Source organism: Mesorhizobium sp. LNHC229A00 (genome assembly GCF_000502415.1).
In the GTDB taxonomy this organism is placed as follows: Bacteria; Pseudomonadota; Alphaproteobacteria; order Rhizobiales; family Rhizobiaceae; genus Mesorhizobium.
On record NZ_AYWQ01000014.1, the window covers coordinates 1 to 86,959 of the forward strand.

At 64.2% G+C, this 86,959-nt stretch carries 93 protein-coding genes, 1 tRNA gene and 8 pseudogenes; 53 read left to right on the plus strand and 49 right to left on the minus strand.

The features are described 5' to 3' along the window. Nucleotides 1–657, plus strand: a pseudogene (locus tag X742_RS146720) (ATP-binding protein); the annotation flags it as partial. A gap of 65 nt (nucleotides 658–722) precedes the next feature. Next, a complete protein-coding gene (locus X742_RS1000000174160) occupies nucleotides 723–863 on the plus strand; it encodes a hypothetical protein (protein ID WP_023773994.1) in 141 nt (46 codons plus the stop codon). 90 nt (nucleotides 864–953) lie between these two features. Here the strand turns inward: X742_RS1000000174160 and X742_RS146715 are convergent, their stop codons facing one another. Continuing rightward, the gene (locus X742_RS146715) at nucleotides 954–1,232 is read right to left on the minus strand and encodes an usg protein (protein ID WP_023773995.1); all 279 of its coding nucleotides are present in this window, start codon (nucleotides 1,230–1,232) and stop codon (nucleotides 954–956) included. A gap of 392 nt (nucleotides 1,233–1,624) precedes the next feature. On the opposite strand from X742_RS146715, the gene X742_RS146705 reads away from it, so the two are divergent. The 5 genes from X742_RS146705 to X742_RS146685 all read left to right on the plus strand — a co-directional run bounded on the left by X742_RS146705 (nucleotide 1,625) and on the right by X742_RS146685 (nucleotide 5,019). Next, the gene (locus tag X742_RS146705; protein WP_023773997.1) at nucleotides 1,625–1,939 is read left to right on the plus strand and encodes a co-chaperone GroES; all 315 of its coding nucleotides are present in this window, start codon (nucleotides 1,625–1,627) and stop codon (nucleotides 1,937–1,939) included. Nucleotides 1,940–1,998: 59 nt separating this feature from the next. Next, nucleotides 1,999–3,630 (plus strand): chaperonin GroEL, encoded by a 1,632-nt coding sequence (gene groL / locus X742_RS146700; RefSeq protein WP_023773998.1) that lies wholly within the window; start codon nucleotides 1,999–2,001, stop codon nucleotides 3,628–3,630. Nucleotides 3,631–3,690: 60 nt separating this feature from the next. Continuing rightward, nucleotides 3,691–3,915 carry a hypothetical protein gene (locus X742_RS146695; RefSeq protein WP_023773999.1) on the plus strand — a complete coding sequence of 75 codons (225 nt, stop codon included), beginning with the start codon at nucleotides 3,691–3,693 and terminating at the stop codon, nucleotides 3,913–3,915. 87 nt (nucleotides 3,916–4,002) lie between these two features. Further along, nucleotides 4,003–4,311 carry a DUF982 domain-containing protein gene (locus X742_RS146690; protein WP_023774000.1) on the plus strand — a complete coding sequence of 103 codons (309 nt, stop codon included), beginning with the start codon at nucleotides 4,003–4,005 and terminating at the stop codon, nucleotides 4,309–4,311. A 105-nt stretch (nucleotides 4,312–4,416) separates the two neighbouring features. Then, nucleotides 4,417–5,019, plus strand: coding sequence for a cupin domain-containing protein (locus X742_RS146685; protein WP_023774001.1), 603 nt, complete (start codon nucleotides 4,417–4,419; stop codon nucleotides 5,017–5,019). A 332-nt stretch (nucleotides 5,020–5,351) separates the two neighbouring features. On the opposite strand, the gene X742_RS146680 is transcribed toward X742_RS146685, so the two are convergent. Then, nucleotides 5,352–5,582, minus strand: a complete 231-nt coding sequence (locus X742_RS146680; protein WP_023774002.1) for a hypothetical protein — start codon at nucleotides 5,580–5,582, stop codon at nucleotides 5,352–5,354. A 299-nt stretch (nucleotides 5,583–5,881) separates the two neighbouring features. Here X742_RS146680 and X742_RS0137845 point away from each other — a divergent pair, with 299 nt between their 5' ends. Beyond that, nucleotides 5,882–6,106, plus strand: a complete 225-nt coding sequence (locus X742_RS0137845; RefSeq protein WP_023782864.1) for a hypothetical protein — start codon at nucleotides 5,882–5,884, stop codon at nucleotides 6,104–6,106. 69 nt (nucleotides 6,107–6,175) lie between these two features. Further along, nucleotides 6,176–6,484: a DUF1236 domain-containing protein gene (locus X742_RS146675; protein ID WP_023774004.1), complete on the plus strand. Its 309-nt coding sequence runs from the start codon at nucleotides 6,176–6,178 to the stop codon at nucleotides 6,482–6,484. A 181-nt stretch (nucleotides 6,485–6,665) separates the two neighbouring features. Here the strand turns inward: X742_RS146675 and X742_RS146670 are convergent, their stop codons facing one another. From X742_RS146670 to X742_RS146630, 9 genes are all read right to left on the minus strand, one after another. Beyond that, nucleotides 6,666–7,640 (minus strand): nucleoside hydrolase, encoded by a 975-nt coding sequence (locus tag X742_RS146670; RefSeq protein WP_023774005.1) that lies wholly within the window; start codon nucleotides 7,638–7,640, stop codon nucleotides 6,666–6,668. Nucleotides 7,641–7,699: 59 nt separating this feature from the next. After that, a complete protein-coding gene (locus tag X742_RS146665) occupies nucleotides 7,700–8,698 on the minus strand; it encodes an ABC transporter permease (protein WP_023774006.1) in 999 nt (332 codons plus the stop codon). A 76-nt stretch (nucleotides 8,699–8,774) separates the two neighbouring features. Continuing rightward, nucleotides 8,775–9,749, minus strand: a complete 975-nt coding sequence (locus X742_RS146660; RefSeq protein WP_023774007.1) for an ABC transporter permease — start codon at nucleotides 9,747–9,749, stop codon at nucleotides 8,775–8,777. Then, nucleotides 9,746–11,293, minus strand: coding sequence for a sugar ABC transporter ATP-binding protein (locus tag X742_RS146655; RefSeq protein ID WP_023774008.1), 1,548 nt, complete (start codon nucleotides 11,291–11,293; stop codon nucleotides 9,746–9,748). The genes X742_RS146660 and X742_RS146655 overlap by 4 nt, the downstream gene beginning before the upstream one ends. A gap of 168 nt (nucleotides 11,294–11,461) precedes the next feature. Next, nucleotides 11,462–12,496 (minus strand): ABC transporter substrate-binding protein, encoded by a 1,035-nt coding sequence (locus X742_RS146650; RefSeq protein WP_023774009.1) that lies wholly within the window; start codon nucleotides 12,494–12,496, stop codon nucleotides 11,462–11,464. A gap of 89 nt (nucleotides 12,497–12,585) precedes the next feature. Next, nucleotides 12,586–13,500 carry a sugar phosphate isomerase/epimerase gene (locus X742_RS146645; RefSeq protein WP_023774010.1) on the minus strand — a complete coding sequence of 305 codons (915 nt, stop codon included), beginning with the start codon at nucleotides 13,498–13,500 and terminating at the stop codon, nucleotides 12,586–12,588. Nucleotides 13,501–13,534: 34 nt separating this feature from the next. Continuing rightward, nucleotides 13,535–15,067, minus strand: coding sequence for a mannitol dehydrogenase family protein (locus X742_RS146640; RefSeq protein ID WP_023774011.1), 1,533 nt, complete (start codon nucleotides 15,065–15,067; stop codon nucleotides 13,535–13,537). Then, entirely contained in the window at nucleotides 15,064–15,846 is a 783-nt protein-coding gene (locus tag X742_RS146635; RefSeq protein WP_023774012.1) for an SDR family oxidoreductase, read from the minus strand. The genes X742_RS146640 and X742_RS146635 overlap by 4 nt, the downstream gene beginning before the upstream one ends. Nucleotides 15,847–15,923: 77 nt before the next feature. Beyond that, nucleotides 15,924–16,817, minus strand: coding sequence for a MurR/RpiR family transcriptional regulator (locus tag X742_RS146630; protein ID WP_023774013.1), 894 nt, complete (start codon nucleotides 16,815–16,817; stop codon nucleotides 15,924–15,926). A 299-nt stretch (nucleotides 16,818–17,116) separates the two neighbouring features. Here X742_RS146630 and X742_RS146625 point away from each other — a divergent pair, with 299 nt between their 5' ends. After that, nucleotides 17,117–18,304 (plus strand): Gfo/Idh/MocA family oxidoreductase, encoded by a 1,188-nt coding sequence (locus X742_RS146625; protein ID WP_023774014.1) that lies wholly within the window; start codon nucleotides 17,117–17,119, stop codon nucleotides 18,302–18,304. Between the two features lie 50 nt (nucleotides 18,305–18,354). Here X742_RS146625 and X742_RS146620 read toward each other — a convergent pair whose 3' ends face one another. Beyond that, nucleotides 18,355–18,819 (minus strand): NUDIX domain-containing protein, encoded by a 465-nt coding sequence (locus X742_RS146620; RefSeq protein WP_023774015.1) that lies wholly within the window; start codon nucleotides 18,817–18,819, stop codon nucleotides 18,355–18,357. A gap of 259 nt (nucleotides 18,820–19,078) precedes the next feature. Between X742_RS146620 and X742_RS146615 the strand changes: the two genes are divergently transcribed. Then, complete coding sequence (locus X742_RS146615) at nucleotides 19,079–19,612, plus strand: sterol desaturase family protein (RefSeq protein ID WP_023774016.1); 534 nt, start codon at nucleotides 19,079–19,081, stop codon at nucleotides 19,610–19,612. Nucleotides 19,613–19,690: 78 nt separating this feature from the next. On the opposite strand, the gene X742_RS146610 is transcribed toward X742_RS146615, so the two are convergent. Continuing rightward, nucleotides 19,691–20,074, minus strand: a complete 384-nt coding sequence (locus tag X742_RS146610) for a YkvA family protein (RefSeq protein WP_023774017.1) — start codon at nucleotides 20,072–20,074, stop codon at nucleotides 19,691–19,693. Between the two features lie 741 nt (nucleotides 20,075–20,815). Between X742_RS146610 and X742_RS1000000172890 the strand changes: the two genes are divergently transcribed. Continuing rightward, a complete protein-coding gene (locus X742_RS1000000172890; RefSeq protein ID WP_084569607.1) occupies nucleotides 20,816–22,393 on the plus strand; it encodes an alpha/beta hydrolase in 1,578 nt (525 codons plus the stop codon). 76 nt (nucleotides 22,394–22,469) lie between these two features. On the opposite strand, the gene X742_RS1000000174165 is transcribed toward X742_RS1000000172890, so the two are convergent. Then, on the minus strand, nucleotides 22,470–22,613 hold the full coding sequence (locus tag X742_RS1000000174165) for a hypothetical protein (protein ID WP_156939421.1): 144 nt from the start codon (nucleotides 22,611–22,613) through the stop codon (nucleotides 22,470–22,472). 49 nt (nucleotides 22,614–22,662) lie between these two features. Between X742_RS1000000174165 and X742_RS0137855 the strand changes: the two genes are divergently transcribed. After that, nucleotides 22,663–23,052, plus strand: a complete 390-nt coding sequence (locus X742_RS0137855; protein ID WP_156939422.1) for a hypothetical protein — start codon at nucleotides 22,663–22,665, stop codon at nucleotides 23,050–23,052. A 61-nt stretch (nucleotides 23,053–23,113) separates the two neighbouring features. Here the strand turns inward: X742_RS0137855 and dinB are convergent, their stop codons facing one another. Together dinB and X742_RS06735 are read right to left on the minus strand one after the other, a co-directional pair. After that, nucleotides 23,114–24,361, minus strand: coding sequence for a DNA polymerase IV (gene dinB, locus X742_RS146600; RefSeq protein WP_023774021.1), 1,248 nt, complete (start codon nucleotides 24,359–24,361; stop codon nucleotides 23,114–23,116). A 157-nt stretch (nucleotides 24,362–24,518) separates the two neighbouring features. Next, the gene (locus tag X742_RS06735; protein WP_023774022.1) at nucleotides 24,519–24,935 is read right to left on the minus strand and encodes a helix-turn-helix domain-containing protein; all 417 of its coding nucleotides are present in this window, start codon (nucleotides 24,933–24,935) and stop codon (nucleotides 24,519–24,521) included. Nucleotides 24,936–25,045: 110 nt separating this feature from the next. Between X742_RS06735 and X742_RS146595 the strand changes: the two genes are divergently transcribed. From X742_RS146595 to X742_RS146570, 7 genes are all read left to right on the plus strand, one after another. Then, a complete protein-coding gene (locus tag X742_RS146595; protein WP_023774023.1) occupies nucleotides 25,046–25,924 on the plus strand; it encodes an NmrA family NAD(P)-binding protein in 879 nt (292 codons plus the stop codon). A 37-nt stretch (nucleotides 25,925–25,961) separates the two neighbouring features. After that, on the plus strand, nucleotides 25,962–26,549 hold the full coding sequence (locus X742_RS146590) for a dihydrofolate reductase family protein (protein WP_023774024.1): 588 nt from the start codon (nucleotides 25,962–25,964) through the stop codon (nucleotides 26,547–26,549). Between the two features lie 122 nt (nucleotides 26,550–26,671). Continuing rightward, a complete protein-coding gene (locus X742_RS1000000172895; protein ID WP_198019232.1) occupies nucleotides 26,672–26,920 on the plus strand; it encodes an NmrA family NAD(P)-binding protein in 249 nt (82 codons plus the stop codon). Beyond that, nucleotides 26,856–27,701, plus strand: a complete 846-nt coding sequence (locus X742_RS146585; protein ID WP_051407677.1) for an SDR family oxidoreductase — start codon at nucleotides 26,856–26,858, stop codon at nucleotides 27,699–27,701. The genes X742_RS1000000172895 and X742_RS146585 overlap by 65 nt, the downstream gene beginning before the upstream one ends. Before the next feature lie 104 nt (nucleotides 27,702–27,805). Beyond that, nucleotides 27,806–28,744 (plus strand): alpha/beta hydrolase, encoded by a 939-nt coding sequence (locus tag X742_RS146580; RefSeq protein ID WP_023774027.1) that lies wholly within the window; start codon nucleotides 27,806–27,808, stop codon nucleotides 28,742–28,744. Nucleotides 28,745–28,746: 2 nt separating this feature from the next. After that, complete coding sequence (locus X742_RS146575; protein ID WP_023774028.1) at nucleotides 28,747–29,277, plus strand: dihydrofolate reductase family protein; 531 nt, start codon at nucleotides 28,747–28,749, stop codon at nucleotides 29,275–29,277. Continuing rightward, complete coding sequence (locus tag X742_RS146570) at nucleotides 29,274–30,206, plus strand: sigma-70 family RNA polymerase sigma factor (protein ID WP_031248219.1); 933 nt, start codon at nucleotides 29,274–29,276, stop codon at nucleotides 30,204–30,206. The genes X742_RS146575 and X742_RS146570 overlap by 4 nt, the downstream gene beginning before the upstream one ends. A gap of 44 nt (nucleotides 30,207–30,250) precedes the next feature. On the opposite strand, the pseudogene X742_RS01000000170465 reads toward X742_RS146570, so the two are convergent. Next, a pseudogene (locus X742_RS01000000170465) lies at nucleotides 30,251–30,833 on the minus strand (alpha/beta fold hydrolase). A 113-nt stretch (nucleotides 30,834–30,946) separates the two neighbouring features. Next, complete coding sequence (locus X742_RS146565; RefSeq protein WP_023774030.1) at nucleotides 30,947–31,861, minus strand: alpha/beta hydrolase; 915 nt, start codon at nucleotides 31,859–31,861, stop codon at nucleotides 30,947–30,949. A 185-nt stretch (nucleotides 31,862–32,046) separates the two neighbouring features. Here X742_RS146565 and X742_RS146560 point away from each other — a divergent pair, with 185 nt between their 5' ends. Beyond that, nucleotides 32,047–32,973 (plus strand): LysR family transcriptional regulator, encoded by a 927-nt coding sequence (locus tag X742_RS146560; RefSeq protein WP_023774031.1) that lies wholly within the window; start codon nucleotides 32,047–32,049, stop codon nucleotides 32,971–32,973. 132 nt (nucleotides 32,974–33,105) lie between these two features. On the opposite strand, the gene X742_RS1000000174900 is transcribed toward X742_RS146560, so the two are convergent. From X742_RS1000000174900 to X742_RS146540, 5 genes and pseudogenes are all read right to left on the minus strand, one after another. Then, entirely contained in the window at nucleotides 33,106–33,849 is a 744-nt protein-coding gene (locus X742_RS1000000174900; RefSeq protein WP_023774032.1) for a 2OG-Fe(II) oxygenase, read from the minus strand. A 36-nt stretch (nucleotides 33,850–33,885) separates the two neighbouring features. Continuing rightward, a pseudogene (locus X742_RS1000000176760) lies at nucleotides 33,886–34,320 on the minus strand (methylated-DNA--[protein]-cysteine S-methyltransferase); the annotation flags it as partial. A 136-nt stretch (nucleotides 34,321–34,456) separates the two neighbouring features. Then, on the minus strand, nucleotides 34,457–34,684 hold the full coding sequence (locus X742_RS146550; RefSeq protein ID WP_023774033.1) for a hypothetical protein: 228 nt from the start codon (nucleotides 34,682–34,684) through the stop codon (nucleotides 34,457–34,459). A 5-nt stretch (nucleotides 34,685–34,689) separates the two neighbouring features. Next, nucleotides 34,690–35,808 carry a bifunctional DNA-binding transcriptional regulator/O6-methylguanine-DNA methyltransferase Ada gene (gene ada / locus X742_RS146545; RefSeq protein WP_023774034.1) on the minus strand — a complete coding sequence of 373 codons (1,119 nt, stop codon included), beginning with the start codon at nucleotides 35,806–35,808 and terminating at the stop codon, nucleotides 34,690–34,692. A 64-nt stretch (nucleotides 35,809–35,872) separates the two neighbouring features. After that, nucleotides 35,873–36,565 (minus strand): helix-turn-helix domain-containing protein, encoded by a 693-nt coding sequence (locus tag X742_RS146540; protein WP_023774035.1) that lies wholly within the window; start codon nucleotides 36,563–36,565, stop codon nucleotides 35,873–35,875. A 176-nt stretch (nucleotides 36,566–36,741) separates the two neighbouring features. Here X742_RS146540 and X742_RS146535 point away from each other — a divergent pair, with 176 nt between their 5' ends. After that, nucleotides 36,742–37,068: a DUF1330 domain-containing protein gene (locus tag X742_RS146535; RefSeq protein ID WP_023774036.1), complete on the plus strand. Its 327-nt coding sequence runs from the start codon at nucleotides 36,742–36,744 to the stop codon at nucleotides 37,066–37,068. A gap of 127 nt (nucleotides 37,069–37,195) precedes the next feature. Next, nucleotides 37,196–37,726, plus strand: a complete 531-nt coding sequence (locus X742_RS146530; RefSeq protein ID WP_051407678.1) for a hypothetical protein — start codon at nucleotides 37,196–37,198, stop codon at nucleotides 37,724–37,726. A gap of 61 nt (nucleotides 37,727–37,787) precedes the next feature. Here X742_RS146530 and X742_RS146525 read toward each other — a convergent pair whose 3' ends face one another. Further along, a complete protein-coding gene (locus X742_RS146525; RefSeq protein ID WP_023774038.1) occupies nucleotides 37,788–38,237 on the minus strand; it encodes an ester cyclase in 450 nt (149 codons plus the stop codon). 2,401 nt (nucleotides 38,238–40,638) lie between these two features. After that, the gene (locus tag X742_RS146515) at nucleotides 40,639–40,833 is read right to left on the minus strand and encodes a hypothetical protein (RefSeq protein WP_023774040.1); all 195 of its coding nucleotides are present in this window, start codon (nucleotides 40,831–40,833) and stop codon (nucleotides 40,639–40,641) included. A gap of 276 nt (nucleotides 40,834–41,109) precedes the next feature. Here X742_RS146515 and X742_RS146510 point away from each other — a divergent pair, with 276 nt between their 5' ends. Together X742_RS146510 and X742_RS01000000170470 are read left to right on the plus strand one after the other, a co-directional pair. Beyond that, the gene (locus X742_RS146510) at nucleotides 41,110–41,829 is read left to right on the plus strand and encodes a 3-keto-5-aminohexanoate cleavage protein (RefSeq protein ID WP_023774041.1); all 720 of its coding nucleotides are present in this window, start codon (nucleotides 41,110–41,112) and stop codon (nucleotides 41,827–41,829) included. Nucleotides 41,830–41,961: 132 nt separating this feature from the next. Then, nucleotides 41,962–42,525: pseudogene (locus X742_RS01000000170470) on the plus strand (cytochrome b). Between the two features lie 6 nt (nucleotides 42,526–42,531). Here X742_RS01000000170470 and X742_RS146505 read toward each other — a convergent pair. The 3 genes from X742_RS146505 to X742_RS146495 all read right to left on the minus strand — a co-directional run bounded on the left by X742_RS146505 (nucleotide 42,532) and on the right by X742_RS146495 (nucleotide 46,512). After that, the gene (locus X742_RS146505; protein WP_023774042.1) at nucleotides 42,532–43,632 is read right to left on the minus strand and encodes a serine hydrolase domain-containing protein; all 1,101 of its coding nucleotides are present in this window, start codon (nucleotides 43,630–43,632) and stop codon (nucleotides 42,532–42,534) included. 88 nt (nucleotides 43,633–43,720) lie between these two features. After that, nucleotides 43,721–45,334 carry an ABC transporter substrate-binding protein gene (locus X742_RS146500; RefSeq protein ID WP_023774043.1) on the minus strand — a complete coding sequence of 538 codons (1,614 nt, stop codon included), beginning with the start codon at nucleotides 45,332–45,334 and terminating at the stop codon, nucleotides 43,721–43,723. A 44-nt stretch (nucleotides 45,335–45,378) separates the two neighbouring features. Further along, on the minus strand, nucleotides 45,379–46,512 hold the full coding sequence (locus X742_RS146495) for an FAD-dependent oxidoreductase (protein ID WP_023774044.1): 1,134 nt from the start codon (nucleotides 46,510–46,512) through the stop codon (nucleotides 45,379–45,381). Nucleotides 46,513–46,644: 132 nt separating this feature from the next. Between X742_RS146495 and X742_RS146490 the strand changes: the two genes are divergently transcribed. Beyond that, a complete protein-coding gene (locus tag X742_RS146490) occupies nucleotides 46,645–47,262 on the plus strand; it encodes an XRE family transcriptional regulator (RefSeq protein ID WP_023774045.1) in 618 nt (205 codons plus the stop codon). Nucleotides 47,263–47,382: 120 nt separating this feature from the next. Continuing rightward, nucleotides 47,383–48,087, plus strand: coding sequence for an SDR family oxidoreductase (locus tag X742_RS146485; protein WP_023774046.1), 705 nt, complete (start codon nucleotides 47,383–47,385; stop codon nucleotides 48,085–48,087). A 14-nt stretch (nucleotides 48,088–48,101) separates the two neighbouring features. Here X742_RS146485 and X742_RS01000000170475 read toward each other — a convergent pair whose 3' ends face one another. Further along, entirely contained in the window at nucleotides 48,102–50,504 is a 2,403-nt protein-coding gene (locus X742_RS01000000170475; protein ID WP_023774047.1) for an EAL domain-containing protein, read from the minus strand. A gap of 207 nt (nucleotides 50,505–50,711) precedes the next feature. Then, nucleotides 50,712–51,925: pseudogene (locus X742_RS01000000170480) on the minus strand (cytochrome c peroxidase). A gap of 195 nt (nucleotides 51,926–52,120) precedes the next feature. Here X742_RS01000000170480 and X742_RS146480 point away from each other — a divergent pair. After that, complete coding sequence (locus X742_RS146480; protein ID WP_023774049.1) at nucleotides 52,121–53,656, plus strand: acid phosphatase; 1,536 nt, start codon at nucleotides 52,121–52,123, stop codon at nucleotides 53,654–53,656. Nucleotides 53,657–53,703: 47 nt separating this feature from the next. On the opposite strand, the pseudogene X742_RS146475 reads toward X742_RS146480, so the two are convergent. Beyond that, nucleotides 53,704–54,003, minus strand: a pseudogene (locus X742_RS146475) (DUF922 domain-containing protein); the annotation flags it as partial. A 128-nt stretch (nucleotides 54,004–54,131) separates the two neighbouring features. On the opposite strand from X742_RS146475, the gene X742_RS146470 reads away from it, so the two are divergent. The 3 genes from X742_RS146470 to X742_RS146460 all read left to right on the plus strand — a co-directional run bounded on the left by X742_RS146470 (nucleotide 54,132) and on the right by X742_RS146460 (nucleotide 56,509). After that, nucleotides 54,132–54,620, plus strand: coding sequence for a hypothetical protein (locus X742_RS146470; protein ID WP_031240776.1), 489 nt, complete (start codon nucleotides 54,132–54,134; stop codon nucleotides 54,618–54,620). A gap of 80 nt (nucleotides 54,621–54,700) precedes the next feature. Further along, complete coding sequence (locus tag X742_RS146465; protein ID WP_023774052.1) at nucleotides 54,701–55,159, plus strand: GNAT family N-acetyltransferase; 459 nt, start codon at nucleotides 54,701–54,703, stop codon at nucleotides 55,157–55,159. A 180-nt stretch (nucleotides 55,160–55,339) separates the two neighbouring features. Continuing rightward, the gene (locus X742_RS146460) at nucleotides 55,340–56,509 is read left to right on the plus strand and encodes a PLP-dependent aminotransferase family protein (RefSeq protein WP_198019233.1); all 1,170 of its coding nucleotides are present in this window, start codon (nucleotides 55,340–55,342) and stop codon (nucleotides 56,507–56,509) included. Between the two features lie 89 nt (nucleotides 56,510–56,598). Here X742_RS146460 and X742_RS146455 read toward each other — a convergent pair whose 3' ends face one another. Further along, a complete protein-coding gene (locus tag X742_RS146455) occupies nucleotides 56,599–56,853 on the minus strand; it encodes a hypothetical protein (protein ID WP_023774054.1) in 255 nt (84 codons plus the stop codon). A gap of 154 nt (nucleotides 56,854–57,007) precedes the next feature. On the opposite strand from X742_RS146455, the gene X742_RS146450 reads away from it, so the two are divergent. From X742_RS146450 to X742_RS146435, 4 genes are all read left to right on the plus strand, one after another. Beyond that, a complete protein-coding gene (locus tag X742_RS146450) occupies nucleotides 57,008–57,436 on the plus strand; it encodes a VOC family protein (protein WP_023774055.1) in 429 nt (142 codons plus the stop codon). Between the two features lie 360 nt (nucleotides 57,437–57,796). Next, a complete protein-coding gene (locus tag X742_RS146445; protein ID WP_031248222.1) occupies nucleotides 57,797–58,414 on the plus strand; it encodes a C39 family peptidase in 618 nt (205 codons plus the stop codon). 22 nt (nucleotides 58,415–58,436) lie between these two features. After that, nucleotides 58,437–59,516: a D-alanine--D-alanine ligase family protein gene (locus X742_RS146440; RefSeq protein WP_023774057.1), complete on the plus strand. Its 1,080-nt coding sequence runs from the start codon at nucleotides 58,437–58,439 to the stop codon at nucleotides 59,514–59,516. A gap of 122 nt (nucleotides 59,517–59,638) precedes the next feature. Next, nucleotides 59,639–61,624, plus strand: a complete 1,986-nt coding sequence (locus tag X742_RS146435; protein ID WP_023774058.1) for an AI-2E family transporter — start codon at nucleotides 59,639–59,641, stop codon at nucleotides 61,622–61,624. 304 nt (nucleotides 61,625–61,928) lie between these two features. Here the strand turns inward: X742_RS146435 and X742_RS146430 are convergent, their stop codons facing one another. Beyond that, the gene (locus X742_RS146430) at nucleotides 61,929–62,237 is read right to left on the minus strand and encodes a hypothetical protein (RefSeq protein ID WP_023774060.1); all 309 of its coding nucleotides are present in this window, start codon (nucleotides 62,235–62,237) and stop codon (nucleotides 61,929–61,931) included. Nucleotides 62,238–62,503: 266 nt separating this feature from the next. Between X742_RS146430 and X742_RS146425 the strand changes: the two genes are divergently transcribed. Together X742_RS146425 and X742_RS146420 are read left to right on the plus strand one after the other, a co-directional pair. Next, entirely contained in the window at nucleotides 62,504–62,746 is a 243-nt protein-coding gene (locus X742_RS146425; protein ID WP_023774061.1) for a hypothetical protein, read from the plus strand. A 94-nt stretch (nucleotides 62,747–62,840) separates the two neighbouring features. After that, entirely contained in the window at nucleotides 62,841–63,917 is a 1,077-nt protein-coding gene (locus tag X742_RS146420; RefSeq protein ID WP_023774062.1) for a PAS domain S-box protein, read from the plus strand. Here the strand turns inward: X742_RS146420 and X742_RS146415 are convergent. From X742_RS146415 to X742_RS146385, 7 genes are all read right to left on the minus strand, one after another. Beyond that, nucleotides 63,914–64,192 carry a DUF982 domain-containing protein gene (locus X742_RS146415; protein WP_023774063.1) on the minus strand — a complete coding sequence of 93 codons (279 nt, stop codon included), beginning with the start codon at nucleotides 64,190–64,192 and terminating at the stop codon, nucleotides 63,914–63,916. The genes X742_RS146420 and X742_RS146415 overlap by 4 nt on opposite strands. A gap of 111 nt (nucleotides 64,193–64,303) precedes the next feature. Continuing rightward, complete coding sequence (locus X742_RS146410) at nucleotides 64,304–64,510, minus strand: hypothetical protein (RefSeq protein ID WP_023774064.1); 207 nt, start codon at nucleotides 64,508–64,510, stop codon at nucleotides 64,304–64,306. A 141-nt stretch (nucleotides 64,511–64,651) separates the two neighbouring features. Next, the gene (locus tag X742_RS146405) at nucleotides 64,652–64,942 is read right to left on the minus strand and encodes a hypothetical protein (RefSeq protein ID WP_023774065.1); all 291 of its coding nucleotides are present in this window, start codon (nucleotides 64,940–64,942) and stop codon (nucleotides 64,652–64,654) included. Between the two features lie 210 nt (nucleotides 64,943–65,152). Next, the gene (locus X742_RS1000000174170) at nucleotides 65,153–65,398 is read right to left on the minus strand and encodes a hypothetical protein (protein WP_156939423.1); all 246 of its coding nucleotides are present in this window, start codon (nucleotides 65,396–65,398) and stop codon (nucleotides 65,153–65,155) included. A 216-nt stretch (nucleotides 65,399–65,614) separates the two neighbouring features. Beyond that, a tRNA-Gln gene (locus X742_RS146395) sits at nucleotides 65,615–65,688 on the minus strand. 35 nt (nucleotides 65,689–65,723) lie between these two features. After that, on the minus strand, nucleotides 65,724–66,020 hold the full coding sequence (locus X742_RS146390) for a hypothetical protein (protein ID WP_023774067.1): 297 nt from the start codon (nucleotides 66,018–66,020) through the stop codon (nucleotides 65,724–65,726). Nucleotides 66,021–66,402: 382 nt separating this feature from the next. Next, on the minus strand, nucleotides 66,403–67,311 hold the full coding sequence (locus tag X742_RS146385; RefSeq protein ID WP_023774068.1) for an alpha/beta hydrolase: 909 nt from the start codon (nucleotides 67,309–67,311) through the stop codon (nucleotides 66,403–66,405). A 146-nt stretch (nucleotides 67,312–67,457) separates the two neighbouring features. On the opposite strand from X742_RS146385, the gene X742_RS146380 reads away from it, so the two are divergent. The 3 genes from X742_RS146380 (at nucleotide 67,458) to X742_RS1000000176600 (ending at nucleotide 68,609) form a co-directional block, all read left to right on the plus strand. After that, nucleotides 67,458–67,985, plus strand: a complete 528-nt coding sequence (locus tag X742_RS146380) for an MgtC/SapB family protein (protein WP_023774069.1) — start codon at nucleotides 67,458–67,460, stop codon at nucleotides 67,983–67,985. A 100-nt stretch (nucleotides 67,986–68,085) separates the two neighbouring features. Further along, complete coding sequence (locus X742_RS146375; protein ID WP_023774070.1) at nucleotides 68,086–68,382, plus strand: hypothetical protein; 297 nt, start codon at nucleotides 68,086–68,088, stop codon at nucleotides 68,380–68,382. Between the two features lie 92 nt (nucleotides 68,383–68,474). Next, a complete protein-coding gene (locus X742_RS1000000176600) occupies nucleotides 68,475–68,609 on the plus strand; it encodes a hypothetical protein (protein WP_023774071.1) in 135 nt (44 codons plus the stop codon). Nucleotides 68,610–68,678: 69 nt separating this feature from the next. On the opposite strand, the gene X742_RS146370 is transcribed toward X742_RS1000000176600, so the two are convergent. The 4 genes from X742_RS146370 to X742_RS146355 form a co-directional block, all read right to left on the minus strand. Further along, nucleotides 68,679–68,924, minus strand: a complete 246-nt coding sequence (locus tag X742_RS146370) for a DUF982 domain-containing protein (RefSeq protein ID WP_023774072.1) — start codon at nucleotides 68,922–68,924, stop codon at nucleotides 68,679–68,681. A 23-nt stretch (nucleotides 68,925–68,947) separates the two neighbouring features. Beyond that, nucleotides 68,948–69,184 carry a DUF982 domain-containing protein gene (locus X742_RS146365; RefSeq protein WP_023774073.1) on the minus strand — a complete coding sequence of 79 codons (237 nt, stop codon included), beginning with the start codon at nucleotides 69,182–69,184 and terminating at the stop codon, nucleotides 68,948–68,950. 110 nt (nucleotides 69,185–69,294) lie between these two features. After that, nucleotides 69,295–69,738 (minus strand): GFA family protein, encoded by a 444-nt coding sequence (locus tag X742_RS146360; RefSeq protein ID WP_023774074.1) that lies wholly within the window; start codon nucleotides 69,736–69,738, stop codon nucleotides 69,295–69,297. 393 nt (nucleotides 69,739–70,131) lie between these two features. Beyond that, nucleotides 70,132–70,311, minus strand: a complete 180-nt coding sequence (locus X742_RS146355; protein WP_015317039.1) for a DUF3606 domain-containing protein — start codon at nucleotides 70,309–70,311, stop codon at nucleotides 70,132–70,134. Nucleotides 70,312–70,888: 577 nt separating this feature from the next. On the opposite strand from X742_RS146355, the gene X742_RS146350 reads away from it, so the two are divergent. Next, a complete protein-coding gene (locus X742_RS146350; RefSeq protein ID WP_023774076.1) occupies nucleotides 70,889–71,317 on the plus strand; it encodes a DoxX family protein in 429 nt (142 codons plus the stop codon). 124 nt (nucleotides 71,318–71,441) lie between these two features. On the opposite strand, the gene X742_RS146345 is transcribed toward X742_RS146350, so the two are convergent. Together X742_RS146345 and X742_RS146340 are read right to left on the minus strand one after the other, a co-directional pair. Beyond that, nucleotides 71,442–71,747, minus strand: a complete 306-nt coding sequence (locus tag X742_RS146345; protein WP_015317041.1) for a hypothetical protein — start codon at nucleotides 71,745–71,747, stop codon at nucleotides 71,442–71,444. 98 nt (nucleotides 71,748–71,845) lie between these two features. Further along, nucleotides 71,846–72,115: a hypothetical protein gene (locus X742_RS146340; RefSeq protein ID WP_023774077.1), complete on the minus strand. Its 270-nt coding sequence runs from the start codon at nucleotides 72,113–72,115 to the stop codon at nucleotides 71,846–71,848. 308 nt (nucleotides 72,116–72,423) lie between these two features. Between X742_RS146340 and X742_RS146335 the strand changes: the two genes are divergently transcribed. The 9 genes and pseudogenes from X742_RS146335 (at nucleotide 72,424) to X742_RS146320 (ending at nucleotide 79,976) form a co-directional block, all read left to right on the plus strand. Then, nucleotides 72,424–72,795 (plus strand): hypothetical protein, encoded by a 372-nt coding sequence (locus X742_RS146335; RefSeq protein WP_023774079.1) that lies wholly within the window; start codon nucleotides 72,424–72,426, stop codon nucleotides 72,793–72,795. After that, a complete protein-coding gene (locus X742_RS01000000170485) occupies nucleotides 72,788–73,183 on the plus strand; it encodes a hypothetical protein (protein ID WP_032924429.1) in 396 nt (131 codons plus the stop codon). The genes X742_RS146335 and X742_RS01000000170485 overlap by 8 nt, the downstream gene beginning before the upstream one ends. Nucleotides 73,184–73,217: 34 nt before the next feature. After that, nucleotides 73,218–73,799 (plus strand): annotated as a pseudogene (locus tag X742_RS146330) (terminase family protein); the annotation flags it as partial. A 113-nt stretch (nucleotides 73,800–73,912) separates the two neighbouring features. Continuing rightward, nucleotides 73,913–74,266 carry a hypothetical protein gene (locus X742_RS1000000171570; RefSeq protein WP_023774082.1) on the plus strand — a complete coding sequence of 118 codons (354 nt, stop codon included), beginning with the start codon at nucleotides 73,913–73,915 and terminating at the stop codon, nucleotides 74,264–74,266. Between the two features lie 126 nt (nucleotides 74,267–74,392). Next, entirely contained in the window at nucleotides 74,393–75,145 is a 753-nt protein-coding gene (locus tag X742_RS01000000170490; protein ID WP_051407682.1) for a terminase family protein, read from the plus strand. Between the two features lie 361 nt (nucleotides 75,146–75,506). Then, entirely contained in the window at nucleotides 75,507–77,762 is a 2,256-nt protein-coding gene (locus X742_RS1000000174910; RefSeq protein WP_023774083.1) for a hypothetical protein, read from the plus strand. Then, entirely contained in the window at nucleotides 77,759–78,187 is a 429-nt protein-coding gene (locus tag X742_RS146325; RefSeq protein WP_023774084.1) for a hypothetical protein, read from the plus strand. Before X742_RS1000000174910 ends, X742_RS146325 begins: the two co-directional genes overlap by 4 nt. Before the next feature lie 99 nt (nucleotides 78,188–78,286). After that, nucleotides 78,287–78,778, plus strand: coding sequence for a hypothetical protein (locus X742_RS0137900; RefSeq protein ID WP_023774085.1), 492 nt, complete (start codon nucleotides 78,287–78,289; stop codon nucleotides 78,776–78,778). 628 nt (nucleotides 78,779–79,406) lie between these two features. Beyond that, nucleotides 79,407–79,976, plus strand: a complete 570-nt coding sequence (locus tag X742_RS146320) for a hypothetical protein (protein ID WP_023774087.1) — start codon at nucleotides 79,407–79,409, stop codon at nucleotides 79,974–79,976. 211 nt (nucleotides 79,977–80,187) lie between these two features. Here the strand turns inward: X742_RS146320 and X742_RS146315 are convergent, their stop codons facing one another. Further along, on the minus strand, nucleotides 80,188–80,808 hold the full coding sequence (locus X742_RS146315; protein ID WP_023774089.1) for a methyltransferase domain-containing protein: 621 nt from the start codon (nucleotides 80,806–80,808) through the stop codon (nucleotides 80,188–80,190). A gap of 269 nt (nucleotides 80,809–81,077) precedes the next feature. Between X742_RS146315 and X742_RS146310 the strand changes: the two genes are divergently transcribed. Both X742_RS146310 and X742_RS146305 read left to right on the plus strand, forming a co-directional pair. Further along, nucleotides 81,078–82,853, plus strand: a complete 1,776-nt coding sequence (locus tag X742_RS146310; protein ID WP_051407684.1) for a portal protein — start codon at nucleotides 81,078–81,080, stop codon at nucleotides 82,851–82,853. Continuing rightward, on the plus strand, nucleotides 82,850–83,170 hold the full coding sequence (locus X742_RS146305) for a hypothetical protein (protein ID WP_023774091.1): 321 nt from the start codon (nucleotides 82,850–82,852) through the stop codon (nucleotides 83,168–83,170). Before X742_RS146310 ends, X742_RS146305 begins: the two co-directional genes overlap by 4 nt. A gap of 79 nt (nucleotides 83,171–83,249) precedes the next feature. Here X742_RS146305 and X742_RS146300 read toward each other — a convergent pair whose 3' ends face one another. Beyond that, nucleotides 83,250–83,675 carry a hypothetical protein gene (locus X742_RS146300; protein ID WP_023774092.1) on the minus strand — a complete coding sequence of 142 codons (426 nt, stop codon included), beginning with the start codon at nucleotides 83,673–83,675 and terminating at the stop codon, nucleotides 83,250–83,252. Nucleotides 83,676–86,123: 2,448 nt separating this feature from the next. Between X742_RS146300 and X742_RS146295 the strand changes: the two genes are divergently transcribed. Continuing rightward, nucleotides 86,124–86,597, plus strand: coding sequence for a hypothetical protein (locus X742_RS146295; protein ID WP_023774094.1), 474 nt, complete (start codon nucleotides 86,124–86,126; stop codon nucleotides 86,595–86,597). A gap of 167 nt (nucleotides 86,598–86,764) precedes the next feature. Here the strand turns inward: X742_RS146295 and X742_RS146290 are convergent. Continuing rightward, nucleotides 86,765–86,959 (minus strand): annotated as a pseudogene (locus tag X742_RS146290) (hypothetical protein); the annotation flags it as partial.

Consider the following 86,959-nt stretch of genomic DNA (forward strand, 5'->3'; position numbering starts at 1 on the left):
GCCCCGCCGCCCGAGACGATGCGAGCGCCGCGCCGGGTGGCGTCGCCGGACCTGCTCGACCAGCTGATGGCGGCGAAGTCGGCTGCGCTGGAAATCCGCCCCGAACCTGCCGAGCCGCAAGTCAGCGCCGAGGACCTGGCGGAGCGGCGCGAGCGGGTGGACCGCGTGCTGCGCGCCATTCTTGCACAACCTGACGCGGGCTTCCGCGTGATCGGGGTGCTCTACCAGGAGTTTGTCGTGCGCTGCCGCATCGAGGGCCTCGCCTCGGTCGTGCCTGATCTGCCCGCCTTCCGCCGCATGTTGACGCGCGCCCGTGCCGGGCTGGGGGCCGAAACCAGCGAGGACGATGTGTGGCGCGACGTCTCGGTGCGCGCTTCGCTGCTGCCGGAGGACATGCAAGGCGTGTTCATGATGATCGCGCGCGCGGCGAAGGAGGGCTGGCCATGCCCGAGCGATGGCGCGATCGCCCGTGCCTACGGCTCGCACTCCATGCGCCGCGCCCGGCGGCTGCTCACCTATATCGAGGAGCAGGGCCTCATCGTCTGCCAGCTCGACGGCACGGGAAAGCGCACCGTGACGCTGGTCGAACTCGCCTGGGCAACGGCGCCCGGCGATCCCAATGCCGAGGGGGCGGAGCAGGGAAGCCTGGCATTGTGAGGGCATCCAACGCGGCCGTGGCTGCAGTGCGACCTCATCGGCGAACGCTGATCCGCTGGTTCTCGATGGCGGACCTAGCGGCGGTCGGCATCGCCTCGCTGGCGCTTGCGCGGTCCCCGGCAAGCGGCGGCGGGTTGCCGGTGCAGGGAACCCGCGGCTCGATCCTTGCCGGGCTCGGCGTGGCGCTGGTCAATCATCGTATCTGAAGCTTGCTTGCAGGCGGCGGTGCGAAGGCGATGCCGATGAGGTCGCTGGTCGGCGTCTGATGAGGTCAGCACCGCACGACGCCGCCGCCCTTACTGGACCGTGATGACACCGTCGACCGCCCGCCATTCCGATGGGGTGATGAGCCGGTGATGCGCGATGTGAACGGAGTGAAGCGGCCCTTCCAATTCGCGCTCCCAATAGGAGAGAAATCCCTTGAGTTCGGGGAATTCCGGCGCCAGGTCGTAGTCCTGCCAGACATAAAGCTGCAGCAGGCTCCGATGGTCAGGCAGATGGTAATGGATTTGTGCGGTGGTCAGGCCATAGCCCTCCATCTGGAGGCGGAACTCCTTGCTGACGTTTGCGATCATTCATGTCTCCTTTCGGCGGCAGCGGTGGCCGTAATGGCGAAAAAATCTTTCGGCCCATCAATGTGCGCCGTCGGCAAACAACTCCTTCAGAGGGTGAGCGGTTCCGGCGCCCGCGATGGTACTGGCCGCGGATATTTTTGCCGGATCGAGGCGGGAATTCAAGCGTCAGCTCTTAACGCAGAGCGAATAAGACCGCAATAACAGCAGGTTGGAACTCCACCAGCGTGAGTGCTAAAATTTTCTGGCCGACCTCTTGAAACCGAAAAAAGGGAAAACTAGCTCGATATGCGCGCGCGATGCCTGCCAAAGGGTCGCCGCATTCCGCAGCGGCCCGAATTGCCGGTCCGGTGTGGAGGAAGCTGAAAACCTGTTTGTCCCAAGAGGAGAACGACATGGCGTTCCGTCCATTGCATGACCGTATCCTGGTCCGCCGCATCGAGGCCGAGGAAAAGACCTCCGGCGGCATCATCATTCCCGATACCGCCAAGGAAAAACCGCAGGAAGGCGAAGTCATCGCCGTCGGTCCAGGCGCGCGCGACGACAGCGGCAAACTGGCCGAACTGGATGTCAGGGTGGGTGACCGTATCCTTTTCGGCAAATGGTCCGGCACGGAGATCAAGCTCAAGGGCGAGGATCTGCTCATCATGAAGGAAAGCGACGTGATGGGCGTGATCGAGCAGACAGCGCAAGTGAAGAAGGCCGCCTGACGGCTTCTTCGAAAAACCACCAGTCAACGAATGCTGCCTAGAGATAGAGGAGTGATCCAATGGCTGCCAAAGAGGTAAAATTCCATACCGAAGCGCGCGAGAAGATGCTGCGCGGCGTCGATATCCTGGCAAATGCGGTGAAGGTGACGCTCGGCCCCAAGGGGCGCAATGTCGTCATCGAAAAGTCGTTCGGCGCGCCGCGCATCACCAAGGATGGCGTCACCGTGGCCAAGGAAATCGAGCTCGAGGACAAGTTCGAGAACATGGGCGCGCAGATGGTGCGCGAAGTCGCTTCCAAGACCAATGACCTTGCCGGCGACGGCACCACCACCGCGACCGTCCTGGCCCAGGCGATCGTCAAGGAGGGTGCCAAGGCCGTTGCCTCGGGCATGAACCCGATGGACCTGAAGCGCGGCATCGACAAGGCGGTGGACGCTGTCGTCGCCGAGCTGAAGGCCAACGCCCGCAAGGTGACCCGCAACGACGAGATCGCGCAGGTCGGCACCATCTCCGCCAATGGCGACGCCGAGATCGGCCGCTTCCTCGCCGAAGCGATGGAGAAGGTCGGCAATGAAGGCGTCATCACGGTGGAGGAAGCCAAGACCGCCGAGACCGAGTTGGAAGTCGTCGAAGGCATGCAGTTCGATCGCGGCTACCTCTCGCCCTATTTCGTCACCAACCAGGACAAGATGCGCGTCGAACTCGACGAGCCCTACGTGCTGATCCATGAAAAGAAACTAGCCAACCTGCAGGCACTGCTTCCGGTGCTGGAAGCGGTGGTCCAGTCGGGCAAGCCGCTGCTGATCATCGCCGAGGATGTCGAGGGCGAGGCGCTGGCGACGCTGGTGGTCAACAAGCTGCGCGGCGGCCTCAAGGTCGCGGCCGTCAAGGCGCCGGGCTTCGGCGACCGCCGCAAGGCCATGCTGGAAGACATCGCCATCCTCACCGGCGGCACCGCGATCTCCGAGGATCTCGGCATCAAGCTCGAGAACGTGACGCTGGAGATGCTGGGCCGCGCCAAGAAAGTGGTGATCGAAAAGGAAAACACCACCATTGTCGACGGCGTCGGGCGCAAGGAGGAAATCCAGGGCAGAGTCGCGCAGATCAAGGCCCAGATCGAGGAGACCACCTCCGACTATGACCGCGAGAAACTGCAGGAGCGGCTGGCCAAGCTCGCCGGCGGTGTCGCGGTGATCCGCGTCGGCGGCTCGACCGAGGTCGAGGTCAAGGAACGCAAGGACCGCGTCGACGATGCCTTGCACGCCACCCGCGCGGCCGTCGAGGAAGGCGTGCTGCCCGGCGGCGGCGTCGCGCTGCTTCGGGCCGCCAAGGCGCTCGATGCGGTCCAGACGGCCAATGCCGACCAGAAGACCGGTGTCGAGATCGTGCGCCGCGCCATCGAGACGCCGGTCCGCCAGATCGCGGAAAATGCCGGCGCGGAAGGCTCGATCATCGTCGGCAAGCTGCGCGAGACCAGCGAATTCGGCTGGGGCTGGAACGCTCAGACCAACGAGTTCGGCGATCTCTATGGCCAGGGCGTGATCGACCCGGCCAAGGTGGTGCGCACCGCGCTGCAGGATGCGGCATCGGTCGCCGGCCTGCTGGTGACCACCGAGGCAATGGTGGCCGAGAAGCCGAAGAAGGAAGCCGCCAGCCCGGCAATGCCCGCCGGCGCCGGCATGGACTTCTGAGGTCCGACCAGTCCGCCCGCTCCCGGACAGGGGGCGGGCATCGGTTGAAGGGAGAGAGATATGGATGCACTTGCTGACCTTGGGGCCGTGCCCGCGCCGACACTTCAGGCAAAGGAGTTCCTGGCCTATGAAAGCGAATGCCGCGCGGCGCTGAAGCCGCTGCTGGCGGAACTGCTCGACAGAGCCGAAGCCGCCGGCTGGAAGCGGCGGACCGTTGCCGCGACGCTGATGTTCCTGGCCGCGCAACAGGTGTCGGAGGCGTCCGAGGCATCGGCCGGCGGCTGAGCGCCGACATCCAGTCCCATTAACCCTTACGCGGCGGGCCTCGCCCTTCCGGTGTTTGGCTCGCACAATCGAGAGGAGGCACAAGCCATGAATCGCTGGCAGTTTGAAGAACCGGTGACCATTCTGGTCGGAATGGGCTTTCCGAGGAAGATCGAAAGCGTGATGGAAGCCTACGTGCTGTTGCAGGAATGGCCGGCCGCCAGCCGCAACAGCGCTCATGCCGTCGCCCTCAATGCCTGCAAGGCGGGCATCGCCGGTGAGATCGACCCGGAGACGGTGCGCGCGACGCTGGTCACCTTCGCACGCCGCAACGACATATTGCTGCCGGACATGGTTTCGCCGGCCTCTGCGATGGACAATGCGCTGCAGGCGGGGGGAGGCGGCAGGTCCGTCTGATCTTTGGTGATCCGCCTCGCGGCCGCGACGGGCGCCGAGCCCGCGGGAACCAAGCGATGGCCATCGGGTTGAATCAGCCCTGGGCTCCCCAAGCGAGGCGACGTCATGAGCATCCTGCAAAGCATCAAGAAAGTGGCGGAACAGGTGACCGGTGCCGCAAGACCGGACAGTCGACAGGCGGCCGACCTTGTCAGGCCGCGAAAAGCGAACGAGTTCAGGTTTGGCGACGATGGCCTGGTGCCCAATCACCCGTCGTGGCCGCTGGTCGTCTATCGCGGCGCGGTCAGATTGCCGGAAGACTTCGATCCCGCGGCCGTGATAGAGGAGCTTTTCTCGGCCAATGGCTGGGGGAACAGCTGGCGCAACGGCATCTACGACTATGTCCACTACCATTCGCGCATCCACGAAGTGCTCGGCGTGGCCCGTGGCACGGCGAAAGTCCGGTTTGGCGGCAAGAAGGGCCGAACGCTGGCGCTGAAGGCCGGCGATGTCGCGGTCCTTCCGGCCGGCACCGGGCACCAGCGCATCTCCGCCTCCGACGACTTTCTCGTCGTTGGCGCCTATCCGCCGTCCGGCACCTATGACGAATGCACGACCACCGCCGACCACGTCAAGGCGGTGGTGACGATCCCCAAGGTCGGCCGTCCGCGCAAGGACCCCGTCTATGGAAGCAAGGGCCCGCTGTTGGCGGCGTGGAAAAAGGATTGAGTACGCCGAAAGCCAAAGAGAGCAAAGCTTGCCGACGCAAGCCCTGCCTCGCAACGATCCACCGGCGGATCCCAGCATGGTCCATCATTCCGGTGGAACGCTCTCGGGCATTGGAGGTTGGTAGCCGTCGAGTGCTTTATCAACGGACTGGAAAACGGAGAGAGCCCGTCTTCGGTTGACGCCGGGGCGGGTTCTTTTTTGTCTGAGCTTCTCGGGATTGATGCGCGCGGGATCCGGCATGCCAGGCGCGATGTTGGGAGCAAAACCTGGAGAGAGCCGGTGGTGAAGAGATCGCGCCTGCCTCGGAGGCGGACAGACGACTGCCATACCGTCTACATTCCGTAGGTCAGGGCAACATAGATCGCCGGGATAAGCGTCAGGCAGATCGCCATTCCCACGACAACCGCGATGGCCAAGCGCTCGGTTCGCCTGACAAGATCGACAATGTTGGCGTCCTCACTCAAACAGACGGGCAGGGCCGAGGGGATTTCCGGTGCCTGAACATCATTGTCATTTGCAGGGCGATTGTCGTCGCGGATGCTCGGTCTGTGGGCTGATGTCACTGCTTGCCTCGCTCTCAGAATATCCGGCGGTCGAGCTGGATTCGGCGATGATGGATGATTGGCCGCGTGCTCCCGCGCGAGACCTAACGTATCGGCAAGATTTGGGTTGCCGCATAAGACCTCAGTCTTGCCGCCTATAAGACCTAAGCCTTGCCCGGGAACGCAATGCAGCGGGAGCCGTTGCTGACCGGTGACAACTCAAAGAATAGNCTATAAGACCTAAGCCTTGCCCGGGAACGCAATGCAGCGGGAGCCGTTGCTGACCGGTGACAACTCAAAGAATAGGAGAGGAGAAAGTCATGGCTGACGGTCCAACTGTTGTTAATTCTGGAGGTGGCGGCGGCACTGCGGTCGCTATTGTTCTTGCGATAATCGCCATCGTTGTCTTGCTGATATTTACCGGCGTCATCAACATCGGTGGCGGCGGCGGGAAGGACATCAACGTGAAGGTTGAGGCGCCAAAGGTGGAAGCTCCGGCCACTTCAGCGCCCGCGAAGCCCGCCGCACCTGCCAATGGCGGCTGATTGGCTGCGGCAGAGGCCAGAATTGTTCTGGCCTCTGAGAATGTTTCTTAGTTCACAAAAGGACTTGTCATGAAAAGATATCTTGTCGGCGCTGTCGCGGCCCTCGCGCTTGCGGCTGGAATTGGTGCTTCCTTCGCGGGAGACGTCGTGATTCTGAAGCCTGAGCAGCAGACGGTTGTCCGCGAATATATCCACAAGCAAAAACTCGCATCAGTCAGCCTGCTCGGCGTCGAACTCAACGTCGGCTCCGCTCTCCCTGACACTGTCGAGCTCCATACAATCGACGTTCCCGACGTCAGATACAAATACACCGTTGTCGGGGACCATGCGGTCCTGGTGGACCCCGATACACGCAGGGTCGTGCAGATCATCGAGTGATGCTGGTAGGTGGCCCCTGGTCAACGGGGGCGGCCCGCCGTGCCGCGAATGGGCGCGGCGGGCTTTCTAAACGGAGCCACTTTAATGCCTGTGAACACCGTCGAAACCGTTCACACGGCCGTGCGATCTTCAACAGGACCCTTGCCCAACACCCGCCGGTCGTGCGGACAAACGGGCGGCGTCATCCCTTGCCGCGGGTCAGTCGCTCAAGCGCATCGACGATCAGGTCGCAGAATTTTGGATGGTCTAGTCTCATCGCCACGGTATGGCGGAAGTCGACCTGCTCGCTCGCGGTGCCGCCAAAATGGTGCATCCCGCCCATCTGCTCGAAATTGCAGACCGTCATCCCCTTGGTCCACCGCCCGGCGATTTCGACGCGGATATCGGCCTTCTCGGTGGTGAAGACGGTCGGGTCGATCATGGCCGCGACGCAGCAGGCGTCGTGGACGGCGGGATACTCGATCTGCAGGAGGCCGCCATGTGTGGTCGCTATGAATTCCCAGATATCGAGGACGAACTTGGCTATCGGGCCGCCAACGGCGCGTACCCTGTTTTGCAGGTCCGGAGTGGCCAGCGCCTGGTGCGTGAGGTCGAGGCCGACCATGGTGACGTTCCAATCAGCGCGGAACACGACGTCCGCCGCCTCCGGGTCGCCATAGACGTTGAACTCCGCCGCTGGCGTGATGTTGCCGCGCGTGTACGCTCCACCCATCGCGACGACGCCCTTCACCCGCCCGATGATGCGTGGTTCCTTGCGAATGGCGAGCGCGATGTTGGTGTAGGGACCGACCGGCACCAGCGTGATGGTTTTCGGCTCGTGTGCCATGACAGTGTCGATGATGAAGTCGACGGCATGCCGCTTATCGAGTTCGAACGAGGCAGGCGGCAGGACGGGGCCGTCGAGCCCGGTATCGCCATGGATTTCGACGGCCAGCACCTGGTCGCCGATGAGCGGGCCGGCTGAGCCCTTCGCCACCGGCACCTTGATGCCATAGGCAGTGCAGACGGCCAGAGCATTGCGCGTGGTGTTCTCGACATTGTGGTTTCCCGAAACCGTCGTGATGCCGAGAAGGTCGATAATCGGGTTTCCCGCCGCAAGCAGGATGGCAATGGCGTCGTCGTGCCCAGGATCACAGTCCAGGATGATCTTTTCCATGATTTCATCTCCCTTGTCGGCGGAGCCTGTGGCTGCCCCGCGCCAATAGTCGGCCGCGCCTACTTGTCCTCGACAATGCGCAGATATGCCGCCGTCACGAACAGGACGATCAACCCGAACAGGATCCTTCTCGCTCCCTCCGGCATTTGCAAAATCGTCAGCAGCGTCGTCAGCACCGTCAAGATCAGCGCGCCGATGACGGTGCCGGTATAGCCGCCGCGGCCGCCGAAGATAGAGGTGCCGCCGATGACGGCGGCGGCGACCGAGGGCAGCACCAGCGGTTCGGCGAGCGACAGCGATGGCGCCTTGATCAGGCCGATATAGAGCAAGCCGGTGATGCCGGCGAGCACGCTGGAGGTGACGTAAAGCGCCGTCATGACCTGCCAGTATCGCACGCCCGACAGGCGCGTCGCGCGCTCATTGTCGCCGACGGCGTAGAGCAGGCGGCCGAAGCCGGTGCGGGCGAGCGTGAAGACGATGAGGGCCGCCAGCGGCAAGAAGAGCAGCAAGGCGTTGGGCAAGGCAAAGCCGAGCATGGGGGTCACACCGGTGCCGAGCCAGGCGAGGAAATCGGGAATTTTTGCGCCCGACGCGATCACCGTCCGCTGGTAGACCTGCAGGCAGCCGGTGCCGATCAGGCTGGTGCCCAGCGTCATGATCAGCGGATGGACACGGAAGACGCCGACGCCGATGCCGTTGACGAGGCCGATCAGCACCGCCGGCATCATCGCCAGGAGGAAGGCCACCGCCGGGTCCTGGCTGACGATCTGGGTTGCCATGATGAAGGCGCTCATCGTCGCCACCGTGCCGACCGAAAGGTCGATGCCGCCGGTCAACATGGTCATGGTCTGGCAGCCGGCGAGGATCGCCAGCGGAATGGCGAATTTGATGGTGTTGGCGATCCAGCGCTCGTTGACGATGCCGGGGCGCAGGATCTGCAGGATCATCACCAGGATGACCAGCAGGATGATCAGCGGGATGAGAGGCCGATCGGCCATGAAGCGTTTTACGCGGCGGCCGAAGGGGACCGGCGCGGGCGTGATCGCGGTGGTGCTCATGGGGTGGCTCCTGCTCGCGAGGAGGTGTTCTGGAAGGATGGTGCTCTACGGCGCCGTAGAGCGCTGCGGGGGAGTTTCATAATTGGCGACCTCGCATCGTGATGAAGGCGCCGAACATCACCACGGCGACCATGATCAGGCCTTCTATGATGGCGGTGACGTTGGGGTCGATGGCGAGCAAGGTGAGATCCGTGCGCACCAGCCGCAGCACGAAGACGGCGACGATGGGGCCGAGCAGGCCGCCCTTGCCGCCGCCGAGCGCCACGCCGCCCAGCACGACCGCGGCGACGCTGGCCAGCAGATAGGGGCCGGGGATAGGCGCGCCGATGCCTGTGCTCAAGGTCAGCGCCAACCCGCCCATGGCCGCGAACAGGCCTGACAGCGCGTAGGCGATGACCCTGGTGCGGGCGACAGGCACGCCGCTGCGGAACGCCGCCAGTTCGCTGGAGCCGATGGCGTAGATGGAAAGGCCGAGGCGCGACCGCCGAAGCGGTATCCACACGATGCAGAGGCAGACGATCAGCACCAGCAGCGCCTTGGGCAGCCACGCGTCGACGGCGTCGGGCAGGCCCGGTATCGGCGCGGTGCCCGAGATCAGCGCCTTCAGCCATTCGGCCGCCGCGCCGCCCGGGGCGCCGAGCACCAGAAGGGCCGCACCTTGCAGCACGAACAGCATGGCCAGCGTGACGACGATGTCCGGCACGCGGGTGACGACGATGAGCAGGCCGTTGAGCGCGCCGAGCACGAACCCCATGGCGAGCACGAAAGGCACCACGAACAGCGCGTATTCCTCGCTCGCGCCCGCCATCATCGAGGCGGCGGTGACGCTGGTCAACGCCATCATGGCGGCGACCGAGAGGTCGATGCCGCCGGCGATGACGACGACCGTCTGCGCGGCGACGGCAAAGGCGTAGGGCAGCACGGCCCGCGCCAGCGAGCCGAAATCGCCACTGCCATAGGCCGGCTGGATGATTTTGGTGGCGATGAACAGGATGACGAGAAGGGCGAACAGGCCTGTTACCCAGCCCTGCCGGCGCAGGAAATGGCTCATGGCGTTGCCTCCGGCGCCTCGGAAGCATTCGCCGTGGGTACGGCCAAAATACCGATATCCGCCTTGACGCCGCGCGGCAGGCCGTAGGCGGCGCGCATCAGCGTCGGCTCGTCGGCCTCCTCGACGGGGAAAATATCGACCAGGCGGCCGCCGAAGATGACGATGACGCGGTCGCAGACACGCTGCACTTCTTCCAGTTCGGAGGTGTAGAACAGAACCGACTTGCCGTTGCCGGCGAGCTCGCGCAGCAGACGATAGATCTCCTGCTTGGTGCCGACATCGATGCCGCGCGTCGGGTCGAAACACAAGATTGTGCGCGCGTCGGCCGCGATCCAGCGGGCGATGGTGACCTTTTGCTGGTTGCCGCCGGACAGCCGCTGCACCTCGCCTTGCGCGCGGGTGTCGATCTGCAGGCGCTGGATGGCGCTCGCCACGGTGGCGCGCTCCTTGCGCATACGAATAGGCCCCCAGTTGCGCAAGGCGGCGCTGAAGGGGAGCGCAATATTCTCGCGCACCGAGCGCTGCATGGCGAGCGCCTCCGAACGGTCGCCCGGCACATAGGCGATCCCCGATCGGATGGCGTCGATCGGGTGGGCGAATTTCACCGGGCTGCCGTCGACCTCGATCGTGCCGCCCGATGGTTTGATCGAGCCGGCAAGGGCGGCGAACAGTTCGTCCTGGCCCTGGCCTTCCAGCGCCACGACGCCGGCCACCTCGCCATCGCGGAGATCGAAGGAGACATCGCTGAGCTTGGTCCCGACGCGCAGGTTTCTCACGGCGATGCGCGGGCGGGCAGGGGCGCGGGCCTTTTCGCTGGCGCTCCGGGCGGCGACATGGGTCTTGACGATGCGAGTGCCGAGCATCAGCTCGACGATCTTTTCCTCAACGCCCGGCACGATGTCGACGACGCCGACGGTCGCGCCGTCGCGCAGCACCGTGGCGCGGTCGCAAAGGGCCGAGATTTCGACGAAGCGGTGGGAGATGAAGATCACGGCGCGGCCGGCGTCGCCCTGGCGGCGCACCACTTCCAGCACCTTTTCGGCGAGGTTGGCGGGCAGTGCCGCCGTCATCTCGTCGAGCAGCAGCACGTCGGGCTCGACGGCCAGCGCCCGCGCCAGGTCGAGCACGCGCAGGATGGCGAGCGGGATGTCGCGCGCGGTGTCGCGCAGGTCGAGGTCCGGTATGCCGAGCTCGCGCACCCAGGCGCGGAACGGCTCGACCGGCGTGCCGGTCAGCCGCAGATTGGACAGCACGTCGAGATCGGGGATCAGCGACGGCTCCTGATAGACGGGCAGCAGCCCGGCCCGGCGCGCGGCGGCCGGCGAGCGTATGTCGCGCGCATCGCCACGGATCAGGATGCGTCCGGCATTGGCTGATATCGCGCCGGTCAGGATCTTCACAAGCGTCGACTTGCCGGCCCCATTGGCACCCATCAGCGCATGCACCTCGCCCGGCAGCACGGAGAGCGATGCGTCGCGGAGAGCCGCGACCGCGCCGTAGTTCTTGGCGACGCCTGACGCGTCGAGGAGGGGGGCGGTGGTCAAATCGGATGGTTCTCGGTTTCTGTGGTGAAATCCTGGCGAACGTCGGCGCCGCCCCTCACTGTCCTGCTGGACATCTCTCCCCGTATGACGGGGAGAGAGAAGCTGTTGCGGCGCCGTGCAGGCAGGTGAGGGACGGCGCCAACGGAGGGTCCGCTGGCGAAGCCAGCCTTACTCGCCCGGGCCCTTGCAGGCGACGATCTGCTCCTTGGTGTAGGTCGTCCACTCCGGGATCATGATCGAGACCGGCCATTCGGGGCTCAGCGACGGGTCGGCGGCGGCTTTCAGCTTGGCCTTGCCTTCCTCGGTGGCATTCTCCCACAGCTGCGGGTCGACCAGCACGGTCTGCTGCGCCGGCTTCTTGCCGTCGAGGATCTGCAGCGCCAGCGTCACGCCGGCACCGCCGATCGAGCCGGGGTTGGTGACGGCGGCACCCAAGAGGCCCTTGACCGAGCTCAGCTGGCCGACGAAGCCGGCATTGTCGGCGCCGACCACGGGCACCAGCGGCGCCTGCGATTCGACCAGCGCGTCGACGATGACGTTATCGATGCCCGACGTCCACACGCCGTTGAACGGCGTGCCGGTGGCCAGGAACGACAGCATCTGCTGCTTGGCCTGATCCTGCTGCCAGCCGGTGAAGACCTCCTGCGCCACCTTCACGTCGGGGAATTCGGCCAGTGCCTTCTTGAAGCCTTTGTCGCGATCGCTATCGGCCGAAGCGCCCGCCGCGCCGCGCATATAAAACACCTCGCCCTTGCCGCCCATCTGCTGGAACAGCCATTTGGCACCGAGATACGCATACTGCTCCTGGTTGTTGGAAATGATGTAAGCCGACGGCTCGGTGACCGCCTGGTCGACGGCGACGACGACGATGCCGGCCTTGGTGGCTTCTTCCAGGCCGGCCTTGATGCCGGCCGGGTCGGCGGGGTTGACGACGATGGCGTCGACCTTGGCGCTGATCAGGTTGCGGATGTCTTCCAACTGGCCGGCGGCATCGGTGTTGCGGTGGGCGATGTTGAGCTTGGTCACTTCGCCGGAGGCGAGCGCCTGCGCCTTCATGGCGCAAACCATTTCCTCGCGCCAGCCATTGCCCTGCACGGTGTTGGAAATGCCGATCGTGTATTTGCCGGCAGCGGACGACGCGCCCACCGAGGCCAGCAGCGCCGCGCTAGCAAGCAGCGGGACCATGGTCAGATATTTCTTCATTTCAGTCTTCCTCCACATTGTTTTTCAGTTCAGTTTCAACCCGTTAAGCCGCGCCACTCACAATCAGAGTCAAGTGGCCCGCTTTGCCGTCACTTGACGAAGGGGCGCAGCACGTCGCGGGCGAGCAGAAAGCCCCGCTTCACTTGCTCGTCGCTGCCTTCAAAGCGCCTGTCCTCGTGTTCGATGATGACCGATCCGTCATAACCAGCGCGGTAAAGACCCGAGAAGAAGCCGCTCCAGTCGACATCCCCCAGCCCCGGCATGCGAGGCACCTGCCAGCCTATCCCCGCCGAAAGGGTTCCGCGCTCGTACAAACCATCATGATCAATCATCAGGTCCTTGGCGTGGACATGCAGCATATAGGGGCCGAATTCCCGGATGAAGCGGGCCTGGTCGATCATCTGCCAGACCAGATGCGAGGGGTCGAAATTCATGCCGACCTCGCCGCCCCAGGCTTCCAGGATGCGGCGCCAGATCTGCGGCGAATAGGCGATGTTGTGCCCGCCCGGCCATTCGTCATGGCTGAAGATCATCGGGCAGTTTTCGAAGGCGAGTTTTACCCCGTGGTCGCGTGCGTGGGCGACGATTTCCGGCCAGACTTTCAGCGCGTCCTGCCAGTTGACGTCGACTGTCTTGGAGGCATCGCCGCCGCAGAAGGTGTTGACCACGGGAACGCCCATGTTGGCGGCCAGGACGATCACCTTTTTCAGGTGGCCGATGACCGCCTCGCGATGGGCGGCATCAGGGTGCAGCGGGTTGGGGTAATAACCGAGGCCGGAAACCGTGAGGTTCTTTTCCGCCAGCGAGGCAACGATTTCTTTCGCCCGCGAGGCCGAAGTGCCATCAGCATCGATATGGCTGGTGCCGGCATAGCGGCGGGTCGCGCTGGAGGTTTTCGGCCAGCAGGCGATTTCCAGTGCCTCGAAGCCGACAGAGCTTGCCCAGCCGGCGACCTCGCCAAGCGGCGTGTCCGCGAACGGTGCGGTGAGCAGTCCAAGTTTCATCATGCCTCCCTGACCGCGAACCCGCGATCGATACCTATAATGCCGATTGTTTGGATCGCTTCAACCTCGCGACCTCGTCTTGTTCGAGACTATGACGGACTGCCGCCATCGGATCGCCCGAAAGCAGTTCGCCAAGCGCCAATGTGACGGCCTGCCGGAACGTCTCGTTCGCGGCAAGGCCCGGGTCGAATATCGTGTCGATGGCCAGGATGGCGGAAGCCAGCCCCCGCGCATCGTGGCCGGTTTCGTCCGCAATCGCGGCGACCATGCCGGCATAGGGATCCGACACTGGCCAGCGCTTGCCGAAGCCTGCCGAGGACAGGATCAGATAAGCCATCCAGCCGGCGACCGGCACCGACAGCAGGCCGATGCCGGCCCCCAGGTTCAGGCGGTCGCGGATCGGGTTGAGCAGGCGCTGCACGATTTTTTGCGAGCCGTCGGTGGCGATCTGGTGGTTGCGATGGCGGATCGCGGTGTTCTTCAACCGGTCAAGGCTCTGCTCGACATACGCCGATGGGTTCATTCCAGCCACCGGCATCAGTGTCGGCAGGGTTTGCTCGACCAGCATGCGCCTGACAAAGAGCGAAAGCAGCGGGTCGGCGATGGCATCCGACGTGTGTTCGAGGCCGGCCAGTACGCCGAGCGTGGCGAGTGTCGTCTGGGCGCCGTTCAGCACTCGCATCTTGAGGTGCTCGAACGGGGTGACGTCATCGACGAAGGTAGCGCCGGCCAGGTCCCAGCCTGGCATGCGGCCGGCGAATTTTTTCTCGATCACCCATTGCCGGAAGGGTTCGCCGACGGCGACCGCGCCATCACGATAGCCATAGCGCTGTTCGACGCTGTCGAGGTCTTGCCGGGTCACCGCCGGCGCGATGCGATCGACCATGGCCGAGGGGAAGGCGGCATTGGCCGCGATCCAGTCGGCCAGGCCATTGCCGCGCCGTTCGGCAAAGCTCCGCACGACATTTTCCAGGATGCTGCCGTTGGTCGGAATATTGTCACAGGAGAGCAGCGTCAGCTTCCGGGCATGCGTGGCCCTACGTTGCTCCAGCGCCCGCGTGAGGATGCCGGGCACGCTGCGCGGCGCTTCCGGGTTAGCCAGGTCATGGACGACGTCGGGATGATCGAGGTCGAGCGCGCCAGTCGAGGGGACGTGGCAATAGCCTTTTTCGGTCACCGTCATCGTCACCAGCTCGATGTCCGCGGAGACGAGCACCTCGAGCGCCGGTGCGGCGCTGTCCTGGCTGTCGACCACCTTCACAATGCTGCCGATGACGCGTGCCTCGACATGGCCGTTCTCGCGGATCAGCCTTGTGTAGAGGCCGTCTTGCCGGCCAAGCGTCTCGGCCAGGGCGGGCGGGCGAATGTTGATGCCGACGATACCCCAGCGGTCGAACCGGCGCGAAAGCAGGTCGTCGGTGTATTCGGCCTGGTGACAGCGATGGAATGCGCCGACGCCCAGATGCGCCATGCCTGGTGAGAGCGCCGCGCGGTCGTATGACGGCTTTTGCACGGCTGCGGGGAGCCGCTCCAGCAGTCCGGGCCCGAGCCTTTCGATAGCGTTCACCGGTTCGCCCCGACCACCGACTGTTCCTGGTCGATCACCGCGCCGGTCATCGGCCCGGCCGCGTCGGAAAGCAGGAACACGGCGAGATTGGCGATATCGTCCGGCTTGAGCAGTCGACCGAAGGGCTGCGCGGCATTGGCCGCGTCGAGCCATCCCGGGCCATTGCCCAGCGTCCGCGCCTGCATGATGCGTTCGGCCGGCGTGTCGGTCCAGCCGACATTGATGCCGTTGACGCGGATGCGGTCGAAGCGGTGGGCGTTCGCGGCGTTCTTGGTCAGCGTCGCCAGCGCGCCCTTGGTGGCCGAATAGACGGCGAGTTCCGGCGAGCCGCAATGGGCGTTGATCGACAGGATGTTGACGATCGCGCCGCCCTGGCCACGCTTCTTCATGTCGGCGATCGCGGCCTGCATCAGGAAGAACGGCGCACGGGCGTTGACGGCGAACAGCGCCGACCAGTCATCGAGGGTCGCGTCTCGGAAGGAGGCACGGTCGGTCAGGCCGGCGGCGTTGACCAGGCCGTCGATGCGGCCGAAGTGGTCGATGCAAGCCTGCGCCAAAAGGGCGGGCGTTTCCGGGTCTCCGAGGTCGGCGGCGACGAAGAGCGTCGGCGTACCGAGGGCCGACAGTTCCGCAGCCACGGCCTCGCCGCGCTTGCTGTCGCGCCCGCTGATCAGCAGGCCGGCAGCGCCGCAGCGCGCCAGCGTTTCGGCGATGGCACGGCCGATACCTTGCGTCGACCCGGTGACCAGCGCCACCTTGCCTTCGAGCCTGATCTCCATTCCTCCTCCCGGAACAAAGTTTCTATTTTTGAAATATGGAATGCTAATTCCCGATAGTCAATTGTACCAGCGGCACCTCATGTGCCGCGGCGCGCCGCGACGCCTTGGACCAGCGCCATGCCCACCGCCAGCGACGCCGCCAGCGAGCGGAAGCCCGCGAAGTCGGATTCCACCACTTCCAGCCAGCTGTCCGACAGCCGGATCAGCGGCGAGAAGGTGCTATCGGTGATGGTGACGATGCGCGCCTTGCGCTCATGCGCCACGGCCACCAAGTCCGGCGTGATCGAATTGTAGGGGCTGAAGGACACCGCCAGCACCGCATCCTGCCGGCCGATGCAGCCGATCTGGTCGAGCGCGGTCGAGCCGACATTGTCTACCAGCACATTGCGCACGCCTTGCTGCGAAAGCGTGAGCGACAGATAGGTGGTGACGGGGAAGGCGCGCTTGGAGCCGATGACGTAGATCAGGTCCGCCTTGGCCAGCGTCGCCACCATCTTCTCGAAGCTCTGGATATCGAAGCCGCTTTCGATGCGGCCGAGCGAGGCCTGCGAGGCGCCGACCATGCCGCGCAGGAAATGCGTGGCGGCATTGGGCTCTGCCTCGGCGCGCTGCTCGCCGCGGCCTTCCGGCCAAGATCCCTTGATGTGGTCCTTGAACAGGCCCTGGAAGTCGGAAAAGCCGGAATAGCCGAAGATCTGGGCGAAGCGAACCAGGGTCGAGGGCTGCACGCCGGCCTGTGCCGCCACCTGGGCGATCGTGCCGAGCGCCACCTCGCTCGGGTGCTGCCACAGGAAGATCGCCACCTGGCGCAGGCGCTTGGGAAAATGCACGGTGCCTGACGACAGCACCGCGCGCAGCTCCTCATAGGTTCGCGGCTGTATATAGCCGAGTGCCGCCAGCGAACGGCCGCGTTTGCGCGTCGCTGCCTCGTCGGCACTGGATCGTCCGGATGGTTTTCTCGCCCCGCTCATGAATTCAGGCTAGCGCGATACGATCGTTTTACAATATGGAAATTGGAAATGGTGTTCGATGGGGATAGTGGCGAGGGCTCGGCGATTTCGTCATCCCAGGGCGAAGCAGCCGCGCAGCGTCCGGAGACCCTGGGATCCATGCCGCGACTTTGGTTGTAGAGTGCAACGGAGCAGAATTCTTCACCGTGGCAACGCACCGGAGTCCCCGGCATGGATCCTGGGGTCTGCGCCGCGTCGCTTCGCCCCTTGCTACGCCCCAGGATGACGACCCCGCTAGTGATCAGATCCGAGGAGAAAACATGGTCTACGCAACATCGGATGGATCGGCGCGCCAGCGTCTGCGCGTCGGCATGGTCGGCGGCGGCCGTAATGCCTTCATAGGCGCCGTGCATCGGCTGGCCATGCGCCTCGACGACCAGATCGCGCTGGTCGCCGGCGCGCTCTCGTCCGACCCCGACAATGCCGCCGCCTCGGCCGCCGAGATCGGCATCGCGCCGGAGCGCAGCTATGCCGATTACCGCGCCATGGCCAAAGCGGAGGCCGCCCGGCCTGACGGTATCGAGGCGGTCGTCATCGTCACGCCCAATCATCTGCACGCGCCGATCGCCACCGCCTTCCTCGAGGCCGGCATCGACGTGATCTGCGACAAGCCGCTGTCGACGACGCTGGCCGACGCCGAGGCACTGGTTGCACTCGCGAAGGCGAAAAACCGCCGCTTCGTCGTCACGCTCAACAACACCGGCTACGCGATGGTGCGCCAGGCGCGCGAGATGGTGATGGCGGGCGAGCTTGGGCGGATCGTGTCGGTGCACGGCGCCTACATCCAGGACTGGCTGACCAAGCCGATCGACGCCGAGGGCCAGAAGCAGGCCGAATGGCGCACCGATCCGGCGAGGGCGGGGCAGTCGGCGGTGCTGGCCGATATCGGCGTGCATGCATTCAACCTGGCAGGCTTCATTTCCGGCCGCGAGGCGGAGGCGGTGTCGGCCGACCTGTTCACCGCCGTGCCGGGGCGCCGGCTCGACGACAACGCCCATGTACTGGTGCGCTGGACCGAGGGCGCACGAGGCACGATCCTGGCCAGCCAGACCTCTCCCGGCCACTACAACGATCTCTCCGTGCGCATTTATGGCGACAGGGCGGGGCTCGAATGGTCAGGCGGGCGGCCGGAAGAATTACGCTTTTCCGTCTATGGCGAGGAAACCCGCACGCTGGTGCGCGGCGGCCACGGCTCGACCGCTGAATCCCGCCGCGTGTCGCGCATGCCGGCGGCGCATCCCGAAGGCTATATCGAGGCCTTCGCCAATTTCTACCGCGACGCCGCCGACATCATCCGCGCCCACCGTTCGGGTCGCGCGGTCGATCCGGCCCGCGCTGCGCAGGTGCCCGACGTGACCGACGGCGCGCGCGGGGTGAAGTTTGTTGCCGCGGCGGTGGAGTCGAACGCGGCTGGCGGGGCGTGGACGGCGGCAAGGTTTGCGGGATGAGCTGCAGATCTCCCTGCGAGAGGGAGATCGGCAGCTTTTGCCGTTGGCGATCATGCGATACCCAACTGTTCCGCCAAATCCGACAGCATCGGGCGCTGACCCTGCAGAATCTTCACTCCGGCTTCGGCCAAGGTGAACCAGCCGGCTCTGTCGACCTCCGGGAATTCCTTCATCGATCCGGACCGCGGCGGCCATTCCATGGTGAAGGTGTTGCTCTTGATGGCGGCCACATCGATGTCGGCCTCGACGGACCAGGCCATGACGATCTTACCGCCCGGCTGCTTGTAGTCGCCGAGGCGGACGAAGGAGCCTTCGATGGCGGTGCCGAGCTCTTCCTCGGTCTCGCGTCGTGCCGCCGCCAATTCGTCCTCATCCTCCTCGACGAGGCCCTTCGGGATCGACCAGGCGCCATCGTCCTTCTTTGCCCAGAACGGGCCGCCGGGATGAACCAGAAGGACGCTGATATCGTCATTGCTCCGGCGATAGATCAGCAGACCCGCGCTGCGTTTTGCCATGTTTGCATGTCCGTTTNCGCTGATATCGTCATTGCTCCGGCGATAGATCAGCAGACCCGCGCTGCGTTTTGCCATGTTTGCATGTCCGTTTACGGCACCGGTGCGAAGCCGGCCGATTCCGAGCGATCATGGCTGCCGATCTTGCACCTGGAAATTGCGACGCTATGTCAGATGCATCCGCATTGCACCTCATGCGCGAGTCCGGCAAACTGATAGCATCGTTTTTGGGGCGGCGTCGAAAATCAGGTGAGGCGTCCGAATGCAGCTGGGTCTGATCGGCTACTACAGCGACTTCGTGGTCTATCCCCTGGTGATCGCCATATTGGGGGTGGCCGGACTGATCGAGGCCGGAGAAGAAGGCGCTCCGGACTGGGTCGGCACGATGATGATCTGCCTTGGCCTGTGGACGCTGATCGAATATGTGCTGCACCGCTTCGTGCTGCACCACGTCCCCTGGATCCGGGACTTGCACGACCGTCACCACGTCGAGGAGCGCAGTCCGGTGGGCACGCCCACCTGGCTCAGCCTGGGCGTGCATGCACTGGTGGCGTTCCTGCCCGTCTGGATGGTCTCCGACTTCGCGACCGCCAGCGCGGTGAGTTGCGGGTTGATGCTGGGCTATCTCTGGTACATCAGCGTCCACCACATGATCCACCACTGGCATCCGGCCCATCCGAGCTATCTCTACACGCTCAAGCGCCGCCACGCGGTGCACCACCATATCGACGACAACGCCAATTTCGGCGTGACCTCGATATTCTGGGACCGGATTTTCGGCACCGCTAGGCTTTGACAGGGGATGGGTCTGTCGGCGGGCCACCGATTGTGGTCTGACGGGCGGTCGAGTGACGAGAAACGCCGAGGCTGAAATCTAGGCGAAACGATCTGGCCAGAATAACCAGATGAGCGCGGCGGCCATCAGAACCCAAATTCCGACGATGAATGCGAGACCGCCGCGGCTGGTCGGCCTCGATCGGCGAATGGCTTCCGCGCGAAACTCCGCCATCAGATCGGCGGGGATCAACTTCACCGCAAGCAGGATGCCAAGCGGTACGATGATCAGATCGTCCAAATACCCGAGTACGGGAATGAAATCGGGTATCAGATCGATAGGACTGAGCGCGTAGGCGGCGACCATGCCGGCGGCAACTTTGGCGTACCAGGGAACGCGAGGATCGCGGGCGGCCAGCCACAGGGCCATGACATCGCGCTTGATGGCTCTCGCCCATTGCTTTGCCTTGTCGAGGACAGTCACCCGGCAACTCTCCTTAGAAGGCCCCGAACATCGGCGTCTCCGCTCCTTCGCCTGGATCATTGCAGCGATGTCGACGATCTGCAAACTGACCCGCCACCCGAGGGGCGTGCGTGAAGAAGACCTATTGAAAGCCGGGTGCCGGTGACGACCACCGCGCCACCTGGTTTGGGACGTCGATCCGGAAAGCGTGAGTGACGGGGGGACTACTCACTCAAAGCTCCTTTTCCGCCAGTTCCCCGAATGCGTCGGGCACCGAGCGGGCCGCTTCCAGGGCCACCGTACCGTAGCCGACCGCCTGTTTGCCGAAACGCTGNTGCGTCGGGCACCGAGCGGGCCGCTTCCAGGGCCACCGTACCGTAGCCGACCGCCTGTTTGCCGAAACGTTGACGGAGCTTGTCGATAAGGCGGCCGAGGAGGCCTGGCCGGCGATCCGCCTCCCGGTTGGCCGCCTGTTTTTCCAGGTACCCTGCCAGCGCCAGGTCGTAGCGCTGCGGCGTGACCCGGTCCCGAGACGGCGACGTCAGCCAGGGATCGCCGTAGAACAGCGGCGGCCAGTCTGTTGGGTGCGGGAGCAGCATCGTATTCTCCATGACAGTTGTCAGCAGCACCGTGCGTCACAGCCGTCGGACTCGCGTTGGTGTCAGCGTGACGAAATCGTGAAAAGCGTCGCGAGACGCAGAATGCCGGTTGAATTGGTATCGGCACCGGTAAAGGATTGCCGCTGAAGCTGTGGTGGATCCGATGGCGCGCCTCTCACTGTTGGGTGGGTTCGATTTCGCTGGCGGTGCCGTGGCCCCGTCCTTCACCCGCAAGGCGCGCGCCATGGTCGCCTATCTTGCGATCCATTCGGGGCATTCCCTCTCGCGCGAAAAGCTTGCCGCCCTGCTGTGGGGCGACACCGGCGAGCCGCAGGCACGTATGAACCTTCGGCAGGCCCTTTCTGTCGTGAGGAAGGCTATGCCCTCGGCCAATGGCGGGCGCTTCCTGATCGATGGCGACAGCATCATGCTGGAGCTGGATGATCTCGATTTCGACGTCGCCCGGTTCGAGGTGCTGGCCGCCGAGGCGGCACCCGAGCAGCTTGAGCAGGCCATCAGCCTCTATCGAGGCGATCTCCTCGATGGCTTCAGCCTGAAGGAAGAACCCTTCGAGGACTGGCTGCGGGTCGAACGCGCACGGCTGCGGGCCACGGCCGTCTTGGTGCTGGAAAAGCTCGTCGCGCATTACTTCGCACAGAACAATCTGGCGTCCTGCGTGCTGGCGGCGACACGCTTGCTAGCCTGGGAGCCGCTGCGTGAAGATATCCACCGTGCCTTGATGCGGGCCTGTGCAGCCCAAGGTCGCGTCAATTTGGCGCTGAAACAATATGAGCTCTGCCGCGATGCCTTGCAGCGCCAGCTACATGTTCAGCCGGAACCGGAAACGAGGCAGCTCTATGAACAGCTTCGCGCCCGCCGCACGGCGTCGGCTGCTCCAGCACCCGCCGGGCCGGTTGCGCCCGGCGCACGGCCTACGTCGCCGCCGACCCACTATGTCAAATCGGCCGGCAGCAACATCGCGTATCAGGTAACGGGCAACGGCCCAGTGGACCTCATCTATGTGCCAGGTTGGGTTTCCAATCTGGACCTTGCCTGGGCATCGCCCAGGCTGGCGCATGTCCTGCACCGTCTCGGCTCCTTTTGCCGGCTGATCCGGATGGACAAGCGCGGCACCGGACTGTCGGATCGCAATGTCGGCCTGCCGACGCTCGAAGAGCGTATGGAAGACGTGCGCGCGGTCCTGGACGCGGTCGGTTCGAACCGTACCGTCCTGTTCGGCAGCTCCGAGGGCGGCAGCATGTGCATGCTGTTTGCCGCGACCTATCCCGAACGCACGGCGGCCCTCGTCTTGAACGGGACCTATGCCCGAGGTGTATGGGCGCCGGACTACCCCTGGGCGAAAACCAAGGCGCAGGTGGAAAGAGAACTCATCTGCATCGAGCGCGAATGGGGAGAGCCGGCCGACCTCAGCAATGCCGCGCCCAGCCTGATGAACGATGCATTCGAGCGCGAATGGTTCGCGGCCTTCCTGCGCAATTCAGCTTCGCCCGCCGATGCGATCTCGCTGTGGTGCTGGAGCGTCGAGATCGACGTTCGGGAGATACTGGGAGCCATCCACGTTCCAACGCTGATCGTTCAGAGAACGGGCGATCGCTGGGTCAAGGCCGAGGAGGGACGCTACCTGGCGAAACACATCCCGGGCGCGAGCTACATCGANGGTGCTGGAGCGTCGAGATCGACGTTCGGGAGATACTGGGAGCCATCCACGTTCCAACGCTGATCGTTCAGAGAGCGGGCGATCGCTGGGTCAAGGCCGAGGAGGGACGCTACCTGGCGAAACACATCCCGGGCGCGAGCTACATCGAGCTCGCGGGCAACGACCATGTCATCTGGGGTGAGGGCTCGGATCGCCTGATCGATGAGATCCAGTCCTTCGTCAGCGGCACCTTGCCGGCGGCACCCGGCGAGCGTGTGCTGGTCACCATTCTCTGCGTGGACATCACCTCGCCATCTGCCTCCGCAGATGGCCTGGATTTGAGGCGGAGATATGTGGACGCGATCTGCGATCAAGTGCAGCTGGCGCAGGGCAGGGAGATCCGGCGCGACGCGAATGGCCTGCTCGCTGCCTTCCAGCGTCCGACGCGGGCGATCCAATGCGCCATGGCGATCCGCGACAGTTTGAAGCCTTCTGGCCTCGCCGTCCGTGCCGCGGTGCATATTGGCGAGTGCGAAAGGGAAGACGGTGATTTAACCGGCACCGCCATCGACCAAGCAGTGCTGATGCTCGGCCAAGCCTCGCCAGGCGAGATCATTACGTCGCGCACAATCCGCGACCTCGTGCCGGGCTCCGGCCTTGTGTTTACAGAGCGCGGCGGGACCGAAACAGGCGCCGTGCCGGGAGGCGGGCAACTCTATGGGGTCGGTGCAGCGTCGGCCTGACAGCGGCGAAGCGCGGCATGGTGTCGGTTGACGCGCCGCCGGGGACAGTCCCTTTCTCCGGTCAAAGCTCCTTTTCCGCCAGTTCCCTGAATGCGTCGGGCACCGAGCGGGCCGCTTCCAGGGCCACCGTACCGTAGCCGACCGCCTGTTTGCCGAAACGCTGGCGGATCTTATCGATGGCGCGGTCGGCGCCGAAGCGCGCGAGGCCTTTTTGGCTGCCCGGGCGGCGCCTCTCGTCGGCGAGGCCGAGTGGCAGGTCGAGCTGCAGTTCGGCGCTCTCCTCCAGGTGCGAGACCGAGATCGCCAGCAGAGAGATCGTTTTCTCCCGGGGATGCTCGGCGAGCACGCCGCGCACCAAATCCCCTGCGATCTCGGCCAGAGTGGCGGTCGCCGAGATCGGCTGTTCCAGCGTGATCGAGCGCGTGACGGCGCTGAGATCGGCAAAGCGCACGCGCACCGTTACCGTGCGGCCGGGGCGGTTCCTGGCGCGCAACCGGCTGGCGACGCGGTCGGCCAGATGCAGCAGTGTCGGCACGATCACCCGGGCCACGGCCGGCTTTTGCCCGAGGGCCGATTGCGCGCCGGCCGAGTGCGCCCGGCGCTTCGTCTCCAGTTTGCGCGGATCGCGGTTCCGTGACAGGGCCGCGAGCTTTTCGCCGGCGGCGGGGCCAAGCAGCCGGGCTAGGGCGCCGCTGTGGGTCCGGGCCAACTCGCCGATGGTCTCGACGCCGATCTCGGCCAAGCGCGCCCTGGTGGCCGGGCCGACGCCCCACATCAGCGAGACCGGCAAATCATGCAGGAAGGCAAGCTCGGTGCCGGGCTCGACCACCACCAGCCCGTCGGGCTTGGCGACTTGCGAGGCGATCTTGGCCAGATGCTTGGTGCGCGCCACGCCGATCGAGATCGGCAGGCCGAGTTCGGCCCGCACACGGCCGCGGATCGTGGTCGCGATTTCCCGCGGGGAGCCGAACAGATGCGTGCAGCCGGCGACATCGGCGAAGGCCTCGTCGATGGAGATGCGTTCGACCACCGGCGTGAAATCGTCGAGCACCTTGATCGCCGCGTCGCCCAGCCGCTGGTAGTGGCTGAAATTTCCGCCGACGAAGATCAATTGCGGGCAAAGCTCGCGCGCCTTGCGCCCCGGCATGCCGCCGCGGACGCCAAAGGCGCGCGCTTCGTAAGAGGCGGCGAGCACCACGCCGCCGCCGACCGCGATCGGCTTGCCGCGCAGCGTCGGATCGAGCAGTTGCTCGACCGAGGCATAGAAGGCGTCGAGATCGGCATGCAGGATGGTGGCCGTCGTTTCCATCCTGTTCCGCTCATCCGCGATTGCTGATAGATAGGAACATATAGTGAACAAATAGAGATCATTGTCAATTGATCTTTGGCGCATCGGTGCTCTTTAGGAATAACCGAGGCGCGCAAAGCTCCTGCTTCTCCACAGGAAGAGGGAGGCAGCGCACTTCCTAGACAACATGCTCCGCCCGCAGTGCCGCCTTCATCCGTTCCAGCGCCGGCCCGCCGCCGGCCGACAGTTCGTCTGCGATACGGGCGAGCTTGTCGTCGGACTTGCGGTGCTTGCTGCCCCAGGCGCCAAGCGTCGCCAGCACCGGCAGGAGATCGATGCCGGCTTCGGTCAGCCGATAGATCGCCTTCAGCCCGTGGCTGGGGTCGTCGCTGCGGGTGAGGATGCCTTCGTCTTGCAGCGTCTGCAGCCGCTCGGCCAATGTGCGCGAGGAGATGCCTTCATCGGATTGCAGGAACTCGCGAAAATGCTTTTTGCCGGCGAAGACCAGGTCGCGGATGATGAGCAACGTCCAGCGATCGCCGAGCAGTTCCAGCGACAGGTTGATGGGGCAGCCGGATCTTTCACGCGTTGACATCTCTATGGTTCCATTTTTAAATCACTTTACTGTTGACATCATTCTTTCCATCAGTCAAATGCTTCCAAAAGTAAATCGTTAGATCGCAACTTGGCCAGCAGGAGGACGTCATGAGCCAGGCCATCGGGAAAATCAGCACACCAAGAACCGTCGTGGTCGTCGGGGCTACCAACGAGGTTGGCAAGGCAGTCGCCCAGGTCCTGACCGGGCGGGGGCATATTGTGCGCGGCGTGGCGCGCAGCCTGGGTGTGGCGCTTGACGATAGCGACGCGCTCGCCACCGCCTTTTCCGGTGCCGACAGCGCCTATGTAATGATTCCGTTCGACATCACGGCGCCGGATCTTCATCGCTTCGAGGATGAAGTCGGTGCGCGGCTGGCGGCGGCGATCGCGAAGTCAGGCGTGCGCCGCGTCGTGCTGCTCAGCGGCCTCAACGCCCATCTCAGGATGGGAACTTCGCTCGGCGCCGCCTTGATGGAGGAACGGCTGGCGGCGCTCGGCCTCCACGAACTGGTGTTTTTGCGCGCCTCATTCTTCATGGAGAACTTCGCCAAGGGCATGGGCTTTGTCCAGCAGGCCGCTTCCGGCATCTTCATGACGCCGTTCCGGGGCGATCCGCCGATGCCTTTGATTGCTGCCAGCGATGTCGGCCAGCGCGCCGCCGCCCTGCTGGACGCCACGCGTTTTCCAAGCGAGCGGATCATCGAATTGCATGGCGGCGGCTACTATGCCTTCGAGCAGGCCACCGCGATCCTTGGCAGCGCGATGGGGAGGCAGGTCGCTTACAAGGCGGCCCCATTCACTGAGGCGCGCGCCGGGATGATCGCCAGCGGCCTGTCACCGAGCTTTGCCGATGCGCTCGGCGAAACGGCGGCGAGTTTCAACAAGGGTGAACGCTGGGCGCTTGAGGCACCGTCAATCCGCAACGCCACGCCGACCACTTTCGAAAGCTGGGCACAAGCCTTTGCCCGTTCGCAAAACGCGGCGTGATCCTTCCTGACTGGAATCCGGAAACGAGGAGAACCCCATGAAAAAGCTGATCCTTCAGATGCAGATGTCGGTCGACGGTTTCGTCGGCGGCGATGCCGACCATCCCTGGCAACTCTGGGGATGGGGCGACGACATCGGGTGGGACGAGGAGCTGAAGCGTGATTTCAACGCCGTGTTTGCCGGCATCGACACCGTGCTGCTCAGCCGCAAGATGGCTGAGGAAGGTTATCTCGCCCATTGGGGCCATGCGGCGAGCAAATATCCGGCCGATTCGTTTTATGCCTTCGCCCAGCGCATCGTCGACGCGCGCAAGGTGGTGCCGAGCGACAGGCTCGAGACCTCGCGATGGGAGCGCACGACGGTGGTGAGCGGCGACCTGCCGCGCGAGGTCAACGCATTGAAGGCGGGTGAGGGCGGCGACATGGCCGTCTTCGGCGGGGCTGGCTTTGCGTCGGCGCTGATCGCGGCCGGATTGATCGACGAGTTCCAGCTGTTCGTCAATCCGGCCGTGCTGGGCGCCGGCCGCCGCATTTTCGACCAAGGCGGGTTCCAAAACCTGCTTCTGCTTGGTTCGAAGGCTTATGCCTGCGGCATGGTGGTCAGCCGCTACGCGCCGGCAGGTTGATCGCGGGCGTGCGGGCCGCACGCCGGTAAAAGACATTTGGCCGGAATCCTTTGCCCGCTTCTCTTCGTCTTCTAGGTGGGTCGCCGGAAGGGCGGCCGCATCAATTCTGAATGGAGAGACAGATGATCCTGGTGACAGGCGCCACCGGCCTGAACGGCATGGCAATCGTGCGCGAGTTCGCGCGGCAGAGGCATCAAGTGAGGGCGCTGGTTCGCGATCTTGACCGGGCATCCGCGGCAGGGCTCGGCGGACTTGCCGGCGTCGAGCTGGCCGAGGGCGATATGCGGCGGGCGGAGACGCTNCGGCATGGCAATCGTGCGCGAGTTCGCGCGGCAGAGGCATCAAGTGAGGGCGCTGGTTCGCGATCTTGACCGGGCGTCCGCGGCAGGGCTCGGCGGACTTGCCGGCGTCGAGCTGGCCGAGGGCGATATGCGGCGGGCGGAGACGCTTGGCGCGGCCCTCGATGGTGTCGATCGCGTGCTGATGATTTCGACCGCCGCGCAAGACATGGTCGAGACGCAGTGCCGTTTTATCGACGCCTGCAAGCAGGCCGGCGTCGCGCATGTGGTGAAGTTTTCCGGTGCCGAATCCAACATCGGCTATGACGCGACGAAGTTCCGCTTCACACGCATGCATGAAGAGGTCGAGCGCTATCTCGAAGGAGCCGGCATGGCGTGGACGCATCTGCGCCCCAGCCAGTTCATGCAAGTCTATCTGCGCGACGCGCCGACCATCGCCGCCGAAGGCGCTTTCTATTTGGCGCTTGGCGGCACCGAACTGTCGCCGGTCGATGTCGAGGATACCGCCAAGGTCGCCGCCCGTCTGCTGCGCGATGGCGGCCATGAAGGCGAGAGCCTCGACATGACCGGACCCGAGGCGCTGACGATGAGCGATATCGCGGCGCGGATTTCGCAGGCGATAGGCAAGCCGGTCCGCTATGTCGACATCAGCCCGCAGGACCGCCGACGCAACCTGCTGGCCGCCGGCGTTCCCGCCGACTTCGCCGATGCACTGGACGAGCAGTTGGCCGAGCGGCTGCGGCGGCCGAAATCGCGGGTGCATCTTGCCACTCACGAGATGTTCGGCGTGCGCGCAACGCCGTTCGTCGAATTCGCCCAACGCCACGCGGCGATGTTGCGGGGCGGGGCGTAGGCCGCCGAAAAAAAGCAGGTCGGCACGTATCCTTTTTACCTGCCCGTCCGTCTCTTGCCTGAAGGTCGCGCCGGACCGCGATCGGCAGCAACGGAGAAACAGTCATGGCGAGCATGCAAAGTCAGGCAAACAGGAACCACTACGCCGCGCTCGCGGCGAATGCAGGCAAATTGACCAGCCCGCGGGCCATCATCGACCACAACGATATGCACTGGACGGCGCTGACCGGCGAGCCGGGCGGCGTCGATTACATCGAGGTCGATGCCGGCGGCGTGCCGGCGATGTGGGTCGTGCCGAAGGGCGCCGACGAGCAGCGGGTGCTGTTTTATGCGCATGGTGGCGGCTTCATCGGCGGCTCGATCTACACCCACCGCAAGCTGGTCGGCCATCTCGCCAAGGCTATCGGCTGCCGGGCGCTGCTCTACGATTATCCGCTGGCGCACCAAGCCAAGCATCCGGCCCAGCTCGAAGCCGCGACATCGGCCTGGGACTGGCTCGTCGACCAAGGCTTCGACCCCAAGCGGATCGTGATCGCCGGCGACTCCTGCGGCGCGGTGCTGACCTATGGCGTCCTGCAGCGGCTGCGCGCGCAAAGGCGGCCACTGCCCGTCGCCACGCTGATCATCTCCGGCTGGTTCGACATGGCGTTGACGGGCGCCAGCTACGAGACCAACCGCGACAGGGATCCGGCCTTCGCCAGGGAAGCCGTCGACTGGCTAGCGGCCAATTTCATCGGCGATGCCGATCGGCGCGATCCCGAAGTCAGCCCGCTCTACGCCGACCTCTCAGGCTTTCCGCCCGTCTTCCTGCAGGCCGGCGCCGACGAGGCGCTGGCCGACGAAAGCCGGATGTTCGCCGAGCGGGCGAGGCAGGCGGGGGTCGAGACGCGGCTCGACGTCTTTGACGGCATGCTCCACTCTTTCCAGATGATGGCAGGGCGGGCGCCGGAGGCCGACGACGCCATTGCCCGCTTCGCCGCGTGGGTACGGCCGAGACTGGGGCTGCCGGCCGCCGGTGAGAAGACCAGCGAAAAGGCTGCGTGAGCATGCGGCGGCTGATCGTATCGAGTTTCGTCTCCCTGGATGGCGTCATCGAGGCGCCGATGACGTGGGCCTCGCCATTCTTCGTCGGAGACAATGTGGAGCACGCCTTGCAGGCGCTTTCGAACGTCGAGTTCTTCCTGCTTGGCCGCGCCACCTACGAGATGTTCTTCGCGCGCTGGCCTGGGGCCAGGGGTCCGTACATGGACCGCATCAACGGCCTGAAGAAGCTGGTTGCCTCGACGACGCTGAAGACGGTGTCGTGGAATGCCGCGCTGATCACGGGCGACGTCGCCGAGGCGCTCGCGGCGCTGAAACGCCAGCCGGGCGGCGACATCCTGAAATATGGCGTGTCGCAACTCGACCGCACCTTGCTTTCCGCTGGGTTGGTGGATGAGTATCATCTGTCGATCGTGCCGACATGGGTCGGGCACGGCAAGCGCGCCTTCGACGACGTCGGGCCGATCGATCTCGAACTGGTCGACACGCACCGTTTTGCCAATGGCGTGGTGACGCTGACCTATGTGCCGCGATGAACCAGCAGATCCGCAAATCCCCCGACACGGCGCAAGGTATGCGGGCCTGGCCCGGGTCCGACCGCGTGTTCGACGTGCGCTACGCCGCGTTCCTGGAGACGGTTTCGCATCTGCGCGCCAGGCTGCATGGCTATTGCGCGCGCATGACCGGCTCGGCGCTGGATGGCGAGGACATCATGCAGGAGGCGCTGTTCGAGGCCTATCGCAAGATCGAGCTGCTCGACGATGCGCGGGCGCTCCGGCCGTGGCTTTTCCGCATCGCGCATAACAGGTGCATCGATTTCATCCGCAATCGCCGCACGCGGCACGCGGCCGAAGCCTTCTACGGCGGCGACGACATGGTGCAGCCGGTCGAGCCGGCCGGTCCGGGCGCCGGCCGCGCCATCGAGCGGTTGGTGGTGCATCTGCCACCGAAGGAGCGTGCCTGCGTGCTGCTCAAGGATGTCTTCGACCACTCGCTGGAGGAGATCGCGGAGCTGGTCGGCTCGACACCGGGCGGCGTCAAGTCGGCGCTCAGCCGCGGCCGCGCCAAGCTCGCCGATCTACCCGCGCAACCGGCAGCGGCACCGCCACACGATCCCGAACTGGAGCGGCTGCTTGATCGCTATGTCGCGCTCTTCAACGCCAGGGACTGGGACGGTGTGCGGGCACTGACCAGCGCCGATGCACGCCTGCAGGTGTCGGATTGCTACAGCGGGTTGCTCTCGGCTTCGCCCTACTTCGTCGAATATGAGCGCAGCGAACTGCCCTGGCGCATGCGGCCAGGCACGTTCGAAGGGGAGATGGTGCTGGTCGTCGACAGGCAATATGGCGAGGTCTGGCGGCAGGCGTATCTGGTCCGGATCGGCGCCACGGGCGGGGTGATCGACAGCATTGCCGATTACTACGCGTGTCCATGGATGCTGGAGATGGCAAACGCGGAGGGGTAATGGATTTATCCTGTCTCCTCGCCGGTATCGTTTCTCTGCCTACTTCACCCAGCGACTTCGCGGGGCTTAGCGAGCATGGCGACGTGGCTGGTCGCAAGCTCGGTCACCTCAGCGCCGATCGCCTTGGCCATCGCCGCTTCGGCAGCCGGCGGTATCATGCCATGATGACTGGTGACGATGTAGAAGCTCGGATTGGTCTCGTAGGCGGCGGCAGTGAGCTTCTCGTCAAAAATGCCGGCAAAGGGCGGACCTTGCGTGGCGGCGATCAGGTGCCGGCTGGCCCTCGCCAAGATCGTTCACCGACAGGCCCTTTGGCGGCGCGAAGGCGGCGACGTAGACCACCGCCTTGACCTTGTCGTCCACGCCCGCCTGACTGATGACGACACCGCCCCAGGAATGGCCGACCAGAATGACCGGCCCCTGCTGGGCATCGATGACGCGCTTGGTTGCGCCGACATCGGCGGCAAGCGAGCTCAGCGGATTTTGCACCGCCACCACATTGAGCCCCTTGGCCTCCAGCAAGGGAATGACCTTGCTCCAGCTCGAGCCGTCGGCGAAGGCGCCATGCACCAGGACGACCGTTTTCTTTGGAACATCGGCGGCTGACGCCGGTGCTGTCGCCGTCAGGAGAACGCGGTTCCCAGAGCGAGCCAGGAAAATGCGTTAGCGGAATAGAACGTCTCCCATCGTCGCGAAGGGCCGCACCCTTGCTGGGCGCAGTGGTCGCTGAAGCCGTGCTGTTACTTGGCGAGGAAATCTGTAATCAGCCTGACGGTGGCATCCGGGTTTTCCTCCATGATCCAATGGCCGGACGCTGGCACGATGGCGCCCGTCACGTCCGACGCAACGAACCGCAGGACGTCGGCCTGTGTCGTGCCTGCCGATTTCTCCGCGCCGGCCGCCAGCACCGGCATGGGCAGTTTGCCGCCGGTGGAAAGCATCGCCTGGTTGTCGATGGCGTCCTCGTCGAATGCCTTGAACTGCTCGAAGGCGTCATGCATGGCATGCGGCCGCGCATAGAGTTTTGCGTAGTGGACGCGCGTCGCCTCGTCGATCTTCTTCGGATCGGCCGACAGTTCATTGTAGAAGCGGTCGAGGTAGATGCGCTCGCGGCCTGCGACCAGCCGCTCCATATCGGGGCCGCGGAAGTTGAAGTGCCACAGAAGCGGGCTTTGCTTGATCTTGTCCCAATCGCCGATGCCCGGCAACGGCGCGTCAATGACAACCCATTTGGTGATGCGCTTCGCATACTGCGCGGCTAGCGCATAGCCGACCATGTTGCCGATGTCGTGTGTCACCAGATCGGCCTTGTCGACCCTCAGCGCGTCCATCACGCCGGCGATGTCGACCGCCTGGTTCTTCTTGGTGTAGCCGCTGTCCGGGTGCGCCGAAAGGCCCATGCCGCGCAGGTCCGGCACGATCACCGTGTGATCCTTCATCAGGGCTATCGCGGCCGGAGCCCACATGTCGCCGGTATCGCCGAAGCCATGCAGGAGTACAACCGCCGGACCTTTTCCGCCGACGCGGACGTGCAGGCTGGTGCCGTTGGTCTTGATCGTCTGCGTCTTGAAACTGGCAGGAAAAGCGACCACGCGGGCCGAAGCCGGGACACTCATTGCCAACAACCCGAGCACGATGACCAAAGGACGAAACATGAAATCACTCCTGGAGATTTTGTTTTGGAATCTTTGTTCTGCGCAACTTCCGGACGGAAAACCGCTACGCACTTTTCCTGGAATTGCTCTATCACCGCGGTATCGCGGTTTTGTGAACTATGACACCATGTCCTTGATTTCGTTAGGCGTCGGTCGCCTGATTGTGAATTCGGGAAAGCCGAACAATGCTGAAGCTCGAATCCGCCGCCGCCTTCGTCGCCGTCGCGGAATCCGGTTCGATCACCGAGGCGGCCAGGCGCATGAACCTGTCCAAATCCGTCATCAGCGAACGGCTGTCGGAGCTTGAACGCGGCCTCGGCACAAAGCTGCTGGACCGCACCACCCGCAAACTCTCGATCACCGAAGCGGGGCGAGGCTTTTACGAACGCGCCAAGCGCATCATGCAGGAGGTGGTCGAGGCCAAAGCCGAAATAGCCGAACAGCGCGGCGAACTCGCCGGACCGCTCAGGATATCGGCGCCGACAAGTTTCGGCATTCTCCATCTCGGCCCGGCGCTGTATGGCTTCCTCGCCAGGTACCCGGGGGTTGAGCTGACGCTCGATCTCGACGATCGTTTCGTCAGCATAGTGGCCGATGGCTACGATGCCATCGTGCGTCATGGGCCGATCGTCGATGACGGACCCGTCATCGTCAGGAAGCTGGCTTCCAGCCGTCGCTTCCTGGTCGCCTCACCGGACTATGTCGAGCGATTCGGACGGCCGGCGACCACCGACGAGCTGAAACGCCACAAGGGCATCATCTTTTCCATCCGGGGTGCAGCCGACTGGCGGTTCAAGATTTCGCGGCGGCTGGTGACGATCCGCCCGCAAACCGCGCTGCGCGTCAACAATGGGATTTTGATGCGCGACGCAGCCCTTGCCGGCCTCGGCCTGGCACTGCTCCCCGCCTATTTCATCCGGACCGAGATCGCCGACAGGCGATTGACGGTCATCGATGTCGGCGCCGAGCCTGAAGGAGCCGCCATCTATATAGCCTGTCCCGAGGACAGGCGCGGTTCCGCCAAACTGCGCGCGCTGACCGCATGGCTGCGCGATGCCTTTGGCGATCCGCCCTATTGGGAGGCTCGAGCCGGCGCTCATTTCGCATCGTGAAAAATGATGCCGATCGTGTGGCGCATGCCTGAGCGCAGGCGGCTGACNCGGTTCCGCCAAACTGCGCGCGCTGACCGCATGGCTGCGCGATGCCTTTGGCGATCCGCCCTATTGGGAGGCTTGAGCCGGCGCTCATTTCGCATCGTGAAAAATGATGCCGATCGTGTGGCGCATGCCTGAGCGCAGGCGGCTGACGCCGTGGCGCAGGTTGACGCGGTAATTGCCTTTCGTGCCCTGCACCGGCCGGTTGTGGACCGCGAAGGCCACCGCATCGCCCTGGCGCAAGGGCACCACTTCGACCCGGCTCTGCATGCGCGGCCGCTGTTCGGTCAAAGCGAATTCGCCGCCGGTGAAATCCTCGCCCGGCTCGGAAAGCAGGATCGCCACCTGCAGCGGGAAGGCGAGGTCGCCATAGAGGTCCTGGTGCAGGCAGTTGAAGTCGCCGGGCACATATTGGAGCAAAAGCGGCGTCGGCCTGACCTGGCCGGCGGCATGGCATTGGTCGAGAAACGCGGCATGCGTGGCGGGGTAGCGCGTGGCGACGCCCATGCGCTCGTTCCACCGGTTGGCGACCTCGGCCAGGCTGGGGTAGAGCGCGCCGCGCAGGCCGCCGACCAGATCGGGCAAGGGATAGCGGAAATAACGGTATTCGCCCTTGCCGAAACCATGCCTGGCCATATGGATGTGGCTCCGGAAATGCTGCTCCTGTGGATAGAGGCCGGCGAGTTGCCGGCACTCATCGGCGGAGAGCAGCTTTTCCATCACCGCGCAGCCGAAGCCGTCGAGCTCGGTGGCGAGCGCCGGCCAATCATAGGCGGCGATGCGTGTCTCGGCGGCTTCGATCAGCGATGGCGCGACCTTGGCGTCGGCGTTCATATCGCGGCCTCCCTTTCCAGCAANGAGCGCGATGGCATTGGCGGCACAGGCAGTCGCCACGGCGCGGGCGCCGTCCGGCATGCCGAGGCGCCGGGCAAGGGCGGTGTAGGTGACCGTGGCACCGCACCGGATGGCGCGCAGCGCCTCCCACACGCGCTGCTGGAAGGGCGTGCCGTGACGCATGTCGAGCGGCAGGTCGAGACCCGCGCCGGGCGTTTCGATGAAGCGCGCTATCGCCGCGAGATCATCGCGCAGGCAGGCCGCGTCTTCGAGCAGCACCCTGCCGGGGAAGCGGTTGGCGAGGTCCTGCCGCAACGTGCCGGCGTCGGAGCCGATGAGGATGGCGCAGACGCCGATGGGGCCGCGCGCCGCCAGGATGTTCCCAAGCGCCGACTGGCCGATGGCATAGGTGATGGTGTCGAGGACGACGCTGGCGGCTGTCGCCTTGAGATCGGGTTGCATGTGGTTCATTGCCTTCACTCCTTCTGTGTGCCTGAACCCTAGCCATGTGCCTGATGTTCCTCACTCCGGTGCTTGCTTTCAAATTCAAATCCCTGGGGGCTGAACGGCGAAAGCAGGTGCCGTCGAGTGCGGTTTTTGACCACCCTCATGCGACACGGGTGACGCCGATCTCGCCCAGCAAAAAAACTTCGCCTGATATCAGCCGCAGCTCGAACTCGCCGGTCGCCATGCGGCGCCACTCGGCCTTGCCATCCTCGACAAGCTCGCCAATGGCAGCCAACACCAGCGCCTTCGCGTCCTCCAGGCTGACGGCAGCGCCGTTGGCGACCTGACCGTTCGCACCGGCGGTGGAAGACCTGGCCATCGCGCGCATTGCGGTCAGGCCCGCGAGGACCGGTGGGCATTGTCAGCAGCCTCGCCGGCCTCGCGGTCGAGCAGCGCGCGTTTGCGCTCGGCGCCCCAGGCATAGCCCGACAGGGCGCCATCCTTCCGGATCACACGATGGCAAGGGATGACGACCGCGTGGGCATTGGCGGCACAGGCGGCGGCGACGGCGCGGGTCGCCTTGGGAGCACCGACACGGCCGGCGATCTCGGCATAGGAAACCGTGCGGCCAGCCGGGATGTCCCGCAAGGCCTGCCAGACGCGCTGCTGGAACGCGGTGCCGCGCACGTCGAGCGGCAGGTCGAGACCGAGCGCCGGCGCCTCGACTAAACCGACGACGCGGGAGACCAGCGCCTCGTAGTCGCGGTCGCCACCGATCAGCCGGGCCTTGGGGAAGCGGTCCTGTAGGTCGCGCACCAGCGCGTCGGGATCGTCGCCGAGCAGAATCGAAGCGACGCCTTTTCGGCTCGACGCGACCAGGATGGCACCGAGCGAGGATTCGCCGACGGCGAAGCGGATGTCCTCGTTGGTGCCGCCGGAACGGTAGCGCGTCGGCGTCATGCCGAGCATGCCGGTGGACTTTTCATAGAAACGCCCGCTCGAATTGAAGCCGGCGTCATAGATTGCCGCCGTCACGCTGGCGCCGTCCTCGAGACCCTGGCGGACGCGGGCGGCCCGCCGTGCCGCGGCATAGTCCTTCGGTGTCAGCCCGGTGATCGCCTTGAAGACGCGGTGGAAATAGCCGGGGCTGCGGCCGGCGGCGGCAGCCAGTTCGGCAAGTGGCGGTTCGTCCTCGCTCTCTTCGATCCTGCGGCAGGCATCGGCGACCATGGCGGCGTTGGCGGCCTCGAGCGAAGGGCCGTCCGGATTGCAGCGCCGGCATGGGCGAAAGCCTGTCGCCTTCGCCGCCTGCAAAGTGTCGTGCAACTGGACATTGGCGGGGTTGGCGCGCCGCGACGGACAGGAGGGCCGGCAATAGACGCCGGTTGTCGCCACCGAATACCAGAACGCGCCATCGGCCGACTTGTCGCGCGCGACGATGCGGGTCCAGCGCGGATCGTGGGCGACCGGCAGCGGCGCGGGTTGCAGATGTTTGGCCAGGGCGATGAACATGGCCGGCATTGAAGCCGCCAAAAGCCGGCCTCGCCACCCGTTTCCTGACAGGGCCCGCGCGTTCCTACGCCGCGCGTTTGGGTTCCACCGCGAACGGGCTCAGCCCCAGCCAGGCCTGCATTTTCCTGCCGATGGCCTGGTCGCCGGTCAGGGTGACCTTCGCACCGGCCTTCTCGACGGTGAGCACTCCCATCCAGATCGCCGTCATCGTGTGCAGGTCGGTCGAGACATAGAGGTCGACGTCGAAGCCCGGATCGTACCAGCACAGGTCGACTTCGCCGTGCTTTTCGACGATCAGCCACCAGGAGCGTTTGGAGGCGGGGAGTTCCTGATACAGAAATTGTATCACCGTGCGTCCCTCGGGCAGCGGCGAGGGGTTTAAATTGCGCCGCATGTCCCACATCAGCAGCGACGGATCGAGGTTTTTGAGCGACAGCCTGGATTCGACCCATTTCTGGCCCCAGAAGCCCATCGCCTCGACCACCGGGCGCAAATCGCGGCCGGCTTCCGTCAGCCGATAGTCGAAGATTCCTTTTTCTCCCAGGACCTCCTTGCGCTCGACGATTCCTGCCAGCTCAAGCTCCTTAAGCCGTTGCGACAGAAGGGTCGGCGACATTTTGGGCACGCCCCGGCGCAAGTCATTGAAACGGGTCGAACCGGCCACAAGCTCTCGCATCAGCACCATCGTCCAGCGGGTGCACAGCACCTCGGCGGCCATCGATAGCGGGCAGAACTGTTTGTATCCGTGCTGGGTCATGACCGTGCCTCTCCCTCGAACCTTGGGAGAACATTAGTCCTTCGTGATTGAAGCGGCGAGTACAGAAACTGTACCGGCCCAGTACAGATCGCGGACTGGTCGGCTCGGGCCCCGCCATGCGAACCCATTGGACGGTTGCACGGGATATCCCTGTGCGCCGCAACCAGGAGACGACAATGACTGCTTACGTTATCGCCGATATCAAGATGAAGGACCCGAAATGGGTGCCGGCCTATGCCGCCTCGGTGCACGACCTCGTCCACAAGCATGGCGGCAAATATCTGTCGCGCAGCGGCAATGTGAAGACGCTCGAAGGCAAGCCGCTCGACACCACGCTGATCGCCCTGATGGCGTTCCCGTCGGAAGCGGCGGCGCGCGCCTTCACCGACGATCCGGCCTACGCGCCTTTCGTTTCGGCCCGCCAGGGCGGCAGCGACAGCCGTTTCCAGCTGATCGACGACACCGATCTGGCAGGAACGATCCCGTATCTGCCGAAGGGATGATCTCTCCCGGCATTCCTTGCACCGTATCCGGGGTCACCAGGCAACAACAGTCACAGCGCTTGCCTGCCGGGCCTCCGTATTTTCGGCGGCCGGCCCGCTGTGCTTTTTCAAGAAGAATGGAACAAACATGATACGCGATTTTCGCAACGGGCTTTTCGTGGCAGGGGCCATTCTGGCCGTCTGCACCACCTTTGCCCAGGCGCATCAGGAGGCGGCCGAAACCGCGTCCGGTGCCAATCCGCTGGCCGAAAAGGTGCGGGCCGCCAACAGCCGGTTTCTCGACGTCAACGCCGCGACGGCGGAAGGCTATGCGCCCATTCCCTGCGCCAGCGGTATCACCGGCGGCGCCATGGGCATCCACTATGTCAATGGCGGGTACCTGAAGGACGACAAGATCGACATCGCCCGTCCCGAAGCGGTGATGTACGAGCCGATGGCCGACGGCACGCTGAAGCTGGTGGCGGTCGAATACATCACCTCGAAGGGGCCGGCGTCGCTCGAGGGACAGCTGTTCAACTTCAACAGCGCGCCCAATCGCTATGGCCTGGGTGAGTTCTACGAACTGCATGTCTGGGCCTGGAAAGGCAACCCGACCGGCACGTTCGCCGACATGAACCCGAAAGTGTCGTGCGAACACGCGATGGCGCCGAGCCAGTAAGCGGCATAGCCAGGCGGCGCCAATGCCGCCTGGCCGAAGTCTCGATTCTGGGTGAAGTTTCTCAGGCGGTCTTGATCAGCCCGAGCTGGGTGAGGGCGGCGACGCCGTCGTCGAGGCCGATTTCCTCGACGATCCTGCCGTCGATCACCTTGAGCACCGTGGTGCCGGTGAAGCGCATCGTGCGGCCCGTCGCGGCGGGCAGCGAACCGATGAGAAAATCGCCGAAGGCCGGGCCGGTATGCGTGCCGCCCCCTTCCCACTGGCCGACGACGTAGTCGCCCTCGGCGATGAGATCGGCGGTGGCCCAGAAGTTGAGATCCGGGAAGGCTGCACGAAAATCGGTCATGAATGCCTTGATGTCGGCGCGCCCGCGGCGCGGCTCGTGCAGCGAGTATTTGAGCAGCATATCGGGGGCGGCGACGGCATCGACGACGGAGAGGTCGCAGGTTTCACCCCAGAAGTCGGTGAACCATCTGATTACGACGGCCTTGTTGTCTTCCTGCTTGGTCATTGGGAGGTCCTTTTTGTCTTGCTTCGCGATCACCGGACTGGCTGGTGAACACGGCCATTCCTATGATCAATCGAGGCGCGCCAAACTCCGGTTCTTGCCCGCCAATCAAAAGGCTGATGCCAAGATCGTCGCCGGGAGGGTGGACATTCCGCCCTTCCGCGGCCCGGTAACGGTTTCTTCTCTGGTTTTGCCGCAGATTGCCCAGGGGCGGGGGTGGCGGAACGGACGATGGCGGGTCAGGGTAAGAAAAGTCGCAGCGGAGCGTTTTGGGCCAAGGCCCTGGAGCGGGCCCATCTTGGCGTCTGGGACTGGGATCTCAGCACCGGCGACTGCTTCTATTCGGCGACCTGGGCGCGAATGCTGGGTTACGAGGAGGGCGAACTCGCCAATACCAGTGACCTGTGGCTGCAGCTTACCCATCCCGACGATCGGGAACGGGCGCAGGCCAGTGGCGACCGCCACATTGCCGGGCTGACCGACGCCATCGAGACCGAACTCAGGCTCAAGCACAAGCAGGGCCATTGGGTTTGGGTGCTCGACCGAGGCAGATCGGAAGAGCGTCGTGTAGGGANGACCGACATCTCCAAGCAGAAGGCGGCCGAAGCCGCGCTCGAACAGGTCAATATCCGCTTTCGCCTGGCGCTCGCCGCCAGCGGCACCGGTATCTGGCACTACGACATTGCTACCAACAAGAGCTATTGGGACGCGCGCACAAGAGAGATATTCGGCCTCGTCGCAGTGACCGACGAGGTGACGGCCGATCTCTGGCACAGCTACCTGCATCCCGACGACAAGGACGCCGCCGAACGCGCCCACAGGGTGCCGTTGGAAAGCGACGGCGTCATCGCCGCGCAGTACCGCATTATCAAGCGCGACGGCCAGATCCGCCATGTCGATTCGCTGCTGCGCTTCATCGCCGCCGCCGGTGCCGCGGGCCAGGTCCTGGGCACCGTGCGCGACATCACCGAGGACAAGTTGCGCGAACAGGAGCTTGCCTTCGCCGCCCGACACGACGCACTGACCGGCCTTTGGAACCGCGCCGCCTTCGACCGGCTGCTCGCCCACCACATCACCACTGGCGTGCCGCTGGCGGTGTTCTATGTCGACCTCGACTACTTCAAGGCCCTCAACGATTTCGCCGGCCATGCCGCGGGCGATCTGGCGCTGAAGAGCGTCGCGGCGGGTATCGGCCGCTGCCTGCCGCCATCGGCGCATGCGGCGCGGCTCGGCGGCGACGAGTTTGCCCTGATGGTGCCCGATTGCGACGCCGTGCAAGCAGAAGGTCTGGCCGCCGCCATCCTGGCGGCCGTGCGCGACGCCGATCTTGGCCTTGCCGCGACGTCGCGCCGGCTGGCGGCCAGCATCGGCATCACCATCGTCCGCGACCGTGCCACCACGGTTGCCGACGCGCTGGCCTGCGCCGACGATGCCTGCTACGCGGCCAAGGCCGCCGGGCGCGATCGCTTCGCGCTGTTTTCGACCGATGCCGTCTCCGGTTCGGTCGGCCTCAACGCGGCTCGGCTCGCAGCCGACACGGTCGACGCCATGGATGACGGCAGGCTGAAATTGTTCGGCCAGCAGATCCACCTGCTGGGCAGGCCCTGGGAAGAGAGCCGCCATGTCGAGGTGCTGGCGCGGCTTGCCGGACAGGGTGGCCGGCTGATCCCGCCTGGCGAGTTCATTCCGGCGGCGGAGCGCTTCGGCGTTGCCGCGCGGCTCGACCGCTGGATCATCCGCACCGCGCTGTCTCGGCACGGCGCGGCGATGAAGTCCGGCGCGATCACGCTCGGCTTCAACCTGTCGGCGCAGACGCTGAGCGACCCGGGACTATGGGATTTTGTCGACCGGGTCATCGAGGAAACCGGGACGCCGCATTTCGGTATCGGCTTCGAGATCACCGAAACCGCCGCCGTCACCAATTTCGATGCGGCCGAGGCGTTCGTGCGCAAGGCGCGCGAGCGGCGCTGCCGGGTCAGCCTCGACGATTTCGGCGCCGGCATGAGTTCGTTCGAATATCTCAGGCGCTTTCCGGTCGACGCGATCAAGATCGATGGCTCCTTCATCGAACACGTCACCGAAAGCCGCTTCGATCGCGAGATCGTGCTGGCCATCACCAGCATTGCCCGCAGCCTCGGTTGCACCGTGGTGGGCGAAAAGATCGAGCGGCAGGACACGGTGGCCATGCTGGGCGATATGGGCGTCGAGTTCGGTCAGGGTTTTCTGCTGCACCGGCCCGAACCGCTGGAGCGGGTCGTGGCGCAGGCGGCTCGAATGGCCGGCGCCGCATCGAGACGCAGGGCGTCCTGACGGATCAGATGCACTTCGCTCCAAAACGGCCTGGAGCGCCAAGCGTGAAGACGAAGACTTGATGCGCAGGCTGAACCAATTCCACGCGTGCTGTTCAGCCGAGTCGGCGCGCCGACGCTCGCGGAAATTCCAGCACTCCGGGTTCCGGCTTCCTGTGTTGTGCTTCCGCCACCATCTCGATCAACAGGTCGAGGGCCTCGCATGTGGCGCGGCTCGTCTCGTCATTGCCGCGCAGATAGTGGTAGGCGCGTTCGAGATGGAGACGGGCGGCTGAAAAATCGCTGGTCAATGGTCCCTCCATGATCCCGCCCTGATGGATATTGGCCGGCCTGGCGCAAAGTGGCGTAAATATCCCCAGGCGCCTTTTATTCAAATGCCGGCGAATGCCGTGAGAGGCGCCCTGGCGGCGGCGCCGCCGTGTCAGGGCGCCATGGCTTTGCACGGTTTGGCGGCGCGGCTAGAGTCATAAGACAAGCAATCCCAGGAAAGTGTGTAACCGGTTCCCGTCCGGAATTGCGTAAAAGGCACAGAGCTGGAGTGCGCTCTTTAGTCCGAGGTGAAATCGATGATCGTTCAAGCCTGCATCAACGGCGCGCGTCCGCGCGATTTCCATCCCACGCTGCCGCTGACCGCACAGGCAATGGCCAGCGATGCCGCTTCCTGCGTCGCCGCGGGTGCCGCCGAACTGCACATCCATCCGCGCGGCGCCGACGGGCGCGAAAGCTTGGCGTCGGTGGATGCGACGGTCCTTGCCGTGCGCCAAGCCTGCCCGGGCACATTGATCGGCGTCTCGACCGGCGCCTGGATCGAGAACGATGTGGCGCGCACCCGCGCGGCGATCGCCGCCTGGCGGGAACTGCCCGATTATGCCTCGGTCAATCTTTCGGAAGCCGACGCGCCCGCCGTGATGGAGCTGTTGCGCAAGCAGGGCGTCGGCATCGAGGCGGGGCTGGCCACGACGGAAGATGCCGAGCGCTTCGTGGCGCTCGCCGATCACGGCCGCGTACTGCGCATCCTGATCGAGATCGACATACCGGACCTGCCTGGAGCCCTCGACGAGGCGCATGACATCGCCGCCGTGCTCGACCGCGCAGGCGTGCGGCGGCAGATCCTGCTGCACGGCGTCGACGGCACGGTCTGGCCGTTCGTGCACCTTGCGCGGCAAAAGCGCTGGTCGACACGAGTCGGGCTGGAGGACGGCAAGACGCTCGCCGATGGAACGGTGGCTAGGGACAATGCCGAGATGGTGGCTGGCGCCGCCACAATCTTCCGCTCCACGAGTTAAGCTGAACCTTGTCGGGCTGCGCCGCCAGCGAACTCGGCGATGCCATTCGCGCAGCAAGGCGATTGAGGAACAGCTGAAATAAGGCCACATTCACGAGCGAGGGGAGATGTCCAACCGTTTCGGAGCTCTCGCATGTCGCTGTCCGGCACGACAACCCGCTATGGGCGCCTCGCCCAGGCATTTCATTGGCTGACGGCACTGCTGGTGCTCATTGCCTTCCTGGTCTCGGCGGGCGGTCCGCCGGAGCGGGTCTATTCGGCGGCCAGGGCGTCGACGCTGCTGCTGCACGAGTCGCTCGGCTTCACCGTTTTCTGCTTGCTGGTCGTTCGCCTGATCTGGCGCCGGTTCGATCGCATTCCCGATGCCCCGGCCATGCCGTCCTGGATGGAGGTCGCCTCGAAGGCAACGCATTGGGCACTCTATGCGCTGCTGTTCGCGGTTCCGGCGACAGCCATGGTCGGCGCCTTGTTCGGCGGCCACCCGGTCACTGTCTATGGATTGTGAGCGATCGGTCCATTTTCGGGCAGCTGGGGCGCGCCGCTGGCGGAGATTCACGGCACGCTCGGCGACGTCATGATGTGGCTCGCCGGCCTGCACGCGGCCGCCGCCATCTTCCACCATTTCTTCCTTCGCGACCGGGTGCTGAGCCAGATGCTGCCGGGCCTGCCCGATCCGTCGTTACGGCAGGGCGGCTGAAAACGATCAGTCGAGAATGATACGGATCGCCTGATCGACGACCCCGTGCAGGCCACTGGCCTGGAAGGAGAGGCGATTGCCGGAGCCGACATTGCTGGTCATGGCGATGGTGAGGTCCGTCTCGGGGTCGTGCAGCATGACGGCGACGTAGCCCGGAATGCTGCCCTGGTGGCCGTAGAAGGCGCGGCCGGCATAGGCGCTCCGGAACATCCCCGCGCCCGTCTCGCGCATGCGGGTGCCGGGGAAACTCGCCGGTACGCGGTGTTCGAACATCTCGGCGAAGAAGGAGGGCGACAGCAGCTTGCCGGAGAACAGGCCACGCATGAAGCCGACCATGTCTGACGGGGTCGACACCATGTCGCCGCAGCCATAGGCGGCGGCGAACGGGAAGGAGTCGGACGAATCCTGCAGTTCATCGCGGTAGGGCAGCACGCCGTCCATGCGCCACATCTCGCCGCCCGAGGCTATATCGGTGGGCGCGTTCGGCGCCGGCGGTGGCCGATGGTAATAGCCGCGCACCATCGATTTTTCCGGAAAGGTTTCGGTCGCCGGCGACCAGGTATTTTTCAGGCCGAGCGGCTGCAGTATCGCGGTCCTGACATAACCGCCCAGAGAGTCTTTCGCGACCGCCTCGATCAGAAGGCCGGCCAGCACATAGCCGGTGTTGTTGTAAACGGCAGGTCCGCCCGGCGCCTTCTGCTTGTCGGAGGCGAACGCGATGTCGACCAGCTGTTGCGGCGTCCATTGCCGGCTCGGGTCCATCGGGATGTAATATTCGAATTCCGGCAGGCCGCTGCGATGGTTGATCAGCTGGCGTACCGAAATGGTTTTGGCGCCAGGCAGGTCCGGGAACCAGGAGGCGATCGGCGCGCCGAGGTCGAGCTCGCCGGTCTCGGCGAGCTTGACGAGGGCCGCTGCGACGAAGGTCTTGGTGCAGCTGCCGATCTTGAACAGATGGTCCGACGTGACGGGCGTGCCCTGCGCGCGATCGGCGAGTCCCGCGGTGAGGGCGGTCGGTGTGGTGTCACCCCTGGCATAGGCGAGCGACGCACCCACCGCGCCATCGCCGAGGTAGGCATCGAGGAGAGCGTTCAGGTCTTTTGGCACGGTGGTCTCGCTTTTTTTTGGATCGCGGGATCTTCGCAAATCGGCTGGCGTTTTGCCTTTGATGAGGGGGCACCCGGCGTGACAAGCCTCACTCCGCCATGTCGACGGCGGCGAAATTCTGCCGGCCGAAGGGGTCGAGCACGTAGTTTAGGACGCTCTTGCGGATCGGGATCGCCACCATCGAATGGGCGATCGGCGCCACCGGCACCTCGGCCTTCAGGATGGCCTGCGCCTTTCCATAGATCGCGGCGCGCTCTTTCGGGTCGGCGGCAACGCGGCCCTCATCGAGCAGCTTCTCGAAACCCTTGTCGCACCAGCGCGAGCGGTTGGAGCCGCCCTTCACGCCGTCGCAGGAGAGCAGATAGCTCAGCATGTTGTCGGGATCGCCATTGTCGCTGCTGCCGCCGAGCAGGAAGGCGTCCTGTTCGCCCGCAGCGGTGCGCTTGAGGTATTCGCCCCATTCGAAGCTGACGATCTCCGTGTGCACGCCGACCTTCGCCCAGTCGGCCTGGATCATCTCGGCCATGCGCTTGGCGTTGGGGTTGTAGGGGCGCGACACCGGCATCGCCCACAGGCTGATCTTGAAGCCGCTTTCGTGGCCCGATTCCTTGAGCAGTTTCTTGGCGCCATCGGGATCGTAGTCGATGCCGGCATCGGTGACGGCGCCAAGCTGCGCCGGCGGCACGACGCTGCCGGCCACCGTGCCGGCGCCGGCGTAGACCGCATCGACGATCGCCTTGCGGTCGATGGCCTTGGCCAGTGCCGTGCGCACGCGCACGTCGCCCAGTGGCGGATGCTCGACATTGAAGCCGAGGATGCCGATGTTCTGGCCCTTGAGGTCGAGGACCGTGATGTCGGGATCGCTGCGCAGGTCGGCGACAGCACTTGGCGGCGGCGGGGCGGCGACCTGGCATTCATTGGCCTTGATGCGCTCGACACGGGTCGTCGGCTCGGGCGTGACGGCGAAGACCAGCGTGTCGATCTTCGGCGCGCCGCGCCAGTAATCCTTGTTGGCGGCGTAGCGGACCTGGCTGTCGGGCACATAGGCCTCAAGCACGAACGGGCCGGTGCCGACCGGCATGCTATCGATCAATTCCGGCGTGCCGGCCGCGACCATCTTTTCGGTCTGTTCCAGCGACAGGATGGAGAGATAGTCGAGTGCCAGCCCGGCCAGGAAGGTGACGTTGGGAGCCGTCAGGGTGAAGCGCACGGTGTAATCGTCGACCTTGTCTATTTTCCCGATCAGCGTGCCCATGCCCAACGCGTTGAAGTACTCGTAAGAGCCGCCGCCAAGCTTGTGATAGGGATTGTTGGCGTCGCGCTGGCGGTTGAAGGTGTAGAGCACGTCGTCGGCATCGAAGTTGCGCGTGGGCGAAAAATGCTCGTTCGACTGAAACTTCACGTCGTGCCTGAGATGGAAAGTGTAGGTCTTGCCATCCGACGAGACGTCCCAGCTTTCGGCCAGCGCCGGTCCGACCTCGGTCGTGCCCGGCTTGAACTCGACCAGCCGGTTGAAGATCGTCTTTGCGGCGGCGTCCATGGTGGAATCGGCGATGCCGATCGCCGGGTTGAAGGTCTCGGGATTGGCTTCCGAGCAATAGACCAGCGTCTTGGCGTAGGCCTGCCCGCCGAGAAGGACGGATGAGGCCAGAAGGGACGTGGCAAGAAGGGACGTGACAAGCACCGCGCGCATAGATTTCATCGCAAACGCTCCTGATGACGCATTCGGGGTTGAGGGAAGGAACTTCATGGCGTCGCCGCCGAGGTAAGGAAGCGATCGGGCGCCAGCGCCCCAGCGGTGATGCCGAGCGCGATTACATCTTCGGGCAGCGGCTCGCCCCGCATCAGCGCCGCGCTCAGCCTGGCCAGCGTCAGCGACACCTGAAAACCGTAGCCACCCTGGCCGCCGAGCCAGAAGAAACCGGACAGGCGCGGGTCGAAGCCGGTGACCGGCGTGCGGTCGGGCGCGAAGGTGCGCAGGCCCGCCCATGGCGTCGACGGGCGGCCGATGCGCATCGACGTTGCCTGTTCGATGCGGTCAACGGCGATGGCGACGTCGATATCCTCGGGATACGCATCGCAGGGCTCGGAGTCTGTCTCGTCGGCGAGCGAACCGATCAATCTGCCGGCATCGGGCTTGAAGTAGAACTGCTCGTGCAGGTCGACCACCAGCGGCCAGCCCGCGATGTCCAACCCGACGGGCGGATCGAACAGGAAGGCGGTGCGCCGTTTCGGCTGGAAGCCGAGGCCCGCGAGCCCCGCCATGCCGGCGACAACATCCACCCAGGCGCCGGCGGCGTTGACGACGATGTCAGCCGAGTAGACGCCGGCGCTTGTTTCAACCCGAAAAGCGCTGCCGTCGCGTGATATGGCGCGGACCTCCTCGCCGGTGCGGATGGTACCGCCGCTGGCTTTGAGCTTGGACGCGCAGGTCGCCAGCATCTTGTCCGTGTCGACATCCACCGCGTCCGGCTCATAGACGCCGCCGCAGGTGGCTTGCCGGGCAACGACCGGAACCAGCGCGTGGAGCTCGGCCGCCGAGAGGCGGCGCACCGATGGCACCAGCGCCTGCAAATCACGAGCCAGCTTGTCGATGGCGGCATCGTCACCGGTCCATCCGACATGCAGCGCGCCACGCCGGTGGGCGACGAAACCGCCCTCGACGATCGCCTGCCGGCTCGCCAGCGTCAGCCCGCGCACGAGGCGGTTGCCGTAAGTCTCGGTGAACAGAGCGGCGGAGCGTCCGCTGGCGTGGTAGCCGAGATGCGGTTCGCGCTCGATGACGGTGACTTCGGCCCAGGCCGCCACCTCGGCGGCAAGCGAGAGGCCGGCAATGCCTCCGCCGATCACGATGATCTTTCTGAGGGAGCTCGACTGCATTCATCAGTCGTAAAAATAATTTCGTATCCAGTCAATATTTAGCGTATAAGAAAATTGTTGATGTTGTTGATGGCAGGGGGGAGTTCGACTACCTAGGGTGGAGCGGCGCGATCCCGCGCCTTGGAGCTGGCGATGTCGGAGCAACCGAACCTCGGTGACTGTCTGCGCTCTTTGAGAAAGACGCATGGCTGGACGTTGCAGGAGGTCAGCGCGCTCACTGGCGTGGCGGTGTCGACGCTGTCCAAGGTCGAGAACGACCAGATGTCGCTGAGCTACGACAAGCTCTTGCAGATCTGCGAGGGGCTCGGCATCCATGTGACGGAACTGCTCAGCGGCGACCGCAAGCAGCCGGCGACGCGCACCCGCCGCTCGGTGACCTCGCAGTCCAACACGCTGCGCCAGCTGACCCGAAACTACGACTACCGGTATCTCGCCACCGACTTGGTGCGCAAGCGCATGGTGCCGATCCACGCCTATGCGCGCGCCCGCACGCCGCAAGAGTTCGGCCCGCTGACCAGGCATGCCGGCGAGGAATTCCTGATCGTGCTCAAGGGCGAGATCGAGCTGCACACCGACCAGTACGCGCCGGTGCGGCTGAAAGCGGGCGAGAGCGTCTACATCGATTCCACCATGGGCCACGCCTATCTGTCGGTGGGCGAGGGCGACGCCGAGATGCTGTGCGTCTGTTCCGGCGACGAACCGGACATGGAAGGCACGCTGCTGAGTGAGTTGGAGACGGTGGAAGGATAGGGCGCAGCTCACCGCAAGTTTTCTGCAGCTCAATTCAGGCTTTCTCGTTCGAACTGCGCGGCGTAACCGGCTATAGGACCGCTGAAACCGTAGCTCCCGCCAATCTGAAAAGGAAATTCGATGAGTGTAGAAAAGACAGCTGTCATCGTGGCCGGCGGCAGCGGCATGGGGGCGGCGGCGGCCAAGCGGCTGGCGGCGGATGGCTTCAAGGTCGCGATCCTATCCTCGTCCGGCAAGGGCGAGGCGCTGGCCAAGGAGCTGGGCGGCATCGGCGTCACCGGCTCCAACCAATCTAACGAGGATCTGCGGCGGCTCGCGGACCTGACTCTGGAGCGCTATGGCCGCATCGACGTGCTGGTCAACAGCGGCGGCCACGGGCCGCGCGCGCCGATCCTGGAGATCACCGACGAGCAGTGGCACACCGGCATGGACGTCTACCTGATGAACGTCATCCGGCCGGTGCGCATCGTGGCCCCGCAGATGGTCAAGCAGAAGGCCGGCGCCATCATCAACATCTCGACGGCCTGGGTGGCAGAACCGAACGCGATGTTCCCGACATCGGCCGTGTTCCGCGCCGGCCTTGCCGCCTACACCAAGATTTTCGCCAACACCTACGCGGCCGACAATGTGCGCATGAATAATGTGCTGCCCGGCTGGATCGACAGCCTGCCGGCGACCGAAGAGCGCCGCGACTCCGTGCCGATGCAGCGATATGGGACGTCGGAAGAGATCGCCGCGACGATTGCGTTTTTGGCGTCGGAAGGGGCCGGCTACATCACCGGCCAGAATATACGCGTCGATGGCGGGATTATCCGGGCGATTTGAGGCGGGCCGCAGCGCTACGCGGTCAAGACTTCCGGCTGTTCGAAAAGCGCATGGAGTTCGGAAACCGGCATCGGGCGGCCAAAGAACCAGCCCTGGACGTCCGTGCAGCCATTCTCCCTGACCAGGCGATACTGGGCCTCGGTCTCGACGCCTTCGGCGGTCGTCGTCATGCCGAGCGTGGTGCCAAGGTCGGCGACGGCCTTGACGATCGCCCGGCTTTCGCTGCTCTCGCACATCAGGCTGACGAAGCTGCGGTCGATCTTGATGCGGTTGAACGGGAACGACCTGAGATAGCTCAGCGAGGAATAGCCGGTGCCGAAATCGTCCATGGCGATGCTGATGCCAAGGTCGCGCAGGCTGTGTAGCGTTCTGACCGTGTTTTCATTGTTCGCCAGCAGCACCGACTCGGTGATCTCCAGCTCGAGCCGTGACGGCAGCAGGCCCGAAGCCGCGAGCGCCGAGGCAATCTGGAGCGACAAACCCGGTTGCTTGAACTGGGCCGGCGAGAGATTAACCGCGATCTTGACGGGCAGCGGCCATTTCGCGGCATCGCTGCAGGCACGCTGCATGATCCACTCGCCAAGCGCGTCGATGGCGCCGGTCTCCTCGGCCATCTGGATGAACTCCGATGGCGGCAGCAGGCCGAGGCGTGGATGGTTCCATCGCACCAATGCTTCGAAGCCGGTGAGTGTCGAGGTCTTTGCGTCGTGCAGCGGTTGATAGTACAGGACGAATTCGTCGTTGGTCACGCCGAGGGCAAGTTCGGATTCCAGCTGGCGCCGCTCCTGCAGTTTTGCATCCATTCCCGGCTCGAACGACCGGGCGGTGCCACGACCCTCCATTTTGGCTTTGTACAAGGCAAGGTCGGCATTGCGGATCAGCGCTTCCGAGCTTTGCCCGTCGTCGGGGAAGACGGCGATGCCAATACTGCTGCCGATGTTGACCTTGTGGCCCTGGATCGAGAATTCGTCGGACAAGGCATGAATGACACGGCTTGCCAGCACGCCGGCCTCGTCGTTGCCGTCGAGCAGGAGCTGGAGGATGACGAACTCGTCGCCGCCCACTCTTGCTACCATGGCGGTTTCGCCGGCCTGCTGTTTCAGGCGCTTCGCCACTGCCCCGAGAAGCTCGTCGCCGACCGGATGTCCCAACGTGTCGTTGACCGGCTTGAACCGGTCGAGGTCGATGCAGTGGACGGCCAGCTTCTCATCCTCCCTGAGGCTTCTAAGCGCCTCGTCCATCGTGTCGGCCAGCAGGCCCCGGTTGGGCAGGCCGGTGAGAATGTCGTGCGTGGCGAGGTGCTGGATCTGAGCGGTGCGCTCCTCGACCCGTCGCTCCAAAGTCTCGGCGGCATTGACCTGCATCGTCATGGCCCGCCCGATCGCATACCAGCAGGCCAGCGCCAGCAGGGTGCCCACCGCGACCGCGGCATAACCGGCCAACTCGAATTGCCGCACGGACCGGGTGTCCGTATCGCTGTCGAACCTGCTGTTGGGAAAACCGGCCCAGAGGCGCCAGGCGCTTCTAGGATCGTTGAGTGAGAGCGGGAGGACCTCGGAGTAGATCAGATTGGGGTCCGCCGCCGTGAAGGCTCGGGAATCCGCCGCCAGGGCCGTCGCCATCTTGTGCTGGTCGGATTCGAAACCGTAGCCTGAATTGACGATGACATAGTCGCTGCTCGGCAACAGTTTGCGCAGCGCCGAGGTGAGCATGATCGCCGAGACGGAGCCGCGCAGGCTGCCGTCCCCGCCGTAGACCGGGACCGACAGGATAAAGCCGGAGCGATCGGCGTCATTGCCGGTGTGGATGAAATCGGTGTTATCGCAAGTGATGAGCTCCTTCGTGCCGATGATCGGCACATCCAGCCCGTCAATGGCGCTCGAATTCGGATAGTTCGCCTTCAGCCAGGCAAGCTGCTTTGCCAGTTCGTGGTATTCATAGGTCTCGACTTCTTCCGGCGGGCGGGTCAGCGCACTGGCGTCCAGTTTTACCCGCTTTGCGCCGCCAGCGGCATCGGACCTCGCCTTTGCATTCACGATCAGCTGGTCGAACTGGAGGATCGGTTCCTCGAGCTTTCCGGTCACGGCATCGAAGCCGTCGGGGTCGAAATCCAGCGGCAGAAAGTAGACCTCGGAAATGGAGACGTTGTTGGCGAGGTTGTTGTAGATCTGCTGGATTGTCGCGCGACCCTCGTCGCCAAGGTTCGTGCCATGCCGATCGAGGTTTCTCACGCTTGGCAGGTAGCTCAGAGTCCGGACATTTTCGTAGACGGCCCGCAGGGCGTCTTCGACGGTCTTGGCCGTTGCCCGGGCCGCGGCCTGGGAGTTTTCGACATACCGTTGTCTTGCCAGCGCGAAGTTCCGCTGGGCGTCGATGTGCAGCGCAGCCAGCATCGCCGCGCCGGTCACAAGGATCATGATAAATCCGACTGCTCGCCTGAATGCGTTCATCAGCGTTCCGCCATCGATTGGCAAAGGGATACGACAGAGCGGTTTAGGAAGCGCTAATGGGACATGTCATTCCTTACGGCTTCAGGGCGTTGCCACGCATTAAATCCTGCAGGGATGGAGCCCCCCGTTCTTCGCGGGTGGGAAGGCCCGGGACTGGGCAGGGCGCGTCAGGGTTCAGTTCGCCGGCACTGCCCGGTGGTCGGCGTCGTTGAGCGTGGCGAGAAACGCGACGATGTCGTCGATCTCGGCCTCGTTGAGCGCCGGTTTGTCGCCGGGCTTCTTGCCGTTGAAGGGCGGATCCTGATTCAAGTTCGGCCAGTAAGCCTTTGGCAGATCGTCATATTGCCTGATCGTGCCGTCGGCATTGCTGGGGTACCAGCGGCCAGGGTCGGTGTCGCGGCTGGCGTAGAAGGCGACCACGTCGCGGAGCGTGTGGAAGTGTCCGTTGTGGAAGAAACTCTTGCGCAGCGCGACGTTGCGCAGGGTCGGTGTCTTGAACAGGCCGCAATACTCCGTCCGGCCCTTGAAGTCGGTGCGCAGCGGGCCGCACAGGCCGAGATCGACATAGGCCGGATCGGCGTTGGCCGGGATGGTCGGGTTGCGCGGCACGGCGATGGCGATGAGGCCGAAATCGGTGAATTGCGGCGGCTCGCCGTCACTGGCCGGTTCGCTGAGGTGGCAGGAGGCGCAATTGCCTTTCGCCTCGTCCTCGAACAGTTCGCGGCCATGCAGTTCCTGCGCCGACAGCGTTGCCTTGCCGGCGAGGAAGGCNGACGTGTGCTCTTCCGATCTAAGGCATCGCCCGGGCGGTCGAAGACATCGTTGCCGAAGGTTGCCTTGAACTCGTCGGCATAGGCTGACTTGCGCAAGACAGCAGTGACCGCCAGGGCATCCTTGTTGCCCATCTCGAAGGGCGAGAGCAGGGGGATTTTCGCCTGGTCCTCGCCATGGTCGACGCGACCGTCCCAGGTCAGGCCGCCGGTCGGGCCATTGTCGACGCTCTCGTCGCCCTCGTCCTCGGAATCGTGGAAATGCTCGGTGAAGGCGGGCGCCGCCTCGAGGTAGCGCAGCGACGGCACCGCGCGCACGCCGGACTGGTCGAGGTTCGGGCCGCCCCTCTCGACGGGAGATGCGGAGGCCGGACCGAAGGCGTGGCGCGGATCGTGGCAGGAGGAACAGGCCTGTTTTCCCGAAGCCGAGAGCGCCGGGTCGAAGAACATTTTTCGCCCCAAGGCAGTCAGCGCCTCGGCGCGTGCGAAGGCTTGCCCACGCGACAGCGGACCGGGATGGACGCCGTCCGGCCCCGCCGTATTCGCGGGCGCGGCAAAGCCAAATGCCGAGATCGCGGCGCTCGCGATCATCAGGCTTTTCCATCGTCTCATCATCATGGGCCACGGTCCGCTTTGGCCCGGAAATAAGAACGCAGTGCAACGGATTGATGACCGGTCCCAGTGCTCACGAAACCGTGTTCGCCGAGGCGGCCGATGTCACAAAGGTGACAAGGCAGCCACGTTAGCTGCCTATGGTTGCCGCGCCATAGCCCCATAGCCCCATTAGCCACAGTCAAGCCACGAGGTCTTTCCATGACGAGGCTCAAGTTCCTCACTTCCTTCTGTCTGGCCGGTTCGGCCTGGTTTCCCTTTGCGGCCGCCGATGCCGCCCCTCCCGACTTCGACAAGATCGACACCGTCGTCGTCATCTATGCAGAGAACCGCAGCTTCGATAATCTTTATGGCGGCTTCCCCGGCGCCAATGGGCTGGCCAATGTCTCGGCCGACCAGGCGCGCCAGCTCGACCGCGATGGCAAGCCGCTCACCGAACTGCCGCCGGCCTGGGGTGGGCTGACCGGAAAAGGCGTCACGCCCGTGGTGACGGAGGCGCAGACCGCGCATCTCGCCAACGCCGCCTTCGCCATCGACGATCCCAAGGGCTTCAACGAAGGAACCAATGTCATCACCCACGATTTGTGGCACCGTTTCTATCAGGAGCAGATGCAGATCGACGGCGGCAAGAACGACAAATTCGTCGCCTGGGCCGATTCCGGCGGCCTGGTCATGGGCCATTATGACGGCTCGATCCTGCCGATGTGGCGGATAGCCAAGAAGTACGTGCTGGCGGACAATTTCTTCCAGGGCGCCTTCGGCGGTTCCTTCCTCAACCATTTCCAACTCGCCTGCGCCTGTACGCCGGTCTATCCGCATGCCGACACCAGTCCGATCAAGGGCCAGATCGCCGTGGTCGAGGCCGACGGCACGACCTTGAAGGTGGCCGACAATTCGCCGCCGTCGGCGCTGGGCGGCGTGCCGAAATTCGCCAATGACGGCGCCATCACGCCCGATTTTTACGCCGTCAACACCATGCAGCCGCCCTATCAGCCGAGCGCCAACAAGCCGGCGGAGGGCGGCGACAAGGCGCTGGCCGATCCGGCCGCGCCCACCACGCTGCCGCCGCAGCACGACATCACCATCGGCGATCTCCTGTCGCTGAAGGGGATCGATTGGGCCTGGTACGCCGGCGCCTGGCAGGCGACCCTCGACGGTAAGAACGCCACGCCGGTGCCGAACTTCCAGTTCCACCACCAGCCGTTCAACTATTTCGCCGCCTACGCGCCCAGCACCGCCGCGCGCACCGAGCATCTCAGGGATGGCGGCCTGAATGGCGCCGAATTCATCAAGGAGATCGACGACGGCAAGCTGCCGCAGGTCGCCTTCTACAAGCCGCAGGGCAACCTCAACGAGCACTCAGGCTATGCCGACGTGACATCGGGCGACCAGCATCTGGCCGACCTCGTCGCGCATCTGGAGAAGAGCCCGCAATGGAGCCACATGCTGGTCGTCATCACCTATGACGAGAATGGCGGCTTCTGGGATCACGTCGCACCGCCCAAGGCCGACCGCTGGGGCCCGGGCAACCGCATCCCGGCCTTCGTCATCTCGCCCTACGCCAGGATGGGCACGGTCGACCACACGCAATACGACACGACGTCGATCCTGCGCTTCATCACCGCGCGCTACGATCTGCCGGTGCTGACGGGCATCGTCGCCCGCGACAAGGCGCTGGCCGCCAATGGCGAGCCGCCGATGGGGGATCTGAGCGCGGCGCTGGATCTTAGCCGGTAGACCGGAGCGAACCGCGGATATGCCACCGCGCCGCGAGGCGCGGTGGCTCAGCCGCCATTGACCAGGGCAAGAATGAGTTTTTGCAGATTGCCGCCCTGGCCGAGTTCGACGCGGTCGAAATCGCGGCTTGCCTGCCGCTGCGCCTGCGAAAGGGCGGACAGGCGTTTGGTCATCTCGACCCGGATCTTGCTGCATTTGGGATCGTCGGGAACGGTGAGGCCGACTGTCGCCGCCTCGATCCTGCGCGCCATGTCGACAATGGTCGCGCCATGCACCTTTTCGTGGGCGCTGACGCCGGCGAGGAAAACCTCCCAGTTCTTCTGGATGGCGGACGGCAGCGGCGAGGAGGNAAAACACAGGCGACCAAAGGCCCTCAACACCGGTCTCTCCAAGGCGCGCGGCACGTGCAATGCCATTCAACGGCTTTTCCTATATGCTGCCGGCGGGTGCTGCAAATGGTCGGAGGGGGAAAGTCATGAGAAGATGTCTCGTTGCCGGTGCCTTTGCGGCATTGCTCGGTGCGCAACCGGCTTTTGCCGCGTCCTGCGGCTGGAGCGCCAAGATGGAAGAAGACGAGGGCGGCAGCGTGCTGACGGCTTCCGTCTGCGGCGGGCCGAAAGGCGATGCGCATCTGACGCTGACCTGTTTCGACAATCCGGTGCTGAGCTACGACCTCGGCAATGCGGGCCAGCAGCTGGAACCGGGCATCAGCGGCGCGTTCGACTTCAAGGCCGACGGCAAGACGGTGACCAAGACGCTGCAGCTGGAGGCCATGTACAATTATTTCGTGGTCGACCTGGCGAAAGCCGATCCGTTGCTGGACCTGCTGCGCGGCAAAGGCGACGTGTCGGTCAGCGGGGCTAAATATGGCGCGAACAGTTTTCCGCTGAAGGGCTCGAGCGCGGCCATCGGCAAAGTGCTGGCGCAGTGCGGCAAGGCCAAGCCGGCAGGGGACGGGGATTGAACCTCGAAAGGTTGCGCCGCCCACTGATCCGTTCCATTAGCGGCTTGCCGCCGGCGGCGGCCAGCCGTATTTCACGCCTCATGCCCGACATCCAATTCCGCAAGGCGCAAGCCTCTGATCTGCCAGCCATCGTCGCCATGCTCGCGGACGATCCGCTGGGTGCGGCCCGCGAAGATGCCTCGCTGCCGTTGGCGCGGGGCTATTTCGACGCCTTCGACGCCATCGATGCCGATCCCAATCAGCTGCTTGCCGTGGCCGTGGATGGCGCGGAGGTAATCGGCACCTTGCAGATCAGCTTCCTTGCCGGCATTTCGCGCAAGGGCGGCTGGCGTGGACAGATCGAGGCGGTTCGCGTCGTCAGCGGCAGGCGCTCCGACGGCGTCGGCAAGAAGATGTTCGAATGGGCGATCGGCGAGTGCCGGGCGCGGGGCTGCGGCCTTGTGCAGCTCACCACCGACAAGGGGCGAGCGGATGCGCACCGCTTCTATGAAGGGCTCGGCTTCAGTGCCAGCCATATTGGTTACAAGAAGGGCCTTTAGCGGAAACCGCGCCGTTGCCCGTCCGGCCTGTCGGTGACTGGAGTATAGCGGAAGCCCTTCAGGCCCTATTCAAATCGCCTGGCAAAGCGGATATAGGTCAGTTAGGTTGACCTATTGTAAAAACGTCCGGGGAGGCGTGCCGTGACCCTTTTGAACCTCCTGGCCTCGCGCTCATCGCGCATGAAGGCCTCCGAAATCCGCGAGCTGTTGAAGCTGCTCGACCAGCCCGACATCCTCTCCTTCGCCGGCGGCATTCCCGATCCGTCGCTGTTTCCGGCAGACGCCATCCGCGATGCCTATGCCGACGTGCTCGGCGGGCCGGAAGCCGCGGCAGCACTGCAATACCAGGTTTCGGAAGGCTATCTGCCGCTGCGGCGCTGGCTCGCCGGGCAAATGGGCAAGCTCGGCGTGGCCTGCGACGAGGCCAACATCTTCATCACCTCCGGCTCGCAGCAGGCGCTGGATTACCTCGGCAAGCTGTTCCTCTCGCCAAGCGATACCGCGCTGGTGACGTGGCCGACCTATCTCGGCGCGCTGCAGGCCTTCAACGCCTACGAGCCGCGCTATGACCGGCTGCGGCCCGAGGGCGGGAACATGACGCCCGATGCCTACCACACTGCTGCCGCCGCTAGTGGCGGCAAGGTGAAATTCGCCTATCTGGTGCCCGATTTCGCCAATCCGACCGGCAACACGCTAGGCCGAAAGCAGCGCGAGGCCGTGCTCGACCTTGCCGGCGAGCTCGACATCGCCGTCATCGAGGATGCCGCCTACCGGGCGCTGCGATATGACGGCGAGGGTGTGCCGCCGATCCTGGCGCTCGACTGCATCAGGTCCGGCGGCATCGACAAGGCGCGCACGCTCTATTGCGGCTCGTTCTCGAAAATCCTGTCGCCGGGCATGCGTGTCGGCTGGGTCTGCGCGCCGCGTCACGTTGTGGAAAAACTGGTGCTGATGAAGCAGGCGTCCGACCTGCACAGCCCGTCGGTCAACCAGATGGTGATGCACCGCGTCGCCGAAGCCGTGTTCGACGACCAGGTGGAAAAACTCATCGACGCCTATCGCGAGCGCCGCGACGGCCTGCTCGGCGCGCTTGAAGCCAACATGCCGGAGGGGGTGACCTGGAGCCGTCCGGAAGGCGGCATGTTCGTCTGGGTGACGCTGCCGGAAGGCACCGACGCCACGGAACTCCTGGCACGGTCGGTGAAGGAGGCGCGGGTAGCCTTCGTGCCCGGCAACGCCTTTTACGCCGACGGCACCGGGCGCAACACGCTGCGGCTGTCGTTCACGCTGGCCACCCGCCGCGCGGTGAGCGAGGGCATTCCGCGGCTGGCGGCGCTGCTCAAGGGTTAGGGCATTCCAGGGAAAGCGTGAAATGGTTTCCCGGGAAAGCGCGCAGCGCTTTCCCCAGATATTGAGTAAAAGCAAAGAGCGGGCATCGCCTAAGCCGGCACGTTCACCAGCTGCTTGAGCTTCGCAAGCCTAGCACGGGCGAGCTTGCGGACCGGCTTTTGGAAATTTTCTTCGCCGGCTTCGACGACGAAGACCAATGTCTTGAAGTCCAGCATGAACTCGTCGATGGCCCGCGTCGTCTGTTCGGGCCTGTCGCTGAACCGGCGCAGCAATGCGTTCGCTTCCTCGATGGCTTCGGCATTGGCGCCGTCGACCAGCGCTTCAAGCTTCTGAAAACAATCCAACCGAAATTCTCCCGCCGCGCCTGCAAACTAGCCATCGGCCCAAAAGTTCCATCGGGCCCGAAAAATTGTCGCTGGTTGTCAGCAGAGGCTCACGCCCCGCGTTGACGCCCTGCCGACCTCGCCTAAATTCCAGGTCTTGCGAGGAGGAGCTTTCATGGAAACCCGGGAATTGCATCGCGGCCGGCTCATCGACCACCTCCAACTCGTGGTGCGGGATCTCCCCGCCAGCCGGCGTTTCTACGAGGCGGTTTTCCAAGTCCTTGGTGTCCCGATCGGCGGCACCGGCGAGGATTATTTCTGGGCTGACGAATTGTTCATTTCCAGCGCCGACAGCCGAGCCGCGCTGGGAAAGCTGACCGGCCGCCATCATCTGGCCTTCCAGGCCAGGGATCACGCCATGGTCGATGCCTTCTACAAGGCCGGGCTCGAAGCCGGCGGCACGGACAATGGCGCGCCTGGCGAGCGGTCCTATCATCCCGGATACTATGCCGCCTTCCTGCTCGACCCGGATGGCAACAACATCGAGGCCGTCCATCACGGCCCGGCCAACCGCAGCGCCGCGTCGGTGAAGATCACGTTCTAGGAGCAATCGATCGACCGCGTCGAGGCGAGGTGATTCCGGTGCCGCATTCCGGGGTATTTTGGAGACTCGGACGCCAGACCGGCGAATCCGATCGGATTCTTGACCTGGGCGGCACTGCAATTGTCCTGCGAGGCATGGATGGCGCCGTCTCTGGACAACAGGCAAAATCGGTCCCATACGGTGCGGCTTCAGGGAAGACGCGTGCGCGGGAAAGGCCGGTTGCTCGTTGAAAAAGAACGTCGCATCTGGCTGGTTTTTGGCTGGACGAAGGTCGAGTAGACGCCGCGCGCCTCGACAGGTCCGAGCGGCTTTCCTTCAATCTCGTAACTTGTATACGAGATTGACTCCCGAGGAGTCCGCATGAGTCCATTGCCTGAAACCGTGCCGTTTTTCAGTCAATGGGAGACGCCTGACATGACGCTGGCGGTGCTCGCCGACGGCGTCGAAGCCGCGTTGCGGCGGGATCCGCTGTGGCAGGGATCAGGCGCTGCCACGCTCGACGAATACGCGATCTGGGCCGCCAATGTCTGCGGCATGGCGTGTCTCAAGATGATCCTGGCGGCGCGCGGCGAGATCGTGCCGACGATCGAACTGGCCAGGCGATGCACTCCATATGGCGGCTATGTCGTCGATGAAGGCTCGATCAAGGGGTTGATCTATGCGCCCTTCGTCACCTTCGTGAAGGCGGAATTTGGCCTCGATGCCGAGGTAATGACCAATGTCGCGACGGCTGACATTCCGTCGATCCTCGGCCGGTCGCGGTTCTTCATCGCTTCGGTCAGCAGTTCGATCCGCTGGCCCGAGCGCAAGCCGCCTTCGAAGGGCGGACATTTGGTTCTGGTCACCGCCGCCTCGGATGAAGGGTTCCGCTTTCACAACCCATCCGGCCATACCAGTGCCACACAGGCCAACGCAGTGTTGGCGCCAGCCGCTTTCGATCGCTTCTTTGCCAATCGCGGCATTGCCGTCGTCATTTGATTTCGACAGTCGAGGGATTTCGATGACCGGAAAGATCAGGGTTGCGATCCTCTATGGCGGGCGCTCGGCCGAGCATGACGTGTCGCGGCTTTCGGCCGCCAACGTGCTGAAGGCCATCGACCGGACGCGCTACGAGGTGGTGCCGATCGCCATTTCCAGGGAGGGCAGATGGCTGCTGCAGCCGACGTCCGAGGCCGTCGGCGAAGGGGCGGGAGCTCCAGTGTCGAAGGATGGTGTGGAGGTGGCCTTGGTGCCCGGCGGCAAGGGCCGGCTGGTCTCAGCATCGCATAAGGGAACGCGGGCTGACCTGGCGCCGGTCGATGTCGTCTTCCCCGTGCTGCACGGTCCTTTCGGGGAGGACGGCTCGGTGCAGGGCTATGCGGAGGTTGCCGACGTCGCCTATGTCGGCTGCGGCATCCTCGCCTCGGCCGCCGCCATGGACAAGGATGTCGCCAAGCGGCTCATGCACGGGGCCGGGCTTGCCGTCGCCCGCTCGGTCACCGTCCACCGTAACGACGTCGGTTCCTTTCAGGAGATCGCCGGGGCGCTTGGGCTGCCATTCTTCGCCAAGCCGGCGCGCCAGGGCTCGTCCTTCGGAGTGAGCAAGGTGAACGACAGGGATGGTTTCGATCAGGCCGTCGAAACAGCTTTCCGCTATGACGGCAAGGCGTTGATCGAGGAGTTCGTCGAAGCCCGCGAGATCGAGTGCTCGGTGCTGCAACGGGGCGACGGCTCGCTCATTGTGTCGCTGCCCGGCGAGATCATCCCGGCCGGCAAGCACGGCTTCTACACCTATGAGGCCAAATATCTCGACGCCGACGGCGCGGTGGTCAAAGTGCCCGCCGATGTGCCGGCAGTGGTGATCAACCGGGCGAGGGAAATGGCTGGGCAAGCCTTCAAGGCGCTCGGCTGCGAGGCGCTGGCGCGCGTAGACTTCTTCCTGCGCGCCGACGGCTCCCTCGTTGTCAACGAGGTCAACACGCTGCCCGGTTTCACCGACATCTCGATGTACGCCAAGGCGCTGGCCGCGATCGGCATCGGCTATAGCGAGGTCATCGATATCTTGATCGAGCATGCGCTGGCGCGGCACGGCGCGCGCTGATCCGAGTCAGCGGTCGCCGCACCGGATAACCCGTCCTTTGGACAGCGTATCCTTCACCTCTGGCTAATGTTGCTCCCCGGCTCTATATGCCCGATCATGGGACTGGCAGGGGGAGGCATGGAATGGCGGCCAATCGTCGAAATGGGATGGCGTCGCCCGCGCGTGGCTTGGAGGATATTCTTTCGCCCGCCGCCCCGCACCCACGAACATCGTTGCCCAATGTAGCCACCATCGTCACCACGGTGGCGGCGCTGTATTTCGGCCGTGAGGTCTTCCTGCCGATAGCGATCGCGCTGTTGCTGACTTTCGCGCTCGCCCCCCTTGTGTCCGCGCTCAAACGGGCCGGTATTCCCCGGATTGCCGCCGTCATCGTCAGCGTATTGGGGGCCTTCGCCGCCCTTGCCCTGTTCAGCTTCATTGTCGCCACGCAGGTCAGCGAACTGGCGCAAAACATCCCGGTCTACCAGACCAACATCCTGACCAAGGTCCGCTCGCTCAAGGAGACTGGCGTTGGGGGAGGGATCATTGCCAGGTTGAGCAAGGTGATCGAACGTGTCGGCCAGGAGATCGACAGGCAGGAGACGCCGCCGCCGGCCGCTACCCCGGAAAAGCCGCCGCGTGACCCGGTGCCGGTCGAGATCGTCTCGCGCGAAAGGCCCTTGGAGGTTCTGCAGAACATAGTCGGGCCGCTGATCAGCCCGCTCGGATCGGCCGGGCTGATCATCGTCGTCGTCATCTTCATGCTGCTGGAGCGGGAGGATTTGCGCGATCGCTTCATCCGCCTTGTCGGGTACGGCGACCTTCACCGTACCACCGAGGCGCTTCAGGATGCCGGCAAGCGTGTCGGCCGGTACCTGCTGATGCAATTGGTCGTCAACATCGTGTACGCCGTACCAATTGCGGTCGGCCTGTGGATCCTGGGCATCCCGAATGCCTTGCTGTGGGGGCTGCTGGCACTCGGCCTGCGCTTCGTCCCCTATATCGGCCCGGCGATCGGCATGCTGCTGCCGCTGTTCCTGGCGCTGGCCGTGGCGCCGGGCTGGTCGCTCGTGCTGTGGACAGCCGCCCTGTTCGTGGGGATGGAACTGATCACCGGCAATGTCGTGGAACCTTGGCTTTATGGCTCCCGAACCGGGCTGTCATCCCTGGCGATCATCGTTGCGGCCATCTTCTGGACGTGGCTCTGGGGCCCGCTCGGGCTGGTTTTGTCAACACCGCTCACCGTTTGCCTGGTGGTGCTGGGCAGGCATGTGCCACAATTTGAGTTCCTCGACGTCCTGTTTGGCAACGAGCCCGTGCTGGAACCCCATGCACGCCTCTACCAGCGTCTGCTGGCCGGTGACCCTGACGAAGCCACGGACCACGCCGAGGAGATGCTGGATGAGAAATATCTGGTCGAGTTCTACGACAAGGTCGCCATTCCCGCCCTCCTGCTGGGCGAGCAGGACCGTGCGCGCGGTGTCATGGGCGACCAGCAAAGGCGTCAGGTGGCCGAGAGCGCCCTGGTGATGGTGGCAAACCTCGACGACAGCGCGCATGAGGAAGCAGAGGAAGAGGATGGCCCGCCGGCGGCCGAAGAGGAGACGGATGACAAGGATCCTTCCGGCGAAGACGAGACCGAACTGCCCGACGGCACGGATTTGTCGGTGCTTTGCACAGGCGGGCGCGGTGAACTGGACGATGCCGCCGCCGCTATGCTGGCACAGGTGCTGGAAGTCCAAGGCACGACGGTCTCGAAGGCCGGCTTTGCCGATATGGAACCCGCGAACATCCGCCGTCTCGAACTCGAAACCATCGATACCGTGGTGGTCGGCTTCCTGAACCGGGATTCCATCAAGCACGCCCGGTTTCTGGTTCGCCGGCTGAAGCGGGCGAAAGCGGCTTTGCGGGTGGGAATCGTGTTCTGGTCGCCAGCCGCCAATGAGGACAAGGACGCGGCCGCGAAGCTCGCCCGTGACATCAACGCGGATTTCGTGGCGCATGGCATGGTGGACGCGGTGGTGGGCGCGCTGTCGAACGAGCCGCCAATCGCCCTCAAGCTCGTCGCCAAACGCCGGATGCGGCGACAGCGGGCCACCTCCCGAAAGGCCCCGGCGGCCGCGACCTAGGTCCCGGTTGATCCGGTCAATTTCGGTCGTTCACATATTGGAAGCGACATCGCGGGAGGAGGGCGGCCTTGGCTTGTGCTCCGGCCGGATCCTCGCGGCCTGGTGGGCAACGCGGGGCACGGGTTTGACTGGATTTCCAGCGAATGGCTTTTGCGCCTTGCGGCGCTGGAGCCAGCTGGACGACAGTTCGGCAAGCAGACTGCGCAGGGCCTTCACGACATCCTCCTCTGCTTGACGATGCGGTAATCTCCGTAGGCCGGACTGGTTCCATGGCGCATGGAGCCGTCGCACCCTGGCGCTTTGACTATTGCATCGAGCCTGATCGATGCAGACCGAGAGGGATCATCGAGCTCTCATCACGGTTCTCGACGAGTCCGGTTCCAGGCGGGGCCAATCCGTTGCCCAAGGCGTCGAATTCGATCGCAGCGCCAACCAGTTGGGCAGCCTGCAGGACCAGATGTTCAATGTCCTCGAGGGCGACGTTCTCGGCCAGGTTCCTGACCCTGATCCTTTCCGCCACCAACGACACGTTGATGATGCCCGCGGTCTTCAACGCTGCGCGGACGCTCGCATAGACGTCTTCACGCAGCCATGTGGAATAGTCGTATCGCATCGAAACCTCCCGAAGCGAGTTGGTTTCCTCAAGTTGGCACGATGCGCCCCATGTCGGCTCATGGCAAGTGAAAAACGAAAAAAATACGAATTAAATCAGTCAGTTAGCATAATGATACGAACGCGCAACCTTCGTTCGATGATCATCATTGGTACGGCGCTGCATTCACCCACTGACCGCGCTTGACGCAGGATGCGGAAATTCCTAACTGTAAGTAGAATGAGGCGGTTACTAACTCGCCTGATCTTTGGCGCTAGGAGGCGCGCATGGCTGACCTGGAACGCCCGGAACGACTCCAGATCATGTTGACCCAGGATGAGCTGGCCGCGCTGGAAAACTGGCGTTTCGACAAACGCATGCCCAGCCGCTCGGCGGCGGTACGCGAATTGCTGCGCCGTGGCCTTGCCTCCGATGGCTTCCTGACGGCCGAGGTCGGCGCCAAGTCGCAGGAGTTCGGCGTGATCCTGCCCCATGGCGACGGCAAGACCCCGCCGGAACAGGCGGAGTGAAAATTTCGCGGTAAGTCTTCCATTCTCGCGCCGGCGATTGCCTTGATCCGTTTGCGCCTTATCTGATCGGGAAAGATGCAAATTGCGGGTGGCGATGAACGATATCGACGGCAGCGACAGACAGGGGGCGACCGCCGACGCCCGGCTCGCGGCAATTGTCGATTCCTCCTTCGATGCCATCATCAGCAAGGACCTGAACAGCGTCATCCAAAGCTGGAACCATGCGGCGGAACGGATGTTCGGCTATACCGCCCAGGAGGCGGTCGGCCAATCCGTCCTCATGCTCATTCCCGATCACCTCAAGAACGAGGAGACCGAGATCATCAGCAAGATTCGCAGCGGCGACCGCGTCGCGAGCTATGAGACAACGCGCAAGCGCAAGGACGGAGCGCTGATTTCGGTCTCACTGACGATTTCGCCGATCAAGAACGGCAATGGCGACATCATCGGCGCCTCGAAAATCGCCCGCGATATTTCCGCCGCCAAGGAGAGCGAGCGCCGGATCAGGCTGCTGATGCGGGAGGTCAACCATCGGGTCAAGAACCAGTTCGCGGTCATCCTGTCGATGGTCAGGGAGACCAGCAAGCGCTCGAACGGTCCAGGCGAGTTCGAGGAATTGATCCGCGCCCGCATCATGGCACTGTCGCGGTCGCACGATCTGCTCGTCACATCGGAGTGGGCGGGGGCGAGCCTGTTCGACCTTATCCAGGAACATCTCAAGCCCTTCGGCCTCGAGGAGCAGATAATGCTCTCCGGCCCGGTCCTGACGCTGCAGTCGAACGCGGTGCAGAACCTCGGTATGGCCTTTCACGAACTGGGCACCAACTCCTCCAAGTATGGCGCGCTGGGCAGCGAAGGCGGCCGGGTCGAGATTACCTGGACCATCGGCTCCGGAGCGCATGCTCCCGGCTCCGCGGGCGAACGGGAATTCCAGCTGACCTGGGAGGAAAACTGCGAACCGCGTCCCGGCGACCGGCGCGATCAGACCACGCGCAAGGGGTTCGGCACTGTCGTGCTGCAGCGTGTGGCGCCGCAGTCGCTGGATGGCTCCGCCATTCTGGAACGGTCGCCCGGCCATCTCAAATGGCACTTGAGCGCGCCCCTGGCATCAATCATCGTGGCGCAGGCCGGCAGCGAGGCCGATAGCGTTTCGCCGGGTTTCGGCATCTAGGGCGATCGGCCGGTCCGGACGCTGTCCCCCATTCCCTGTCGGGCTGCGATATGCGCCTCGCGCGTGGCCTCCAAATAGGCCTCCCTGGCGGTTTCGGGGGGCAAGTCGCCGCTCGTTGCCCTGCAGGCGCGCAGTGCGGACCGCTGTTTCCGGCTCTCGGCATCGCGCCAATGTGTCGCCAGGAGTCCGATCGCCTGGTGTGTGTTGGAGAGGTTGCGGATGGCTCCGGCAACGCCTACCGAAACGACAGACCTGGAGAACCATGCAGTTTGCATTGGAACCTAGACGATGTTTTAGCCCGTGGAACGCGTTGAGCGGCATGAGGTTTCATCGCCGCCGATCACTGTAGCATGGGGCTTTCCGGGCATCTCCGCGCGAACCAATCCCTAGAGGATGTTGGTCGTGACTTCGACGATGATCGCGGCGCCTTCCAGTCCACCGTTGGGAACGTGCACGACGCGCGAGACCCGCAGATCCTGTGGGTTTCCGTCGACCGACAGGGACACGCTCTCGCCAATGCGCGGCACCGCCTGGAAAGTAACATTGGTGGCGTCAGGCCTGTTGTCGATGGATATGCGGCAATTGACGGTCATGGACTCTCTCCAGTGTCTGGCGGTGCCCCGGTCGTCAACGCGGGGTCCATGAAATGGTTTCAGGAGGTTCGGTTCAACACCTACCGATGTCCCGGGCGAAGTCTTCAAGCGCCCGGTAGCCCCGGTGTGCAGCCCTCTGATTCAGTCGTCGGCTCTCGGAACGAAATAGTTGGTGGTGACCGCATTGCCGCCGATTCCACGCGTGACTTGAACCGAGGCATAGCCTTCCGGGGCAATCGAGCCGGTCGCCATGCGGTCAATCTGCTTGCACCGGGCGACCATTTCGCCGCTCGGCCACGGTGCCAATCTGATTTCAAGCGCCGCTTGGCACTCCGCCATCGATGAATAGACGACCGGGCGCGACTCCATGGGCCGACAGAGCGATGCGTTGCACGACAGCATGATCATCACCGCGGCGGTTGCCGGATCCATGAAACTCTCCTGTTGGACGTCATTGAACGTCCGACAGGCCGCAAGGTTTCATGCTGACGCAGGAAGCGACCCCAATCAGATGGTCTGATTGTCGAGAAGCTCAGGACCTGCGGGAACAGGCCAGGGACGAGATCTGACAGCGCTCACGCCTTACCGAAGGCCCGGCGGCTTCGGTCTCAGCGCCTCTGGGCAGCCAAAATTCCGGGAACATCAAAGGCCAAACGAGGACATGGTCCAAGGGTTTTGGTACCCAAGGCGCGGCTTGGCATTCGCTGCGTCGGTCGGGGTCGATGTTGCTGTTCCGGTTGCTGTGCAGTCCAATTTTGCTGCCACCGCCGCCTTGATCGACAGACCAGCACACGCGTTCGCGGTGGTGACGGTCGCCTTCTTTTGGTGCGCCGCAGCGACATTTGAACCGGCGAGGACAAGCGCCAGGCAAATGAATGTCAACTTCATTAAATCCCCCTATTTTAGCTTAACCTGAATTAAAGTTAACGTAACGTTACCTGGCCGTCAATCGCGACCGAGGTTCAAGGCGGAAGCCACCTTTCCTCCTGCCCGGCAGGATCATCGGGCGGTTCTCTACCTGTCCCGGATCACGGCATGATTGATCGGAGAGGATCGGGCGCTACCCGAGCTGGTTCCGTTTACATCGTTGGCTTTGCAATTGCCTGGTTCCCGCTCATGGGCTCGAACCACGATTCACGCCTTCAAAGGGCGCTGTCCTACCATTAGACGAAGCGGGAAAGCCGGTACGTTATGGCGCCCAGGCAGCTTGCGGTCAATTCGGGAAATTGTTGACCGGCTCTTCGCAGCGATAGACCGGACAGTCCCCGTCGCGGGACGGGACATAGGCTGACATCGGCACTTCAGGCCAGTCGCACTCGTTGCCGAACTGCCTGACATAGCGATCGTAGGTGTTGGGGCCGGTGGTCAGCACCACGGCGCGGTGGTTCTGGATCATGGCCCGGATCTGAGCGCATACCATGGAGCGGCTGTCGGGCCGGGCGTCGGCCAGACCGGTCGCCGCGAGCACGACGCCCATGGCCGTCAACAGGGTCGGAACGCGAGCGGACATGATGGTTTCTCTTCGGTTTGACAGAATTGCGAACGCGGCTGTCCGGATTCGCCGGGAATGGGCCGCATGCATTGTCGCACATAACCGCCTATCGTGTCCGTTGGTTCCGCGACGGGCTTTGCCGGGCGCGCGGTGGCGCGCCGCGCAACTAAATCGTGCGTCGCGCATTGCTGGGCATGGACGGCAGGAAACCTTACGAAATACCGCAATGGCGGCCCGGAAACGAGGGCCGTGAGGCGATGTGCTGTTCCTTCTGCGGGGGCCGCGACCATCGGTTCGAGGAATGTCCGCGAATGCCCGATCCTTTCCGGCCCGGCGAGCCCGAGGGCGAGGATATAGCGGAGGAACCAGCCGGTTGATCCGAGGTGCCCGGTGGAGGTGGCTAACCGGTACCCGACTTGAGCCCGACGAAGAAATCGATCAGCGCACCTGCCGTTTGCGCGGGCGCCTCCTCCGGGAAGAAATGTCCGCCCGACATCGCTCGGCCTCGCACGTCGTCAGCCCAGTTCCGCCAGAGCGCCAACGGCCCACCTTCGCCGGCATACCATTCGGCGAGCGCGCCTTGCCCGCTCCACAAGGCAAGCACCGGGCAGGCGATGCGCCGGCCGGCGGCTTTGTCCGCCCGGTCGTGGTCTCGGTCGAGCGTTGCCGCGGCCCGGTATTCCTCGCAGATCGCGTGGATGTGGGCGGGGTCGCGCAAAGCTTCGACATAGGCCTGGCGGATGCCGGCTGGAAAGACATCGGGCGACGATCCCCAGCCACCCAACGCATTGTCGACGATGGCGTCGGCGGCGCCCGCCAGGATGTTTTCCGGCAAGGGTTCGGGCTGTGCCAGCAAGGACCACGGCCAGAAGCCGAGGGCCAGCCGGGCGTCGGCCCGGTCCCAGGCGTCGGCCGTGGGGACGATGTCGAGCACGGCGAGTTTTTCGATACGGTCGGGATGGTCGAGCGCCATGCGGTAGGCGACACGCCCGCCGCGATCATGGCCGGCGACCATGAAGCTGGCAAAGCCGAGCTTGGCCATCATCGCCACCATCTCCGATGCCATGGCCCGCTTGGCATAAGGAGCATGATCGGCGCTCGAGGCCGGGCAAGCGCTGCGCCCATAGCCACGCAGGTCGGCGCAGATGACGGTGAAACGGTCGGCAAGCAGGGGCGCAATATCGCGCCACATCAGATGGGTTTGCGGAAAGCCGTGCAGCAAAAGCACCGCCGGTCCGGCTCCGGCGCGGCGCACGAAGATGCCGGCGTCCTCGATATCGACGTCGATAGATTGGAAATGCTCCAACATGGCTGGCCTCCGGCACAGGCAACGGCTGGGGAACGGGATTGGTTGCGGGGCCTTCGCAAGCGCCGGCCTTTGCGCCGACCACGGCGATCCCGGGGGAACCACGGTCCGCCGCCCACGTTGGAAAGTCTCATCGCCACAGGGACATCATGGAACAGCTCGTCGAGGAATTCGGCCATCCCACTTACGCCTCGTTTCCGGTCATCGCGGCGCGGCTGTTGCTGGCGACGCTTTACGGGGCGATCATCGGCTTCGAGCGCGAATGGCGCAATCGCCCCGCCGGGCTTCGCACGCACATCCTCGTCTGTGTGGCCGCGGCCACTTTCGGCATTCTGACGATCGAGATCATCCACGCACCGATGTTCGCGCAAGGGTCGGTCAAGGTCGATCCGATCCGCGTCGTGGAAGCGGTTACGGCAGGCGTTGCCTTTCTCGCCGCCGGCTCGATCCTGTTTTCGCGCGGCGAGGTCCACGGGCTGACGACCGGCGCCGGGATGTGGCTGGCGGGCGCGATCGGCGTCGCCTGCGGTCTTGGCCTGTGGCAGGTGGCCGGGTTCGCCACGCTGATCGTGCTGATCGTGGCGGGGCTTCTTCACCGGCTCGAGCCCAAGGCCGGCCCTGCACGGGAGGGCTACAGGAAAGCCACTCCGGCCGCAACGGACCGGTCCAGCGAATAAGCCTTGTTCCCAATCGTTTGGGCCAACCTTTTGCGCCGGCGGGCGTTGTCCCCGGTGAAGGGAATGCCGCCGTGGGGCGGCTTCAACGAAGGAGGCCGAGATGAAATCCCTCGCCATTGCGTCATGCGCCGCGATGCTGGCCCTGGCACTGCCGGCAGCGGCACAGACGGCTCAGCAGTCGCCGAACCAGCAGGCCGACAAATGCCGGGCACAAACGGATCAGGGCGGCAAGCAACAGCCCGGCAACGGCGATCTGAGCGAGAAGCTCAGCGATTGCGGCGGCGTGCTGAAACCGCCGCCCACTGGCGACCAGGGCATGGCCGCGCCGGCGCCCGACGAAGGCAAGACGCCGATCATCAAGCCGGGCGAAGTGCCGCCCCAGCCGCCGAAACAGTAGAGATCATTCGGCAGCATTGTCATGACGGCAGAGGAACTTTGCAGACCAGGAAACGTTTCTGTGACAAAACCGGACCTGGAAAGGATGGATCCGTGAGAGATGTTGCCAGTACCGCCGCGTTGCTTGCCTCTATTGCCATTGTCATAGTCCTGATGCTGATGGCGCCGAAGAGCTTCGGCTTCGAGGCTTCCCACCCGATCGTGGACGGCGATCTGCCAGTAGAATGACCGAAAAGCGGTTCCGCAACAAAAAAGCAGGCGAGTTCGCCTGCTTTTTCGTTCCTACGGTGCCTTTACTTACCTGACCAGAAGGCCGGCATGATCGCAGAGCGCGGTGAAGGCTTCCTGCGCCTGTGCCGCGCCCTCATTGTTAGCCAGCGCCGACTCGATTTTTTCGCGCGCGGTCTGATAGAAGGGGCCGCGCCTGGCTTGTGGCCAGTCGATCAGGATTTCACTGGCGTCCTGAAGCGTGGCCACCTCGCGGATGGTGGCCGAGCCATGGGGCCTGACCCGCAGCGGTGTCGACAGCATCAAACGGGCCATTGGTTTCTCCCGCTACTGGGTCCTCATTGGAGGATGCGCGCCTCGCGCGCGGCGTCGATCATCGCCCGCATGGCCTTTTCCGCCGGCGTCCAACCGTCCAGCGCATCGCGGCAGGTGCGCAGCGCCGCGCGGTATCGGCGGCCTTGGCCGGCCGGCCAGTCACCAAGGCATTCCAGCCCCTCCCAGGCGCTGCGCACCACGCGCTCCCGCTCGGGGGCGAATTTCAGGCGGATCGGTCGGGGAAACATCTTGTCGTTCAACGGTCGTCTCCATGAATCACGCACATCGGCCGACATGCACCGAGGAAGCGCCGGATAACGTCGACGACAGGGGAGGGTTCCAGGCCCGGAGGATCAATTTCTAACCATGCTTAGTCGCGCGCGACGGCATCCGACAAGGGCCTGGGCGCCGGCAGGTCGACATCCTGTGCTTGCGGCCGGTCATGCTCGAACTGCTCGGCGTCGGGCAAGGCATGCAGCCAGGTTTCGCGCCGGCCGGTCCACAATTCATATTGCGGTGCCAAATCCGTCGGTGCGACGTCGAGGCTGCCGAGCATAACCTCGGCCTCGTTGTCGTCGACCCAGGCGACGCGGCTGCCGCAGGTCGGGCAAAAGCTGCGTGTGCCGTAGCTGGCGACCTCGCCCGATGTCTCGAACGCATCGCGCGGCCAGATGGCAAAGGCCGAATAGGCCGAACCACCCGCCTTGCGGCAATCCTTGCAATGGCAAAGGCCAACCCGCGACGGCTGGCCGGTCACGACGAAATGCACGCCGCCGCAAAGGCAACTGCCGGTCCTGCGTGTTGTATCGGACATGGTTGCGCCCTTCGTTTCGCCGGCCTGGCTTTGCCTGCCATACGGCTGCTCCAGCCCTGGCAGGCTCCGTCAGTTTGGCATGCCGCGGGCCGGGCGGGACAGATGCTCGTCCGCCATTTCGTTGGCCAGGATGAGAAACCGGGAAAAAGACATCCTGTTCACCGTACCGCCGAGCCCGGTTGACNACGGCTGCTCCAGCCCTGGCAGGCTCCGTCAGTTTGGCATGCCGCGGGCCGGGCGGGACAGATGCTCGTCTGCCATTTCGTTGGCCAGGATGAGAAACCGGGAAAAAGACATCCTGTTCACCGTACCGCCGAGCCCGGTTGACGCGGCCCGCAGCATTCTTCAACGCCATGCCGGCGAATTGGTTGCCGCCTTGCGGCCGCTACTTTTTTATCCGCGCGCGGCCATGTGGTTGTCGAGCTTCTTGCGGGAAGGTCCGTAGCGCTTGATGATGGTCTGGGCCTCGCTCTGCGGAATGCCGTATTTGCGCGCGAAGGCCGCGACCTCGTAAGTTTCCTCGCTCGAGACCAGCTTGCGGTCCTGTTTGGTCTTGGATTTGTCGTCGGGCATGTCGGGTCTCACTTTCTGTAAGCCGCATGGTCGCGCGGACGCCTATATGTCGCGGTCACACATAACACGGATCGGCGATGCTGGTTCCATCGCCGGGCAATGCCAGTGCAGCCTAGGCCAATGAAGACGTCGGGTCGGCGCTGTCGGTGTCGCTGCATTGGGCGCAGCGCGCGCTGGCGCCGGGACAGCCGCGGCGATGCGTGCCGGCGGGGCAGCAAAGGCCGTTGGAACTCGTCCAGCGCGGGCATTGGAAAACCTGGCCGGTGCCGCCGCAGCCCTCACACCCCAGAACCGGTGTCCGGACCAGATAGGACTTCGTCCCCAGCCTGATGCTTGCGCCCAAAACCTGCCCACCCCTATCTGCACCAGACACAGCCGTGCATTAGCCCCGGCTAATAATATCACGATCAAGGTTACAGACAAGTTTCAGGACGATTAAGGATTCTAAACCTCAGCCGGTCGGGCGAGCCGTGTGCTTCCCCATCAGCCGCAGAAGCGGCAGCGGCGAAAAATCTCTGACGTGTAGGAATGACGCGTGCCGGTGCGTCCTTGGGGCTGATGAAGCTGGAGAACAACCATGTCGACTCAAATCGCACAATCGCCGTGGCAGACCGCGGCCCTTCTCGTCGCCCGCCTGATCTTCGCCGCCGTCTTCCTGATGGCGGTCACCTTCAAGTTCATGGGCATGGAGGCCACGGCGGGCTATATCGCGGCCGCGGGCTTTCCGTTCCCGCTCTTCCTGGCATGGTGCGCGGCAATCCTGGAGGTGGCCCTGGTGCTGTGTTTCCTCAGCGGCGCCTTCTTTACCCAAGCCGCCCTGGTTGCCGCGGCCTATGTGCTGTTCCTGGCCTTTGCCTTCCACGGACCCAGCCACTGGGCCGGCAACCAGGCCGAGTTCGGCTTCTTCGTCGACCATTTTTCGTTCCTGGCCGGACTGCTGTTCGCGGCGGTCCATGGACCGGGAAGAATTCTGGCGCTGAGCCTGGGATGGCCGGGCAGGGCGTAAGAAGCCCGCCCGGGGCAGGGCGTAGGAAGGCCGCCCGGGGCTAGGCGAAGAGGTCCGCCCGGGGCAGGGCGTAAGAAGCCCGCCCGGGGCAGGGCATAGAGAGCTCGTCCTTGGGGCGGAAGCCTCACATCTGATCGTTGTAGGGCTCCTTCATCTGGCCGACCATGCGGGCCAGCTTCGAGAAAGACGGCATGTCGGCCTCCGGCTGGCACTGATTGGCGAGTTCCAGCAGCCGGATCGGAAAATTGACGGCGTCGCGGTTCGACGCCGACATGCCGTCGGATCGCTCCTCGCCGGTTTCCGACGCCTCGGCCTTGCGGAGCGCGATATCGATCTCCTCCGACGTCAGCACTCCCTTTTTGACCAGGACGTGGTTGATCGAGGCGACGGCCATCAGCAGGCCCTCGAGTTGCAGGTTGGCGACGTTCATGAATTTCTCCCTCCGTTGATCGCAGTGGAACGCATCAGTAGCGTTTCCGATCCGGCCGGCGTGCAGGAACCAGCGCGCCGATCGTCAGCGGTAAGGCGCTACTCCTGCGTCAAGCGCTCGCCATACTCGCGCCAAAGCGCCCTGACTTCCAGGCTGCCGAGGCGCGGGATCGAAGGGTCGCCGCAGTCTATGGCGACAGTGCCGATGTCGTAGTTGGGGTAAGCGTTGGCGACGAAGCGGATCGCTTCGCCAAGCGAGTGCACCCGGATGGCTGGATCCGCCTGGCCTTGGCCGGTGCTGCGCACACCGGAAACCGTGGCCGGGGCGTGCCGCATCCTGAAGACGGATGCCATGACCGGTCTGTCCATCGTCCTCTCCTACAAGGCCGTGCGACGGGAATCATTCCATGAGCTGGCACTGATGATTTCACAGGAGCCGGTTCATGGAAAGCCGGATAAATGTCAGCGGTCGGGATCATGCGTTCCCGGAAGATGTGAATTTTTTCCTATTTGGCATTGACCTGGTGAGGGCAGCGATGCTATAAATCCATCCATGGTGCTGATTTGCGCCACCGACCCGCCGCCGAGGCGGGTTTTGTGTTTCTGACCCCTGGTCGGGTTGCCTACCGGTGCGGTGGCGCCGTAGAGCGCTGCTTCCGCGAGATGCGAGAAATCCCATGCCCCGCTATGCCAGCATCATCACCGGCGATGACGGCCGCGAGATCGTCAGCGCCATCGGTGAATTCGAGGGCGGCCCGGTGGCGCGCCTCGGCCAGGTCGAGGAGGTTCCCGCCGGCGTGCTGATCGGCATGGTACGGGAGGCGGGCGGTGGCTTCTGCTTTCCGCAGGCCGGTATCGACAGCCGCGCTGTCGGCCTCGCCATGGCGAAGCTCAAGGCGCGGGCCGGTGCGGCAAAACCCGTCGGAAGGCCGAAGCGTGCCAAACGGGCCGGGAAGAAGCCCGTTCGGTCGAAAAAGGCGGTCCGGCGAACCAGAGCGGCGGCGCCGAAGGCGGCGGCGGGGGATGCCTTGGGGGAGGCCGATGGCTGAGGAAACCGATCCCGGGCCGGCGCGCCGCAAGGCCAGGGCGGCAAGGCGCAAGCCTGCTGCCAGTCCGGTAGCCGCGAAGACGCCCCGGCCGAAGCGGACCAAGAAAACACTGGGCGATGATTTCCTCGCCGCCGTACGGGCCGATTTTCGGGCGCATGGCGCCGGCGTCCTCGCCGAGGTGCGCGCCGACAAGCCGGATCAGTATCTGAAGATCGTGCTGTCGGTGCTGCCCAAGGATTTCGATGTCGCCGTCAACCAACTGGACGCCCTGAGCGATGACGAGATCCGCAGCCGCATCCGCGCCCTTGAAAACGTCGTCAAACCGTTCCTCGAGGAGCCGTCTGATCTCGGCCCGAACCGACTATCTGACGCTGCTGGCGGAGCTTGACCGCCGGCGTCGCTCAAATCTGCTGGCGGCTTACATGCCGTATCAGCGCCAGGCCGAATTTCACACGGCTGGAGCCGCCCATCGGGAGCGGCTGTTCATGGCCGGCAACCAGCTCGGCAAGACAAAAGCCGGCGGCGCCGAGTGGGCGATGCACCTCACCGGCCGCTACCCCGCGTGGTGGCAAGGCAAGGTGTTCGACACGCCGGTACGGCTGTGGGCCGCCGGCGTCACCGGCGAGGGCACGCGCGACAACCCGCAGCGCGTGCTGATCGGCCCGCCGCAGCAGCAGGCGGCATGGGGCACCGGCATGATACCGGCAGACGCCATTTTGGACACCATCATGGGGCGCGGCGCGCCCGGTGCGCTCGACAGCGTCGTGGTGCGCCATGGCGGCGGCGGCGATGTGCAGGCCGGCGAGAGCGTGCTGTCGTTCAAGAGCTACGAAAAGGGTCGAGAGAAATGGCAGGGCGAGACGCTGCATGGCGTCTGGTTCGACGAGGAGCCGCCGCTCGACATCTATTCCGAAGGCCTGACGCGCACCAACGCCACCGGCGGCATCACCATCGTCACCTTCACGCCGCTGCTGGGAATGAGCGACGTGGTAATGTTGTTCCTGTCGGCGGGGGAAGTGGAGCGGATGGGTGAAACCGCTCCGAAACCATGATTTGCAACACCGCTTGGCGGCAACTGAAGGTCGAGTAGCTTGTGGCGCGACGTTCGGGAGCCGACATGCGCCACCTCATAAAATTGTTCTTCCTGCCTGCACTGCTTTCAGCCTGCAGCGGCAGCGGCGATTGGCGCGCCGACGCGATCGCCGGCGCCGAAGGCAAGATGCGTGGCCTGATAAGCGATGCTTCGGCCACCTTCTCGCATGTCCAGCTTACCGGGGACAGTTCGACCGGCCAGACCTGCGGCGTCATCACCGCCAAGGTTGGCGCCTTCACCAAGGAGGCGCGCTTCATCGTCTATATCGACAACACCGCCGGTCCGTTTGTCGAGCCGGGCATGGGCCAGTCCATGTCGCGGGCCGACTTCGACTGGGCCTGGCGGAACGACTGCCTGAACGAAGGGTACAAGTCCTGAGGGGGACCCGATCCCCGCGCGGGGTTACTCGCCATGGGGGAAGTGGCCGCCGGCGACGGCCGCCAGAACCAAGTGCGAACAACACCATACGATCGGCGCCTCGCAAGATGATTCAAGGACAGCGCAATGAGCCGTCACGTCACCTTCATGACCATCGACGATGCGCCGCACTATTCGCCCGGGGAACGCGCGGCGATCGTCGCCGCCTATCCCGAACATGAGCGCGATGCCCGCGCCCGCGGCATTCCGGTGCTGGGCTCGGGCCGCATCTTCCCGGTGGCCGAGGCGCTGCTCGCCTGCGAGCCGTTCCGGCTGCCGCGCTACTGGCCGCGCCTCGGGGCGCTCGATTTCGGCTGGGACCATCCTTCGGCCGCCGTCGAGCTTGCCTGGGATACGGAGGCCGATGTCGTCTATGTCACCAAAGCCGCCCGCGCCTCGCAACAGACGCCGGCGATGCAGGCGCTGACGCTGAAACCCTGGGGCGAGTGGCTGCCCTGGGCATGGCCGCGCGACGGCCGCCGCGAGACGCTGGAAGGGGCGGGCACGGCGCTCGCCAAGCAATATGCCGCGCATGGGCTGAACATGCTGCCCGGCCACGCGCGCTTTGCCGACGGTTCGGTTTCGGTCGAGGCCGGGCTGATGGAGATGCTCGACCGCATGCAGAGCGGCCGCTTCAAGGTGTTTTCGACGCTCTTGTCCTGGTTCGAGGAGTTCAGGCTGTACCATCGCAAGGACGGCCAAGTGGTGAAGCTGCGCGACGATTTGATGGCCGCGACCCGCTACGGCGTGATGATGCTGCGCGAAGCGGTGATCGATTCCTCGGAGTTCAAGGCGGCGCGGCGCAAGGGGCAGAGCGATCCGCTGGCGGCGTTTCGGTAGGGTGCAAACATTGCTTCGTCCTCCCAGGGCGAAGCAGGAGCGAAGCTCCGTCGCCTAGGATCCATACCGTTACCTCTGCCGTGGAGTGCAGCGGAGCGAATTCTGCAGCGCTCGAGAGTCCCGGCATGGATCCCTTGGGCTGCGGAGCAACTCCAGGGGTCTGCGCCGCGTCGCTACGCTCCTCGCTCCGCCCGTGGATGACGAAAGTCGTTCGGGACGTCTCATACACCGGCACGCCTCTCGAAGACCCTTCGATCCGACAAACCGCAAAACGCGCGCCTGCCAGCGTGCGATCCGGCCATGCCGCGATCGCCGGCGCCGCACGCCTTTGTTCGAAGTCAGCCAGGCAGGGAACACCTAGATGGTCCACGTCATCCCGCTTTCCATTGCCCAGCGCCGGCAAGATACCGGCAACGCGCCGCAATACCTGCAGAGATCGCCAATCGGCGGCGGCATGCAGGGGCTGGGCGATCACCTTTCCGCTGTCGCCGAGCGCTACCAGCAGATGAGGGACCAGCAGGAGGAGTTCGACGCCGAGCTGGCACGTCGCCGGTTCAACGGCCAGATCGCGCAGGCGGAAGACGAGGTGACGGCCAACGCCCCGGCCGACGGTGCCGGCCTGCATGAGGCCATGTATGGCCAGGTCGATCCTTATAGCGGCCGGGTGGTCAAGACCGGGCTGTTCGACAAGCTGTTTGCCGCCGCTCTGCCCGGCATGCCTCAGAGCCAGCGCGCCGCTTTCGCCCGGCAGGAGGAAGCGCTGCGTCTAACCGGTGGGCGACGCATGGCGGCACGGCAGCTCCAGCGGCGCAAGGATTATGAACAGGCCGAGGTCGACACGGCACTGAAGACCAGCGCCATCGCTATCGGCAACGCCAATCCCGACGACCCCGTCACCTTCGAAGCGGCGCGCCAGCAAGGGCTCGACCTGATCGACAAGATGGGGGTCGATCCCGCCATCCGGCAGCAAATGGTCAAGGACTGGTACAGCACCGCCGCCAAGGCTCGGTTCGAGGCGCTGATCGCCAGGGACCCGCAGCGGGCATTGGAGATTTTCGGTGTCCGGACCGCCGCCGGCAGCGATGCAATCGGCGATGCGGCGCAAACCGACGGCAGTTCCGGGAAAAGCAATCGCGTCGGCAAGCAGATGCCTGACGAATACGTTGCGGGGGCGTTCGAGGCCAGTGCGGCTTCGGTGCCTGATCCAACGGCAATCAAGCCGGTAACCGACGATCTCGCCGACCTATCTCTCCGTGAAGTGCAGCGGCTGATCAGCCAAGCCCACGCCGCGAATGCGGCCCAACTGATCGAGGCGCGCACCAACATCGCTCTCGCTTCGCAGAACGCCCCGGACGCAATCGCCGAAACGGGCAACTATTCCGGCAAAGTGCCCAGTGCCCCGGACTTCGCCGCTGTTTATGGCGCCGAGGAGGGCGGCAAGCAATACCACGACTTTAGCTTGAAGATGGATGTCGGCCGTCAAGCCTTCGGCATGCGAGTCATGCCCAACCAGGCGATCCGCGCAGCGCTGCGCGATGCTGAGCCAGGGCCGGACAGTTCGCAGGACGAGCAGACACGGTATCAGGTCACGGCTGCTGCGGCGCTCAAGACACTAGGCACGAGGCAGGCGGACCCTGCTGGCTATGTCCGCGCGGTCTTTCCCAATGTCGGCGCCGCGTGGAAAGCGGCAACGAGTTCAGACGGCAAGTCAGCAAGCAGCGACCCGGAAGCCTACAGACGGGCCATCGCCGTCTCTGTAGCAGCTCAGAGGCAATTGGGCGTCGAGACCCCTCAACCCCTGCCCAGAGCCACCGTCCAAATCTTTGCCGATACCTTCAGCGCCGACGACAAGTCGCAGGCTGAGAAGGACATCATCCTGCGTGATCTTCTGGCAGCAGCGCCCGATCCGGGCGCCCGCGAGGCTTTATCTCAGCAGTTGAAACGAGCCGGCCTTTCTCGTGCGGCGCAAATCGATCCGATCACCACTGCGTCGACGGAGCAAGGACAGCTCCCAACGGGGCACCGAGGCGAATCCCGGTCTGCATTCCAACAGGCCGTCGACGACTTCGGCAACTATCTTAGCGAGGGTTTCGAGGCCTTGGGCAGGGCTCCGGCTGGCCTCGGGGAGATTCTCCGGGATGTGCGTGACGATCCGTTGGACGCCATTGACAAAATGCCGGTTACTCCTGGCTCGGGATTGGCCGCCGAAGGGGCTGCAGGCCTTCGATGGATAGGCGCCAATCTCCTCAAGGGCGGGAAGATCGCCGACGAAGTGATCGAGCCGGCTCTAAAGGTTTTCTCCAAAAATTATCGAAAGGCTTTCTTTAAAGCATATCCCGAGTTGGCGGGAGCCGTCATTGTCCACCACCGAGTCGAGCAGAAAGTGCTTACGACATACATTGCAGTTATAACCAAAGAGATGATGCACTCGCTTGAAAATCTCCGCGGGATACCAAAGGAGTTGAATTCCACGTTGCATCTGAGTACCATCCGGCGTGAATGGGATGCATTCTACAGGCGGAATCCAACGACCACTTTACGGAAATTGCTTGAGAAAGCTGACGAAATAGATGATAAATATGGTCACCTTTTCAATCCACCAATAGGTAAGAAATGAAATATTATTATCTGGAACCAGAGGTTTCTGGTGGCTTCGGTGACAATATCATTATCGACCCAAGCGTCCATCCTCCTCTCATAAGTCGTTTACATTTTGAATTTGATGGTTGGTTGGGCGATAGCATGGTGGCGTCGTTTCCATGCTTCCTCGTCACTGAAGACGTCAAAGCGGTGATCCTAAAAGGTAGTTTTTCTGGTGTAACATTCGACGATGTCGAAGTGACTACATCTGAGCTATTCGATGAGATGCAACCGGATCAGAAGCTCCCGCCGTTCGTATGGCTGAAACCGAACGGAGACGCCGGCCGTGATGACTTCGGAATCGCGGAAGACTTACGCCTTGTCGTTTCCGAGCGCGTTCTCGATGCTCTCAAGCCATTCGGGATCTCGAACGCATTGATTGAACCTTTCGAAGGGTCTTGATGCCCTTGGTCTTGGAGTTCTGACGCTTATAGGCGCTGAAACCCTAGGGCGAATGGCTGCCTTTCGCCCGGCCGCCGTGAGACGCTGGAAGGCGCCGGTGTGGCGCTCGCCAAGCAATCTGCCGCGCATGGGCTGAATATGCTGCCCGGCCACGCGCGCTTTGCCGACCTAAAGCCCGATGTCGCAGGTGGAATAGGTCGTGGCACCATCATGGACACGAGCGTTCATCCCCCTGATGGAAGCAAACTCATCTACCAGATGGAAGGATGGTTCGGCGATGTTATCATAACCACCTTCCCGTGCTTTCTTGTCGTGTCTCAAGCCAAACAGGCCCTGCAGAACATCGGCTCTTCGGGTGCGAGCTTCGCCCATGTCGAAATCACGAAGTCAGATGACTTTCTGGAACTGCAACCCGCCGTGGAACTCCCGCAGTTCGTATGGTTGAAGGTGAGTGGAAAGGCAGGTCATGATGATTTCGGCATTGCTGGCGATCTGCGCCTGGTTATATCGGAACGTGTACTAGATATACTCGACCACCTTGGTATTCCATCCGCAACGGTTGAGCCCTACGACGGCCGGTGGACGCTTTAGTTCGCGCCGAAGTAATTGCGCTTTCGACGCGAGTATCGAATGGAGTGTATGGCTGAAGGTGAACGGGAAGGCTGGCCACGATTTCGGAATAGCCAAGGACTATCAGCTTGTCGTTTCCGAACGGGTTCTCGATCCCGTTCGTCGCCATGCATCGCTCTAAACGTGCACCGAAATGCCCATCCTCTTGATGAATTCAAAGACAGAGTCAGCAGACACCAGGGCTATCGCTACGATCAGCGAGATCCAGAAAAAAGTCATGAGGAACGCCGCGGTTATCCGAGCGTCCTGTGTTCCCTTGCGGGGAAACACTGCTCTCCAGGTCCAAAGAAATATCCGCCACAAATCCAGCAGAGCGGGGGCGGTCTCGTCACGAGGACTATTGAGACGAAAATTCTAAACCCGTGGTCAAATGCAGTCCGCGGATTCTCCAGTCTTCGCCAGACGATCGCGCCGGTCATTGCCAACAGCACCATCCGTACCGACAACGACAGTAGTGCTCTGCAGAGGCTAAGAAGCCGCTGCCTCCGGTCGCTGTGCCATTGTACGTTGTCAGGAAATCTTGAAAACACTCTCTCCCCCTGGCTCGACTGTTAGCAGGTTGCGGAGCGAGTAGAAATGAAGCAGCGCGATGACGGTTCGAATTATCGGAGCCACGCTGCGCGATCTCTCCTATATCGCCGCCAATCTGCGCCCCGAGGACCGCGACGAGATCGACTGCCAGCTTGACCAGTGGTCGCCGGCGCTGCTGGCGCTGACCGCTTTGCAGGGCTTTGCCTATGTCGCCGAGCTCGACGGCAATCCGGAGGCAGGCTTTGGCGCGGCCGAGCAGCGCGGCGGGCTATGGGTCGCCTGGAGCTGGGGCACGCGCCGCATGAAGCGCTGCGTGCCCGGCATTACCGCACACTTTCATGCCGTGCTTGGGCCGCAAGTTGCGGCGCGCGGCGCCTGGCGGGTCGAGGCGCGGGCACTGGCCGCAAATCAGCTGGCGCTGCGCTGGCTTGGCCGGCTTGGTGCCGAGCAACGCTGCCTGCTGCCGGGTTACGGCAAGAACGGCGAAGATTTCTTCCTCTACGACTGGACAAGAGAAGGCTGGAACCATGTGTCTGTTTCAAAAACCACCGGAACTGAAGCCGCTGCCGCCGGCGCCGACCGTGCAGGACAAGGATATGCAGGCGCGAGAGGCGGCCCTGCGGGCTGAACTCGAGCAGCGCCAGGGCACCGCCGGCACCATCAAGACCGACCTTTCGCCGAGCGATCTCGGCGGCCAGCGCCGCGTGCTCCTGGGGGTATGACATGACCGCGATGAAGCGCAGTTTCCGCAAGCGCGTGCTGGACTGGTGGTACTGGCGCCGGCGCGCAAGGCTGGCGAAGCGGCGGTGATGCAACCGCTATCCCCGTGGGGAGACCGGCTAGTTGGCCTTCCTCGCGAACGCCCACACCATCACCGGATATTCCTCGTCGTTGCTGAGATCGCGCCACAGGCCATAGGCGCGCACGGGGCCGCCTATGTGGGCGCGGGCGCAAGCCTTGTTGCCCCAGCCGTGGACCTTGACATTGGCTTCGGGGAAGCCGCCCTCGACCATCAATTGCTTCAGGCCGGCGGGGGTCCATCTGTTGTAGTCGTGCGGCCGCGCGTGGACCCGAAACAGGAAGGGCGTCGCCACCATCGCCCAGCCGCCGGGACGGGTCATGGCATGGATGTTGCGCACCGCGGCTTGCGGGCGCTTGACATGTTCCAGTACCTGGTCGGCGATGACGATGGAATATTCTTCCTCCGTGCGATCCTTGCAGATGTCGAAGGCGGGGAAATCGACCGAGCGGTAGTTCGGGCACATCGCCCGCCAGTATCGGTTCCAGCCGGGCGAAATCTCGATCACGTCCGAGGCCTTGCGGTTTCCCGCTTCGAGGAAAAGGCTGAACGCCTCGATCTGGCGGATGCGCAGCCAGTTGCGGCTGTCATAGCCAAGCAGCCGCTTGGCCGCCTGCTTGCCGCGGTTTTTCAGGGTGCCGGCAAGGCTCGTCGTCGTCACATCGACCTCCTTCTGCCCGCCGCGAAACGCTCGTAGCACCACCAAGTGGGCAAAAGATGACATGAGTTTTTAAAGGGGAGGTTGGCGCGAGCTACCCCTCTCCGCCCTGCCGGGCATCTCCCCTCAAGGGGGGAGATCGAATGTCACCACCGCTTTCTCAAATCGCAGATGTCAGGATGTGCACGCTGCGAAGCGGCTGATCTCCCCGCTTGAGGGGGAGATGGCGCTGATCTCTCCAACCATCTTTTCCAGATATGCCGGAGGCACTCATGACCGATTCCCGCGCCCGCGATATTCTTTCGCGCCAATCCGAGCTCGAGACCGAACGCAGCCAGTACGAGGCGGTGTGGGAGCAGGTGGCGGAGTTCTGCGATCCCGATGCCCCCGACATCTGGAACGGCCGGCGCGGTGGCGGGCTGGATTCGCAAGCCGAGCGGCAGGAGCGGCGTGGTAGCCGCGTCTACGCCAACACCATCAACTCGGCCGCCAACCGGCTGGCCGCGGGGCTCGAAAGCCTGATCATCCCGCAATCGGAAAAATGGCATGGCCTGTCGACCGCCGCCATGAACGACGAGGAGACCGACGAGGAAAAGGAATGGGCCGAAAGCCTTCGCGATTTCCTGTTCTCGCTGCGCTACTCCGCCAATTCCAATTTCGTGCCGGCCACGCAGGCCTGCCTGCGCAATGTCGTGCGCTATGGCCCGGCCTATCTCTATGCCGAGGAAGGGTTCGGCGGCACGCTGATCCGCTATGCCTCGATCCCCGTGGTCGAAGGCTATCTCTCGCGCAACCGCTGGGGCCAGGTCGACATCTTTCATCGCCGCTACGAGCGCACGGCGCGGCAGGCCGCACAGCTGCTCGGCTACGAAAAACTGCCGGCGCGCATCAAGGTGCTGGTCGACGATCCGGCCAAGTGCGAGGAAAAGATCTCGCTGATCCAGTGCATCCAGCCGCGCGAGGAGCGCAAGATGTACGGCCAGGGCGGCGGTTCCCGGTATCTCGAGATGGCGTTTGCCTCCTACCATGTCATCGAGGACAAGGAGGAGATCGTCAGGGAAAGCGGCTTCCGCAGTTTCCCTATCTCAACCTTCAACTGGCGCCGCTACGAGGGCGATCCCTATGGCGTCTCGCCGGCCATCGAGGCGCTGACGACTGTGCGTGAGGAAAACGCCGTGCGCCGCTCCGGCCTGCGCGCGCTGCAGCAGATCACCGATCCGGCGACCGCCTCGAAGGCCAGGCTCGACTATGTCCCGGTGCTCAACCCCGGCGAGAATTATCCGGGCCTGATCGACGACAATGGCAGGCCGCTGATCCAGCCGATCGCCACCGGGCAGAACCCGACCTACGCCTTCAACTACGCCCAGAGCCGCGCCGACGAGATCCGCGACATGATGTTCGTCAATCTGTTTCAGACGCTGGTGCAGAACCCGCAGATGACGGCGACCGAGGCGTTGATCCGCCAGGAGGAGAAGGGCGCGCTGCTCGGTCCCTCCGGCTCGATCATCCAGGCTGGCTTCGCCAGCAATCTCGACCGCGAGCTCGGCATTCTCGAAGACAAGGGCCTCTATGACGAGGACAGCCGCTTCGTGCCGCCGGAGAGCCTGGCCGGCAAGGCGGTGCGGCCGACCTTCACCGGCCCCCTCGACGTGCTGCGCCGCTCGGCCGAGGCGCGCGACACCATCCAGTTGGTGACCACGGCCATGCAGATGGCGCAGTTCGACCCGGGCGTGATGGACAACATCGACAGCGACGAGGCGATCAAGATCGTGCAGAGCGCGGGCCGCAGCCCGCAACGCATCTTCCGCCGCAAGGAGGAGGTCGACGGTCTGCGCGATGCCCGCGCCAAGGCACAGACAGCGCAGGCCGGCGTGGCTGCGATCGCCACCGCCGGCAAGGCCGCCAAGGATGCTGTGCCGGCCACCGTACAGGCGCGCGACAGCGGCCTGCTCGATGGGCTGCAGGCGATGATGCAAGGCGGTGGTCATGCCGCGCCGGCTGCCGACGCCTCCGTCCAGGACGCGATGCCGGCGGGTGGCCGCGCATGAGCCGCAAGCGTTTCGCCCACGCGGCGCAAAATGGCGGCCCCTCCAGGGCGCGCGAAGCGTTGGCCAAGGCCTATCTCCGGGTCTTTTCCGGCGAGGACGGCGAGATGGTGCTGGCCGATCTCGCGGCGACGGTCGGCTATTACAGGCGCCCGTCCTACGGCGAGTGGATGGCGCGGACAAGGACACCCGCCGGCTTCGAACTCCACAGCGCGCTCAGCAATGCGCGCGCCGAAGTGGTGCAGCATATCATGGGCTTCCTGACGCTGGACGAAGCGCAGCTCGCGGCCCTGGAGAAGGCGGCGCGGGCGGAAGGGTAGGCGGCGTCCGCCAAGCTGCCAATCCCCCCTCTTGGGGAGATGTCCGGCAGGACAGTGGGGCGCTGCCCCGCCGACTGTATCACGCGAGCACCCTAACAGCAGTCCGAATACTCCGTACGCGACCCTCCGTCGTCCAGGCTCCAGCCGAAAACCCACCACCCGCGCTCCCGAACAGACTGCCGTCCCGGCGGTCCGTCGCTGCGTGCGCGCCTCTCAAAGCCAGCCGAGCAGGGAACAGCCAATGGTCCACATCATCCCCCTTTCGGTTGGCCAGCGCCGGCTCGATACCGGCAATGCGCCGCAATATCCGCAGGGGTCGCCAGTCGGCGGCGCCATGCAGGGTCAGGGCGATGGCCTCTCCGCTCTCGCCGAGCACTACCGGCAAATGACGGAGCGGCAGGAGGCGTTCGACGCCGAACTGGCGCGCCGCCGCTTCAACGGCCAGATCGCGCAGGCGGAAGACGAGGCGACGGCCAACGCGCCGCCCGACGGTGGCGGGTTGCACGAGNGAGTTCGACGCCGAGCTGGCACGTCGCCGGTTCAACGGCCAGATCGCGCAGGCGGAAGACGAGGCGACGGCCAACGCGCCGCCCGACGGTGGCGGGTTGCACGAGGCCATGTACGGCCTGGTCGACCCGCGCAATGGACGGGCGGTCAAATCAGGCCTGTTCGACACGCTGTTCGACGCTGCCTTGCCTGGTATGCCCGAGACCCAGCGTGCCACCTTCGCCGGGCAGAAGGAGGCGATGCGGGCGACAGGTTCGCTGCGCATGGCGCGGCGGCAGCTTCAGCGGCGCGACGACTACGAGCTGGCCGAGTGGACCAAGGTCGACACCATGTCGACCGCCGCCATCGCAAATGGCGACCCGAACGACACCGCGAACTTCGAGGCGATTCGGCAGAGCGGCTTCGACCTGATCGCCAAGATCGGCAATCCGCTTATCAGGCAAACGGCTGAAGCGGCGTGGCGCACCAACACAGCCAAGGCGCTGGTCCAGGCCATGATCGCCCAGGACCCGAAGCGTGCCGCCGAGATGTTGGGTCAGACGCTAGCTGGAAGCCGGACCAAGGACGATACGGTGGGGGCGGTCGCCTCCGCGTCCACCGCGATGGCCGCGAAGGGCGTTGGCAAATTCACGCCGGATGCAGAGGAAGCGGTTGGCGCAGCGAGCGAGCCAGATCGCGATACGGCCCTCGAAGTCATCACCTACCTAAAACCTGGCGATATCGCTGCGCTGAAGGACCAGGCCAACATCGCCACCGCAGCCCGAATGGTCGATGCTCGTGCGAAGGTGCAGCTCGAGGAGCAAAATGCGCCGGCTGTCATCGCTGCCACCGGCAGATACCCCGAGGAGCAGCCGACCGCGCAGGACTTCGTCGATGTCTACGGCGCGGACGAAGGCGCCAAGCATTTCGAGGATTTCACGACAACGGCTGGCGTCGCCAGTGCGGTCTTCGATATGCGCGGTGCGCCGAACCAAGCGATACACGCTCAGCTCCGGGACTTTGAGCCCGGTCCCAGCGGCTCGCAGGAAGAGCGGGCGCGATATGAAACAAAGGCTGGCGCTGCACAATTCGTTTTGGGCGCTAGGCGGGCCGACCCCGCCGCCTATGTCAGTCAAATGTTCCCGGGCCGGCATTCCGACTGGAACAATATCACAACTCCCGAGGACTATTCGGCTGCGATCACCTGGGTGGTTGCAGCCCAGCAGGAGATGGGCTTCGACAAGATACTGCCGTTGCCTTGGTCCGCCGCCGAAAGCCTTGCTGCGAAATTCATCGACCCAAGCGTGCCGTGGCCGCAGCGCCAGACAGATCTAAGCGCGATTTTCCTGGCAGTCCGCGATCAGCCCTTGCGGGATGAGATGGCCAGGCAATTGTACAAGTCCGGCTTGCCTCGGCTTCGGCAGAATGCGGCAACCGATCCTGACCTGACTCCGGCAGACATCGAGGCCCGAAAGGACGCTCTGGCGGTCGGTCTCTTGACCGTCGCGTCGCATCCGGCTCAGGCACAGTACAACGCTGCTCCGTTCTGGCTGCAACCTCTTCAGGCCACCGATGACGTGGTCCGGCTGATGGCCAAAGGCATCTCTTTTGGTCACGCAGACAAAGCCGCAGCCGGCCTCAATTCGCTTTTCTCGGACAAGAGCTATGAGGAATTGCTCGCCGCCGAACGGACGGCGACGGAAGATGCCGAAGACCGGGCAGGCTCGGCAGCCCTGCCGGCGGAACTTCTGGGTGGCGCCATCGCCGGACATGGTCTGGTGGATTCCGGTATTACGCTCACCGGTAGGCTGGGCACCGCCGCCTTGGATGGGCTGACCGGTCTGGCCGCTCGAACCGCCGTGGCTAGCGGTGAGGGCGCCTTATACGGCGCAGCGTACGCGCACGGTGCGGACGAGGACATGCTGAGCGCCGCCGCCGCCGGTGCGCTTTGGGGTGCCGGCGGCAATATCCTTGGCGAAGGGCTCAGCGCGATCCGCAGGCAGGTGACGGCAAGGCTCACCGGCTCGTTGGAACGCTCGACGGCATCCGAACTGGCGGGCAGCGGACCCGCTAGCGAGGCAGCCGACGTACCACAAAATGGAGGCGCTCCGACAGCGACAGAAGCCGGGCCGTTCGAGAGTTCTGCCACTCCAGAAAAACCACCCGCCAAGATTACTGACGAGGACGATCTAAAGCTTGTTCCGACCAAGCGCACCATGACGAGCAGAGCTCTTCGCAAGGAATGGGAAGTTTTGCATCGTCGACCGTGGCCTAAAGATCCCAAGACGGGTCGAAATATGGACGTCTCCCATGAGAAAGCTCTGGCCGACGGTGGGCTTGACCACGTATCGAATATCAGGCCTCGTACCAGGGAAGATCACATAAGGCACCACACGGAAGCCGGTGATTTTAAACGTTGGGCTAAGAGACGATGGCTGAAGCAGAAAATGAGTAGTGGAGGCATAATGTGAACGAAATTACGCCGGATCTCAGTAAAGTAAGCCGCTTGCCCCTTGCGGCTGGCGATCCCGACGCGGATGACAATCTTGACGCAGCTCATCTTGAGGCTCGTCAATATCTTATGTCTTTTGGCTGGGGGAAGAACATAAAGGCCGAGTATTTCGGGTATGGTGTTGAAGGGATAGTCTACATTTTTCTCTTCGAGATTGCATCCGGAAAACCAGACGTGCCCCAATGGGTATGGGTGATCGTCGGTGATGTACCTCCAGCCTACATGCCCGGCGACGACATCGGAACCCCGTTTGAAGCGCTAGATGGATATATAGGCGCGATGGAGGATTGGGTTGAAGCCGCGCGCCAGGGGAAGTCGGTTGCGGATCTGATCCCTGTTAATGTTCCGGCTACTCCCGCCAACGCGGAAATGCTGGGTAGTCGCCTCAAATTTCTCGACGAGAGAGTTTTGCCATTACTTGAAGAGTGATGCTTCGCCTTTGTGAGCCAGATCGTCCAGCTTCACCGCCGCGGCTGCCGCGGTTTATCAACAGGCATGCCGTTCCTCATCTTGCGAAAAAATGTCGCCGGGATTTGAAGTGGGGCCTTCTAGTCTAGGCGGCCCGGCAAAGTGTCAACCCTGCCGGGGCGCCGCGTTCAATAATTGCCGTTGTAATAGCGGTCGTCGCAAGGCGCGGTGTAGATGCGGCCGTAGCGGTCCTGGTAGCGGCAGAGCTGGTCCTCGCGGCGCTGAGGCGTAGTGGCGGAGCCAACGACGGCGCCCAGCAGCGCGCCGCTGGCCGCGCCGATGACCGTGCTCTTGGTGTTGCCGCCGATCGCCTGGCCGACGAG

Bases quoted from the DNA above. Each gene is read 5' to 3' on its own strand.
- X742_RS1000000174160 (WP_023773994.1), top strand. From the start codon at position 723: ATGGCGGACCTAGCGGCGGTCGGCATCGCCTCGCTGGCGCTTGCGCGG.
- X742_RS146715 (WP_023773995.1), bottom strand. From the start codon at position 1,232: ATGATCGCAAACGTCAGCAAGGAGTTCCGCCTCCAGATGGAGGGCTAT.
- X742_RS146705 (WP_023773997.1), top strand. From the start codon at position 1,625: ATGGCGTTCCGTCCATTGCATGACCGTATCCTGGTCCGCCGCATCGAG.
- groL (WP_023773998.1), top strand. From the start codon at position 1,999: ATGGCTGCCAAAGAGGTAAAATTCCATACCGAAGCGCGCGAGAAGATG.
- X742_RS146695 (WP_023773999.1), top strand. From the start codon at position 3,691: ATGGATGCACTTGCTGACCTTGGGGCCGTGCCCGCGCCGACACTTCAG.
- X742_RS146690 (WP_023774000.1), top strand. From the start codon at position 4,003: ATGAATCGCTGGCAGTTTGAAGAACCGGTGACCATTCTGGTCGGAATG.
- X742_RS146685 (WP_023774001.1), top strand. From the start codon at position 4,417: ATGAGCATCCTGCAAAGCATCAAGAAAGTGGCGGAACAGGTGACCGGT.
- X742_RS0137845 (WP_023782864.1), top strand. From the start codon at position 5,882: ATGGCTGACGGTCCAACTGTTGTTAATTCTGGAGGTGGCGGCGGCACT.
- X742_RS146675 (WP_023774004.1), top strand. From the start codon at position 6,176: ATGAAAAGATATCTTGTCGGCGCTGTCGCGGCCCTCGCGCTTGCGGCT.
- X742_RS146670 (WP_023774005.1), bottom strand. From the start codon at position 7,640: ATGGAAAAGATCATCCTGGACTGTGATCCTGGGCACGACGACGCCATT.
- X742_RS146665 (WP_023774006.1), bottom strand. From the start codon at position 8,698: ATGAGCACCACCGCGATCACGCCCGCGCCGGTCCCCTTCGGCCGCCGC.
- X742_RS146660 (WP_023774007.1), bottom strand. From the start codon at position 9,749: ATGAGCCATTTCCTGCGCCGGCAGGGCTGGGTAACAGGCCTGTTCGCC.
- X742_RS146650 (WP_023774009.1), bottom strand. From the start codon at position 12,496: ATGAAGAAATATCTGACCATGGTCCCGCTGCTTGCTAGCGCGGCGCTG.
- X742_RS146645 (WP_023774010.1), bottom strand. From the start codon at position 13,500: ATGAAACTTGGACTGCTCACCGCACCGTTCGCGGACACGCCGCTTGGC.
- X742_RS146635 (WP_023774012.1), bottom strand. From the start codon at position 15,846: ATGGAGATCAGGCTCGAAGGCAAGGTGGCGCTGGTCACCGGGTCGACG.
- X742_RS146630 (WP_023774013.1), bottom strand. From the start codon at position 16,817: ATGAGCGGGGCGAGAAAACCATCCGGACGATCCAGTGCCGACGAGGCA.
- X742_RS146625 (WP_023774014.1), top strand. From the start codon at position 17,117: ATGGTCTACGCAACATCGGATGGATCGGCGCGCCAGCGTCTGCGCGTC.
- X742_RS146620 (WP_023774015.1), bottom strand. From the start codon at position 18,819: ATGGCAAAACGCAGCGCGGGTCTGCTGATCTATCGCCGGAGCAATGAC.
- X742_RS146615 (WP_023774016.1), top strand. From the start codon at position 19,079: ATGCAGCTGGGTCTGATCGGCTACTACAGCGACTTCGTGGTCTATCCC.
- X742_RS1000000174165 (WP_156939421.1), bottom strand. From the start codon at position 22,613: ATGTCCACGCAGAGAATGGTGACCAGCACACGCTCGCCGGGTGCCGCC.
- dinB (WP_023774021.1), bottom strand. From the start codon at position 24,361: ATGGAAACGACGGCCACCATCCTGCATGCCGATCTCGACGCCTTCTAT.
- X742_RS06735 (WP_023774022.1), bottom strand. From the start codon at position 24,935: ATGTCAACGCGTGAAAGATCCGGCTGCCCCATCAACCTGTCGCTGGAA.
- X742_RS146595 (WP_023774023.1), top strand. From the start codon at position 25,046: ATGAGCCAGGCCATCGGGAAAATCAGCACACCAAGAACCGTCGTGGTC.
- X742_RS146590 (WP_023774024.1), top strand. From the start codon at position 25,962: ATGAAAAAGCTGATCCTTCAGATGCAGATGTCGGTCGACGGTTTCGTC.
- X742_RS146585 (WP_051407677.1), top strand. From the start codon at position 26,856: ATGGCAATCGTGCGCGAGTTCGCGCGGCAGAGGCATCAAGTGAGGGCG.
- X742_RS146580 (WP_023774027.1), top strand. From the start codon at position 27,806: ATGGCGAGCATGCAAAGTCAGGCAAACAGGAACCACTACGCCGCGCTC.
- X742_RS146575 (WP_023774028.1), top strand. From the start codon at position 28,747: ATGCGGCGGCTGATCGTATCGAGTTTCGTCTCCCTGGATGGCGTCATC.
- X742_RS146570 (WP_031248219.1), top strand. From the start codon at position 29,274: ATGAACCAGCAGATCCGCAAATCCCCCGACACGGCGCAAGGTATGCGG.
- X742_RS146565 (WP_023774030.1), bottom strand. From the start codon at position 31,861: ATGTTTCGTCCTTTGGTCATCGTGCTCGGGTTGTTGGCAATGAGTGTC.
- X742_RS146560 (WP_023774031.1), top strand. From the start codon at position 32,047: ATGCTGAAGCTCGAATCCGCCGCCGCCTTCGTCGCCGTCGCGGAATCC.
- X742_RS1000000174900 (WP_023774032.1), bottom strand. From the start codon at position 33,849: ATGAACGCCGACGCCAAGGTCGCGCCATCGCTGATCGAAGCCGCCGAG.
- X742_RS146550 (WP_023774033.1), bottom strand. From the start codon at position 34,684: ATGCGCGCGATGGCCAGGTCTTCCACCGCCGGTGCGAACGGTCAGGTC.
- ada (WP_023774034.1), bottom strand. From the start codon at position 35,808: ATGTTCATCGCCCTGGCCAAACATCTGCAACCCGCGCCGCTGCCGGTC.
- X742_RS146540 (WP_023774035.1), bottom strand. From the start codon at position 36,565: ATGACCCAGCACGGATACAAACAGTTCTGCCCGCTATCGATGGCCGCC.
- X742_RS146535 (WP_023774036.1), top strand. From the start codon at position 36,742: ATGACTGCTTACGTTATCGCCGATATCAAGATGAAGGACCCGAAATGG.
- X742_RS146530 (WP_051407678.1), top strand. From the start codon at position 37,196: ATGATACGCGATTTTCGCAACGGGCTTTTCGTGGCAGGGGCCATTCTG.
- X742_RS146525 (WP_023774038.1), bottom strand. From the start codon at position 38,237: ATGACCAAGCAGGAAGACAACAAGGCCGTCGTAATCAGATGGTTCACC.
- X742_RS146510 (WP_023774041.1), top strand. From the start codon at position 41,110: ATGATCGTTCAAGCCTGCATCAACGGCGCGCGTCCGCGCGATTTCCAT.
- X742_RS146500 (WP_023774043.1), bottom strand. From the start codon at position 45,334: ATGAAATCTATGCGCGCGGTGCTTGTCACGTCCCTTCTTGCCACGTCC.
- X742_RS146495 (WP_023774044.1), bottom strand. From the start codon at position 46,512: ATGCAGTCGAGCTCCCTCAGAAAGATCATCGTGATCGGCGGAGGCATT.
- X742_RS146490 (WP_023774045.1), top strand. From the start codon at position 46,645: ATGTCGGAGCAACCGAACCTCGGTGACTGTCTGCGCTCTTTGAGAAAG.
- X742_RS146485 (WP_023774046.1), top strand. From the start codon at position 47,383: ATGAGTGTAGAAAAGACAGCTGTCATCGTGGCCGGCGGCAGCGGCATG.
- X742_RS01000000170475 (WP_023774047.1), bottom strand. From the start codon at position 50,504: ATGATCCTTGTGACCGGCGCGGCGATGCTGGCTGCGCTGCACATCGAC.
- X742_RS146480 (WP_023774049.1), top strand. From the start codon at position 52,121: ATGACGAGGCTCAAGTTCCTCACTTCCTTCTGTCTGGCCGGTTCGGCC.
- X742_RS146470 (WP_031240776.1), top strand. From the start codon at position 54,132: ATGAGAAGATGTCTCGTTGCCGGTGCCTTTGCGGCATTGCTCGGTGCG.
- X742_RS146465 (WP_023774052.1), top strand. From the start codon at position 54,701: ATGCCCGACATCCAATTCCGCAAGGCGCAAGCCTCTGATCTGCCAGCC.
- X742_RS146460 (WP_198019233.1), top strand. From the start codon at position 55,340: ATGAAGGCCTCCGAAATCCGCGAGCTGTTGAAGCTGCTCGACCAGCCC.
- X742_RS146450 (WP_023774055.1), top strand. From the start codon at position 57,008: ATGGAAACCCGGGAATTGCATCGCGGCCGGCTCATCGACCACCTCCAA.
- X742_RS146445 (WP_031248222.1), top strand. From the start codon at position 57,797: ATGAGTCCATTGCCTGAAACCGTGCCGTTTTTCAGTCAATGGGAGACG.
- X742_RS146440 (WP_023774057.1), top strand. From the start codon at position 58,437: ATGACCGGAAAGATCAGGGTTGCGATCCTCTATGGCGGGCGCTCGGCC.
- X742_RS146435 (WP_023774058.1), top strand. From the start codon at position 59,639: ATGGCGGCCAATCGTCGAAATGGGATGGCGTCGCCCGCGCGTGGCTTG.
- X742_RS146430 (WP_023774060.1), bottom strand. From the start codon at position 62,237: ATGCGATACGACTATTCCACATGGCTGCGTGAAGACGTCTATGCGAGC.
- X742_RS146425 (WP_023774061.1), top strand. From the start codon at position 62,504: ATGGCTGACCTGGAACGCCCGGAACGACTCCAGATCATGTTGACCCAG.
- X742_RS146420 (WP_023774062.1), top strand. From the start codon at position 62,841: ATGAACGATATCGACGGCAGCGACAGACAGGGGGCGACCGCCGACGCC.
- X742_RS146415 (WP_023774063.1), bottom strand. From the start codon at position 64,192: ATGCAAACTGCATGGTTCTCCAGGTCTGTCGTTTCGGTAGGCGTTGCC.
- X742_RS146410 (WP_023774064.1), bottom strand. From the start codon at position 64,510: ATGACCGTCAATTGCCGCATATCCATCGACAACAGGCCTGACGCCACC.
- X742_RS146405 (WP_023774065.1), bottom strand. From the start codon at position 64,942: ATGGATCCGGCAACCGCCGCGGTGATGATCATGCTGTCGTGCAACGCA.
- X742_RS1000000174170 (WP_156939423.1), bottom strand. From the start codon at position 65,398: ATGAAGTTGACATTCATTTGCCTGGCGCTTGTCCTCGCCGGTTCAAAT.
- X742_RS146390 (WP_023774067.1), bottom strand. From the start codon at position 66,020: ATGTCCGCTCGCGTTCCGACCCTGTTGACGGCCATGGGCGTCGTGCTC.
- X742_RS146385 (WP_023774068.1), bottom strand. From the start codon at position 67,311: ATGTTGGAGCATTTCCAATCTATCGACGTCGATATCGAGGACGCCGGC.
- X742_RS146380 (WP_023774069.1), top strand. From the start codon at position 67,458: ATGGAACAGCTCGTCGAGGAATTCGGCCATCCCACTTACGCCTCGTTT.
- X742_RS146375 (WP_023774070.1), top strand. From the start codon at position 68,086: ATGAAATCCCTCGCCATTGCGTCATGCGCCGCGATGCTGGCCCTGGCA.
- X742_RS146370 (WP_023774072.1), bottom strand. From the start codon at position 68,924: ATGGCCCGTTTGATGCTGTCGACACCGCTGCGGGTCAGGCCCCATGGC.
- X742_RS146360 (WP_023774074.1), bottom strand. From the start codon at position 69,738: ATGTCCGATACAACACGCAGGACCGGCAGTTGCCTTTGCGGCGGCGTG.
- X742_RS146355 (WP_015317039.1), bottom strand. From the start codon at position 70,311: ATGCCCGACGACAAATCCAAGACCAAACAGGACCGCAAGCTGGTCTCG.
- X742_RS146350 (WP_023774076.1), top strand. From the start codon at position 70,889: ATGTCGACTCAAATCGCACAATCGCCGTGGCAGACCGCGGCCCTTCTC.
- X742_RS146345 (WP_015317041.1), bottom strand. From the start codon at position 71,747: ATGAACGTCGCCAACCTGCAACTCGAGGGCCTGCTGATGGCCGTCGCC.
- X742_RS146340 (WP_023774077.1), bottom strand. From the start codon at position 72,115: ATGGACAGACCGGTCATGGCATCCGTCTTCAGGATGCGGCACGCCCCG.
- X742_RS146335 (WP_023774079.1), top strand. From the start codon at position 72,424: ATGCCCCGCTATGCCAGCATCATCACCGGCGATGACGGCCGCGAGATC.
- X742_RS01000000170485 (WP_032924429.1), top strand. From the start codon at position 72,788: ATGGCTGAGGAAACCGATCCCGGGCCGGCGCGCCGCAAGGCCAGGGCG.
- X742_RS1000000171570 (WP_023774082.1), top strand. From the start codon at position 73,913: ATGCGCCACCTCATAAAATTGTTCTTCCTGCCTGCACTGCTTTCAGCC.
- X742_RS01000000170490 (WP_051407682.1), top strand. From the start codon at position 74,393: ATGAGCCGTCACGTCACCTTCATGACCATCGACGATGCGCCGCACTAT.
- X742_RS1000000174910 (WP_023774083.1), top strand. From the start codon at position 75,507: ATGGTCCACGTCATCCCGCTTTCCATTGCCCAGCGCCGGCAAGATACC.
- X742_RS146325 (WP_023774084.1), top strand. From the start codon at position 77,759: ATGAAATATTATTATCTGGAACCAGAGGTTTCTGGTGGCTTCGGTGAC.
- X742_RS146320 (WP_023774087.1), top strand. From the start codon at position 79,407: ATGACGGTTCGAATTATCGGAGCCACGCTGCGCGATCTCTCCTATATC.
- X742_RS146310 (WP_051407684.1), top strand. From the start codon at position 81,078: ATGACCGATTCCCGCGCCCGCGATATTCTTTCGCGCCAATCCGAGCTC.
- X742_RS146305 (WP_023774091.1), top strand. From the start codon at position 82,850: ATGAGCCGCAAGCGTTTCGCCCACGCGGCGCAAAATGGCGGCCCCTCC.